The organism is Gemmatimonas aurantiaca T-27 (assembly GCF_000010305.1).
Taxonomy (GTDB): domain Bacteria; phylum Gemmatimonadota; class Gemmatimonadetes; order Gemmatimonadales; family Gemmatimonadaceae; genus Gemmatimonas; species Gemmatimonas aurantiaca.
On the sequence record NC_012489.1, the window covers coordinates 4,091,602 to 4,206,944 of the forward strand.

Here is a 115,343-nt window from a genome sequence, read left to right on the forward strand (position 1 = left end):
ACGCTCCTCGCAATGACGATGGCGATCGCAGACCTCTCGGCGCAGCAGGGACCAACAACGGGATACGCACCAGTCAACGGACTGCGGATGTACCACGAAGTCCATGGACAGGGAGACCCCGTGGTGTTGCTGCACGGGGCATTCATGTCCATCACCAGCAACTGGACCGGGTGGATCGACGAGCTCTCCAAGACTCGGAAGGTCATTGCGGTCGAAATGCAGGGTCACGGGAGAACGGCGGGTATCCCGCGGGCATTCAGCAGCGCGAACCACGCCGATGATGTTGCGGCGCTGCTCGAGCATCTCGGGATCGCTCGCGCAGATATCATCGGCTACAGCATGGGTGGCGGCGTCGCCATGCAGATGGCGGTCCGACACCCCGATCACGTACGAAAGGTGGTGGTCATTTCATCCACCTTCCGGCGTGATGGCGTGATTCAGGAAGGACAGGACGCGCTGCAGGAGCTCACCGCGGAGGTCTTCAAAGGCTCTCCGATTGAGACGGAGTACAAGCGTCTGAGCCCGACACCAGATCAGTTTTCGCAGTTCATCACGCGCATGGTCGCTGCCAATGCCAAAGACAGTGACTTACGTGCCGAACAGTTGAAGGCGACCACCGCGCCCATGTTCTTTGTTCATGGCGATGCGGATGGCATTCGGCTTCAGCACGTCGCTGAGATGTTTCGGTTGAAAGGGGGCGAGACCCATGGTGACCTCGGCCCGCGTTCCGCATCGCGCTTGGCCATTGTACCCAATGCCACCCATGTGACCCTGATGGAGCGCATGGCCGTCATCGTGCCGATGGTCAACGACTTTCTCGACGCCAAGCCGTAGCCTCTAGCGCGCACGCCGGTAGTGCATGGCCACGGCGCCGTTGCGGAGCGGCGTCGACGAGATCAGCTCGAGCCGTCGTGTGCTGGGGAGCCCGCTCTGGTACAGAGTCGGGCCGTGACCGGCGATCCTGGGGTGAACGAGAAACTGGTACTCGTCGATCAGATCCAGTCGATCCAATGCGGTCGCCAGTTGACCGCTGCCGAGAAGCACGCCGGCAGGAGTCGCATCCTTGAGTTGCTGCACGCTCGAGCGTAAGTCGCCAGTGAGGTGATGGCTGTTGGTCCACCGGAAATCCGTGCGCGTAGACGACACCACGTACTTGGGCTTGACCTCCAGCTTGACCGCCCACTCGCGTATCGCGGGCGGCGCGGCCATCTCACCGCGAGCGACCATCGGCCAGTAGTCCTCCATCATTTCGTACGTGACGCGGCCCCACAGCATCGCTCCGCCCTCGTCCAGGAGGCGGGTGAAGAACGCGTGTGTTTCGTCGTCGGCGATGCCTTCCTGGTGATCGACACAGCCATCCAGGGTGACGTTGAGGCTGAAGGTCAGAAGGCCCATGCGAGTTTGCTCCGAGGGGTAACCATGCCGCGACATCAGGGACGCCGAAAAACAAGAATTCAACACGGAATTGTTGATCTCGCCAACGCGGTGCCCGCCATCCTTTCCGCGCCTATCGCCGTTGTCGAATGTGCGTCGTTGCGAGCCGCCGGGCAACATCGAGTGCCTCGGCCTGCGGAGCGAGCACGTTGGGCTGCACACCAACGCCTTCCCAATCGGTACCGGAAATCGGACTCGTGATGCGTGCGCCAGGCGTGTTCACATAAAAGTGGTCCGTCACGCGCCGTGGCCACGTAGGGTGAGCGCCACCGGCGGTGGGATCGCCAACCACCGTCACACGCTTCAATTGCTGGAGTTCATAGGCGAATGCCTCTCCTGCCGAGAAAGTCCGTGTCGATGTGAGTACATACACGGGCTTCGACTCGGCGAAGCGCGGGCCCGCGACATGGGTTGTCCACGCGGAATCCGTCTGCTCGGATGCGCGCGTCCATGTCGTCGCCAGCAGTGTGCGCGGGGCAACGAAGTACGAGGCAAAATAGGTGACCAGGTCCGCGTCTCCCCCGTTGTTGTCGCGCAGGTCGACGATGAGTGCGTCTGTTCCCTTCACAAAAGCCATCGCCGCATCGACCGTCGGCTTGCAGTACTCCGGTGAGCCGAAGCCATTCAGTTTCAGATATCCGATGTTGTCGGCGAGACGCTCGGCACGGAGAAATGCACAATTGTTGCGGTCCCAGAGTGCTTGTTGTGACTCGCGATCAGCGACCGTGCGCGAAAGAGAGAAATCGGCGGGCAACACGGGGACGCTGAACTCCACGCGGAAATGACGATCCCCAGACAGCGCACGAAGCTCGCTCGTGAGCATGTCCGCGAGATAGCGACTCGCCGTGATTCCGTCATATGCGCCACGACGGAGTCGATCCTCGATGCTGTCGCCGAGCCACTGGCCGGTTTCGCGGACCACATAGTATTGCCGCAGGTTTTTGGCCGTACCAGCAATGACGCGCGCCCGCTCAGTCTCCGTTACGAGGAGATCCGAGATTTCCGCGGTCGGCGGAAGCGCCACCAGATTGAAATAGCTGATGCGCGTACTGTCATCTGTCGCGACAGCCAGGACCCCGAAGCGCCGCACGGCCGAACCTCGATCGCGCACGACAAATTCCACGTGCCGAGTGCCAGCTCGCACAACTTGGGTCAGCGTCAGGCCACCGGTCGTTGATCGAAGCACACGACCATCAGGTAGCGCCGTGCCACTCGCCGCGAGCTGCAAAGCACCGAGTCGCACGCTGTCGCCATCGTTGACAGCAGACACCCAGGTCGTCAGCAGGCGTCCTGCAGGTGTCTGCGGCGCCGGAGCCGTCGCACCGCTTGTGGCGGCGGCTTGCCCCGCGAGTTGCACCGGGGTGGTGGAGAGGCACCAGCCAACAACACCAAGACGAACCACGAGTGCAACGTCGCGTTGTCTCATACGATCCTCTCGAACCCGTGATGTGGGGAGGGCGCAGGCGTCTCGGCACGAGTGCCGTATATCGGCTTGCCCTCAACTACTATGCCGATAGTAGTTACCTCCATTCAACCTGTCAACAACGCGTGCCGCCCGAAGATCGGCACGCGTGACACTCAAACCGGGGTGCCTCCGTAGGGGCTTGTCCACGCCTCCCCGGCGCTGCCTGAGCCCCCTCCAGCCTCCTATAGGCGTCTCTCCGCATGCCGCTCTTTGAAGCCGTCCTCTTGGCATTGGGACAGATCCGCGTGCAGAAGCTGAAGAGCTTCTTCACCCTCCTCGGCGTTACCATCGGTGTGATGTTCCTGGTCGCGGTCGTTTCGATCGTCGAGGGGATGTCGAAGTACGTCGAAGAAGATTTCATTGGCCGTTTCATCGGTGTGAACACGTTCACCCTCCGTCGATGGCCCGACTTCTCCGGTCCGGAGACCGAAGAGGAATGGCGCGACATGCAGCGGTGGCCGCTGATGTACAAGCACGACGCACGCCATGTCGTGGGCACGTTGCCCAAGGACGTGAAATGGGCGATTGAGACCGACGCGAGCGCCACCGCCTCGAGCGCCTACGCGCCACGTCCGCGACAGGCGACGATCTACGCTGTGGAAGGCGACTACTTCCAGATCAAGAACTACGACGTCGTCGCCGGACGCGCGATCGCGCAACAGGAGTACCGTATCGGCGCGAACGTGGTAGTGATCGGCGACGAGGTGGCCACCTTCTTCTTTCCCGAGATCGACCCTATCGGCCGCGAACTGCATATACGCGGTATCCCCTACACCGTGGTCGGCCGCATCGAGAAACAAGGGTCGCTGTTCGGGATGTCGATGGATCGACTCATCATCGGCCCTCTCGAATCAGGACTCGGTCGCATCACCAATCCGCGCGGCGATATCGATGGCATGATGCTCAAGGCCGCGAGCACGAACGCGATGTTCGATGGCATGGAGCTGGTCCGGGAATCGATGCGTGCACGCCGCCACCTGCGTCCTTCGCAGCGCGACAACTTCTCCATCGAAACATCGGAGTCCGCGCTGGAGGACTTCAATCAGGTGAAGACCATCATGACCATCGCGGGCACGGCACTGCCGATGATCGGACTTGTCGTCGGTGGCATGGTGATCATGAACATCATGCTGGTCGCCGTTGCCGAACGCACACGAGAGATCGGCATCCGGAAATCGCTGGGGGCGCGGCGGAAGGACATCCTGCGGCAATTCCTGGTGGAAGCCGCGACGCTCAGTACACTCGGCGCGTTGGTCGGCATTGGTCTGGGCCTCGCGGCCGCGTGGCTGATCGAAGCAAACACCCCGCTTCCGGCAGCCGTTGCCCCGTGGTCGCTGGTCGTCGCGACCCTGCTCGGGCTCGGGGTTGGCATCATCTCGGGCGTGTATCCCGCGCGGCGCGCCTCGCGTCTCGACCCCATCGAAGCACTACGCCAGGAGTAACCCGTGCGCATCGGAACCAGACTCCTGACCGTCATGGAAGGCGTGAGAATCGCACTCGACGCACTGCGTGCCAACAGAGTGCGAGCCGGTCTCACCATCATGGGCGTCGCTGTCGGGGTATTCGTGGTAGTTGCCCTGTCATCGGTGGTGCAGGGCGTCAATGAAAGCTTCGCGCGCGACGTCGAGGCGGCCGGTCCGACATCCTTCTTCGTGTATCGGCGGCCGATCGGTGGTTTTCGGATTTGCGACGGCACCGACGAGACCTGCCCCGACCGTCGCAACCCGATGATCACGATGGAAGAAGTGCGGATGCTCGAGCGCCTGCCGAGGATCCGGTCGGTCACGGCACATGTGGCTTCGGGTAGCAACTTCCGATACCGGGACCGGCAGGTGAGCGCGGGGATCGACGCCTACACGCCGAATTGGACGGAGGTCGACGCAGGAGACATCAATCCGGGACGAAGCTTCACGAGCGCCGAGTACGAGGCCGGTTCGCGGGTGGTCATCCTGAACACGAAGCTGGCGCAGCGTCTCTTCTACGAATCCGATCCGCTCGACAAGCCGGTTTTCATCGACGGTGTCGTGTTCACCGTCATCGGCATCTACGATTACACCGCGAGTCCCATGGGCACACCGAGTTCGTCCACCGATGGCAACGATCCCAAGGCCATCATCCCGTGGACGACCGGCAAGAGTGCGCTGAACATGTGGGTGCTGGGCAACAACCTGATCGTGAAGCCGCGCGCCGGTGTGACTGCCGAAGAAGCCGTGGACGACGTGACGGCCGCGCTGCGCGGCACGCGCGGCCTGCGTCCCAGTCAGCCAAACAACTTCGAGATCGTCACGCAGGACCGGTTGATGGAGATCTACAACGACCTGTTCGGCACGTTCTTCGTCGTCGGGCTGGCGCTGTCGTCGGTGGGGCTGCTGGTCGGTGGTGTCGGGGTCATTGCCATCATGATGATCTCGGTCACCGAGCGCACGCGCGAGATCGGTGTGCGGAAGGCGCTTGGCGCCACGCGCGGAACGATCCTCTGGCAGTTTCTCGTCGAAGCGGTCACACTGACGAGCATCGGCGCGTCGGTGGGGCTCATCCTCGGGATCCTGACAGCGATCGGCATCCGTACTGCGTGGCCGGAGATCCCGGCGGCCACGCCGTTGTCGTCCATTGTCGCGGCACTGATGGCCAGCGCCGTGACGGGCGTGATCTTTGGCATGCTGCCGGCGATGCGGGCCGCAAAGCTCGACCCGGTGGCAGCGCTGCGCCACGAGTAATCGACTCCGTCGAGCGTATCAGATGACGACCGGGTGCTGCCACGTGAACTCGAGTTCCAGAAGATCATCGCCTTGCATCACTTCGGGCGGTGGCAGGGTCGGCTTGTTGTTGATCCAGCACTGAAATCCTGCGGAGATCTCTACGCTGGCCCCTTCACTGCCCCCCGTCCATTCGCCCCGCAGCAACGTGCCGATCAGGAACCACGATCCCGCGAGGAATCCGCCGTCGGGGGCGCCCCACACCTCGTGCACCTTGTATGGATCCGCACCCGCGCGCTGCAGGAGCATGATCACGGGCTCCGGGATGAGGTGGCGATCCAGCGCGCGAACAAAAGCCGCACAGGTTTCGCAATGCGCCGGGTCAATGGCGTCGATGCGCCCGTACGCGTATTTCGTGCGCGTCGCATCGATCGCCAGTGTCCACTCAAAAAACTCGAGTCGATCAATCACCGAGGCGATCAGTCCGGAGCGTTGTAGTGCACCTTGCACGTGTTGTTCTGCTTCGGATCATCGACGAACGCCCGTATCTTCACATCCACCCACGCCGCGCTCGCCTTGTGCCATAGGAGCACGGTGGTGTCGGGCTGCCAGGCTTCGACGAGATAGCGCGCCGCTTTGATCAGGTGATCCATCGTGGGCTGATAGTGCCCACTGTTTGCCGACAGCGCCTTGAGCTTGCCCTTCTCGATGATCCATTCGCCCGCACAAATGACATCCTTGCCACTGGCGATGGAACTGTGGTGCACCTGGTCAATGCGACACACGTCGCTGAAGAACTCGACGAGGCGCGCCTTCTTGGGATCAGGCTGCGGAAGGCAGACCCAGATCGCAGACTTTTCCGCCCACCGACCGACCTCGGCGCGTTGTGCATCGTTGTAGTCCTGTGGTTCGCCCGGAAACATCGCCGCCGCGCCAGCGGGGTCGCCGCGCTTCACAACCTCCGCCTTCATGGAGGCCGTATCCATGGTCATGCCGCCCACGCCAGATCGTTTCAGTGTCGCGCCGATCTCCACGCGCAGCGCTTCGAGAACGTCCTTGGCCGGCATACGCACACCCACGTCCAGGTCGTGCTGACGTGATTCGGGATGCATTTCCTTCAGAGGCTCTGGCGCCACTCCCGCAGGATAAAGCGCGGCACCCACGACGAATTTCCCCACCGCCGCGGGAGACGGCGGCGCGGCCGCAGATGGCGCTGCGGCGACATAGGGCGGCGCGGCGGCAACAGGTGGCGCGGCCGCAGGTTGGCGCAGGAGTGGCGGTTTAGCGGGATCGTCGTGCGTGTGTCGCAGCAGGGGAGGCTGCGCCGGATCGACAGGTCGCGCCATTGCCCGCACGGCCGTGGGAATATCAATCAACTGGGCGAGCACCTGTACTGCGGCATCGTCGGCAGAATTGAGATCGTACCGCGGCTTCGCGGCAGCCGCGGGGTCCTTGGCGTGCTGGACGTAGACATCATACGGAGGGCGCGGTGCAGTCATTGCAGACTCCAATCAGGGATGGAAGCGGCCAACAGACCGCCGGAAAAGATGCCTCCAACAGATGACTTCGGCGAGGAGGTCGTTGTTTCCGTCTGTCACGTCCCGGTCAACGAACAGCGTCCATATCATAGCGCGCGCAGCCTGTTCGCTCTTCGCCGCTCTCGCACCGCTGACGATCGAGGCGCAGGCACCAGTCATTCCGGATTCGCCGATTGGCGCGGTGCTTCGCGCCTGGTTCGATGCCCACGCGAGTGGAGATCCCGGCCGCATCACGGATTTCTATCGACGCTACCAGCCGGACCGTATTGGACAGGCCGCAGGCGGTGGCCGGATTGGTGGAGCCGGCTTTGAGCTCGTCTCGATCGAGAAGAGCGAACCGCGTCACATCGAGTTCATTGCGCGGGAGAACAGGACGCGCGGTCTGGCGTATGGCACGTTCGAGCTCGCCCCAGGCGATCCCGTTCGCATTGCCAGCTCCACGATGACGCCGATTCCGCCGAACGCGACCGCGGCCGATCTGAGTATCGATGCCGCCGGCCGTCTGAGCGTCATTGCGGCGGCCAGTGCGCAACTCGATTCCGTGTACGTCTTTCCCGAGGTAGCGAAGCACATCGCGGATTCCCTGCAGGCAAGAAGCCAACGCGGCACCTATGACGCCTACACGAAAAAGATGACGTTTGCCGCCAAGCTGCATGACGAGGTCCGGGCACTGAGCCGCGACAAACATATGGAGTTTCGCTACAGCCCGCGGCTTCCGATGCCGCCGCGACCGGCGAACGGGCCACCTCCCGGCCCTCCTCCCGGCCCTCCTCCCGGCCCTCCTGGTCCTGGCACCATCGGTCGCGGCAAAGCGGACCTGGCAGACTGCGGCTTCACCAAAGTTGAACAACTGGACGGCAACATCGGCTACATCAAGCTCGATGGGTTCTTCGAGCTCGATGGGTGTGATGAAGCCGTTGCGACCGCCATGACGTCCGTGGCGGGGACGCGCGCGCTGATCGTGGACCTGCGCGAGAATGACGGTGGCTCACCGACGATGGTGAGTTATGTCTCCTCGTACCTGTTTTCGCGGCCCACACATCTCAATGACATGTGGAATCGACGGACCGGGCGGACCGAGGAGTTCTGGACCCGCGACAGCGTGCCGGGCCGCCGCTTCGGCGAAACCAAGCCGGTCTTCGTGCTCACATCGACGAACACCTTCTCGGGCGGGGAGGAGTTTGCGTACAACCTGAAGGCGCTCAAGCGGGCCACGATCGTCGGCGAGGTCACCAAAGGCGGGGCACATCCTGTGGGACCGCGCCGAGTCGCCACCGAATACGTCATCGCCGTGCCGCACTCTCGCCCGATCAATCCGATCACGCGCACGAACTGGGAAGGCGTTGGCGTGGAACCGGACATCAAAGTGTCAGCGCAGGACGCGCTCGCTGCGGCGATCAAACGGCTTACTGACAATCAACGGCGCTAGGCTAGAGCGGCATCTTCGTTGTGGCGCGGCTGGCGGTTCAGGAGCTGATCGATCCGTCTCTTGTTCTCTTGCTGCAGAAGGGAGGGATAGGCATTGAGAATCACATTCGGGATGATCATGCCGAGACCAAAGACGAAACTGACATTGAAGCTCTGATACCATGCGGCGGCAGCCACAAAGAGAAACCCGATCAAGTGGTTGATCTCGGCAAGAGTCATTTGATGGCGGACCGACGCCAAATCGGTGCGTTTGCCTTCCACCCTGATACTCTGATTCAGGAACCTGAAGAAGCTGTTCTTGACCACCCACTTGAACTGCTCGATTCCGAGGGCTCTGTTCACGGCCTTGCTCGGGATGAGATTCAGGTGAGACAGTTTCTCGAAGTAGCTAGTTTTTTGCAGCAGGGCGCCGCCCAGAATTCCGACCATCCACGAGATGATGCAGAGGGAGAGCCCAAAAGTGATGCCGGTCAGGAGGTGATTGGCCATCATCGATCAGACACTGACCGTAACCGGAACTCCCGGCCCAGCGCACGACTGACCCCGGCCTCCAGTACCTCGTCTCGTCCGGCCCGAATCCCCGCCACCGTGGGATGCACCACCAGATCGGGCACAATGCCAATACGCTGGGTGGGCTGCCCGCCGGGATAGAACACACCGATGCCGCTGATCATGCCTTCCGCGCCTCCCGGCAACGGAATACGTGACACATTGCCATCGGCTCCAGCGGTCGTACTGCCCACCACGATGGCTCCCGGTGCGACGCGGAACGCCATGGCGGTGTATTCCGCCTGGCTCTGCGAGACTTCATCCACCAGAATGACCACGGAGCCGGTGTACCGCGGTGTCCGTGGCGTGTGCGACACCGTGGCCGTCCAGCCAAATGCGCCCGGATTGCTCGCATCGCCAACCGTGAAACGGGCGAAGGGTGTCGCGCCGCCAACCAGGTATCCGCCGAGGGCGAACACCATGAACTCGTTCGGATAGTTGCGAATGTCGATGACCAGAACGGACGCCCGCCGGGCCTGCTCGATATAGCTGGCGGCATTGGCCGCCACGACGGACGAAAGCTTCAGGTACGCGACACTGTCCGAGAGCATCTGGAACGTCTGACCCGGCAGGTCATGCACCACGCCGCGAGACCTGTTGAGTGACGCAATAGCCACCCGGTTCACGGACTTGGTGAAGGCGCCGGCCGCACCGACACCCGCGAGCACGACCGGTCCGGACCCTCGGGTCAACGCGCGCGATATCGCGAAGCCGTGTTGGCTCATTGGACGCCGGGAAGTACGGCCGCAGGGAGTCCACCAGGGTTGCGATCGAGAACTCGTCGATACGCTGAATCTCGTCGCCAATCCCGATCCCGGTGGCCGGCCCGAGTGTCGCATGGGAGTAGTCGGTGACGACCAGTTTGTTTTCGACGAAGCGCAGCGTGAGCGGTGCCTCGGAGGTTCCCAGTGGCGGTTGCACCCGGAGATCGCTCCAGAGGTTGGCATGCGTATCGTGGACCCGGCCAATGAGCCGGATCAAGGCGAGCCGGTAATGATCCCCGGTCAGTGGACGCATCATCACCGGGATGAACTCCGCGAGCACACCATCCCAGTCCTCGTTCATCACATCGCGGTACGGGAACCAGTATTTGATGATGTTCCAGAAGCGAAAGAGGGCGAGCAGGCGATATCCCGCGTCCGGCGAAGACAGGTTCGCATAGCGCTGTTCCGCCGAGAAGTCGGGATTCTCCACGCCCGGCACGAACGCGACATAACGTTGCGTTGGCGCGGGCAATCGATTGCGATAGATGCTCCTGAGCCGGTCACTCAGAGTAGGTCCGAGATTTGCGGCGTCCTCGATCCACGCGTTGTCCGCCGGCAACTGCACGCCACTCGGCATCGTCGCACACACGTTGCAGGCAGGCACGCTGCCAAGTGCATCGAGCCAGGTGACGATCGCCGCACTGGCTCGTTCACGATCCGGCGCGGCCAGCATCGACGGGAGCGCGCGGAACAGCGCATAGTCCCAATTGACCGTGCCATTGACGACCGCAGGATGGTGGTACTTGGCAAAGCCCCACACCTTGGCCAGCAGGGCAACATTGGCCACCTGTGCCGACGAAAGCTCCCGATCCTCGAGGCGCGAACCGAGGTCGAACTCGCGGTCGACCGTGCTGGGCCCTGGCGCATCGCTCTCGAGCGTGTTGTTGCACCCCGCGGCAATGCAGACCAGCGCGACACACGTCGTCGCCAGCCGTCGCAGAAACATTCGCTTTGGCATATGCGCTCCTGTCCAGTGATCAATGGCGATGCGTCCAAGACTTCCCGCAACACAGTGCCAGCCCGAATAAACCGCGCCGCTCACCGCCCAGCAATGACGGTCTGATAGCGGTGCACCACCTCGCCGGCCTGCCTCCTCGCATCCGTCGCAACCGGGACGCGGAGCGTCTCCGCTATGCGCTGAGTACTCATTGTGGCGCTCGACGTGCGCACCGCGGTCTTCAGCACTGTTGCGAACTCGATCGATGGGGGATCGGAGGCGATGTAGCGCACGTTTTGCACGCGTCTCCCCCTGGTCGTCGACAACGGGAAATAGCCGTCGCCAATCAACACACCATCGTCGGAGAAGATCACGTCCACGCCACCAGCAGGGATTGCCTTTGGCGGTCGGTAGAAGTTGACCGCAATGCTCCCGGCTGAAATACGTTGCTCCTCGTCGCAGAAGCGCGTGAATTCCTCGACCGGCACCGTCCAGCGGGCAATGGCACTCCGTCCGCTGCGCATGTCGCGAAACACGCGGACTTTGCGCAGGTAGTGGACGAAGACGATCGGACACAGCAGCGCCGGAAACAGCCCCAGCATCAGCAGCGGCGACCCCGACCGACCGGTTTCGCCCGTATCCATCGCACCCAGTACGATGAGTGCAATGCCTGCCATGCTGATGAGCGCAAACAGCACGGCGTTTCTCACTGGGTTGCGCACGCCACCACTTCTCGATCGCGCTCTGCTCATTGGCTCGGCTCGTTCACAACCCTGCCATCGAAGAGGTTCACGGTGCGGCCGGCATGTTCGGCATAGCGATGATCATGCGTGACCATGCAGATCGTCGCGCCGTTGCGATTGAGCTCACGCAGCAGTTCCATGACCGCCTCCCCGTTCGCTGCGTCGAGGTTACCCGTGGGCTCGTCGGCGAGCAAGGTCACCGGATCGCCCGCCGATTCAGCGCCCCTGTGTGGAGTCCGTCCCGGCTGGCGGGAGAGGACGAGCGTCGAGCCGCTGCCAACTCCGTTCTCGGCGCGACACACTGGCCGAGGGCAGCGATCCATCGGGCAGGATCCGCAGCACGTTGTCGGTAGGTATCACTTCCGTCCGCCAATCGGCCGTGCGAAAGAAGATGAAATAACGACTCGTCGCCCCGACCATGACCAGCGGACGACGCGGGGTGCCGCCATCGAGCGTCCCGTTTGTCAGTTCGACGACGACGTTGTGCCCCTCACCACGCATCGCCTGCACGGCGAGGATGCGTTGGTAACCATCCGCGCTCACGTAGACCCACAGCATCCCCATGGCGACCGCTAGGAACGGCGTGAACGGCTTCATTCGCGCGAGCGTGGCGTCGCTGCTCTCCCACCACGCAACCGCCTTCCCTTCTGCGCGGCGCCGATCCCGTGCGCGCGTCGAATACCGATCGACTGTGCGCAGATACGCCCACGCGAGGCCGGCGGGGAGCACGGTCACGACCATCACCATGGGATCCCGAAACGGCGCGAGCAGAAAGTCGCTGGCTTCGGCGTAGTCGAGAATGTTGATCCCGAAGTGGCGATAGCCGAGGACACTGTGGAACATGCCGATCGCCACCAGGGCGAGGTAGCTCAAGGTCAGCCCTGTACCGAGGTGCTCGACGAGCAGATGGTACCGTGGCGACTTCTCGGGTTCACTCATGGGCGCGCGGGGCGGGATGGTGGACTGCACCGACTCTCATCGTTGTTGTACGCCAGGCATCCGTGACCACGCGGTGTCCCCGAACATGGTGTGTGTGCATTCATCGACGCGAACAGAATACGTCGCCGGACGACCGACCAGTGATTTCCCTTCACGCCTTCCAATCAATGTACTCTTGATATTACATAATGTATGGTACACATTACATAATGTAACTATAACATTACCCGTAGACCCATGATAGGCATTCTCTCCGTTCTTTCGTGCTGTCTGGCCCTCGGGGCATTGCTGGCGACATGGGGTGATCGTCTGCCGATCCGTCCGGGCCTGGTGTCAGCCGCGCTGTTGATCGGTGGTGCGCTGTGGATTCGCCGTCATTGGGCGCGACGCAAGCAGGTAGCGGGCGATGACCCGTCGAGTGCCGAGCGCAACCTGTGGCTCTACCTCGTTGGTACGGCGCTGATTGTTGGCTATGTCCTGCTTGTGCTGATGACACCCGGTTCGGAAGTGCATCGGCAAACCGGCGACACCGGAGGTTTTGACTCCTGGTTGATGCTGGGCGGCATGGGTGTCGCGTGGTACCTGCTGCATCAACGCGGTGTACCGCGCGACGAGCGCGATCGCGATATCGCGGCGCTGGGTGATCGTGTCGGCTATTGGACACTGTGTTCGCTGTTGATCGTGTTCCTGCTGGCGCTGGGTTTCGCGCCACCGGATCGCATGCAGCGCTTTACGCACTGGCTCATCGCCAACACACTGCTCTCTCTCGTGATGCTGGCGCACCTCATGCAGTATGTCGTCCAACTCGGGCGCTATGCGCGTGAGCGAGGCCAATCACAAGGCGGCGACGCATGACCCCCGATCCCGCGCGCGGCGTGCCGGGGAAAATCGGCAATCACATTCGCCAACTGCGCTTTGCGCATGGTCAGATGACCCAGGAGGCATTGGCGCAAGCAGTAGGCATCACGCGCCAAACGGTCATCGCGCTGGAAGCGGAGCGGTACGCTCCATCGCTCGACCTCGCGCTGAGACTCGCGGCCGAGTTTGGGATCGGCGTAGACCGCGTGTTCTTCCGCCGCGACGCCGATGGCATGCCGCCCGCACCACTCCCCACTGAACCAACAACATGAAGCTTCTGAAATGGACAGCCATCACCCTCGCGGTGCTGGTCATGATACTGGTCGGGTCAACCGCCTTTGCCATCCACCGCGTCGACCCACTCGTCTTTCCTCCCAACCACGGGAAGGTGGAAGCGACATTCTTTGCCGGTCCCGAATCGTCACACCCCAAGCCGCTCGTTGTGGCGTTCGGTGGTGCGGAGGGTCGTAACGCCTGGGCCAGCAACCACTGGGCAGCGGAGCGGCAGAAGTTCCTCGACGAGGACTACGCCTTTCTCGCCATCGGATACTTCGGATCGCCGGGTACACCGGAGCATCTGGATCGCATTGCCTTGGAAGGCATCTACGCCGCTATTGCCGATGTGGCGCGACGGCCCGATGTAGACGGACGCTGCATCGCGTTGGTCGGCGCGTCGAAGGGTAGTGAACTCGCACTGCTGCTGGCGAGCCGGTACCCGGACATCGACGCGGTGGCCGCGATTGCGGCGGGCTATGCGGTGTTCCCGGCGCACACCACCACGATGACCACGTCTTCGTTCAGCCACCACGGCCAGTCGCTGCCCTTCGTACCGCTACCCTGGAGCGCCACCGTGCCGCTCATCACAGGCAATCTGCGCAAGGTGTTCGATATCATGTCGGCCGATACGACTGCCGTGGCGCGCGCGCTCATCCCGGTGGAGAAGATCCATGGTCCCGTGTTCTTGCTTTCCGCCACGCAGGACGAGTACTGGGATTCGCAGGGTATGTCGGACGCCATGATGAAGCGACTGAAGGCGAACAACTTCCCGCATGTGTCCGCACATGTGGCCATCTCCGGTACTCACGCGGCGCCAACGGAGCATCTCGACGAGGTGCGCAAGTTCCTCGCAGCGAATTTCAAAGCGCGCGCTGCCACCGGATGTGAAGCGACCCACGGCGGAGCTGTTTCGGCGGATTCGTCATTGCACCAACGTGCCATCCCGTAGCGACCTCGGAGGGCACGACATCGGTCGGCTGATCGTCCGCGACGGAGAAGGCGTGTCCCGCATGCGTGGACGGTCGCTCGAGTGCTTGTCGGCTCTAGCCCGTGGCGGCGCTCAAGCTCCATCCACGCAACAGCGGAATGCTGGCGGCTGCAGGTCCTCCATCCTTCGCGGTCCCCGCTATCGCTGCGTGGAGCGTCACGGCCTCTCCAGATGCTGCCGCGAGCAACTGTGGTATGGGCATCGGTGTGAGCGGCACCTTGGCCCGTCGGTTCCATGGCGACGCGAGATCTCCAGCGCGCGTGCCGGAGGCCACGTACAGAAACCGTCCACTGGCCGGCCCCTGGATCGCCGCCCCACGCAATCGTGCGACGCCGGTCGCGGTCTCGACCAGTTCAACGGGCACGTCGAAGACGATGCGGTCTTTCGTGACCCGCGTCGGCGGCAACAGCTCGTCGCGTCCGAGTTGCACGGCGAAGGGGACACCAGCGGGCGGATCGCAGAGCGTCAAGCGCAGCACGAGGGGCCGTGCAGCAGTCGTGGACATGAGGTACGCGGATGTTGTAGGTATCTTGCAAACACGTGCATTCCGCTGCAACGCGCTGATCTATCCCGACGATCTCCTGAATACTGCTCGTCAGCTCGCAGATGGTCGAGCTGGCGTTGACGAATCCGGAACCAATGTGACGGCACTAATCCTGCCGGAATAATCGTCCGGCAAATCATCTATCGTGCGGAAGTCTGTGGGAAGTATCGCAATCAGCGCAGCAATGCGGTCGCCGCGCTTCTGCAAATGCCGCAAATCGACACTGGCCTGACGCGCCTTTTGATGCTCAGACAAAGACCAGCAGAATCCTTCAAAGAGAACTTCCAACTCCCACAGCGCCGCATGGCACTTGGCCACACGCCGCATTTCCATCTGCGTCAGGAGTTCGACGGATGTTTCACGAAGCTTGGCGATATCACCGAGATCGTTCCTGGTGTAGCGCGGAGCGCTTTCGCCGGGCGAGCCAAGCGTCAAGTCTCCCAATACTCTTGCCAGCCATTTCCCATTGTCCCGCATCTCAGCGAACCGAAGTTGGAAGCAGATATGGAGATAGTTGCGTAGACGATTTCGTCGAATGACAAGGCTCGCGGTCTTTGTGAGTGCCCACCCGATGAAGGCACCGATTCCCGCGCTGATAATTTCGGCAGTCATGTATTCCTCAGTGCAGAGTTTGTGCGCTGCCCAACGCCATATTCTGCTGCGAGCGGTCACATCATCGCGAGCGCCAAGAGCTTCCGCAAGCCGCTCGTCAGCAGCAAGCACCGTATGACAGCGGCACGATCTGCATTGGAATGCGCTTGGAATGCGCTTGGAATGGGTCTGGAATTGGCACTGCCCGCAGCACTATTCGAGGTCCGCTTCCCGCCTTACTGCCTGGCGAATTCGCGGAACTCCGGCCCGGTCAGACGCAGATTTTCGCGCAGGTACGCACGTAAGCGCTGACCCGGCGCTTCCGGCTTTGCGCCGCCGAGGTGGGCCTGCAGCAGGGCTTCCATGCCGAACAGGTAGGCCTCGCGCGGCACCGGATCCGACGGCGAATGCCCGCCGCCCGGTTCGACCAGCAGGCTCAGCGGACGACCGGCCGCTTTCACGGTGGCGGCGTAGTTCAGCACTTCGCGGATCGCCACCGTGCGGTCGGCGCCACCGGCCATGATCAGTATGGGCCTGTGCATCTTCGCGGCGTTCACCAGCGGCGACTGTGCGTGCAGGCGTGCAAAGGTCGCGGCATCGGTCCCATCCAGCGACAGCGCCGCCAGCGTGTGTTTGAGCGAACGATCCGGCAGATCACCCTGGTCGCCCGCTTCGAGCAGCCAACGCATCGCCCATCCCAGGTCCGCTGGCGGCGAACCGGCCACGCCCACCTTGAACAGCTCCGACTGGAAGGTCAGCCCCAGCAGCGTGGAATAGCCGCCGAAAGAATGGCCAACGATGCCGACCCAGTCCTTGTCGCCGATGCCCTGCGCCAGCAGCCAGCGCACGCCCTCCACGATATCCTGCTGCACTCGGCCGTTCCCATAGTCGCCGTTGGGCGCAAACGTGTAACCGAGTCCATGTCCGGTGGAACCGCGGAAGTTCGACTGGAACACCACGTAGCCGCGGTTGGCGAGGAACTGGGCGGTGCCATCGTAGCCGGCGCGGAAGTGGTTGGCCGGCCCACCGTGCACATGCGCGATGAGCGGCGCGCGCGCGGCGTCCACGCCCGGCGGCAGCAGCACGAAGCCGTGCACACGCGTGCCGTCGGATGTTGTGTAGGCGATGGCGAGCTTGCGCGCGAGCGCAGTTTCCGGCGGCGAACCGGCAGTGATACCGGAGTCGTCCAGGATGCGCCGAAGATTCCCGGTGCGCGGGTCGTACAGGTACCAGCGCGCATCACGCAGCGTCGCCGCGCGTTCGCTCACCAGCCAATGCGCGGACGGGCCGTTGCCCGCTTGCAGGGCGATGTCGCGGCCCGGGAATTTCTTCGTGATGGCGGAGACGGTGGCCTGCGCGTCGCCAATGCCGTACGTCGCGGCAATGGTGCTGCGGTAGCTCGCCGCCAGCGGCTCCTGGGTGCGCGGATCAACCACCACCTCATCGAGGTCGGCCTCACCGCGCGGATCCTGGTGCAGCGTCTGCAGCGTGTTGTTCGTGTCCAACCGCAGCACGCCGCGGAATTTCCCATCGATTCCGCCGCCGGCATTGCCTGTCATCAGCAGGCTGCCGTCGGCGCGCACCGCCAGCAGGTTCAATCGCTGCATCGGTTGCAGGCGCAGCGCCTCACGTATGCTGCCGTCCCCGCGAACACGATACAGTGCATCGAATGCACCTTCGAAGCGCGTCAGCGCGACGACGCGGCCCTGTGCATCAAACGCGACGTCGTGAATCCAGTGCGCGTCCTCGCGCAGCACGGTACGCTTGCCGTGTGCGTCCATGCGCACCACACGCCAACGTTCCCCTTTGCCGGCAGCGACGCGTTCGCCCAACAACACCGCGGCCGGCTGCGAGGGATCGAGCTTGATCACCCGTCGTCGCTCGTTGCCGCCCAACGGCACGCGCACTCCCGTGCCACCATCGATACCAACTATGGTGAGCACACGCGGCGCACGCACGAACAGCCAGCGTCCGTCGCGTGACCACATGATCTGTTCAGCCTGCGTGCTGCCCACCAGCATGCGCGCCTCGCCGCCACCGGCCGGCAGCAGCCACAGCGCACGCGAATCCTTCTGCTCACGCAGGTACGCCACCGCATCACCCGCCGGCGACAACTCGGCGGCCACCAGCGTGCGATTCTCGAGGAAGGCCGTGCGCGGCAGACGCGGCGCACGCGGCAATTCACGCTCTGCGATAGCCGCCGTGCGCAGACTTTGTGCGGCCTGCGCAGATATGGCGCGAGGTGCAAGCAGCAGCGCGCACAGCACCTGCGTGCCACACAGGATTCGGAACATCGTCATTCAGGCGGCCACCGGCAGGGTTTCGCGCCGTGGATACATGAGCCATAGACTGGCCAACGCCGGCAGGCCGATCACACCACACAACAACACCCAGCCCCAGCGGCCGCGCGTCGAGTGCATCTGCTTGCCGGTCAGCCACACCGCGCCCAGCAACGACAGCAGGCAGCACACCGCGGCAAGCCACAACACCGGCATGGGTATCGATTGTGGCTTCGCACGCAGCGAATCTTTCTTCGCGAACAGATCCTGCGCCCCCAGACTGAGTGCGCGCAGCACCGGCGACAGCCAGGTGTTGCGGTTGATGTAGACCGACGGCAGGTCGATCGACAGCGCGCGGCGCGCGACTTCACGCGCATGTCCCTGGCCATCCACACGCAGCACCTGCTGGAACGGATGCTGCAATTCGCCGCTCCCCACACCCCAGATGTACGTGTAAGACACCAGGTAACCGTCGAGCAGCTCGATCACGTCCATGCGGCCGAGATGGCCGACGGGGCCCGGCATCGCCACGCGCATCAGCGGTTGCAGCAGATCGAGTCCGTTCATCGCCTCGCGGCCGGGATAGAAATACGCGGCACGATCGCTGAGCATCACGATGTTGTCGCCGGCCGGCTCGGGCGGACTGGCCATCACTTCGCCCGCCGGCAAACGAAAGCGTTCGAACATGCGCTGCTGCTTGCTGTCGTACTGGTAGGCGGCGTGCGCGTTGTACAGGTAGGTCGCACCATAGGGCATGGTCGGCGCCGGGAACGCGGCCTGTTCTTCACCCACGCCCAGCTCACCGATCCGGCGCTGGTCGCGCAGACCGCGGGTGACAAAACGCGCGCGATCGTGGCTGTACATCATCCACACATTGTTCTCGGCGTCGCCCAGTTCCAACGGCGAGAGGTTGGTCATGCTGCCCTGCACCGGCAGGTTGCGCAGCGGATGTGTCGTGTACACCTCGGACAACGCGATCTGCTCACGCCACAGCGCCGCTTCCGGTTCGCGACTGCGCTCGATGCCGAGCAGCAGCATGGTCTTGCCGTCGGCGCGTTCCGCTTCGGTGTAACCGCCCTTTGGTGGCGTCGGCATGTTGAGCGGATGTGTGCCGGTGACGGTCCACGCCACTTCCACGCCATACCCCAGCATCCAGACCAGGAAATACGCGCCGAGTTGCACTGGCAGCGCGATTGCCAGCACCGCCGCAGGATTGCGAGGCGGCGCGGACGTATCCGGCTTGAACGCCACCGCCAGCATCGCCGCGAGGAAGGCGATCAGCGCAAACTGCACGCCCAACATCGCCACGCCCGAGGCCTGCGCATACACCAGCAGGCCTGGCAGCAGGAAAGCGGCGAACGAATACCGACGGTTGCTCACCATCGCATACGCACCGGCAACGTAGCTGGACACCGCGATCAGCCATGCCGCCAATGGCAGCAGCCAGTGACGCAGGTCGACCACACGCGCGGTCATCGTCTCCTGGTACAGCGCGACCAGCGCGATCGGCAGCGCCGTTGCCAGCAGCAGCAGTGTGGCGCTGGCGCCGCTCAACGCACCGGCAATCTGCCATCGGTGCAGCGGGCGATGCAGCAGGTTGAGCCACTGGTTCGGCTTGCGGTAGGTGCCCATCTGGTACATGCCCAGCAGGGCGCCGACCACACCATACACGGCACCGAACACCTGGTAGACGAGGAGCGGCTGTTGCGCCATGTCGACCATGCTGCTGAGGAAGCCCAGCACGACGACATTGAGGATTGCGGCGACAGCGGTCCACAGGCGGAAGCGTAACAGCTCGCCCTTGAAGAGATCATTCATGTTGTTGATGTCGCGGGTGTTGCGGAATGTTTCTGATGGACTTGGTTCGTCGCGCGATCAGGCGGCTGGCTCAGGCCGCTGTTGGCGCGGCGTGGTTCTTGGCCAGGAAGGCATTGACCGCGCGATCCAGACTCACGGGCATCGACTGCACATTGCGCGCGCCGGCCTCGCGCAGGAAACGTTCGAAGCCTTCGTCCTGGTCCAGCACCAGGTAGTGTTGCAGTCCGTCCAGTTGCTGCATTTCCAATAGGCCTGGCACGGTGTGCAATGCCGGCCCCTTGAACGGCACATCGGCAATCCAGTGGCTCACGCGCGCGGTGAAATCTTCCGGCGCCGACATGTGCCTGAGCTGCCCGCGCTCGAGGATGATGAGGTTGTCGGCGACACGCTCGATCTCCTCCATCTGGTGCGAGCAATAGATCACGGTGCAATCATCGGTGGCGTTGCTGTACATCAGCGATTCGAGAAACGCGCGCTTGGCCACCACGTCGAGACCCAGCGTGGGTTCGTCCAGCACCAGCAACTCCGGCCCCTGCGCCAACGCCAGCGCGAGGTTGAAGCCGGCGCGTTCGCCGCGCGAAAGCTGACCGACCTTCTGTTCCGGCAGCACATGGTAGTGACCGATCACATTGTCGTAGGCGTGCTGGTTCCAGCGCGGGTACTGGTGCTGCTGCATCGCCGCGACCTGCGACACCCGCATCCAGCTCGCGAGTGTGTGTTCCTCATTGACGAAGCCAATGCGACTGCGATCGTGCGGGGTCAGCGACTGGCTGTCCTTGCCGAGTATGCGTGCCTCGCCCGCGCTCGGCGGCAGGAAGCCCATCAGGATGCGGAACAGCGTGGACTTGCCGGCACCGTTGGCGCCGACGATGGCGTGGATGCGTCCACGCGGAATGCGCAGGTCGAGATTGTCCAACGCCAGCTTGCGCCCGTAGCGCTTGCTCAGCGCGCGGGTCTCGATCACGTAGTCGTTGGCGTAGTCGGTAGCATCGCCCATGGCGGTCGTCTCGGCAGGAAGGATGTCCGTCGGCGGGTTCAGGCGCGCTTGCGGGGAGCGAGTTGCTGCAACCCGTGGGCGACCCGCGCCTGCACTTCGGCCGGCGAGAAACCCAGTGGCACCACGTCGTGGATGAAGTGGTCGATGGCCATGTCCAGCCGGCGGTCACGCTCGGCATCGGACAGGCGCTGACGTGGCGCGGCCACGTACAGGCCCATGCTCTGACGCGACTCCAGCCAGCCCTCGGTGGTCAGTTCGGCATAGGCCTTGGCCACCGTATTCGGATTGATGGTCAGTTGCTGGGCCAGGCCGCGCACGGTGGGCAACTGGTCGCCGGGTTCCAGTTCGCCGGTGGCGATCTTCACCCGTACCGCGTCGGTGATCTGCTTGATGATGGGTCGCGGATCGCCGGTGGCGATCTGCAACATCAGGGGGCGTGTTTTCGCCATGGGTCTCGTATTATTTGTACTATTAATAGTAGTACAGTTAATACGAGCTAGTCAAGGCTTATGAAGCGCCAGAGCGGTCAGTCAGGGGGCATGTGTGTTGGCCCGGTAGCGCTAAGCTCTGTCGGCTACAACGATCGTTGACCTCACGCGCCGAGTTGCCGACGAGCAGCATCGCACCACAGCAGGTCGAGGAGCGGCCCTCGGCGCATGAAACGTTGGAGGCGCCAGCTCACCGAGTCGTCAGCCGGGAATGGTCCCACATCGGTGCCGTAGTCTGGCTGCAGATCGAGCGAGATCCGAAGACTGTCGGTCGTAAGCCAAACAGTGCGCCGTGGGCTGCACCGAAACCCGTCTCCATACTGCTTGCGCAGAGCGGTTTCTAAAGCCGCGAAGCGAGCGTTGCGGGTTTGGCCCGGCACTCGCCACTCTGTCACGACCTGAATGACAATCGTGTCGGCGTCGAGTTCGGTGACTTGGTGGCCGGAATCGACGAGAATTGAAGCGCACCGGCGATATGGCGCGCGCCAGAATGGCGCTGCGTACTGTGTGGCGAGGGAATCACAACCGGCGAGAGAAGCTGGCGGATGAGCAACGAACGTCGCCAGCGGTCCGCGGAGCGTGAGGGAATCCTGCCGGGTCGCGTCTGATCCCACGCATGCAGCTGCGAAGACGGCGAACGCGAGAACCAGGGCGCGATACGAATGGTGATACAAGATCGAAGCCTGAGTGAGGTCCAATGCGCGTTCTGCTGCAGCGCCCTTCAACAAGATGCGGCCAGCGAGCGCAGCGAGTAAAGCCGCTACTCTGGAGGCCCCGTCAGCAGCAACGCAAGATTAAACATCACGGGAAGACCGCGCGTTCGATCGAGAAGCGCACGGGTCGCTCCGAGCCCAGCGCACACTATTCGCGCTTGGGATGTCGAGACATTGCCACCAATCGCACCAACTCGAGCGTGGGCCGTACATCTCTGTCACCATCTTGCTGTTCACCAAAGGGGCAATGACACTGCTTGTCGAGTGCCAACCCAATCCTACACGGCTCGTCGAACGACTCAAACATAAGCACACGCTCAGGAGTCTTCGCATCATGATCACTTCCAATTGAGAGCCGCTGAAGATAGGTGCGCACCTCTCGATCACTCAGAACAAGAGGCTTCGTGCTGATGCGAGCGCAGTCGCTCGTGCACACGTCGCGCAGCTCGCTTGAAAGTGATTCAAGAATGGGTTGGACGACTACTCTTCGGATCTCCGCAGGATACTCCCGCTCGGCGACTGACTCCCATACGCGTTCCAGCAAGTCTGACACAACGCTCTCTCCGCATCTGTAGGTCGCGACGAGAAGTAAATAGGAGAGCGCTCGAACGAGAGGGTCGGCGCGGACGCCGGCCTCGTGTGCGCGGAATAGCAGGTACAGGAAGTTGATGAGGCCATCGCCAAGCGCGTCAAGTACGATATCTTCGTCAACAAAGACTGCCCATGATCTCTCTTCCACGCTCCCGTTTGCGATCTCGGAGGCAGCAAGCGCTACGAGGCCTCGCGAATCAATCTCCAAACTTGAGCGATCGGCCCAGAGGGCAGCCAGAGTTGGGACATCTGTAAAGGCTGCGTAGTCCCAGAGCTTCTTTGCAGCAACTTCCAGCTTGCCTTGGCTGCTGAGTGCCTTCGTGAAGAGCCGCACCACAGCGATCGGATTCTTCGAGCAGTGGCTTTCGAGCTCTGTTCTCTCCCACAGCTTCACGCGGGGTCGCGGGTTGTTCGACTGCCACTCACGGACCCAATCTCTGGTCGGGTTGGAGAATAGGGAGTTGGTAGCGACGACGAGTACATCAATGTCGTGCCGCGACGCAACGTTTACGACGGCGTGCTTCACGTCAGCCGGCTCAACAGTCCCTGCGCGCCCCTTCGCCTCGACCCACCATCTCTGACGCACTAGATCGCCATCGGGTGAGGAAACATAGAAACTCATCTCAAGGTCGCGGCCAGCGTCCGCCGCGCCTGACCCAGCTCCACCGATTCGCCACTCGAGATCCTTCGCGCCCATCGAGTCGAATAGCCAGTACAGAAGCTCTTCGAGATCTCTGCCTTTAAGTTCGGCCCAAGGGAGCTCAGTCGGCAGGAAGAGGTCTTTCGGCATGGAGATGATAGTGATGCCTAACGCCAAGTTCTGCTGCAGAGGTTGCAATAAATCAGCTGTGAACGAAGCGAGGCGCAAGCCTCGCGTAGTTACACAGCGCACCTCAACACCTTTGTCTGCAGCACCGCTCGTTAGCCTGCGCCGATGCCGCTACGCGCTATGCGATGCGCCGAATGGTTGGTACGTGAGCAGTGACAACGTCAATCGTGTGGTCCGCGCAGAAGAAACCGAAGTGCGTGAGCGGATCGTCGAACCCACCCGTACTGAGGCGCACGAAGTCGAGGAACTTCGATCGCGTGTAGACCACGGCTATTCTGCCCTGGAACACCTCGGTGTCATCGGTGAACGAGAAGCACTCGTTCCGTACGGTGTACGCGACATACCACTCGAACAGGATCTCGAACGTTGCCGTCGGAGCTGGCGCGGGCGGTTGCCGATCGAGAATGCCCGGGCGATGCGGTCCACCATCCCAAGGCAAGGGCGCACCTATCTCAAGTCGCAACGAGTTCGCTTGTGGCTCGCCGATGTGCACCAACCAAATCTCGGGAAATTCTTCGAGGTCTGGGAATGGATTCATGATATGAGAAGATGCGGGTGCAGGCTAACGCCCCAGCGTTCTGCTGCAGCGCATCCAATAAAATGCGGCTGGACGGGCGACGTGCGCCAGCGCGGCGCCCGCCTGCCGCCCACCGAATTGCGCTGTCGGCAGCAACGCCCCGTTAGGCTTCGCGAACGGCCGGGCTCATGTGCATCTCAACCCCCAGCGCGCGAAGCAACTTTAGCACGGTGTCGTAGCGTGGTTTCGCGCCAGGGGCCAACGCCTTGTACAAACTTTCTCGACCGAGCCCGGTGTCCTTGGCCAACTGCGCCATGCCGCGCGCCTTCGCCACGTCGGCGATCGCCTGCAGAAACAGGTCCGGATGCTCGCTCGCCAGCGCGACGTTGAGATACTCCGCGATGACTTCCTCGCTGTCGAGATAGTCCGCTGCATCGAATACGACTGTCTTCTTCATGGATCGTTCTCCACTCGGGTACGCAAGGCCTTGGCCCGTAGGATATCCCGGCGCTGTGTCGACTTGTCACCGCCACACAGCAGCCAGTAGGTGACGGCACCGTGGCGCCAGTAGTACACCCGATAACCTGGCCCGACGTGAACGCGAAGCTCAAAGACGCCGTCGCCCACTGACGCACAGTCGCCGAAGTGGCCGAGCTCCGCAGCGCGAAGCCGAGCAAGAATGCGCGCCTTGCCGATCGGGTCGCGGAGCGCCTTGAGCCACTCGTCGAATTCCGCAGTGCGAAGAAAGACGCTTATGTGGAAGTGTATCCTTTCGGATACATCCTGTCAAGCGCGGAATCACCCTGCGCAAGCCTAACGAGGCTGTAGGAAAAGCCCCCCGCCAGCGATGTGGAAACGAAACCGGCTGGCCGGCGCAGCGTTGGCCTCGAAGAGAATCTGCCGCGCCCTCCGTCCCTCGTCGAGGCGTCCGCCATGGCCCGCTACAAGCCGATCGACACGCAGCCGAAGTTCCTTCCGATCAACCTCGCCGCCCAGCTCCTCCCGGGCACCTTCGAGCATGCGGTCCACCACCAGCGATGCTGCTGCGGGTGGTGCTGTTCGCGTACGCCCGCGGCATCGTGAGCAGTCGGGCGATTGCCCGCGCCTGCGAGGACCACGTCACCTTCATCGCCCTGAGCGGCGACACCCGCCCGCACTTCACCACCATCGCCCAGTTCGTGTCCTCGCTGGGCGACCAGATCGCCCCGATCTTCGCCGCCGTGCTGGCGGTGTGCGACCGGCAGGGGCTCATCGGGCGCGAGATGTTCGCCATCGACGGCGTGAAGCTGCCGAGCAATGCGTCCAAGCACCGGAGCGGCACGCGCGCCGACGCTGGCCGCGAAGGACACGGCGCGACGGGAGCGGCTCCTGCGCGACGCGGCGGAGTTGCGGACCTGGCTCACGCAGCATCCGAAGGACCGGCGCGGTCCGACCGGTGCGATCCGCAAGAGCAATCGCACGGACAATGAGAGCGCCAAGATGGCCACCAGCAAGGGCGTCATCCGGGGGTACACCGGCGTCGCCACCGTGGATGCGGCGCACCAGATCATTGTCGACGCGCAGGCGCACGGCGTGGGCGCGGAGCAGGAGCTGCTGCTGCCCGCGGTCGACGCGACGCGCGCGCTGCGCCAGCCCGAGACGATGATCACGGCGGACGCCGGGTATCACAGCGAGGCGAATCTCCGCGCGCTGGCTGACGCGGAGATCTCCGCGCTGATCGCCGACAAGGATATGCGCCGTCGCGATGCGCGCTTCGCGTCGCAGGATCGCTACACCGCGCTGCCGCACGCGCTGCTCGACCAGTCGAAGCCCGCCCGGAAGCCACTCGCCGTGTTCGGGCCCGACGACTTTCAGTACGATCCCGTGGCGCGCCCCTGCATGTGTCCCGCCGGGAAGTCACTCTATCGCCGTGGCGCGGCACGCGTCACCCACGATCATGTCGGCGCGCACTTCCGCGGCGCCAAGCGCGACTGCGGGCCGTGTGCGCGAAGCGCGCAGTACGCGCAACGCTTCGCGGTCGTGGAGCCGGTCTTTGCGAACCGGCGCGCGAACAAGCGGCTCGATCGCTTCACGTGGCGCGGTCGCGGGAAGGTCGACACGCAATGGAAGTTGTACTGCCTGGTGTACAACATCGAGAAACTGGCCCACGCAGGCTACGCCGCGTAGGCGCGGCACGGGCGCCGCAGGGCGGTCGGAGCGCCTTTCGACAACACCATTCGTGCGATCTGCATGCCGCGACCGTCAAGATCAGGTTCGCGCCGCGTTGAAGCGCGCACTGGCGCTCCCGAATGGACTTATCCTGCAGCTTCAACGCAGCGCTCTGCCGCGAGGCCTGATGACGATGTGAAAGGCAAACGTAGTGAGCCGGTCGCGTTCTCTGGTCAGCTCCGTCGGCAGCAGCGACCCGTGAGACCTAGGGCAGAGTGAGATCTGGGCGGCGGTGCGTTCGATGGCGGCGAATGCGCCCAGTCCGAGTTCGAGCAGCAGTTCGGGGGCGGTGAGGGCGCTGGCTGGTGAGGTGGCGCTAGGTGTAGCCGGTGCGCGGCACTCAGCACGCCAGCCGGTCAGGGTGGGGCACGATGGAATAGGTCCGGTTCAATTTTTCCCGCGTAGCGATGTAACGCCGGGGCGTCATCCCGGATAGTCGCCGGAATTCTCGGATGGCATGGGAGTGATCGGCGTACTCCGTGACATGAGCGCTCCATGGTGTCGAGACGCCGTGCTGATGCAGCGCCCGCATCAATCGTCCGAAGCGGGCAATCTGCCGATAGGTGGACGGACTGTGTCCGGTGTACGCCACACATAGCTGATGCACACGCCGCGGGGAGAGCGCCACATCGCCAGCGATGGTCGCGATCGATGCACTTCCCGTGATGGCATCGATCAGTCGGGCGGTTCGGACAGGCCAGCGTGCCGTCGCGGCGATGTGGGCGAGGGTGGTGGCCACCACCTGAATCCGGTGCTGCCCATCCGGCTGGCGCGGCAGCTGGTCGCCCATCGTGCGCCAGGGCGCCGACACGGCGGCCAGATCGATGATGCGATTCGCGATGGCTGCCCCGTTCAGTCCGGCGTAGATGGGGAACGCCCAGGGCGCCACGACCACACTCACATAGCCGATCGCGCCGGCGGCGGGGTCGCGTCCCTCCGAGGACAGGGAGGCGATGCCGCGCGCCGCGATGCGCGGGAACGGCCTCCACTGCCTCTCGTCGGGCAAGCGATACTGTCCCACGACGCCAACGTTGATCGTGCACACGATGTCAGCCAGCGGAAGCCGAAGAAAGTCTCCGTCGGGTACGGGGGCTTCGTGCCATTCGATGTGCCGGACCCCCGGAAGCCGCGCATCGCTTCCGATCCGTTCTATCCGTCGGCCATTGCCCTCCGGTATCGTTTCGACATGCATCGCACTCTTCTCCCGCTTGTCGTTCAGATGGTGCTCCCGCTTGCGCGTCCGTGGCACGCGTCGTGGATCATCGTGCCACTGCTCGCCGCGCTGAGCGTACGAGGCGCCACGGCCTGGGCGCAACCGCGCGATCCCGTGCCGTTGCTCCCCCTCGAGCAGCTCATGGCGCGTCCGCGCGTCACGACGGTTCAGATCAATCCCACCGGACAGACACTCGCGGTGCTCGAAAAGGTTGGATCGCATCCGGCCGTTGTGCTTTATGCGGTGGGACAGGGTGCCACCAATACTTGGGCCCCGACGCGACTCGGAGTGGCGTTTCAGGACACCGTCCGCTCGGTCAGCAATGTGAGATGGTCCGGGGACGGTCGGTGGCTGCTCATTCTGCACGACCGCGGCGGTGACGAGGGGTACCACCTGCTGCGCGTCGATCCGCGGGCGGTGACCGGTGAACGCCAGAGCGGCGCCACGGCGACCGATCTGACCCCCTTTCCGGGAGCGGAAGTCGAGCTGCTGGCCACGCCGGCGGGAGGTGGCGCCATCATCGCCTCGAATCATCGCGACCCGCGGGTGAGCGACGTGTACGTACTCGACCTCGACCGCGGCGCGCTGCGACGGCTCGCCACGAACCCGGGCGATGTGACGGTGTGGGCGATCACGCCCGAGGGGTCGGTGGCAGGGGCCAGTGCGGTACGCCCCGATGGCATGCTGGAGGTCCGCACGCCGGGCCCGGCGCCCGATGCCCCCTGGCAAACGGTGTATCGCGCGCCACCGTCTGAGAGATTCACGCTGCTCGGCGCCGAGCGCGGTGGTCGCGTGCTGGTGGCGCGCAGTAATGTCGGCCGTGCCACCGAGGCATTCGCGTTTATGGATGCGTCGAGCGGACGCGTGCGGCGATGGCGCGTCTCGTCCTGTCGCGGCTTCGATGCCGGCACGCTGGTCACGACGGCAGCGGGGGAGGTGCTCGGTGAATCCTGTGCGACGTCGCACCGCACGTTCGTGCCGGCAACCGCGCGCGGCCAGAAGCAGTTGCAGGCCGCGCTGCGCCGACTCGAGGGAACCGGCACGGGTGCTGACGTCCTGCGTGCGCTCGAGCTCGAAAGCATGACAGCCAACGGTGAGCGCCTCGTCTTCTACTCCCACGCGGCTACCGACCCCGGCCGGTTCCTGTTGTACGATACGCAGCGCGGCGTCGCCGATACGGCCTTTGCGATGCGGCCCGACATCGACCGCGCGCAGCTCGCACCCACCACGTTCCATTGGTTTCGCGCGCGGGACGGACTCCGTCTCTCCTTGCTGTTGACGCGATCGCGGGTGCGCGTTCCGGGCTCCGCGAACGCACGTCAGCCGGCCGTCGTGGCGGTCCACGGTGGACCGTGGAGTCGCGATGAGGTGGGATATGCCGGCGAAACGCAGTTGCTGGCGAATCGCGGCTACACCGTGATTCAGGTGAACTTCCGTGGTTCCACCGGACTGGGGCGGGCGACCGTGGACGGCGCGGTGGGCGAATTCGGCCAACGCATGTCCGACGATTTGCTCGACGCGATCGCGTGGAGCGTGCGAAACGCGAACGTCGATCCCGCACGCGTGTGCATTCTGGGGGGCTCCTACGGCGGATTTGCTGCACTGGTGGGGATGACACGCGATGCCGCACACTATCGCTGCGGCATCGACTACGCCGGCCCATTCGACCTGGAGACGCTCATCCGTGCGTTTCCGCCGTCGTGGCAACCGTTCCTGCCGCGCTCGTGGTATCGCTTCGTGGGCAATCCAGACCAGCCCGCGGCCCTCGAGCGGATGCGCCGCGTCTCACCGCTCGCGCAGCTCGAGAAGGCGCGCGGACCGCTGCTCGTGGTGCACGGGGACAACGATCCGCGGGTGCGCACGGACCAGGCGCTGCGAGTGGTCCGTTCCTGGCGCGCCCGTTCATTGCCGGTGTCGCTGCTGCTGGCCGGCAACGAAGGGCACAGCTTCAACGAGGAGTCGACGTCGCTGGCGGTGAACCGGGCGGTGGAACGCTTCCTCGGCGACTGGCTGGGAGGACGCGTGCAGTCCACGGTGGCACCGGACATCACGCGGACGCTCGAGGCGCTTCGGGCCGCGGGCGAACGCGCTGCAGCGCCGGCACCACCCGGAGCGCGCTAGCCCGAATAGGTCTCGCGCAGTGCGGCGATCAGCGCGTCGAGGTGCGTACTGCAGCCGGCCAGAACGCGCTGCGACTCGACCGGCAGCCGCGAGATCGCCGCTGAGAGCCAGTCGAGGCGCCGCCTTTGGGAGCGCAGCATGAGGTCGCGACCGCCCTTGCTGGCGCTCACGATGGTGCGCCGCGCATCCACCGGGTCCGGGGTGCGCTCCACCCATCCATCAGTCTCCAGCTCGCGCACCAGCAGCGACATCGATGGGGCGCTCACGCCTTCGATTCGCGCGAGCTCGGCTTGGGACATCGGTCCGACGAAGACTAGCACCGAGAGCACCGATAGACGCGAGGGACTGACGCCCGACTCGCGGTCCACGTCGCGTAAGAGCCGCAGCACGTTGACCAGTGTCCGGTGCAGCTCGCCGACGTCGACGAGCGGGCCCGAGCTGGTCGGGGCATCCCAATGGGGATCGCGAGGAGAGCGGGGAGCAGCCATGGGGGAAAGATAGTGCAGGCTTGCCGTTAGTGAGTCTAATAATTAGACTACCTAAACATTCAATGGAGATCACCGATGACGACACCGGAAACCACGCCCCTGCTACGGGCGCTGTACGAAGGGCGCCCGGATGTGGCGCATCGCTTGGCGGCGGCGGGGCCGCTCGCACTCCCCGAGGCTGCAGCACTTGGGGCCGTCGACGCCGGACAAGCACTGCTCGAAGCTGCCGGGGACGTCGAGGAGACCTCTCCCGACGGATGGCCGTCACTTCATTTGGCCGCGTTCTTCGGCCACGCGGCGATGGTGGAGCTGCTGCTGAAGTGGGGGAGCGACGTCAATCGCATGGCCACCTCCTCGCAAGGCAATTCCGCGCTGCATGCGGCACTTGCGGGACAGGGGAACGACGCGATCGTTGCCGCGCTTCTGGCCGCCGGCGCCGATGCGAACCGGCCCGATGTGCATGCGGTGCGACCTGTGCATCTTGCCGCCGCGCGTGGCAACATTCGTGCGCTCGAGCAACTGGCGGACGCCGGAGCCCAGCTGGATTCGCCTCTGCCGGACGGCACGAACCCGGCCACGCTGGCGCGACAGCGCGGCCACGAGGGCGCGGCGACGTGGCTCGACCAACGCGCCCCCGCGCGTGAGCCCGATGTAACACGGCGCTCGGCCGTCCTTGCTGGCGCGCTGCTCCTGAACGACGCACGGCGGTGGCCGCGTATGGCGGCGGCGCAACAGACGCCACCGCTGCCTGCAGAGGTCGTGCGCGACTTTGTGCGCGCGGCGCATAGCGATCTCGCCGCTGTGCGGTCGCTCATCGATGCGCGACCGACGCTCGTCAATGCCTGCCAGGATTGGGGGGCGGGTGACTTCGAAACGGCGATCGGCGCGGCCAGTCACATGGGTCGCCGCGACATCGCCGAGGTGCTGCTCGCAGCCGGGGCCCGTCCAGATCTCTTTACACATATCGTGCTCGGAGATTTCGAACTCCTTCGTGCGCAGCTCCATCGCCATCCGTCGCTGGTGCGCACGAAGGGTCCGCACGGATTGACCTTCGAGGCCCACGCGAAGGTCACCGGCCACTCGGACGTCATTCGGCAGGTCGCCGACATCGTCGCCGAAGCGCGTGCGGCGCTCGAGACGCCGCGCTGAGCATGAGACGCAAGGGCCGCTGGCCGGGTGCCTCGCACGGCGCACGTCGATGGGCGGCCCTGCTGCTTCTGTCGGTGGGTGCGCGCGCGGGCGCCGCGCAGGGTGCAACAGCGACGTGTCGGCCGGACGGCGTGACGACCCACCGGTCGCCGCGCGGCATCGCGTACGAGGTCATCGGATGCGGACCTGCGGTACTCATTCTCCACGGATTCTCGGTGGATCGTCGCATGTGGCGCGACCTCACGCCGACGTGGCGGACGCACGCGCAGCTTGTCCTCGTCGATCTCCCCTCACATGGTGCGTCGGCTACCGCAGTGGCGGGCACCGATCCCGTCGATGACCTGCTGAGCATCCTCCGGGACGAGCAGCTCGAACGCGTCGCGATCATCGGGCACTCCGCCGGTGCGGCACTCGCCGTGGATCTGGCCGCCCGCGCGTCGGGGCGTGTGTCCGCGCTGATCCTGCTGTCTCCCAGCATCACCGGGTTCGCTTCGCGCACGCCCGTGGATCTCTCAGCGGTCGCGCAGCGCGTCCGTGCCGGGGATCCAACCGGTGCCGCCGAGGCGTGGCTAGCGACGTCGGTGATGCGCACCAACCTTGCCCCGGCGCGCTCGTCCTGGTTCAAGGACCTCGTTCGGGACAATACGCGGGTCTGGCAGCTCGACGGCGGACGCGCACCACGACCGCGCGCCTCCGTCGACGAGCGCCTCGCGTCGCTCCGCATGCCGGTGTTCGTTGGCGACGGGGCGCTCGACAGCGCCGGGACCCACGAAGTGTCGCACGCCATCGCATCTGCACAGCCCCGCGCCCGACATGAACGCTTCGGCGATGCCGGGCACTGGTTTCCCGTCGAGCGTCCCGAGGTCATCAGTGCACTCGTGCTCGACTTCCTGCTCGGCACATGGTGCCGTCCTCGACGCGCGTCGCCGGTGACATCCTGCCCGTCCGGTCCCTCCGCCGGCGAAAGTGGTCGGCTCGCCGAATCCTCCCCTCATCGCTGAGCCGCGTCCCGGTCAGCCTGATCACCTTGCTGCCGGTTTCCCTCACCCTCTTCGCGATCAGATCTATGCCCTTCAATCGCACCACCTTGCTGGCCGGCGCCTTCGCCGGAATCGGAACGGCACTCTGGACGCTGTTCGAGTTCACGATGGGCTGGCACACAACCCACATCGAGGTCGGAGCGAAGACCGGCTTCGTCGGTGTGTTTTTTCCGTTGCTGGCCATTCTGTGGGCGCTTCGTGCCACCAAGGCCCGAACCAATGGGCAGCTGACACTCAAGCAGGCCCTGCTGGTCGGATTGTCGGTGGCACTCGTGCTCGCGGGGATCGGCGTGGTGTTCTATCAGATCTACTACAGCGTCATCAATCCCGACTTCCTTACCCGCTTGCGCGCTGCCGGTACACCGACCGACACAGAATCACAGCTCATCACGGTTGTGGTCGGGTCCATCGGATTCTCGCTGTTGGTGGCGCTGCTGGGTGGGCTGGCCATGCGCTCAGGCGTGGACGCACCGCAGCGGTAATCACATTGGCTGACCCGACAGCGCCGCACAAATTGAGACTATGACGGACCGCGTCAGTTCATTCCCTCGCCCCCCGCTGCGTTTTGTCGCCGTGGTCGCCGCGATGCTGTGTACGGCGTACATCTCGGTGTTTCTCGCCGGCGGCCAACCGATGTCGCTATACGTCGGGGTCGATGCGCTGGCGAACACCGTAGCGCTGGTGCTTATGGCGATGGCAGTCCGATGGTTCACCGATCGTGTGCCCTGGTCCCGGGCCGGGCGGTGGTGGTTCCTTCCGGCACACACACTGGCGGCGATTGCCGCGGCACACCTCTCTCTGCTGGTCACGGCCGTGGCGCTGGGCATCGCGGCAATTACGCGGACCGGTCGACTGGTACCGACGTGGCTGGTCGGGCCCGCGCAACAGTGGCAGCTGTTCACTCAGGTCTTTGCCTACACGGCGGTAGCGGGCAGCTGCTATGCCTTGCAGGTGATGGCCGACGCGCGCGACGCTCAGGTGTTGCGTCAGGAAGCCGAACTGGCCCGCCTACGCGAGCGACTCGATCCGCACGTCCTGCTCAATACGCTGCATTCGTTGCTGGAGCTGGTGCGCAGTCAGGATCCCGGCGCCGAGGAGGCCATCGATCGGTTCGGGCGCGTCGTCCGCTATGTCACCACGCCGCGGGAGGCGACGTCAGATCTGGTATCGCTGCGTGAGGAGTGGGCACACCTCGAGGACTACCTGGCGTTGGAGCAGCTCCGCCTCGGCGCGCGGCTACGGGTGGTCCTGCGCCTCGAGGACGCTGCGGTCGCTTCCCGGCTGCCGGCCTTGTCGCTGCAACCGCTGGTGGAGAATGCGATCGTGCACGGTATCGCGCCGCGCCCGGGACCGGGCACCGTGCACGTGTGTGCCACTCATGACGCTGGCGAGGTGCAGATCACGGTCACCGATGACGGCGTGGGAACGATGCTGCCGTCCACGCCAGGTACAGGAAGCGCGCTTCGACTCGTGCAGGCACGCTTGCGCGTGCACTTCGGGGCGGCAGCCGAGATGGAGTGGGGAGCGGGCCTCGGTGGCTACGGCTGGCGCGTGACCATGCGCGTGCCGGCATGAGCCGACCGACGGAGCTGCTCCGTGTGGCGATCGCCGAGGACGAGCCGCTCGCACGGCGCGCGCTGCGACGCATGCTCCAGGAGGATCCGGCGGTGCTGCTCGTGGCCGAAGTAGAAGATGTGGCGGCGCTGACGGCGCTCCTCCGGCACCCGACTCCCGTCGATGTCCTGTTTCTCGATGTCCGCATGCCCGGCGGGTCTGTATTCGAGTGCCTGCCGTTGGTTCGACCGGAGACGCTGGTGGTCTTCACGACGGCACATGCCGAGCATGCCGCGGCGGCGTTCGACCTCGATGCCGTGGACTATCTACGCAAACCGTTCGGCGCGCGCCGGGTCCACGAGGCGCTCGAGCGGGTGCGCCGACGCCGTCGGATCACGCCCACGCGGACCGACGCCGACGGACACCTGCTGGTACGCGTCGGCGTGCGCGACGTGCCGGTGCGCCTGGCGAGCGTGTGGCGCTTTGAAGGGGCAGACGACTGCGTGCGCGTGGTGACGGCCGATCGCAAACTCCTCCACGCGGTCACGCTACAGTCGCTGGAGGAAGCGCTCGCGGCGCAGGGGTTTCTGCGCATCCATCGGCGGCACCTTGTCAACAGCGGCGCGATTCGGGCACTCGTACCCCATGATGCGCATCGACTGGCCGTTGAATTGCCCAACGGCGACCGACTGGTGGCCAGTCGCCGAGGTACCTCAGTACTGCGTGCCTGGTCGCAGCGCGCGGCCGGCGCCGCGGCGGCCGATCACTCTGCCGGGGGCACCCGCAGTTGAACACCTTGCTTCACGCGGTCACGAATGTCCAGTAGGCATTCGCGCCGGTTGAGCGGATTGCACCCCAAGGTCAGAAAGCTGGCCTCGTAGCCCGCGCGCAGGATACCGATCCGACGACCTGGGAAGATGGCCTGAGGCGTCGTCACGCTGCGCAGCCGAATGAGACTGGAAGCGTCGCCCCCGAGTACATCCACCAGCGCCGTTGCATCGCGCACGATGATCTCGGCATCGGAGTAGGTGTCCGACCCCGTGAGCAGTCGCGCTCCATATCGCTGCAGCAGCCTGATGTTCTCATCGAACACCGTGCGTACACGGCGCTGTGCTGCACTGTCACGCGCCGACCCACGGGCTAGACCGATAGTGGGCACGACAGGGATGCCGGAGGCCCCGATCCGACGGGCGAGCGGCTCAGTCAAGCGATAGCGATCGAGTGTGCTGTCGGCGGCGTCCGCCACCCCGTACCCCGGAACGTGGGCAAGTCCGTCGATGCCGCCATCCATGGCAAGCTGCACATCATAGGCGGTTTCGACGTGTGCCCAGGCCTTCCGCCCCATCGCGTGCGCGGAGTCGATGAGCGGTCGGACCACGTCGGCGCTCAGCCCGTAGCTGCCGGCGCGAGTCGAGTCGACGAGAATGGTACGGCGATGCTCGGTGTCCAGTAGCATCACCTTGAGAACGGGTACGGTATCGCGGCGGAGTCGCCGAACAACCGCTGGCAGTTGGGGCAGGCTGTCGAGCGTGAGGTAGACATCTCCTTCGCGGGCCCGACTGCGGGCAGCAGCCAAGCGCTGCGTGGGATCGCTCGGGAACGGCACGCGATTGAGGCCGAGTGACTCGTACAACAGCTCCGGATGGCCACCATAGGCGGTTACCGGGGTGTTGGCGTACGCGGCATCGATGCTCGCGGGCGTATTGATCTGGCCGGCTAACTCTCGACGTCCGGCACGACTGTTTCCAAGCACCTGCACGTAGAAGACACCCGCCCGCAGGTAGAGATCTCGAATAGCGTCGAAGTTGAAGCCGCCGTCGGGGCTATGGGTGTGCGCATCACCATACGGCGGGACCACGTACTGGCCGCGCATGGGTACGATACTGTCGGCGCCACGGGTGGGCGGTGCCACAAAGCGACCGTTGCGAACGAAGCGCGATCCGCGTTCAAAGCGCGCCCCCGCAAACCAGTGCGCATCGCGATACTCCACGACGCGTGTGGTATCGAGCGCCGGCTGGGCGTTTGCGATGCCGGTGGTGCTGCCGCTCAGTAGGAGCGCGATCAGCGTGCCGCGGCCGGTGTGGATGAGGAAAGTCATACCGCAGACTGTGCACCCCTCGCAATTCGCGGCAGCGCCGACGAGCCAGGTGCCGGTGAACCGGCCAGAGCCCCCGGTCAGCGCATCAGCGCATCAGCGCATCAGCGCTACCGCCGTGGCCGGAGCTGCCGCGCCCTTCGAGTCGACTGCGCCACCCGTGGTCGAGGATCGGGTCATCGTTGAACATGACACCGTCGATGTAGGCCATCTGGTCGGCGCGCGCGGGGCGCGTGATGGCTACCGTGGACTTACAAGACTTTCGTGGAGCGGCGGGTGACAAAGTTGCGACGCTTCACGACCTCGCCTCTGCTCGTGGAGCGCCTCGAATTCCTTGGGGTCGGTACCCAGGACCGCGGCCGCCGTCGAGTGACGTGTAGTAACGCCGCTCTCCAGAGCATCTTGGAGATGGCATGCCACATCGTGAGCCGCGCGTTCCTCACCATGGTTCACGAGTTCCGGATCGCTCCAGATTCGCTTTCGCTCAGACTCCACGATGTTTGCGTAGTGAAGCCTCACAAGATGAATGTGCTGACGAAGCATCATCATCTCGTACGGGAACTCACCAAATCGAATGTCTATCTTCGTATCTTCCTTTGAAGAGGCGTGCTTTCGCCACATAACGTGTGCTCTTGCTGCAAGCGCTCCCCCAACCGCTACCGCCCCTCGCTCGTCGACAGCAATCGTCGAGATGGCGCGGCGCGCGAAGTCCCTGATTCTGCGAGACACTTGATGGCCGCAGCCGCGACGACGACGAACTCGTCGGACGCCTCGGGCAATGCGGTCGCCAGTGAACGCGGCCGGTACATCGTCCCATTGGCGCATGTATCGCGTGAGCGTCAGGACATCCCAGACGCGCATCGGCGACGCGGCAGTCTCAATTGTGTGCTGCGAGAACGGCATCGATCGTGAGGTGGCAGGGGGCGAGTCGATTTTCCACAAGGCCATGCTCTACGGCGGGTCTTTGGAACAAGGCGGCAGGCGAGCGGAGTGAGCCAGCCGCCTTCCTTAGCGCCCCGTCGGCAGCAGCGACCCGTTAGGCGTGATGTATTGCGAGGGGCAATGCATCAAGCGCTTCATGTCGCGCAGCAGTACGGACGCACTCCTGAACGGTGAAGCACGAGACCCTCAGGGGGCCGCGATCTCTTGCCGTCGTTTGCGACCTCCTCCCTTTCTTCGACGGCGTGGCGTCAATCGCACAAATGGTGGACCCGGATCACGAGGTGCTGGCGGCGGGGCATTCGCCTCCCATACACGGCGAGCAACCCTCGGTGGACACCCAAATCCGGCCACCAGTCGACACCTGAAAACCGGCCACCACAGGCGAGCTGAGGCGTAGCCCGGTGGGGCGTTCCGAGAGGGACGTTTCCCGCCATGAGCAACGTCTTGGACGAGACCAAACAGCAGCAGGTGATTGCGTTGGGGCGACTGGGGTGGTCGCTCCGGCGCATCGAGGCGGCGACCGGCGTCCGCCGCGAGACGATCAGTGGGTATTTGAAGGCGACCGGCGTCGCAGTCCGCCGGCGCGGCGGCCGGCCGACGCAGTGGCCACCACCAAATCCGGCCACCACGGGCGAGGTGTCCACCGACCCGGTGTCCATCGGGACCGTGGTGGCCACGGTCGCGCGGCCGGGCCGGGCGCCGACGGCGAGCGCCTGCGAGCCGTACCGCGAGCAGATTGTGGAGGCCGTCCGCCGCGGCCGGAACGCGATGGCGATCTGGCAGGACCTCGTCGACCAGCACGGCTTCGACGGCCGCTATGCGAGTGTGCGGCGCTTCGTCGGTCGCCGGCGCGTGACGTCGCCCGAGCCGGCGGGGATCATCGAGACCGCCCCCGGCGAAGAAGCCCAAGTCGATTACGGCGAAGGGCCGATGGTGCGCGATCCCGTGAGCGGCAAATACAAACGCACGCGGCTCTTCGTGCTGACGCTCGGCTACTCGCGCAAATCCGTGCGACTGCTCACCTGGCGCTCCAGTAGTCAGCGGTGGGCGGCGCTGCATGAAGAGGCGTTTCGTCGGCTCGGCGGCACGCCCCGCGTGATTGTCCTCGACAATCTCCGTGAGGGCGTGCTCACGCCCGATGTGTACGACGCCCAGCTCAATCCGCTCTATCGCGATGTGCTCGCGCACTACGGCGTGGTCGCGCTCCCGGGTCGCGTCCGCGATCCAGATCGGAAGGGGAAAGTGGAGTCGGGGATCGGCCACACGCAGCGCACGCCGCTCAAGGGGCTGCGTTTCGAGACCCTCGACGCCGCGCAAGCGTACCTCGATCAGTGGGAGCTCCGCTGGGCGGACACGCGCATCCATGGCACCACGAAACGCCAGGTCAGCGTGATGTTTTCGGAGGAGCGCCCGCAGCTGCAGTCGCTGCCCCTGGAACTCTTTCGCTACTACCGGCACGGCACGCGCGTGGTGCATCTCGACGGCTGTGTGGAAGTCGAGGCCGCGTACTACAGCGTGCCGCCGGGCTGGATCGGGCAGCAAGTCGTCGTGCAGTGGGATGACCTCCACGTGCGGGTGCTCGATCCCAAGACGAGCGGGCTGCTGCGCGAACATCTGCGCACACGCCGTGGGCATCATCGCGTGGCCGATGCCGACCGTCCGACTCGCACACCGGCGAAGACGCTCGCCCTCCTCGATGTCGCGCGCAAAGCCGGGCCATCGATCAGCGCCGTGTGTGAGCACATCCACCGTACCGAGGGCGTCCTCGCGCCGCGTCGCATCCTCGGCGTGCTCGCGCTCGCGCGCAAACACGGGCCGGCCCTCACGGAGGACGCGGCCCATTTCGCGCTCGAAGCCGGCGCGCCGTCCTATCGCTTCCTCCGGCGCTATCTCGAACGCGTGAAGCTGCCAGCCACGGCACTGAAGCAGATCGACCCGCTCATCCGCCATCTCACCGACTACCGCGCCCTCATCGAACAGCGAGCTGCCGCCTCATGAACGTCACCGAACTGGATCGCGCCCTCCGCAAGCTCCGCCTCTCCGGCATGGCGGACGTACTCGAAACGCGCCTGCGCCATGCGCAGGCCGAGCGGCTGCCGCCGCTCGATCTCGTCGCGATGCTCGTCAATGACGAACTGCAACGGCGCCAGGATCGCCTGCTCGAACGGCGGCGTGTACAGGCCCGCTTCCGCGATCCGAACCGCTCGCTCGACTCGTTTGATTTTGCGTTTAACAAGAAGATGAATCGCGCGCTGATTTTTGAGCTCGCGACCGGCCGCTTCATCACGCAGCGCGAAGATCTGCTGCTCGTCGGTTCACCCGGTACGGGAAAGAGTCACGTGGCGCAGGCGCTCGGCCACGCGGCGATTCAGCAAGGCCATCGCGTGCTCTATCGCGAAGCGCATCTGCTCCTCGAAGAGCTCACCGACGCCACGCTCGACGGGACCCGGAAGGAGGTCTTCACGGAACTCAGCACCGTCCCACTCCTGATCATCGATGATCTCGGCATGCGAAAGCTGCCGCCCACCGCCGCCGAAGATCTGCTCGAGCTGATCATGCGCCGCTATGAACGCGCCTCGACGATCCTCACCGCGAATCGCCCCGTCGATGACTGGGGCAAGCTGCTCGGCGACACCGCCGCCGTCACGGCGCTGCTCGACCGGCTCCTCCATCACGCCCACGTGATCACTTGCGGCCCCCGGAGCTGGCGGACCAAACTCCATGGGGCGACCGACACCACCGTCACGCCGACCCGATAACCAGCCTCAGCCTGTCGTCGTGGTGGCCGGTTTTGAAGTGTCGATCAGTGGCCGGATTTGAGGTGTCCACCGAGGCAACAACCACGATTGCCGCTAGCGCAATGGCGGCGAAACTCTGTAGCCAGAGTGACCAACCGCTGGCGAGGATTGCGCCGAGCAGAACGACGATGACCGTGCCGAGCACATAGCGAACCCCGCCGCCGATCAGCGCTTCGGCCTGCTCAAACTCGGCCTCCGATAGCTCGGACATCGCCACGACATTTCGTCCGAGGCGGCGCGCTGCGGCGCGGCGAATGTCATCGGCATCCGGTTGGTGCGACGTGATTAAAGAGGAGAATAGTGCCGACGAACGCCGCGTTCTGCTGCAAAGGCTCAAATAAAATTAGCTGTGAACGAAGCAGCGCGGAGCGCTGCGTAGTTACACAGCGTACCTCAATGCCTTTGACTGCAGCAACGCTCGTTAGACAACACGTTCGAAGACGCTCCGGCCACGCGCGAAACTCAACGCGTCGTCTGGGGCAACGATGAGGGCGGTACCATTCCAAGGATTCGCATGTACGTGGCGATCTGTGCATAGTGCTCGGCCAAATCCGTCACAAACAGAATGAGGAAGCGCGCGCGGGGCGCCGTAGTCTGCTGCGGCGTTCCCTCGCCCACCGCAAACGGATCGGCGAGACTCGCATCCGAAAGCTTGGCGATTGCTTCATTGCAGAACACAAAGGATTGGCGCAATCGAGTCAATAATGTGTCTTTGGGCCATCGCGCCTTGAGCGTGTCCGCCAAGGAATCCTTCGCCGTCATCTTGCGGGTTCGATCGCCGAAACGCGAACACAATTGATAGTTGGCGTCTTCGAGATGTTGCGCGATGTATCCAATCGATTGCTGGATAGGCGTAGGCTTAAATGCGTACTGGTTCGCTGGAATGGAATCGAAGGCGGCGAGGAGCCATGTGCCATAGGGTCGTCCGAACCCTCGAAACGTCTGCGCGACCGTATTGGAGGAGGGGGCGGCCGACGTTTGCGCAGCAAGCAGCGTCGGCGTCAGCACTGCGGCGAATAGGATCCAAAGACGTCGCATCAATCACATGGGAGAGGTGGGCAACCGCGTTGTGATGCGCATTACACATCCGGTTGTCGACAGTTCCACCGAGCTTAGACGCCACTCGGAATCAAGTGTTGTCTAACGCCCAAGTTCACTTGCGAGCGAGTCCAACAAGAGCGCGCGAAGCGAGCATTCCCTGGATCGCTCGTCAAGTGCAACGCTCGTTAGATAGCTGGGCGGGTCGAACTGTCGTATTCGGTCTATCGTTCCGCTCGGACCGGGCCGCCACACTTTGGGCATCGGACGGGAACAGGTCGAACCTTCTTGTATTCGGCCTCGCCGGGCTCTAGCACCTCGATAACAAACGACTCTTGGCATCGGTCACAGATGAATCGCGCCTGTTTCATGATTGCCTACTGAAGTCGTGAGATGAACGATGACCAGAGATACTCCGCCGCGCCGTGGGGCGTCATCAGCGACTCTCCGGTCGGACGGGCGAAGCCTAAGCCGCTGGCTTTGAGTCCGAGCTGAAATCCATCATCGTCGATGCGGAGGCCGTCGTTGATGCTATTGGTTGCAATCGAGTCGTTGGCGGAGTAGGCGATATCCATTCCGAACGACATACCCTCGGCTAACCAAACATGGCAACTCGTCATCTTTGAACCGCCTTGGTAGACGGCTGCTGTGAATCCGGCCGCCGACAACCTTTTGAAGCGAAACTCAATACCTGGGTTGCGATCTCTGAGCTCACCGAGAGAATTCTCAAAGAACTTGTCAATGTACGAGAAGGCCTCATCTCGGAAGCCATCTCGATCACGATCGGTAAAAGTCTTCTTCAGCCGCAAGTTGCTGGATCGTACTCCGGCATCCGGATTCACAGCTCCCGCGACCGTCTTTGGTGTCGCCACCTCGGCCTTATTCAATGACACAGCCGCTGCACGGATGTCACGAGCTACTTCTAGGAAGGCATCATTGACGTTTGGGAACTTTGCGATCGGCTTACCGTCACTGGGGGTCGCCCGCAACTTTCGAAATGGTGACTCCAGCCAGTCGCACGGCTGGAGAATGACTGGAATTACGACGGCAGTGCGTTCGTCGTGCCGTTGCAGCGCTCGCTGAGCCTCCGTCTCGTAGCAATAGTCCGACGCCAGAAAGTGGGGACTCAACAGCAAGAGGATAACATCGGCACGTTCTAGGTGCTCGCTGATTTCGCGGTCGAGGTCACTGCCCGCGGTAATGCGTCTATCATGCCACGCACGAACGAGCCCGTTGCGCTTCAGCATGGAGAGATGGACCTCCAGCTCGTTGCGCATGGCTTCATCGTGATGAGAGTACGAAAAGAAGAGGTCGATCATGTGGCGTGGTGAGGCTCGCGTCGGAGTCTAGATCGAAAGCTAAATGCGAAGGTCAAGACAGAAATCGGCTGCTATCTAACGTTTGCTTCTGCTGCGAGCGCTCCCATAAAATGCGGTTGTGGGGCCGCTGCATTCCTTCCATAAAGTGGAGCAGCGGCCCCACAACCGCTACCAACCCCGCGCTTGTCGGCAGCAAGCGTCGTTATGCGGCGCCATTGCTGAGCGCGCGGCGTGAGCGCCCTTGACTCTATACCGTGGTATAGGGTTTATCCTACATCGTATGAAAGTCCCTTTGCGCATCGGGGCCGTCGCTGAGGCGGCGGGCGTGGGCGTGCAGACGCTCCGGTACTACGAGCGGCGCGGCCTGTTGAGCGCTCGCCACCGCACGGCAGGCGGCTACCGTGAATACGCTCCGGACACGGTCCGTCGCGTCGTGTTCATTCGCCGCGCGCAGGCGATGGGATTCACGCTCGATGAGATTCGCGCGCTCCTCGCGCTTCGTGTGCGGGAGCCGCGACGTTGCGAGCCGGTGAAGGAGTCCGCCGAGATCGCGCGCGCGCGCGTCCGCGAGCAGCTCGTCGCGCTGCGACGGATGGACAAGGTGCTCGCACGGCTCATTCGTGCGTGCGACGCGCGAGCGGTCACGGAGGAGTGCCCCATCCTGGCGGCGCTCGAACCTGAGGAGAGGAGTTAGCGATGCAGATCGATTTGGTGTACTTCGAGGGATGCCCGCACGTTGTATCGGCGCGTCAACGCATTGCGGACGCGCTGGGGAGTCTCGGATTGTCTGCTGAATGGAGCGAGTGGGACACAGGCGAGGCCGCGACGCCGACGAATCTACGCGGCTATTCGTCGCCGACCGTACTCGTGAATGGGGTCGATGTCGAGCACAAGGCGGCGACGAGCGGCGCGGGCTGCGCGGTAGGTGGAGGGCCCAGTCTCGAGGTGCTGCGTGCGGCCCTGACTGCGGCGAGCCGATGAAGCCGGGGACACGTGATGGGGCGGGAGTCCTCGGTGCGATCCTCGCGGCGCTGTGCTGCGCGGGAACGCCGTTCATTGTGGGTGGACTGGCCGCACTCGGCCTTGGATTCCTGCGCAAGGACGGCATTCTGTGGCCCGCGATGCTCCTCGCCCTGGCGGTCGCCGTTACAGGCTTCTGGAAGGGCGCGCGGACGCACGGGCGCTGGGGCCCGTTCGTTGTCGGTGGGCTAGGCGCGGTGTCGCTCGCAGCCGGCGTGATTCTCGTGCACGGATTTCCGGCGATGCAGATGATCTACGGGGGTTCCGCTGCGCTCGTCATCGGGGCGGGATGGAACAGTTACGCGCGAAGAAACTGTGCAACCGTGAGCACGCGCGCGTCCGCATAACGTCGGGTTGTGCCGTGGGCACTCCATCAAATGCGGCGGCGCAGCCGCCGCTTCCCAACCGTGCCCATCGGCCACCAACCATCGTTATGCGGCGGGCACGCCGAGACGCGCGATCGGACCGCTGGACGCTTGGCTGGCCCGGATCGCTGAGGGAGGGAGTCAGCTCTGGTGCGTCGGATTGGTCGAATTCATCATCGTCAGTTTTCACATGATCGGCATCGTCCAGTTGCTTGCGGTTCCGGGAGCTGCCTTCATTGCCGACACCCGCGGCAGGGTGAGCGGCATCTTCAGTGGGCTCGCGATGATCACGTACATTCTGCACTCGCACTCGAACGTGCGCCGGATGATGGGTACCCGGGAGGAATAGCTCGCGCGAGGGGGCGATTCGCGTCGCGACTATTCCAAGTGACTGCGCAGCATCCAGGCGTTCTTCTCATGCACCTCCACTCGCCTGGTCGCGAGATCGGCACTCGCCTGGTCCCTCGCGGCTTCGGCCGCTTCGATCAACCGACGCGCAGCCTCCGCCACCAGTTCCTGATCGGCGACCAACATCCGAATCATCTCCGTGGCCTCGGGACGACCAGTCTCTTCGCTGACGGTCGTGAGCTTTGAGAACTCCGTGTAGCTCGCCGGGGCGAACGCCCCCAGCGCGCGCATGCGCTCGGCTACCGCATCCACGGCGAGCGCCAGCTCGGTGTACTGCACTTCGAACATCGCGTGCAATGAGTTGAACATCGGCCCCGTGACGTTCCAATGGAAGTTGTGCGTCTTGAGATAGAGCGTGTAGCTGCTGGCCAAGAGCGTGGACAGCGCCTTGACCGTCGGTTCGTTGGACTTCTTCGTCATGGTCGTGGTTCCGCGTAGGAGGGAGAGGAACGATCAGTTGGTGTGCACCGCACCCGAGTGCGGTGCGCGAAGCACCGCGAACCCGAGCACGACCATCGCGCCGACCATCGACACGCCGCCGACGAGGACCAGGAGCGGCGGCACGCCGAACAGGACTTCAGTGAGGATCCCGATTGGCATGAGCATGCCGGCCAGCGCGAGCCAGGAGACGATCCGGGCCGATCGCTCCTGCAAGGGGAGTGCGACCAACAGGTAGCCGATGACGACGTTCAGGAACGCGAACAGGTTTCCATGCACGTGCGCCAGTCGGGACTCGAAGTGCTTGCCCGTCAGGCTCCCGGCGATCCACTCCTCTTTCCCGGGGGCGAAGTCCCGGAGATAGATGAGCACGAATCCGTAGACCATGAATCCCGCGAGAAAGAAGAGGCCAGCGGCGATGTTGCGGCGTCCGGACGTCATTGTGATCCTCCGTGCGAGTGAACCGGCGAGTGCGCGACGCTCGTGCATCGCGTGAGAACGATCGCGAGCAGATGCCCGGCGGTGATCCCGTGCGGCTCGCCGGCTTCCAGCACCACACGTCTGCCGACGACGAGCGGGATCCCCTCTCCCCGGGTGAAAAGCGTTCCGATACCGGCCACACACTCGATGATGACCGGATCCGGTGATGCGTGCTCGGCGAGCGCGGTCCCGTGCCGCAACGTCAGTAGCGTGAGTTTGCGTCCGGGGCCGTCGAACAACAGTTTCGTCTCCTTGTCCTCGCCACCCTCGGGCGCCTGCACCACGTCGATCACCTTCATGCGGATTCTCCTGTGAGAGGTCGTGTGAGCCGCGCTCCGACGAGCAGCGCCAGCCACACTGCGCACCGAAACGTCATCGCACGGAGGCTGTCGCCGGCGACGCCACCGCCCGACGCATACAGCACGCCGATCAGGCCGAACGCGGCGAGGTTGAGCGCGAGGATCATCCCGGCCGCGCGTGCGCTCCAGGGCAGGTCGCGCCAGAGCGCCACGCCGGCGGCGACGTACGCGATGCCCATCGCCGTGTTGAACATCAGCAGCGGCCGGAACACGACGTAGCCGGGATCGACGCCGCCGAAGAGCACGCGCCCGCCGGCGAGGATCGTGACCAGGCCGAAAGCGATCGCGATCACCGCCATGAAGCGGCGCAGCGGGACACGATATCGTTCGAGGATCATCTTGGTTCCTCCTTCGGGGTGGGTTCATCGTCGCGCGGGGTCGCCGTGGTCCCGCCGACCGCCTGGTGGAGCGCCACGGCATCGAGCAGCTGCTTCGCCCGCGCGGAGACCAGCGCCACGCGTACCTGCTGAGCTTGTTGACCGGCGGCGAGTACCTCGCGGTAGCCGACGGAGCCGAGCGCGTATTGACGCTGCACCGACGTGAGCGCGGCGCGTGCGGCCTCGTCCGCGCTCGTCAGCTCCTCCAGCACCCGCGCGTCGTGGTCGAGGGCCACGAGCAGGTCCGCGGTGTTGCGCAACGACTCCAGCACCACGCCCTGATAGTGCGACGCCGCGGCGTCGAACGCCGCCAACGAGGCGCGCTTCTCGGCGCGGAGGCCCGGGTTGAACAACGGCTGGGTCAGCTGCGCCAGCAGGGTCCACACGGCCGACCCGCTGCCGAAGAGCACGCCGGAGGTGAGCGCCTGTGTCCCGAGGGACGCGCTCAGGTCGAGCTGCGGGTAGAGGCGCGCGACGGCCACGCCATGCTCCGCGTCGGCGGCGCGCATGAGCGCCTCCGCCGCCAGGATGTCGGGCCGCCCCCGCAGGACCTCGGACGGCACCACCGCGGGCAGGTCCGCCGGCAGTTTCAGGTCGGAGAGCGTGAACCGCGGCGGCAGGGTGGCCCCCGGCTCCCGGCCCGCGAGCACGGCGAGCAGATGCGCGTTCTGCTGCCCGAGCGACTGCTGGGCGAGCAGGTCGGCGCGCGTCTGCGCGACGCGCGACCGGTGCGTGAGCACCTCGTCCGGCGAGGCCGCACCCAGGCGCACGCGCTCGCCGCTGATCGTGAGATCCTCCTCCTGTTGCCGGAGGATCTCCTGCGTCGCGTCCAGCTGCGCCGACAGCTGCGCCTGCTGCACCGCCGCCGTCGCGATCATCGCCGACAGCGTGAGACGCGCGCCCGCCAGCTGGAATCGCTGGTGATCGGAGCGCGCGGCGAGCGCCTCGAGCGCACGACGGTTCCCCCCGGTCAGGTCGAGCCGGTAGCGCACGCTCACCGTGGCACTCTGCAGTCCGAACTCCCTCGGCGTCCCGGGCTGACCGAACATCGCCGGATTGACCCGTTGCTGCTGGGCGCCGAGGATCGCGTCGGCCTGTGGGTACCGGTTCATCCCCGCGCGCGCCGCGACCAGCTCCTCCGATTGCCGGAGCGTCGCTTCCGCGGCGGCCACGCTCGGGCTGGCCCGCAGCGCCTCCGCGATGAGCGTGTCGAGTGCCGGCGAACCGAATGCCTGCCACCATGGATCGGAGGAGCCCGCGTCGCGCACCAGGGAATCCGGTGCGATCGACGTCGCGACACCGCCCCGCGGAGCCGACGCACATCCCGCCAGCGACGCGGCGAGCAGCACCGCCACGACGGACCGACCATGCGCGAAGTGCTCAGGCACGGAGTACCTCCGCGAAATCCACTCCCTGACCGACCTCTTCATGTGTCCTTCCGTCCCGGATGTGATAGATGCGCTTAAAAGTCGGGATGATCTTCTCGTCGTGCGTGACTACGATGATCGCCGTCTCGTACCGGTGGGCCATCTCGTGCAGGATCCGGATGACGGCGAGCGCCCGTTCGCTGTCGAGTGGCGCGGTCGGTTCGTCGGCCAGGATCACCGGAGGCCGATTGACCAGCGCCCGCGCGATCGAGACGCGCTGCTGCTCGCCGCCCGAGAGTTGCGACGGCATCCCCCGAGCACGATGCGCCACGTCCAGCGCGCCGAGCAGTTCCATCGCGCGCTTGCGCGCGTCGCCGTTCGGCACGCCCGCGAGCATGGGGAGGAGCGCGACGTTGTCGGTCACGTCGAGGAACGGGATCAGGTACGGCGCCTGGAAGACGAACCCGATCCGGTCGCGTCGCAGCGCGCGCAGGTCATCGATCCTCCATCCGTCGTCGTAGATCACCTCGTCGCCGAGGGTCATCCGCCCTGACGTCGGCTCGATCACCGCACCGAGGCTCTTGAGGAGCGTCGACTTGCCGGAGCCCGAGGGACCGATCAGGCCGACCACCTCGCCCGGGGCGACGTACATGTCCACGCCCTTCAGCGCGTCGACGGCCGTGTCGCCGACCCCATAACGCTTCGTGAGCCTCTCGATCCGGATGCCGGTGCCGGTCATCTCAGCCTCCGATCGCTTCGGCCGGATCGACCCGCAGCGCCGCGCGGATGGCGATCAGGCTCGCGAGCACGCAGATCAGGACCACGGCGCCGAATCCCACGAGCGAGTCGCCGGGGAGCAGCAGCACATACTTGGGGAATCCCGGAGCCCAGAACGTCGCCGCGACCTTCCCCACCACGAATCCGATCAGGCCGAGCCCCACCGCCTGCTGCATGATCATGAAGGCGATCGTGCGGTTCCTCGTGCCGATCAACTTGAGCACCGCGATCTCGCGGATCTTGCCGAGCGTCATCGTATAGATGATGAACGCGACGATCGCCGCGCTCACGATCGACAGGATGACGAGGAACATCCCGATCTGGCGCGCGGCGGTCGCGATCAGCTTGCCGACCAGGATGCCCTCCATCTCGGGCCGCGTGTAGACGGTCAGGTGCTGCCACCGCTCGATCGACCCGGCGACGTCCCCCGGCGCGAACCCCGGCGCGAGCTTCACCAGCACGGCGTTGACGTACGGATTCCGGCTCTGCGACGTGATCACGGCATCGAGCAGTCCGGGGACCCCCGCACGATTGAACGCCGGATTCTCGCTCGTGCGGCGGCGCCCCTGCAACACCGCCTCGTTGTCCTTGAGGAACTGGGCTTCCTGCGCATCCTTGAGCGGGATGAAGACCATCGGATCGCCGCCCGACGACACCATGCGCCGGGTGAGGCCCACCACGGTGTACTCGTGGCGGCGGATCCCGACGCGGTCGCCGATCGCGAAGCCGGTGGCGATGTCGGCCACCGCCTCGTAGTGACTGCGCGTGATCTGGCGTCCGGCCACGAGGTGCGGTGGCCAGCCCGGGGTGCCCGGCTGGCCCGACGCGATGCCGACCACCATCGCCCGCACTTCCCGCGTCGCGCTGCGCACCTGCATCGTGAGGTAGGTGACGTTGGCCGCCTGATCGACGCCCGGTACGGCGAGCACACCGCGATAGATGTCGTCGTACAGGCTCGACGGTTCGGCATACGGACCGAGGGTCTCCTTCTGGACGACCCAGAGTTCCGCACCGCTGTTGTCGAGCAGCACCATCCCGTCATCCACCATGCCGCGATACACCCCGGCCATGGTCAGCGTCACGCCGATCAGCAGTCCAAGACCGATCCCGGTGAGGAGGAACTTCCCCCAGTCGTGCAGGATGTCCCGGCCGGCCAGGCTGATCATGGGGAGACCCCGGGGATCCGCTCGACGATGTCGAGCCGACTTCCCGAGCGCAGCGACTTCGCGCTGTAGACCACGATCCGGTCGCCGACGTCGAGGCCGGAGAGCACCTGCACCTGCCCGTCGAGGTCCGCGACACCGAGCCGCACCGGGGTGAACACGAGCTCCCCGTCCACGAGTCGCCAGACACCCGTCTCGCCATCCACGCGCTGCACCGCCGCGTTGGGCACGACCGGCACCGACGGAAGCGCCGCCAGGCTCACCGTCACCTCGGCCAGCTCACCGATCGACGGCAATGGGTCGGGGCGGGCGGCGAACACCACCTTGGCCAGCATCTCCTCGGTGACCGCGTCCGCCTGCAGTTCCACGCGCAGCACGCTCCCGGCGAGCGTCTGCCGCGACCGCGAGCGCAGCACCACCTGCGCCGGGAGTCCGGCGCGAAGTCCTTCGGTCGCCCCCTGATCGAAGCGCACGTGGACCCACAGGCTCGCCGGATCCACGACCTCGACCACCGTCTGGCCGGACACGACCGTCGTGCCCGGATCGACTTCCCGCGCGGTCACGACACCGTCCACGGGCGACACGAGACGCAGGTTGTTCCGTTGCGCTCGCAACATGTCGCGATCGGCGGCGGCTCGGGCGACGTCCTCGCGGACGACGCTCAAGGCGGCGGTGGCGACCTCCAGGGACTGCATCCGCTGTGCGAGATTCTCCGCGCTCGTCGAGCGCGCGGCCAGCAACTCCTCATAGCGGCTCGCCTCGGCCTGCGCGAACGCGTGCCGCACCTCCGCCTCGCGCTGGAGCGCGACACTCCGATTGACTGCGGCCTCCTGCGCGCGTACGCGGTCGTCGAGATCGACCGGATCCATCTCACCCATCACTTGTCCGGCGGTGACGCGGTCGCCGACATCGACGAGTAGTTGCCTGACGCGACCCGCGACGGTCGGGCCGACCTTGTGCGTGTATCGCGATTCCACTGTCCCGACGCCGAAGAGCTCGGGGGTCAGCGCTCGGGCTGCGACCGTCGTGGTCGTCACGGCGATCGGGGCGAGGGGGCCGGATCTCACCGCGACATAAACGAAGAGCAGCAGGAGCGGGAGGAGGACCACCGCGATCGTCAGCGTGCGACCCTTGAGCGCAAGCGGCTTCATCTCGCACGCTCGATGCCGCGACGGTAGATGGCGAACACGCGAGGCGCGTCCGTCCGGATCCGGGTGAGATCTCCGCTCAGCATCGACTGCATGACGAGCCCCTGCACCGTGCCGATGAAGAGAACGGCCGCGGCTTTGGTGTCGGTCGCGGGATCCAGCTCACCCCGCGCCTTCGCCTCGGCAAGGATTCCCCCAACGCGTTCTCCGTAGGCCCGAAGCAACGTCTGCACCATCCGACCCGCCGCCGACCGCCTGGTCCGCTGGAGCTCACCGAAAACGAGGCGCGGCACACCCGGGTGCATTTCGACGAAGTCGACGTGGGCCAGAAAGAGCGCCTCGAGCACGAGCAGGGGCGTTTCCGCCGACCGCACCGCCGTGTCGACGCGGGCCATCAGGTTCGCGGCGACCCACTTCATGACGGCGAGCAGGATTGCGTCCTTGCTCGCGAAGTGCTTGAAGAGTGCACCTTGGCTCAGTCCCATCTGTGTCGCAATCGCCGCGGTGGTGATCTCGCTGGGATTGGTCGTCGCGGCGAGCGCGACGACCGAATCGACGGTCGCCGCCTGACGGTCTGCGCTACGGAGATAGCTCGGGTAGGATCGCATACGAGTCCTGTAAAGTAAGTAATCGATTACTAACCTAATGCGACTGGCGCGCTGCGCAAGGGGCACCTGCGACCGCGACGCTCCCTCGGCGACCAGCGCGCTCGCCGCCAAGCAAAGTGGGAGCGACCGCTGAGTGAGAGCGCAGAAGATCCTCTCAGGTCCAGACCGGTGGAATCAGGTAATCAACGCAACACCTGCTGAATCATCTCGGCGGGCGTCCGCCAGTCGAGGGTCTCGCGGGGCCGGCCGTTCAGGCGGTCGGCGACGGCGTCCAACTGCCGCTGCGTGAAGGTGGAGAGATCCACGCCCTTCGGGAAGTACTGCCGCAGCAGGCCGTTCGTGTTCTCGTTCGACCCCCGCTGCCAGGGGCTCTGCGGGTCGCAGAAGTAGACCTGCACCCCGGTCGCCACGGAGAAGACCCGGTGGTGCGCGAGCTCGGTGCCGCGGTCCCAGGTCAGCGAGCGCGTCAGGTGCGCCGGCAGCCGCCTGATCTGCCGGATCAGCGCCGGGATCACGGTCGTCGTCTCCTTGCTGGGGACGCGCACGAGAATGACGAAGCGAGTGGTGCGCTCGACCAGCGTGGCGATGTAGCTGTTGTCCCGCCCGGCGATCAGATCGCCCTCCCAGTGGCCCGGCACGGCGCGATCGGCGACCTCGGGCGGCCGCTGGCTGATCGGGATCGCGTCCACGATCTGGCCGCGCCCTTGGCGCTTCCGGGTCGCCGTCCGCGCGACGCGGACGACGCGCCGGCGCCGCAGCTCCTGCGTGAGCTCCTTCCGCAGGACATTGCGCGACTGAATGTAGAGCGACTGATAGATCGTCTCGTGCGACACATGCAGCTCCGGGGTCTGCGGCGCCGTGCGACGGAGCCACCGACTAATCTGGCGCGGGGACCACTGCAGGCGCAGCTTGGCCGTGACGAGCCGCCGGAGCGGCCGATGGGTCGCCAGGCGGCAGGGCTTCGGCCGCCGCGCGTCGACCCACGCGGCGATGTCGGCCCGCACCGCAGAGTAGACGTCGCGACCGCCGTGGCGCTCGACTTCGCGCGAGATGGTCGACGGCGCGCGCCCGAGCCATCGCGCGATCAGCCGGAAGCTCGCGCCCCGCGCCAGCGCCCGCTCGATCGCCTCTCGATCTGCGAGGGAGAGCTGGTGCGGCGACCGGACGCGCGGGCGCGGGGCGATGCCGCCCGCCTCCCGAATGATGAAGTGGACGGAGCCCGGCAGCTTGCCGAGCCGTTCCGCGATCCCGCGCCGCGAGACGCCCTCGCGATGCCACATCCATAGAAGGCCGCGCTGCTCCGAGGTGAAGCCACGCGGACTGATGCTCCTGGGTTCCATGCACACCTCCATGCGGTGAAAGATGGATGGTGTTGCACTGACCCCCTGACTCCAGGCCGCATAACGCTGGCTTCTGCAGCGGGCGCTCAAATGAAATGCGCGCGCTGCGCGCTTCCGAAAAAGCGTCCGTCTGCAGCAAGCATCGTTATCCGACCGCCCGCGGCAGAAGGAGCAACACGATCAAACCGAATCCACCGACCAGCGACGCCACCCCGACCAGCGCCACGTGTTGCATAGCCTGCGGCACCGCCCACGCGGCAAAGCGTTGGTGGTAGCGCCAAGGGATGAGCGCCAAGAGGATCGACGTGCCAACGAGGACCCATCCGAAGACTGCGATGGATCGCGCCCAGGTCATCTGCGGCGCGGAGAGAACGAACGCCGCTCCCGCCACGACTCGGAGGCCGAGTTCTGTGAAATGCAGACGCTGCGTCGTCGCGAGGCGACCGAGAAAACGCTTGGCCGTCTCCGGGCGCACCAGCGCACCGCCTCCCAGCAAGAGCAAGTAGAGCGCCACCAGAAAGACCACCCCCGGCGCAACTACCGAGATCAGACTATCCATTCAGCTTCTCGTCCCCTCATGTGTTCGGATAACGCCAAGCTCTGCCGCGGGACCACATAACAATGCGACAGGCGAACGCAGTGAGCCAGTCGCACTCCTTCATGAGGCCCGTCGGCAGCAGCGACCCGTTAGGCGTCCGGTGCGTTGCCTCACGGTTCGCGTGATGATTCATCGAGCGGCGGTTGCTCCGCTCTCGCAGCAGCGAATGCATTGTACCAACGCCAAGCCTTGTCGCCTTCACCCAGAGCCGAGTCGACTAGCATCTGAATCATCAGAAATGAGCCGGGGGTGATCTCATCATCCTCGAACTCGCGCCCAGCAAGAGCATCGTTGAACTCCATCTCGAAGTTGCGGAACCACCAAACTTCGATTTTCCGAAATAGCTTGTGAAGCTCTTGAAATCGCGGGCCAACCTCATTTATCGCCGCGCTACCAAGCAGGTTGGACAGTTCGTGCACAACGCGATTGCGGCATGACCGTATGCGGGCAAAGGTCTTGAGGTCATCGTCGTCAATCGCGTTGTAGGAATGGAACCACAACAGCGACGCTTGCAACGTGTTCTTGTGACGCGAGGTGACGTCTCGCTCGTAGGCCGCTTTGTCGACCACCCATCCGTTGGGCCCGAACTCGTTAGAGTGCAAGAATCTCGGGTGGTCGACAACTCGATCGCGGAACATCTCGAAGATCATCACGAACAGCGAGACACTGAGGAGTACGGATCGGAGCTCCTCAGGATGAAGCATTTGTTCGAAATCTGGACCCGTTTCTGAGTGAGTCACTCAATCTGTCTCCGCCTAACGCCGCGTTCTGCTGCAAAGGCTCCAATAAACTAGCTGTGAACGGAGGAGCGCGGAGCGCTCCGCAGTTACACAGCGCAGCTCCTGCCTTTGACTGCAGCAACGCTCGTTAGGCGGCGTCGGGACCAGCGGGGTTGTCCCACGCGTCGAAAAGTGCCAGTGACTTGGGACCCAAGTATGAGCGAATCTGTGCCGAAATCGGCTCGTTTGTCAGGTTTTCGATGAAGCACGTGTACACGGCGTTGCTGAGCTCTGTATCTGAGCGCTGACGATGCGCGGCGCACTCTTCAGCGAACTGAAACAGCTGAACTCTCGTTGCCTCGTCTAGCAACTCAAATTCTTCCCGCACGTAGTGGCTGAATTCTACGAACATTCCGTGGAACGTGAACGAACCGTCGTCGGCGCGGAACAAATTCTCGGGATCATTCCAGTACTCACCGAAGCCGGGCGCGATCGATTGAAGCTTGCTCATTACTTCAGCGGTTGTGAGCACGAAACTATGGCTTGATGAGAAGTGTTTCTTTGAATCGTGACGAGCGAGCCGCCTAACGCCCAGCGCTCTGCCGCGGGGCAACTACAACAAGTTGCGGTGAGCACGCGCAGCGTGCACGCCGCCATCCGAAATACCCCGACGGCAGCAGCGGTAGGTTAGCGAGCACGCCCTGCTATTTGCGATAGCTCCATTCCTCGTTTGCAGCAGGCCTGAAAGCTCTTTCCGCTTTCACACGGGCAGGGATCTGATTTTCGCCAGGTTCGCAGAGCAATGTCGCGAAAGCTGTTTTGCTTTCCCCTTTCAAGCCGCTGCAGCGCGATGGCGTCCTCCCCGTACACTGCTATGTTTCCAGACGTAGGTGGATGCTTCATTTTGATTGCTGAAATCTTCTCTTCAATCGAAATGAACGTTGCAACATCTTGATGGTTTGAAGAGGGAATGCGCTTGCCTGGCATCCTGGCGAGTGGATCAGTGTGATCATATGTGATCCTCGCGTCCTCTAGGAAAAGCACTTGCGTTGCCCCATGCCTGTCCGGCGTAATGCAGCGCAGCCCGAAGGACTCAGAGCGAATCAAGGCGTGGCCTAAGAACTCAACGAGCACGCCGGGCCAATGATTCACTTTCCAGCCCATTACCACCTCGCCCCCATGCGATTCCACCCAAGCTTGAGCGTTTACAATACACTTGTTGGGGAGGGCACCTGCGGTCGGCGCAATAGACACGAACACTGGCAACGAAACTAGACCAAGCTGTCCGCATGCGCGAACAACTTCGGGAGTGACAGACTCGGGCACTGTAGTGAAGACCATGGACCGTATTTTCGATTTGTCTCGCTAACGCCAAGCTCTGCGGCGGGGCACTTCAACAATACGGCAGGCGAGCAGAGCGAGCCAGCCGCTTTCCATAGTTCGGCCCCGCCCGCAGCAGCGATCGTTATGTGGCGGGATACTCGTCGTCGTCCGTCCCAGGTTCCTCGATCTGCTCAGCAGAAGCGCTCTCGGAGAACGACGACCATGCCTCGAGCATCCAAGGTGGAAGCTGGTCATGGCGCTTGACCGCGACACGCGAGTTCGCGTACGGCATGTGAGGAAGGAGAACAGTGCGAACAAGAAGATTGCTCGGGCTCACCTGAACTGGAGCGATGAGATCGGGCGCTCTAGTAATGTTCTCCCGGCTCTGTAGGTAGAGCGGAACCATGTAGTTCATCTTCCCGAAGTACCAGTGAGCCAACTGAAGCCCACGATTGAGCGACCATTGAATTGCGCCAGAGACAGCGCATATCTGCGCTACTGGTGGAGTCTGCCTTAAGAAGCTGACACGCTCGCCATTCTCATCAAGAATGTGATCGTGACTCATGACGATCTCAACGCCAGCTTGTATGGACGGAGGCGTTGGAATATCGGGCGATTCTGGCAGCTCCGGTGCTGATATCTGTGAACCCGCGGCGATGACTCGCCAAGGGGACTTGGAACCCGTTAGTGCTGGAGCGAAAACCAGATAGAGGGGCGTCCCGTAGCGAGTCTGAAGGTGGCCAGCGGTGACATAGAACTGCTCTCCTCGCTGCGTGAAGCGACCCTGCTCAATGCTCCAAGGTACGTTCACCGCGAGATACTTGGTTAACGCATAGTGGTCCTTGCCCCAGTGCTCAGATAGTGCGTCCTTCGCCAGCTGGTCAAGCACCTTAGGTGAGATGAACGCAAATCGATGAAAGCGCTCAACGACCTTGTTGGTATACGAGCTTCCTAGTTCCGCGAGCAGTTGGTCTTTTTCGATCATGGCAGAATGGGGTTGGCCACATAACGCGTAGCTCTGCTGCGGCGCCTCAAATGGAGCGCGCAGCGCGCCACCGAAATTACCGCGCCGGCTGCAGCAGCGTCGGGTTATGCCGCGATGGTCGGGTGGCCTCTATGCGACTTCGCGGTTGCGCCACGACCAGAAGTTCCACCAAGCCTGTCTTCCCGCTCTGAACGGCGACCACCCGGATGCTGGTGGGCCATCCCGAGGGACTGCGCACGGACGTGCCTGGGCCAGGCTCCTGCATTTACGGTCCGTTCAAGACGCCGCGAACTTGCCACCGCGCCCTACCCCATTCAAGAAAGACCCTCGCGACATAACGCGTATTAGGCTGCAGGGGATCACTGCAAGCCAGACTTTATATTCGCGCTTTCCGCAGCCTAACGAGTTCGACGAACAGGCCCGCGCAACTTCGCAAACCATTGAGCAGGAATGCCTTGCCGCGGAATGCGGCCTACGTGCCGAGATCTGTTAGGCTGCAGATAATGCAGTCTAAGGTTCGTCCGCATAGAGAGAACCGCAACCCGCAGCACCCCTACGGCGCGTCCAGCGGGCTCCGCACACCGCGGCCACCCCGATTGAGCACGTGGGTGTAGATCATCGTCGTGGACACGTCTCGATGCCCCAACAGCTCCTGCACGGTACGGATGTCGTAGCCGTCCTCCAGCAGGTGCGTCGCAAACGAATGCCGGAAGGTGTGACATCCTACTCGCTGGCCGATACCGGCGCGGCGGGCGGCTTCCGCCACGGCGCGCTGCAGCACCGTGTGGTGCAGGTGATGTGTACGCCGCTCTCCCGTGGACGCGTCACGATATTCGCGCGCGGCGGGAAACACCCAGCACCAACCCCATTGCCGGCTGGCGCCCGCTGCCTTGCGGTCCATCGCCCCAGGCAGCGCGACGTAGCCACCTCCAGCGGAGGCGCGGCGCGCCATCAGCACTTTCGCGGCACGCAGGTGCTCACGTAGCGGTGCAATCAATGACTCCGGAACCATTGTCACCCGATCCCGCCCGCCCTTGCCCGCGCGCACGCGCAATTCCTTGCGATCGAGGTCCAGGTCCTTCACTCGTAGCTGACAGCACTCGTTGAGTCGCAGGCCGGTGCCATATAGGAGCGAAGCCATCAGGTGCGGCGTGCCTCGCATGTGCACAAGCACCCGCCGCACGGCAGCTCGCGACAGCACATTGGGCAGCCGATGCGGAACCTTGGCTACCAGAAATCCCTGCACCGCGCCAAGCGGTTGTCCCAGTACTTCGGCGTACAGGAACGCCAATGCCGCCAAGGCCTGATTCTGCGTGGACGCCGCGACCTTTCGTTCGCTCGCCAGATACGTCAGAAATGCCGAGACAGCACTATCGCCCAGCGCCGACGGATGCTGCATCCCATGGAATCGCACGAACCGGACAATCCAGCGCACATACACCTCCACCGTGCGTGGACTGTACCGACGCACGGCCGCGCGCTCGCGCACCCGTGTGATGAGGCGGGCTCCGGTCATGCCCCACCATACGCCACCACCACACCTGCTCCCGCATCGATTGCACGCGCGCGCTCCCGTTTCTACGCGAGACCACCCGACACCCTCCGCCGTCGGGCCACGGCGGCCGGCCCCAGCGGCACCGCCCGACCCCGGCACATCCCCGCCCACCCAGAGTAAAATCAGGGTTCAGCCCGCTCCCACTACATTTCAACAATGCCTCTCTCCTCGCGCATCCTCGTGGTGGCCGCCACGGCCCGCGAACTCGCGCCCCCCGATGACTGGCGGTCCCTCCAGTGCGGCGTGGGGCCGGTCGAGGCCGCGATCGCGACCACCCTGGCCATCGCCCACGAACGGCCGGGGGCCATCCTGCACGTGGGCATCGCTGGCGCCCGACGCGCAGCGGGTATCGCCCCGGGCGCCCTCGTCATCGGCAGCGAGTCCCGCTATGTGGACCTCGGCGTGCCCGCCGAATGGGCGCCCAACACCATCCCGGCCTCGGTCCGCCTCCTCGCCGGTGTGCATCGCCTCTTCCCCCACGCCCGCGTCACGGCCATCGGCACCAGTGGCCGGGTGGGCGGGACGCAGGGCGCCGTCGCCGGCGAGCCCTGCGACGTGGAAGCCATGGAAGGCTTCGGTGTGGCCCGCGCGGCCCAGCAGGCGGGCGTACCCATCATCGAGGTGCGCGCGGTGTGCAACGAGATCGAGGAACAGGACCGCGCCCGCTGGCACTTCGACCTGGCCTTTCAAACCATCACCGACGCCACGCCGCTGCTCGTCGCGGCCGTCCGTGATGCCCTGAGACAACCGCTCGTCGGCTGCTGATCACGCACCCGTCGCTCCCGATCATCCGGCCGACTTCCGTCACCCCATTCTTCGCATGAGTCATCACCACACCCGCGTCGTCATCACCGGCATGGGCCTCGTCTCGCCGCTCGGCGCTTCCGTCAACGCGGCCTGGACCAACCTGCTCGCGGCCCGCTCCGGCATTCGCGCGCTCGATGCCGACATGATCGGCGAGGTCACCAGCCGTATCGCGGGTGTCGTGCCCTCGGCGTCCGAACCCGATGGCTTCGATGAATCGCGCGTGATCACCAGCAAGGACGCGAAGAAGGTCGATCGCTTCATCACGCTGGCCCTCGCGGCCGCGGCCGAAGCGGTCGAGCAGGCGCAGTGGAAACCGGAGACCGAAGAACAGCGCGCCCGCACGGCCACGGTCATCGCGTCGAGCATGGGTGGCTTTCTCAACATCTCCGACGCCGTGCGCACCACGTACGACGCGGGCCCGCGGCGCCTGTCGCCGTTCACGGTCCCGTCGTTCCTGCCCAACATGGCGGCAGGCTGGGTGTCCATCCGTCACGGCTTCAAGGGGCCACTCGGCGCACCCGGCACGGCCTGCGCGGCCAGCTTGCAGGCCATCGGCGACGCGGCTCGCATCATCCGCGCGGGTGAAGCCGATGTGGCGGTGTGTGGTGGTACCGAGGCGGCGCTCAACCTCGTGGGCATCGGCGCGTTTGCCGCAGCGCGTGCACTCTCCACGGCATTCAATGACCGCCCCACTGAGGCATCACGTCCGTTCGATACCGAACGCGATGGCTTCGTGATCGCCGAGGGCGCGGGGGTGTTGGTGATCGAATCGCTGGGGCACGCCATCGCACGTGGTGCCACGCCCATCGCCGAAATCGTGGGCTATGGCACGGCCGCCGATGCCTATCACATCACGGCCGGTCCGGAAACCGGCGACGGGGCGGCCCGTTCCATGCGTGCAGCGCTGCTGCAAGCGCAGCTCGCGCCGGAACGCATCGGGCATGTGAATGCCCACGCCACGTCCACGCCCGTTGGGGACAAGGCCGAACTGGCGGCCATGCGCGCGGTGTTTGGCACCAATCCGCACACCGCCATCAGCGCCACCAAGTCGGCCACCGGCCACACGCTGGGCGCAGCCGGTGGTGTGGAAGCCATCTTCACGGCACTCGCCCTGCGCGATCAGATGCTGCCGCCCACACTCAATCTCACCAACCCCGATGCGGCCACCGAAGGCCTCAACGTGGTGGGGCCTGCGGCGCGCCCGTGGGAGTTCGACTACGCCCTGTCGAACGGGTTTGGGTTTGGTGGTGTGAACGCGAGCATCGTGCTGCGCCGGTGGACTGGCGTGTGAGCACGAAGCCCGAGCTCACGTTCGGCTATTCGCCCTGCCCCAATGATACGTTTGCGTTTCATGCGCTGACGCATGGACTGATCGACGCGCCGTTCACCATCAAGCCGGTGCTGCTCGATATCGAGGAGCTCAATCGGCGGGCACACGATGGCGCGTTCGATCTCACCAAGCTGAGTGTGGGCGCGTTTGCCGCCGTCGGCGAACGGTATCGCCTGTTGCGTAGCGGCGCGGCGTTGGGCAAAGGAGTGGGGCCGTTGGTCGTGGCCCGTGCGCCCATGTCGTTCGAAGAGGCCATTGCCGGTGGCCCCATGGCCATTCCGGGACGCGAGACCACCGCGTATCGCCTGCTGCGTCTCGCGGCGCCGTCGCTCACCAACACCATCGAGCTGCGCTACGACCAGGTGCTGCGCGCGGTGGCCAACGCTGAAGTACATGCTGGGCTCATCATTCATGAAAGCCGCTTCACCTATGCCGATCATGGGCTGCACAAGGTGATCGACCTGGGCGACTGGTGGGAGCACGAGACACAGTTACCGGTGCCACTGGCCGGCATCTGTGCGCGGTCAGATATGGATCCGACCCTGGCCAACGCTGCCGAACAGGCCATCCGCGCCTCGGTGCAGTACGCGTTCGACCATCCCGAGACGAGCCGCGACTACGTGCGTGCGCATGCGCAGGAGATGTCGGCCGAAGTGTGTGCGCAGCACATCGCCCTGTACGTGAACGAACATTCGCTGGATATTGGCGCCGAAGGATTGGCAGCCATCGATCGTCTGGTGGCCGTGGACCGACCTGCCTCCGTCGCATAACACCGCCTCCCACGCGAACGATCATGGCCACCCAGGACGATGTGCGTCGCATTGCCCTGTCGTTGCCGGGCGCCGAGGAGGCGGACGATCGTTTCGCGTTTCAGGTGCTGGTGAAGGACAAGCCCAAGGGGTTCACCTGGGTGTGGCTGGAACGGATCGACCCGAAAAAGGCGCGCATTCCCAATCCGCGATTTCTGGGTGTACGCACCAGCAGTGTGGCCGAGCGGGATCTGATGATTGCCGCCGAGCCGCGGATTTTCTTCACAGAGCCACACTACAACGGATATCCCGCGGTGCTGGTACGTCTTGAAGAGATTCCGATGGCGCAGCTCGAGGTGATCCTGGTGGAAGGGTGGCGCCATGTTGCGCCGCGGGAGCTGAGCGCGCTGGTGGAGTAGCCCGCCATTCGTCGGTAGCGAACACGCCGGACAGGAGACGCACCCCTATGATCATGCGCCGTTCACTCAAGCGCCGCGCCGCATTGGTATCGGTCCTGCTGGCCCTGGTGGCCGCACCCATCGCCTGGTCGCAGCGCGGGCGCATGTTCATCGAGCCCAACGTGCCCTACGACGGCCGCTTCACCTTCGTGCGCCTGCGCTACACGCAGGGCTATCGCATGGCCTGGAGCGCGGACTACCCGGCCATGGAACGCAACTTCATGGCCATCCTGGGTGACTTGTCGACCCTGAAGCTGCACCGCAAGGGCAGCAATGTGCACACACTCGACGACCCCGAACTGGCGCGCTACCCGGTCGCCTACCTCACCGAGCCGGGCTACTGGTATCCCACCGACGAAGAAGCGGCCGCACTACGCCAGTGGATTCTCAAGGGCGGATTCCTGATCGTGGATGATTTTTACTTTGACCGGCAGTGGGAGGTCTTTGAGGCAGGCATGAAGAAAGTGCTGCCTGAAGGGCGCATCGAGCAGCTCGATGTTTCCCATCCGGTGTTCAATTCGTTCTTTCAGATCAAGACGCTCGATGGCATGACCCATCCGGCCACACGGTCGGCCAAGGCCGTGTACCTGGGCATCCACGAAAACAACGATCCTCGGCAACGGCTGCAGGTGGTCATCAACTTCAACAACGACATCGGCGACTACATGGAGTGGTCCGGCGAGGGATGGTATCCCGTCAATCTCTCCAACGATGCCTACAAGTTCGCGACCAACTACGTGGTGTACGGATTGACCCATTGATCCGGAATGTCCTCCTCACTTCCCTCCCAGTTCAAGAGACGCTCGAGTGCCGATTATCACTTATGACGCTTGGATGAAGGATACGGCCCGAATCGGCCGCTCCCGCAGTGCAGAAATCAAGGCGATTGACGCCGCCTTCCTGGAACTCGAGAAGCTCGGCACGGAACCGTCTCGGCAGAAGCTGATCAAGGCCTTTGAAGCCTGGAAGAAGAAGGAAGGCCCCGGGGATGCATGGAAGCGCAGTGGACGCAATCATCTGCGCGCCGTGGACAAGCTGGCCGCCATGCTCGATGGCAAGGGTGACGACGACGACGCGTTCAGCTCCGGTCGTGTCCCCGACTTCATGCACGAAGAACTGATCAACGCGCGTCTTGGCGTGTTGTATCTGTTCAGCCGCGTGAGTGTGGCGCCGGGCATGTTCAAGATGGTGCTGGAAGGCGGATTCGATATTGCCGGTCAGTCCATGGACATCGGCGGTTCCAGCGATTCCGACAAGAACATCGTGGGCAAGGTCGGCAAGGGCATGGGGCCCGTGGGTTGGGTCGGCAACAAGATCGAAGGCAAGCTGATTCCACAGAACGTGCCCAAGAACGTCTACCTGCCCCAGGGCGCCAAGCCGAGCATCGAGGCGGGCCTCACGGCCACGAACGTCACGTCGGAGCAGATCCTGCGTGACGCCGAGCGCGCCGAGGCCTTGTCCAAGCGGTCCAACCTGCAGGTGGTGAAGGACAAGCTGCAGCAGTGGTTCGACATGCTGGTGGAGAAAGTGAAGGAGATCGTGCGCCAGAAGTTCGGCACGGTGGAAGGCATCACCGGCATGATCAAGACACTGGTCAAGGGCATCGTGTCGGTGGTGGCGTCCAAGGCCGCCCCGTTTGTGGGCGCCGGCATGGACATCGCGCGCGGCGTGGGCAAGACCATCGATGCCGCTATCACGCGCTTCAAGGCGTGGAAGGATGGACGTGATGTGGAAGTGGGCCAGGGACATCCGGCCACCATCGTGCAGTCCATCACCCGCGCGATGACGCTCAGCCTGTTCGAAGGGCTGTATCAGACGATGAAGGGCGCCGGCGCGCTGGCCATGGATGTCGTGGGCTTCGGTGCCGGTGCCATCGTGAACCTGTGCGTTTCGGCCACCGAACTCGTTGTGAAGTTCATCTGGCGTCTGGTGGAAACGGTGCGCATCAACGCGTTCTGCGCGCAGGCACGTGGACATTGGGAAAACAGCCAGTCGCTCGACGCCATTCACCGTCGCCCGTTTGCGTTCAGCGAATGGTATCGGGACTATGCGCTCAACATCCCGCTGATCTCGGTGCTCACGCTCAACACCGGCATCTGCGGCGACAAGATGCGCTACCTGAGCATGTTCAAGTCGGGTGGGCAGATCAGCAGCAATGATTTCCAGAACGGCGTGCGTTTCCTCGACAACCTCAAGCCGTGGGGCGCCGACTACATCAAGTCGGCCGGTTATTCCCTGCGCTCGGGTGGTGACGTGCTGGTGGATCGCCTGATCAACAAGCTGGCCACGTCACACGAGAAGGAGAAGCAGGCCTACGACTACGTGCTCGACGCACTCAAGTCGTAGGCCTCACCGCCGCGCACTCACATCGGGAAGAAAAACACCCGATTGAGTTGCGCCGGATTCACCGCCACCACACGTCCCGGCTCGGTGTGATCCACATAGCGGATGGTGCCGTTACGGTTCTGGGCATTGAACACGTGTCCCCGCACGTCGGTCATGCCCGGCACCGTCCCAGGTCGGTATTCCACGAACACCAGCCCCTGGGATCCGATTCCCTCGCGCTCGAGCAATCGGTTGATGTCATTCATCGATCCCATCTGCACGGGCTGTCCACGCCAGATCTCATCGAGTTGTTCGGGCGTGTAGCTCCCCGTGCGGCGCGGGGCAAACCCGTTGCCGCGCGGCTCGAGCCGGGCAAAGATCTGCTCGGGGGTGTGCGCCATATCGTCGCCAAATCCGCCGGGTCGTGTGTCGGGATACACACCGCGCACACCACCGGGCATGTCATCGGCCACACCACCGGCGGCCTTGAACAGATCGGCTTCGGCCATCGCGCCCGGGAAACAGGCATTGGTGGCAAAACACGGCTGCGGCGGCGTGCCGCTGCCATAGCTCCGATTCTGCCGCAACGTGCGCTCGATGGAGCCCTTCACCTGACGGCGCGCGGTGGCCACACGACGCACACGTTCTGCCGCTTTCTCCACCGCATTGATCTGCCGCAGCGCACCGGCGCGATTGAGACCACCGGCGGGCAGCACATTGGGCAGGTTCTTGCCGATGAACCGTGACGGATTGGCCTTGAACTCCTTGAGCGCCTGCTCGGCCGCCGCGCGCAACTGCCGATGATTGTCGGTGTTGTCGTTGGTGAGATAGTCGGCCAGTGACTGTGCCATCTGCTGCAGTGGCACGCCGGGGCGCTGCGACAGAAACTGCAGTGTCTCTCCGGCCCAGTCGGCGAGACCTCCCACAAACTCCGCGCCCGGATTGCCGGCTGTGGTGGTGTGGAGTTCATCGGCGATGACATTCATCTCGGCGCCCAGCTTGAACACCCGCGCACTTTCATCGGTGGCCAGAATGGGTGGTTCGGTTTCGGCCGGTGGCGTGGGCGTGCCGCGATCCGTTTCTGCTGGAGGACGCGATACGGGGCGCGATGTGCACGCCCCACGAACGATATCGATGTTGGCCTTGGTGTGACGCGCCATCTCGTCACTGCGCGCATCGTGGACGGGCTGGATGGCCGTTTCCCGCTTGTCCATCGCCGCCCGTCGGCAGGACTGTGCCTGCGATGACGATGGTCGCCCCACCGAGCAGGCGCGGTGGTCCTTGTTGTACTGATTGTTCACATCCACGACACGCTTGTTGATTGCCGCGAGGTTGTCAGCGTGTTGTGTGCGTTCGGCGCGGCGGGCTTCATCGCAGGCGCGCGCATCAGTCTGCGCCACCACTGGGCGAGCCATCAGCAGAAACAGCAGGGCGCGTGCGTAGGGTGCACCGCGCAGGACCGCGAGCATCGAAATCTCCGGAAGGCGTCACTCGAAGTTGCCGCTTCCGGGCCGATGCACAAGTGCGCGCTGCGCCAACCAGGGTCTGAATGCCAACGTGGCCCCCACCGGTATTCGGCAGGGGCCACGCATTCTCACCGTCTCTGCACTAGCGACCGAGCCAGTAGCTGGCCTTGATCAGGAAGACGTTATCGGGGCGGCGCGCGAAGATGTTGCCGTACGCATCCGTCACGCCGCGGCGATCGAGATTGGTATCGCTGGCATCGCGTCCCTGCGTCCACACGAAGAACAGCACCGAACCCGGGCGATACTCCCAGCGCACGACATTATTGGTGCGCATCTGGCCCACCCGGAAGCCGGCCGGCGCGCCGCGCGTGGTGTACGGGCGAAAGCGTTCATCACGTTCCGACGAGCGACCGTTGGCCAGTGCACGCCAGTCGGTGTATTCGCCATTGCTGACGAACGGCTGCAGATAGCTCTCGAAGCTCAGCGTGGGCGTGATGGTGTAGTTCATGCGCATCGTCACCGAACTGGTGGACTGATACAGGCGCGCAAACGTGAACGACGTGACCCCACCATCCACGTAATTGCCGTTCCACTGCTGGTCGTCGATGTTGCGCGTGTAATTCAGGTTGATGCTGCCGTTGAACTGCGAACCCACGCGCACATTCGCCCCACCGTGCACGTTCCAGTTGCTGCCGAGCCCGTCGAGCCGTCGACCCACATTGCCACCGATGTTGGGGGCAAAGTTCCGACGGCTGTCGCCGTTGATGTTGAACCAGCTATTCAGCGTCTTCGGCTTGAACAACGCCGGGCCACCACGCGCGTCCCGATCGGAGTACGCGGTGATGAGGTTGTTGAACCCGATGCCGCCGTTGGCGCTCCAGAAGTTCTTGAACTCACCCCAGCCGTTCACATTGCCGCCGTTGCCCAGCATCATGCCGTCGGTGTTGCTGAAGCCCCAGGCATTGAAGTTGAGGTTCGCGCGACGGAACATGCCCACCGGGGTCACGGGGCGCAGCCCCATCCACATGGACGCGCCGGCTTCATCACTGCGGGTACGGAAGCCCACATCGTTGATCTCGAAGCCCGGGGCCATGTACCACGCGGACGTGCTCAGGCGGGTGATGCCACCTCCCTGCTTCTCGAGGGAGCCCTGCATCATCCATCCCGTGAGACTGGTGCGCGTGCTGTCGAAATCGATGTGCTCCGCATCGGGACGCTGATACAGATGACCATTGGAACGCTGCGTGAGCGCGATGGCCTGCGCCGTACCGGCCACATGCGAACCCGCCAACTGACTGCTCACCTGCCAACGATCGCCGGCAAACCGATGCCGTGCATCGAGGCCGCCGGTCCAAGCATTGCCACGCAGGAAATTGCGCGTCCACTGGTCGGTCTGGCGCGCCGTATTGGTCACCATGAGACCGATACCGCTGTTTCCTCCGCGCAGATCCTGCTGCAGACGCAGCACGCCATAGTTGGTGCGCGGTTCGATGGTGCGCTGCTGGGTGCCCATCTCTTCCTGCGTCACGGCATCGATCAGACCAATGGAGAGGCCGTTGCCCAATCGGCCGGTGACCTTGGCCGCGCCCAGAATACGCGACTGCAGGGGAGATGCGGCGTCACCATAGGTGCTGCGCATCTGCGGCGAGCGACCGATGCGACGCGAGTAAAACAGGCCGGTACACTGCCCGTCGTTGCAATCGATGTCGTAGCGGAAGATGCCACTGCCTTCGAGAAAGAACGGACGACGCTCGGCGAAGAACTGTTCGAATGCGCTGAGGTTGAGCACACCCGGATCGGCTTCCACCTGACCGAAGTCGGGGTTCACCGCCGCATCGAGCGTGATGTTGGACGTGAGACCGAGCTTGACGTCGGCCCCGATCTGTGAGGCGGCCGCGTTGCGCGGCGTACCATCACCACGCGGGCTCGCACCATAGCGCCCCACCGTGTAAGGCTGCAGTTCCATACGACGTGGCGCCGACAACTCCGCGAAGCCCGCCATCGGCTGCCACTGACTCACCATGCCGGTGCGTGAACGACGAAACAGCGGCCACGATATGCGTTCACCGCGGCGCGCGATGCGACGCATCAGCAGCAGACCAAAGGTGTTGTCACCACTGGGCACATACCGCAACTGACTCAGCGGAATGCGATACTCGGCCGTCCAGCCCAGCGAATCGATCTGCGCTGCGCCCTCCCACACCGCGTTCCATCCCCAGTCTTCATTGCCATCGTTGAAGACGTAACCATCGGACATGGTGCCGGCCGGCGTGAGGCGGAACATGTAGCCGGTGCGCTTGTCGTTGTACGAATCCACGCCGAGGATGATGTCGTCGGAGAGCGCCATGCCGTCGCGGCGCTGCAGCACCGACAAGATGCTGTCGGGATGCGGATCGTAGTTGCGCACGAGCACATACAGGTTGCGTGAGTCGTAGGCGACCCGCGCTTCGGTGCGGAACGACGGATCGCCGTCCTCCGTGGGTTCGAACTGGCGGAATTCCGTGATGGCACGGGCAGTCTTCCAGATATCGTCGTCGGCACTGCCGTCGATACGGGGGGCACGAACGGCACGCTCGGGGCTTGCCAGGGGTGCGGGATCTCCGGCGCGCGGGGCGCTGGCACGGAGAACCGTCGTCGACGCGACCTGTGCGCTGGCCGGTGACTGGGCCAGGACGGACGTGGACGCGACGAACGGCAGAAGGAATGCGACAAGCCGCATGGAGGGCTGCAGACGGAGGCGAAGGGCGGGATGGTGAGTGCTGGTTGGACGGCATCAACCACAAAAGGGTTGGAAGCACGCCCGATCATGAACTCACGCACGAAGCTCGCGGTCACTGCGATGCACACATCATACGCGAGGTGTGCCTCAGCGACCCAGTGCCCCAACGGGCCCCCGATCAGCAGGGTTTCATGTCTACGTGTTCCGGACGTCTTGTGCATGCCGCGCGTTGCGGCTCGCGCGCAGCAATGCCAGACCCAGTGTCCATTGCCCTTCACCGGTGTGCAGGTGCACGGTGCCCGCGCGCATCTGCGCATATACCTGCTCGAGCAACAACGCGTCGTCTTCACGACTGGTGGTGTCACCGCGATGGCCACGATGATGCGCCATTTGCAGAAACAACGTGCCGGACAGTGCTGCGGCGATGCGCTGTGACCACACAAAACGCGGTGGCAACATGGCGATCGTCGAGCGATCGACGGATTCGATGTCTTGCCTATCAGTCGCCTGATCGTACGCCCACAGCAGTGCGGCACTGGCGTCCGCATCCATGCGCAGAAAGACGGCCGCCGTGGCGAGATCGTAGTACGGATCATTGATCGCCGCACTCTGCCAATCGAGCAGCACCAGGCGATCGCCCGCGCAGGCGATGTTGGTGGGATTGACGTCGTTGTGACTCAACACCGGCGCCCGATCGGTGAGCGGTGGCGCCTCTTCGAGCAGTGCGTGCACGTGCGCATGCACCCACGCAGGCAGCGCACCGATGTCGTGAGCGGCGTGATGCACCGTCCTCAGTACGGCCTGTGGATCGGCCCGTGGCATGGCATGCAACGGCCCTTCGAGTGGCAGGTCGTGCACCCGCCGAATCGTGCCCGCGAACTGCGCGAGTGCCGCAGCGCGCGTGGCCGGGTTTCCGTAGCGAGCGGCAAACGGAATGTCGCCGGCGATCAGCTCGCTGAGCACCGCCCGTCGTTCGGCGTCGTGATGCACAACCTGCGGCGCGGCCCCCACCTCGGCCGCCGCGCGCTGCACGGCGACGGCCAATGTCCATGTGGCCAATGGCTCCTGCACGGAGGTGCGCTTGAGGACAAACGCGCCGTGACGGGTGGTCACCCGGTGTACGGAGGCACCCGATTGGCCGACCGCGATCGGCGCGAAATCCACGACATCCGCGTCGTCCGATTCGGCGGCGCTGGTCCATTCGGGAGGCAGGCAGGCCTTGAGCTCAGAATTCATGGGTATATTATTACCCGGATAAAACGCGGTGTCCACCCGCCCTTCAACTGCAAACCGTGTCCCTACCACAAACCTCTGCACCCCCCGCGCCGCGGCCATCGCTGACGCTGTTCGAAGGTTACCAGGTGCTGGCGCGTGGCTCGCACGTGGTGGTGGCACAGGCACTGGCGGCCGCGATTCGCGAGCGTCGAAACGGGCCTGTGCTGGCCTTCGACGACCACACCGGCCAAGTGGTGGATCTCGACTGGCGCGGCAGCGACGGGGAGATTGCGGTGCGTTATGCGGCACCCGAGGCGCCGGCGACATCGACCGAGGAGGCGTCGAGCACGAAGGCACGCGGTCCCGGTCGGCCTCGACTGGGCGTGACGGCCCGCGAGGTCACCCTGCTGCCATCACACTGGGAATGGTTGGCCACGCAGCGTGGCGGTGCGTCGGTGACGCTGCGCCGCTTGGTCGACGACGCGCGCCGCGCCAGTGCGACGGCGGACCGTGCACGGGCGGCGCGTGACGCGACGTACCGATTTCTGCATGCCATCGGCGGAGACCTGCCCGGATTTGAAGAGGTGTCCCGGGCCCTCTTCGCCGATGATCAGCTACGGATGGAGGCGCTCATGGTGAATTGGCCAGCGGACGTGCGTGGATATGCGCAACGCCTGCTGTCCACTTGATGCACTTTCATCGGTACACCATGGGATCACCATCGAATTATCACGAAATAATTTCTGCGGCCGGATAGTCGGTGTAACCTTCCGCAAAACCACTCGCCCCCGGCGCAAAGAAGGTGGCCGGATTTCCCTGAGACAACGGCAAGCCCTGTCGCAGGCGATCGACGAGGTCGGGGTTCGAGATGAATGGCGCCCCTACAGCGACAAGATCCGCGGTGCCGCTGGCCAGCAGATCCTGCATCGTGTAGAGGGTGCGGATGCCGCCATTGAGAATGATGGTGCCGCGGAAGTGCTCACGAACCGCCGCGCGCGTGGCCACGCCATGGGCACCGTAGCCGGCCGGATCGATCAGGTGCAGGTACGCGATACCCAGCGCCTGTAGCTCCCGGGCGAGCAAGACATATGTGGCATCGATCTCGTCGTAGTCCGGCTGGTCGTTGTACTGATTCCACGGCGACAGACGAATGGCCGTGCGATCGGCGCCGATGACCCGTGCGACCGCCCGTGCTGTCTCCAGAACAAACCGGGCACGCCCTTCCACCGAACCACCGTAGGCGTCGGTGCGCTGGTTCGAGTGGGGATTGAGGAACTGCTGCAGCAGATAGCCATTCGCGGCATGGAGTTCGATGCCATCGAAGCCGGCGTCGATGGCAAGCTTCGCACTGTCCACGAATGCCTGCTGCACCCGCGCGAGCCCGTCGGCATCGAGCGCCTCGGGAGTGTCATGCGGCTGCAGTTGCTGCTGATCGGTCCAGATATCACCTGCTGCCGCAATGGCGGACGGTGCCACACCCGCGATGCCACCGGGCGTGTTGAGCGTGTTGAAGATTCGACCGGTGTGCATGATCTGCAGGAAGATCCGCCCGCCTTCCGCGTGCACGGCATCGGTCACCTGCTTCCAGCCATCGCGCTGTTCGCTGGTGTGCAGCCCCGGGATGCGGGCGTAGCCCGTGCCATCGGCGGACGGCGCCGTGCCTTCAGTGATGATCAACCCGGCGCTCGCACGCTGGCGGTAGTACTCCACCATCATCGCATTGGGCACGTTGCCGATCGCGCGGTTCCTGGTCATGGGCGCCATCACGATGCGGTTCTGCAACGCGGTGGCTCCCACCGTGATGGGCGTGAGTGCGAGCGGTGTGGTAGTGACTGACGTGGTCATGGTGGTGTGTCCGGTGCGGTGTGTGGGCGCTTGGTGGTGGTAGTTATTCTGGACATTTCAGTCCAAAACTGAGCACAAAAATTCGCCGAAATGGCGTGTATCACGACCTCAGCGTCGCGTGAGTTGTTCGAGTGTGAAGTCGATGGTTTGCTGCAACTGCGCCGCCGGTTGGCCCGTCTTGGCGCCGAGTACGAGTCCCATGCGTGTACAGAGGACCATGCGGGCAGCCTGTTCGACGTCCAGCGTATCCGGCAGCGAGCCGTCGGTCTTGGCGTCGGCGAGTCGTCGAATCACAGCGTCCTGCAGAATGGCGGCGTCGGCCTGGAGAATCGCGCCGACCTCTTCATCCGTCGCGCCAAACTCCACGGCGGCATTCATCGCCAGGCAACCGGCGCCCTTTCGTTCGGGCGTGCAGGTGATGGCCGACTGCAGCAGCAGACGCAGTGCCGCCAATGGCGGCGAGGTGCGACACAGCAGTGCCACCTGCTCACCGATTTCATGTCGGCTATACGCGCGCAGCGCGTCGAGAAAACACTGCCGCTTGTCGCCGAAGGTGTCGTAGAAGCTCTGGCGACCGATACCCATCGCACGCGTGAGGTCCTCCGTGGTGGTCGGGGCAAACCCCTTCCGCCAGAAAACCTCCACCCCCGCCCGCAGGGCATCGTCGCGCTCGAACTCCTTGGGCCGTGCCATATCCTGCAATCTGGCTGTTTTGGACAGACGTGTCAATAACACTGGTCCGCAACAGCGCACAGCGGGGGGAACACAGAGGACACAAAAACAAAAAACTACCGCCACAGATGCAAAGACATGTCAATCAAACACTTAGCTGATTGAATGATTTTTTGGTGGTATCTGTGCCTTCCGCTCGGTTTCTGTGCAATCTGTGTTCCCCCCGCTGTACCCAACCCAACTATCGAAGCAGGATCGTCGCCTGCGGCCCCCACCGCGATGCGGCAGAGACATGGTCCCATCGGTACTCACGCACCGTCAGCCGCTGACGAGCGGCATCGAGGGTGACGACCAGAAACGAAAGCTTGGTGTCGTCGGTGGCCGAGTCGCGGCCTTTGAGCGGAGAGTCCACACGGAAGGCAGGAAGCAATGCAGTGCCGTCGGCCTCACGCAGCGCGTGGAACTCGGTCCAGTTCTGATGTCCGTGGAAATAAGCCCGCACATTGCGATGACGGCGCACCAGCTCACGAAAGCCTTCCAATGTGGGCGATCCTTCGAAACGGGCTCCTGGCAACGGCGCGCCCTGCCACTGCTCGGTGAGCAACGCCTGGAAGCCTCCAGTACCCGGCGGTCCACCACCCGGTGCGGTGAAATGACTGATATCCACCATCGGCGGATCGTGTGCGAACAACAGCACCGGCACCGAATCGGGGATGCTCGACAGCTCCTGCTCCATCCACGCTCGCTCGGCGGAGTCGGGCCAGATGTGCAGCACCATCAGCGCCACCCCATCGAGGCGGCGCACATAGTGGATGCGGTCGCGTGTGTAGTCGAATGGTGGTCGCTGCGCATACTGCACGGGATCGATCAACCGCAGCAGACCCGCCATCGCCGCCGTGTCGGTGCGCGGCGTGAGCGCGGGCACATAGCCGATCGCATTCGAGGCATCGTGATTGCCGGTCGCCACGATCATGGGCAATGGCGCCGCACGTCCGGCATTCAGCGGCGCGACAAATGTATCGAGGAACTCCTGCCATGATGCGGCCGCCGATTGCACACCGGGTTCGGCGCGGTTGGCGATATCCCCTGTGACAGCCACAAATCCGAGTTCGCCGATGGGTTGTCCCGCATGCACACCCGTGTCATCGGGCAGGCGGGTACCCGGCAGGGCCCGCACGGCCGCCGCCAGCGCGGCATTCACCTTGGCTGCGGAGACAGCGGAGTCACCCCGAAAGCGCGCACGCGCCAAGCCGTAGTGTAGATCGGACACCAACACGAAGTGGATCGCCGCCGCAGACTCGCTGCGCTGCGCGGTCGCGGTCTGCCAAGGCACCCCCATGATCACGACGAGGCTCAGCACAGCGGCGCGCAGTATCCACACGCAGACGGCGTCCGGGGAAATCCCCGGACGCCGCTGGACAGCACGCACACACGTTCTCACCAAGTCCTTACATGCCATGACGGACGCCGAAGTTGAGCTGGCGGCCGTAGTACGTGGTGGACACCGGATGGCTGCGGTCACCCACATACTCCACCGTGGGTGTGTTGGTCACGTTTCGCACGTTCAGGAAGATCGAACCGAGCCGCTGTGTGCCGTAGCTGAACGTCAGATCCACCAGCTTATCGGGCGCGAAGTAGCGATCCTGCGCGAGCGCCGCACCGACGGCGGACAGACGCGCGGAACGCTGCACGTACGACGCCCGCAGCTCAAAGCCACGAAGGTTGTAGAACCCGATGAGGTTGAGCACATCACGGGCCGGGCCGGTCAGCGGCAACGATTCCGTGCGGCCCGGATAGCGAGCGTCGCTGCTGATGAAGCTGTAGTTGCTCTCGATGCCCAGTCCACTGAGCAATCCCGGCAACATGTTGAAGCGCTGTACCCACGACAGCTCCACGCCCTGCGAGCTGCCCCCTTCCGAGTTCACACGACGCTGTTCGTCGTATCCGGCAAAGTCGCCCGTGGTGAGACGCGTGCGCTGGCTGAAGACGAACGACTCGATGTCCTTGCGGAACACCGACACCGAGAATGCTCCGAGCTCACCCAGCGCGTACTCGGCGCTGGCATCCCAGTTGCGCGCCGTGGCCGGCTTGAGGTCAGGATTGCCCACAACGATAGTGGGTGGGTTGAGCTGGGCATTCACCTGCGCGCTCGGAATAAGGTCGCCAGGCGCAGGACGTGACATGCCCGTGGTGAATGAGGCGCGCATCACGAGCGGCACCACCGGCTGATATCGCACATGCAGGCTGGGCAGCACGTTGCTGTACGACGCGCTCGACTTCTGCTCCACGATGCCCGTCACGCTGGTCACACCGTTGACCGTGGTGGTACGAACCAGATTGGCACGACCGCTGTTGTTGGTGTGTTCGAAGCGCGCACCACCGATCAGGCGTACGTTGCCGATATCGAGCGTACCCATGGCAAAGGCGGCCGTGATCGATTCATCGATACCGAAGTCGCTGTTCGCGCGGCCCTGTGTGGAAAACGGCTCGTTCACCAGGAAAGTGCCGGCACCGTTCTGCACCGACTGCAACCAGCGGTCGTAGTCTGGGAAGTACGGCAGCAGGCGCGAGCGTCCATTCGACGCCGGCATGAAGTCCGGTGTGGCCACGTCGCGAATCAGCGTCGGCGTGATGCTGGCCGAATTGGCGGCATTCAGCGTGTAACGCGCATAGATCGGCTGCGACTGGGCCGACTGCTTGGTCGAGTTGCGGGCACCGAACTTGAGCGAGAACGGCAATCCATCGAGGGAGAACGTGCGGCGGGTGCTCAGGTCGATGGTCGTTTCGTTTTCATCACGTGGTGCCTGCGTCTGGTCCACATTCACCAGCCGCTGCAGCGTCTTGTTGCCGAGGTCCACGCCGTTCGTGACCGTGAAGCGCGGAAAGCGCGGCTCGGCCATGTCGGGGGTCATCGCCACATTGGCGATGCGCGTGGTGATCTGCATGGTGGCCGGATAGGTCTTGTCGGCGCGGGAGTGCGAAGCGCGCAGGTCGGTGTTCCAGGCCCCCCACTGCGTGGTGCCACCGGCGATGTACATCTGGAAGACGTTGTGCGGCTCACGATAGAACGTGATGTTGTCGACCTGCGAAGTGGTGGGACGCCATGTCGTGCCCTTCTGGTCGAGCCAACGATAGTCGTCGCTCCAGACGGCCTTGGCATACAGCGTGGTACTGGTGTTCGGTCGATAGCCGACATTGAAGCCCAGGCCGATACGGCGCTTCTCTTCGCCACGATCGTACACATTGTTGCTGGCCAGCACGAACGGATTGGTTCCCACGGTGCTGTAGGCGTTGTCCGAACCATCATAGCCACGGTAGTCGTGAAAGTACGAACCCGTGAACAGGTAGCCGAAGTTCTTTTTTGCGCCGAGCCGGTCGCCAATCACCAGCTCGAGCTGCTGATTGATCGTGTTGCCACGCTGGTTGTTGGTGCCACCGAGATTGAACGCGAACGTGCGGTCGGGTGAATCAAATGCCGTGCGGGTCACGAGATTGAGCGAACCGCCGATGCCATCACCCGGCAAGTCTGGCGTGAGCGCCTTCGTGACTTCCACGCGCGAGAGCGTGGCGTAGGGGAACTGATCGAGTGCCACATCGCGGTTGCCATCGACGTTCGTGATGGGCAGTCCGTCCACCGTCACCGAGTTGTACTGGGGTGCGAGACCACGAATGGTGGCGGTACGATTCACGCCGGCGCGTGTCTCCACGATGATGCCGGGCAGACGCAGCAGCGCGTCGCCGATATTGCCTTCCTGCACGAGACCGAGGGCTTCGCGCGACACCACCGTTTTGAGGTTGTCGGCGGAGCGCTGAATGTTGATGGCGGTCGCCTGCCCGGCCACCTGACCAATGGTGGTGACGGTTTCGAGATTGGGCGTGAGCGCAATTTCCACGTCGGCCCGCGCACCGGCGGCCACCGTCACGGGCGTACGCGATGCGCCGTAGCCGATGTAACGCACCACCAGGGTGTGCGTACCAACCGGAACGCCACGAAAGACAAACTGCCCTTCGCGTCCCGTGGCGGCTTCGAGTGACGTGCCTTCGACACGCACGATCGCGCCTTCGAGGTAGGCACCGGTCTGGCTGCGGACCCGCCCACCCACTTCACCAGTGGAGGACTGCGCGGGGAGCATAGCTGGTGCGAGCGCCAGCAACAGAATGCGAAGCGCCCCCGCGAGGCGGGAGCGCAAGCGAACAGACAAAGACATGAGATGAGGCCGGTTGAAGGTGTGTAGCCGGCATCACAATCCCCAATCTTCGTCACGGCGCCGTGACCTGCACGTCACGACTCAAGCCAATGGGCATACCTGAATTCGGAACTGCGTACAGCGGGGGGAACACAGAGCACACAGAAACAAACCGCCACGACCACAGACACAACGAGCAACTTCGTGCTCCATCACTTGAAAAATGATTGAACGATTCTCTTTGTGATGGTGGTATCTGTGCCTTCTGCTCCGTTTCTGTGCGATCTGTGTTCCCCCCGCTGTACCCCTACGCCGTCGCTTCGAGCGCGCGCCGCACCTTGCCCACGAGCTCGTGGATCTGTTCTTCGTTGATGATCAGCGGCGGCGAGAGCGCAATGATGTCGCCCGTGACACGAATGAGCGCATCCTGCTCATGGAACGCATTGGTGAACACATCGAAGCCACGCGCGCCAGCCACCCCATCGCGGGGACTGAGCTCGATGCCACCCACCAGACCAATGTTGCGCACGTCGATCACATGCGGCGCATCACGCAGGCCGTGCAGTGCCGCCTCCCACACCGGGCCCATGGTGGCCGCACGGGTGAGCAGCCCCTCGCTCTGATACACCTGCAACGTGGCCAATGCCGCGGCGGCCGACAGGGGATGTCCGCTGTAGGTATAGCCGTGGAACAGCTCGATGCCACGCGGCGTGGACTGCACCACCTCGTCGTAGATCTTCGTGTGCACGCAGGTGGCCCCCATCGGGACCGCCGCGTTGGTGAGTCCCTTGGCCACCGTGAGGATATCGGGCGTGACACCAAACGCCTGCGCCGCAAACGGCGCGCCCACACGACCAAAGCCGGTGATGACTTCGTCGAAGATGAGCAAAATGCCGTGTTTCGTGCAAAGCTCACGCAGCCGCTGCAGATACCCCACAGGCGGAATGAGCACACCCGTCGAACCGGCCAGCGGCTCGACGATCACCGCCGCGATGCGCTCCGCGCCATGTTTGGCCACCATCTCCTCGAGCGCATCGGCCAGATGCCCACCCCATTCCGGCTGCCCCTTCGAGAAGGCCTGCCTGGAAAGGTCGTGCGTGTGCGGCAGATGATCGATGTGGGGCAACAACTGCTTCGCGAACGTCTTGCGGTTGGTTTCGATACCGCCCACGGAAATACCGCCAAAACCCACGCCATGATAGCCGCGCTGCCGCCCCACGAAGAGGCAGCGATCGGGCTCCCCACGCGCCTGGTGATACGCCAGCGCGATCTTGAGTGCGCTGTCCACCGACTCACTGCCTGAGCCGGAGAAGAACACACGGTCCATGCCTTCCGGCAACACCTCGGCCAGACGTTCGGCCAATGCGAACATGAGCGGATGGCCCATCTGGAACGCCGGCGCATAATCGAGCGTGCTGGCGGCCTGCATCATCGCATCGATGATGGGTTGCCGGCAGTGTCCGGCATTCACACACCACAACCCCGCCGTGCCGTCGAGAATCTCGCGCCCGTCGTCGGAGCGGTAGTGCATATCCTTGGCGCTCACCAGCAACCGGGGGCGCGCCTTGTACGCCTTGTTGGCCGTGAAAGGCATCCAGAGTGCATCGAGCGAGGGCGTGGCAGCGGTGCGTGAGGCTGCGGTCATCGGAATGTCCTGAGAAATGACGACGCGGATGGACGCACCAAGTCGTCCATCCGCGCCACGGGTGATGAGTTCGGTGACTTACCGGCCTGCAGCCTTGCGCTTCACGCAGGCGCTCGGATACGTCTCGCAGTATCCGAGGCGGCTATTGCCCACCTGCTTCGAATCGAGCACGGCATGCACGACGGCCCGTCCGAGCACATCGGCGGCCGCATTGAAGATAGCCTGCAGATCGGCGTTGCCGAGTTGCGTGGTGAACGGCGTGGTGGCAATGCCGAACACCGTATCACCGTCACCGATGTTGTGGATCGGGCGAATGGAACGGGCGAGGCCGGCGTTGGCGATCTGCGCCATGCGCTCGGCTTCCAGATCGATCAACGGCGCGTCGGTGGCCACCAGGGCGATGGTGGTGTTGCGCGGCGCCCCATCCGAGCCATCGTTCGGGCCACCACGACCGGCCTGCGCCGTCTGGCACTCCTCGGCCTTGGGCTGCACGATGTTGAATTCGTCGGCCAGTTCGAGGAAGTACCCGTACGGCAGACATGTGCGCGGATCGACCGGCGAACCGGCCGGGTTGAGACCCACGATGGCCGCCACCGTGTAGCCGTTGGACAGCTTCACGCTGGCCGTGCCCATGCCCCAGCCGGCACCCATACCCATACCAGTCCGGCCGCTCTTCACCGGCTGCGTGCTGGCCGCTTCGGTGGCCTTGTAGCCGAACATGGCGTTGGGGCGCTTCTTGAAGTCACCACCACGACCCAGGTCCATGAGAATGGCCGCCGGCACGATGGGCACCACACCGCCGCCCACCGGCACGCCGAACTTGTGCTCTTCCATCCACTGCATCACGCCCGTGGCTGCGTCGAGTCCGTAGGCACTGCCACCGCTCAGCACGATGGCCTGCACTCCACGTACCTGACCGCCCGGCTTGAGCAGGTCGGTTTCTTTGGTGCCCGGCGCGCCACCCATCTGCGAGTAGCCGGCAGTGGCACCTGTTTCCGTACGAATCACCGTGGTGCCCGAGCGATAGCCGCTGTCGCTGCGGGTGTAGTTGCCCACCTTCACGCCCGGCACGTCGGTGATGGAATTGTTCGGGCCGGGCCCGATCACCGTGACACGGGCCATCGGTGGACGCGCCGGCTGCCCACCGGGTGCTGCAGGCGGCTGCTGGGCCGCGAGCATGGCCGGGACGAGGGCGGCCATGGAAGCCGCGATGCCCATGCTGACGCGCCATCCGGCGCGCCAGCTCACAACCTGATACGACTGGTCCATCGTGTGGCTCCGATCAGTGGAAGGGAAGCACGTCGGTCGACGCCTTGTTCTGCACGAGCACGCGGTTCATGTCGGCCTTGATCACCACCGTCTTCGCCGCCTGATCGTACGTGAAACCATCCATACCGAGTGACGGCGGGATGAACGACGGGATGATGGCCTTCGTGTAGGGCTCGCCATCCTTGGTCTTCGAGTTCGCGATGATTTCCGTGCGGGCGACCGGCATGCGGATGCCAAGGTCGGCCATGCGACGGCCTTCTGCGATGAAAATCTCCTGACGCATCAAATACACGACGTACAACCCGTCATCAACCGTTGTGATCGCGTCGATACGCGCCGTGGTCACCGAGGTGCCGGAGACCGTGAACGCCTTCACCGTGGGCAGCGAACGCGTGAGCACGAGACCGTCGACAAACGGCTCACCCGGCGCGAACGCCACGCGCGTGTCGGCGGTGTTGGGGTAGATGATCTTGCCACCCGCCCGACCACGCTGCTGGATGCGGCTGTCGATCTGCTCCGTGGGACGCGCGTTCACCAGCGTCAGCAACAGCTTGAGCCGGTCCTTGGCCCCCGTGATGTTGTTCTCCGCCAGCAACGCTTCGGCCAGAATGAGATGCGCTTCCTCGGCCTTGGCAAACGCGATCGGGCTCTGCGTGGTGGCACTGCGATTCGGGTACTTCGGATCGAGGAAGTCGAGACGCGGCAACGGCTGGAAGTTGTTGACGGAGCTCGTCAGCACACCCTGCATGGCGTTGTTCGGACCGTTGACCGGATCGAAGGTGGCGTTGCGCAGGAACTGCGGGCTGGCCGTGAGCAGTGCCGTGGCTTCTTCGACTGCCTTGGCCCGGTTCCCCAACCGGTAGTACGCACGAGCCAGCTCCAGCGTGTAGCTGTTGCGCGCCGCGGCATCGGTGCTGAGGGTGCGGGCCTGCGTGAAGTCGGCGATGGCGTTGTTCAGGTGTGCCTGCCAGGTGATGACTTCACCGTTGGCCACACCGGGCAGGCCGACATAGGCCTCACCGGCGAACAGATTGGCCATACCGCGGTTGAAATACAGATCGGCCTTGTCGTTGGCCGTCACCTGCGGATCGCGCGGGAATACGCTGTCCAGTCCGAAGGTGGCCATGTAGCGCAGGCGCGCGATGGCATTCTGAATGGACGTGACCTCGGGATCGAGATACGTGATGACCGGCTGATCAAACTGCTGGTTGTTCGTCGTGTAGTTGTTGAAATAGTTGTCGGAGATGATTTCGCCGTTCTGCACCACGGTGTTGAGCGTGAGCAGGAACTGGCGCTGCGTACCACGCAGCCACGACGCACCGGCAGCCGGTGTGGCGAGGAACTGTTCGTCCGTCAGGTTGGGATTGCGCACTTCGGTGGGCGAGAACGCATTGCAGGCACCTGCAGCGATCACGGCCAGCGTCGGCGCGAGCAGGCGCGTGGCCCGCATCAGAGTCGGTCGGCGCATCGTCAGAACCCGAAGCGAAGGGTGAGGAGGAAGCTGCGCGGGTTGCCGTCAGTGGCGTAGTTGAATCCGCCCACTGCGGCCGCACCCTGCGACGTGGCCGACGACAGGTCGGTTTCCGGATCGAACGAAGACGACGCCCAGCGCCACGGATTCACGATGGAGAACGAGGCGCGCGCGTCCTTCGTGCCACGCGGCAGCAGATTCGCAGGCAGGCGGTAGTCCACCGACAGGGTGCGAATGGCCACGTAGTCGGTGTTCTCCACCCACAGGTTCATCGTGCGCTGCCAGATGGAGGCACGATTGCCGTTGTATGGCGCCTGCGCCAGCGCGGCGGCGGGCACATAGGTCTCTGTGCCGTTCACGCCGTACAGGTAACGGAACGCCTTGTCGAACGACTGCGCCTGGGCACCGAACTGGTAGTCGGCACTCGCGCTGATGTTGAGGCGCGAACCGATGCCGAGCTGCGCACCGAAGCTGCCAAACGCATCCGGCGTGGGCTTGCCAAGGAACGCCAATTCCTGGATTTCCTTGATGGTGCCATCGGCATTGAAGATGGCCTTGGCACCCTGCAGGAAGCCCACGGGATAGCCTTCCTGCACCATACCCTGCACCGTGCTGGCTCCGTAGCCGCTGATGGGGAATGGCGGTGTGCCACCCAGCTTCTCGACCTTGTTGTTGAGCGTGTTGTATGCGCCATTCAGCGTGAGGCGCCACATGGCGTTGCTCACCGGCGTGACCGTCGCACGCAGTTCCATGCCACGATTGGAGATCTCACCGACATTGGCGATCTGGCTCACTTCACCCGTCGATGGCGCGGGCGGCGCCGTGATGAGGGCGTCCACCGTGCGGGCGGTGTAGTAGCCAAGACCCAGCGTGGCGCGGCTCTGGAAGAACGCCAGGTCGGCGCCCATTTCGAGCGTGCCGGTGCGCTCCGGCTTGAGGAAGCGATTGCCCGGCTGACCGAACGTGGCGGCCTGCTGCCCGTTGAACGAGTTGATCGTGACGGTGCGGTCGTTGGCAAACGGACGCGGGAACTGGCCCGCCACACCGTACGCCGCGCGCAAACGGAAGTCGGAGAGCACGTCCTCGGAGATGAGGCTGCGCATCCACTCTTCGGCGCCGATGGCGTACACCAGGCCGACCTTGGGATAGACCTGTGCACCGGTGTTGGCACCGAACGCCGTGTTCTTGTCGGCGCGCAGACCCAGCTCCATGGTGTAGCGCTCTTTGTAGCTGATGTTGCTCTGTCCGAAGAGGCCGTAGTTGGCCACCCGGAAGGCCACGTCCTGCGACTGCGTCACGCCGGCACCGGTCACCGTCTGTGCACCATCGCGCACGTTGGTGGCGGTGTAGGCCACCTGCACATCGTCGTTGCGGAAGAGCTGCGCACCGACCGAGGTGATCACCGACAGGTCACTGCCGATCGCCGCGCTGTGCTGGCCACCCACATCGAACGTGAAGCCCGTGTAGTTGCGCTCGAAGTTGGAGATCGTGCCGCGGTCCACCGTACCGACCGGGAACGCGCGGGTCGCGATCTGGAACTCGTTGGTGACGATCGCCCGCTCTCTGCTGAAGCGGTTGTTGAGACCAAACGTCGCGTGGGTCTTCACCGACTTGAACGGATCGAAGTCGATGCGGTGCGAGGTCTGGAACGCGCGCGTGAATACGCGGTTGTCCTGCAGGCGTTCGCCGTTGTTCACGAACGTCTTGAGGCTGTCCGCGCCGGCGGGCGTGAGGTTGTCGATGTTGTTGTTGAAACCAAAGGCCGACGAGCGGCCGGCTTCGAGCACCCACAGCGACGTGTAGCCACCGGCATTGCCGTTACGGAAGCGCGGCGAGTCGGTCTCGTTGTACGAGAGCGAGCCCTGGTACTTGCCCTTGGTGCCGATGTTGGCGCCCACCGCATTGCGGAAACCGAAGGCGCTGTTGTCGCCGTACACGCGGTGACTCTGGCTGGCGCGCAGGTTGCCCGAGAGGCTGTACGTGATGGCGTTGTTGCCGCCTTCGATGCCGGCCGAGTACTGCTGCGAGAAGCCGTTGCGATACAACAGGTCCCGCGTGGCCTTGAAGAAGTGGAACTGGGTCTGCGGGGTGTCGTATCCCGAGCGCACTTCGAAGAAGCCCTTCGTACCGCCCTGGCTGCCACGCTTGGTGAAGATCTGAATGACGCCGTTGGCGGCGTCCGATCCGTACAACGTGGTGGCCGCACCGCCGGGGATGAACTCGATGCGCTCGATGTTGTCCATCGGCAGGTCGGCGATGGCGCTGGTGGCGGCACCCTGTGCCCGATTGCCGGACGTGTTCATGCCCAGCGCGGCCTGCGTGTTCAGGTTGTCCATGCGCACACCATCTACATAGATGACGGGCGTGGAGTTGTTGCTCACCGACGTCACGCCACGCGTGCGCATGATGGACGTCGTGCCGGGCTGGCCCGACGTGAGGCGGATCTGCGCGCTGGGCAGATTGGTCTGCAGCAGTTCGTCGAGGCGCTTGGCCGGTGAGGCCTCGATCTTTTCGGCGCTGACGACGTCCACCGTGGTGGCGATGCGTCGCTTGGAGATTTCACCGCCCTGACCCGTCACGACGACCGCGTCGAGATCGAGCGGCTGCACATCGAGCGCGACATTCACCGTGGCCGTCTGTCCGGCCGTGATGGTGATGGGTGCACCCTTGTTGGCGTACCCGATCATGCGCACGCTGATCATGCGCTGGCCGGGCTGCACTTCGGTCAAACGATAGCGACCATCATTGTCGGTGCGCACGACGCGGTCACGATTGTTGTCGGCAAACACTTGCGCGCCGGGCAGTGGCACGCCGGATCGCCCATCCGTTACCCGTCCCGTGACTATGCCATTGGCGCTGGAGGGGGCACTACCTGGAGCCTGGGCTCGAAGCGGAGAGGTCCCCAGCACGCACAACAGCGTGCCAAGGAGAACGCCGGACCATCGAGAACGTCGCGTCATCGAATGTTCCTCGGTGGAAACTGCGTACCACGTGGCACACGCAGATGGCGTGGGTCGGTGGCGGTGGGCTGAACGCGCTGGAGGGGAGCACTGCGGTGACGGCGTTCACGTCACGGGTACGACGACAACAGGCGCGCACGCGGGTAGCGGGATCGACAAACCACCCGCGACACGCGCGGGTTCGTTCCGACACCTACGTCAAACGGCGGTGGTACCAGTCAGCTCGAGCAGGGACAGGGCGAGCACCTTCGTGGAGTGCATCAGGTCGGCGATATCGCAGTACTCGTCCGGCTGGTGCGCCAGGTCGAGGATGCCTGGCCCATAGGCCACACAATTGGGGACACCCGCGATGCGATCGACGTGCTTGTGGTCGTACGTGCCCGGGCTTGCCGCGAGCAACACAGGACGTCCAAGCACCTGTTGCACTGAACGTTCGAGCGACGCCACCACCGATGCGCCGTCCGGGGTCTTCACCGGATGCACGATCATGAGGTCACGCAACTCGAAGAGCAGCTCGGGGGTTTCCCGAGCCGCCGTTTCCAGCAGATCCACGATCTCGGCGCGTGTGGCGTCGAAGCCTTCTTCCGCGAGGAAGCGGCGATCGAAAATGGCGCGGCAGATATCCGCCACACACGGCGTCTGTATACCATCGACCGGCTGGCCGCCGGCTATACCATTGATATTGAGCGTGGCGTGCCGAGCCCCATCGGGCTTCACCGGCACCGCCGTTGTGCGAGACTGCAGCACCGGCATGAGCACGCGCCGGATGCGATCGAGAATTACGCCCATATGCTCGATCGCGTTGGCGCCCAGAAACGGCATGGAACCGTGTGCGATGCGGCCGCGCGTGATCACCTCGAACCAATACACACCACGGTGACCGATGTAGATGCGGTCGGTGTTGGTCGGCTCCGTGATGATGACCGCATCGGTACGATCGGCACTGACACGCCCCTGCTGCGCGAGGTACGCCATACCGGCGAACCCCCCGCTCTCTTCATCCACCGTGCCGCTGATTTCCACCGATCCATGAAGTGGAACTCCTGCACGGCGAATGGCTTCCGCCGCATAGATGGCCGCCGTGATGCCGGCTTTCATATCGCAGGTGCCACGTCCATAGATGCGGCCGTTCTTTACTTCGCCACCGAACGGATCGACTGTCCATCCGTTGCCGGCAGGTACGACATCGAAGTGCCCGTTGAGATGCACCAGCGGCCTGTCGGAACGACCACGCCGCAGACCCACGACATTCATGCGCGGATGCTGCGGCGTGTGTTCCGGCCGTCCTTCGGCCACCGGATAGTCGACGGCGAAGTCGCATTCGACCAGCCGCCGTCCGATGAACTCCGCACACTCTACATATGCGTCGCCAGGGGGATTCACCGTCGGGATGCGAATCATCTCCGACGTGAATGACACCATCTCGTCCTCAGCCGCATCAATGGCGGCGAACACTCGATCGATCGCATGCGGGTTCGACATGGGCGCGAACGTCGCGCGGAATATTTCACTTGTCAAGCATCTGTTTTCGCCGTATGTCTCCTGCCGCTCCCCCCTTCGTTTCTGGTGCCGCAGCGAAACGCCGGCGCCACCGCCCCACGCGCTCAGAGGCCATGCATACACACCTCATCTGGCTGATCGGATATTCCATTGCGCAGCTCGCGCTGGGTGCGTGGATTTCCCGCCGCGTGAAGACATCCAGTGATTTTTTCGTGGCAGGCCGTGCGCTGGGACCTGGATTGCTGTTCAGCACCATGCTCGCCGCCAACATCGGCGCCGGGTCCACCGTAGGAGCGACAGGCCTCGGATACCGGGACGGTTTTTCCGCCATCTGGTGGGTGCTGTCGGCCGGCATCGGGTCCTTGCTGCTGGCATTCTGGATCGGTCCGGCCATTCGGCGTGTTGCGGCCGAACACGATCTGCGCACGGTGGGCGACTACCTCGAACTCCGGTACGGCGTCACGGTGCGCACGCTGATCTCCGGACTGCTGTGGGTGGGATCGGTCTTCATTCTGGCCGGACAGCTCATCGCCGTATCGTGGATCCTCAACGTGATCGCCGGCGTGCCCAAGACGCTGGGCTGCATCCTCGCGGGTGTGCTCATCACGGTGTACTTCGCATCGGGCGGGTTGCTCACGTCGGCGTACGTGAACGTGGTACAACTGATCGTGAAGCTGGTGGGGTTTGCGATTGCCATTCCGTTCGCGCTCAGCGCGTCCGGCGGATGGGATGCGTTGCGTGCGTTCACCCCCACGGAGACGTACTGGAATCCATGGCAGGGCGGTGAATCGGGACTGGTGTACCTCGCCATGCTTGGCCCCGCGTTTGTCGTTTCGCCTGGTCTGTTGCAGAAGGTGTACGGGGCCCGCGACGATCGCACGGTACGCATCGGCGTCGGCTTCAATGCACTCGCGCTGATCCTGTATGCGGCAGTGCCGGTGTTGCTGGGCATGATGGCGCGTGTGCAGTTCCCCGATCTGCCACAGTCCGAACTCGCCCTGCCCACGCTGCTGGTGCAAGGCGTGCCGGCCGCGGTGGGGGCACTGGGTCTGGCGGCTGTGTTTTCCGCGGAGCTCAGCGCGGCCGACGCCGTGTTGTTCATTCTCACGACATCGTTGTCGCAGGATTTTTACAAGCGCTTCCGCAATCCCGGCGCCAGTGATGCGCAGTTGTTGCGCGTGACGCGTTTCACGGCGGTGATTGCTGGTGCGGCGGGTGTGGGCATCGCCCTGGTGGCCGCGGGTGTGGTGAGCGCGCTGAGTATCTTCTATACCATCATGGGTGTGAGCCTGTTCGTACCCATCCTCGCAGGGTTGTACAGCACACGTACCAGATCGGCCGACGCCCTCGCGGCCATCATTGCCGGTATCGCGGTGGTGGGCGGATGGCGCCTGCTGCTGGATGGCAAGCCGATCAACGGCATCACGGCGCCGATGGGTGGGCTGATTGCCGCCATCGTCGCCTTCCTTGTGGTCCACCTCGTCGGCCGCGCGCGCGGCGGCGACATCAATAGTGGTGGACGTCCTCCTCACACCGAACGGAACTAGTCGTCCCATGTCCAAGTCCCACATGTTCGACCTCACCGGCAAAGTCGCCGCTGTCATCGGCGGTGCGTCCGGCATCGGCGAAGCCGTCACGCTCGGTGCCGTAAGCATGGGCGCCACCACGGTCTGCCTCGATGTGAAGGCGGAGGCGGCCGCCGCCACCGCCGCCAAGGCGGGCGGCAGCACGGAATCGGGTGCCATCGATATCACGGACGCGGCGTCCGTGAACAGCGCGCTCGACGCCATCGTCGCCAGACATGGTCAGCTCGATATCCTCATCTGCACGCCCAGCATCAACGTGCGCAAGAAGATTCTCGACTACCAGGACGAAGAGCTGCAGCGCGTGCTGAAGGTGAACATCACCGGCAACTTCAACGTGCTGCAGGCCGCTGGCCGCATCATGGTGCCGCAGAAGCGAGGCAGCATCGTGCTCTTCTCGTCCATCCGTTCGCTGGTGGTGGAACCGGGTCAGGCGCTGTATTCGGCCACCAAGGCCGGCATTCTGCAGCTCGCGCGTGGCGCGGCCTGTGAGTTCGGTCCGTCCGGCGTGCGTGTGAACTGCGTGGGCCCCGGTGTGGTGGAGACGCCGCTCACGGCTCCCATCAAGGCCAACCCCGACTGGTACAACGCCTACGCATCCAAGAATGCGTTCAATCGCTGGGCACAGCCGGAAGAGATGGTCGGCCCCACGCTGTTCCTCGCCTCCGATGCCGCCAGCTATGTGAACGGCACCATCATCTATGCCGACGGCGGTTGGCTGGCCCAGGATGGCCGCTTCACGCCGCCGGGCATGTGAGCACACAGCCAACGTGACCGCTTCTCTTCCGCGCACGGCGCGCATTGCCGTCATCGCCGGCGACGGCATCGGCACCGAGGTCATTCCGGCCGGCATCGATGTCATGCATCGTGCCGCGGGAATGGATGGCTGCACGCTGGAGTTCACGGAGTTTCCGTGGGGATGTGAGTACTACCAGCGCACCGGCACCATGATGAGTGCCGACGCGCTGGACATTCTCTCCGACTTCGACGCGATCTATCTGGGCGCGGTCGGCGCGCCCGGTGTACCCGACCACGTGTCGGTGTGGGAGCTCATTCTCCCCATCCGCCAGCGTTTCGATCAGTACGTGAACCTGCGCCCCATGCGCCTGTTGCAGGGCGTGCCGGGACCGCTGGCTGGTCGCTCGCCAGCGGATATCGACATGGTGTGCATCCGCGAAAACTCCGAAGGGGAATACTCGGGGCTCGGTGGGCGCATGCACCGCGGCACAAAACACGAGGTGGCAGAACAGACGGGATTGTTCACCTGGCGCGGCATCGATCGTATTGCGCGGTACGCGTTCGAGCTCGCACAGCGCCGTCCGCGCAAGCTGCTGGCCAGTGCCACCAAGTCGAACGCGCTGCAACACTCCATGGTGCTGTGGGATGAGGTGGTGGAGTCGGTGGCCGCCGATTATACCGATGTCACCTGCCGCAAATATCATGTGGATGCGTTGGCCGCCCGTATGGTCACGCACCCGCAGACGATCGACGTGATCGTGTCGTCGAATCTGTTTGGCGACATTCTTACCGATCTCGGTGCCGCCATTTCGGGCAGCCTTGGGGTAGCTCCTGGTGCGAACATCAATCCGGAGCGTACGCACCCATCGATGTTCGAGCCCATTCATGGCTCGGCGCCGGACATTGCCGGCAAGGGGATCGCCAATCCCATCGCGTCCATCTGGGCGGGAGCCCTGCTGCTCGATCATCTTGGTATGACGGCGGCACACGATCGTATGGTGCGCGCCATCGAGCGGGTGGTGGGCGAAGGTGGACCACGCACTCCCGATCTTGGCGGTACGGCCAACACCCGCGACGTGGCAGCGGCTGTCACCGACGCGTTGTCCTGAGCCTTTGCAGTCTCCGAGTATCCGGCGCGGGATCTGCCCGCGTATCTCCCTTTTGCTTTTGCGGTCGAGCCAGTCATGAGCCAGCCACGCATTCCCCTGTTCTTCGCGGGTGCTCGCCAGGATGCGCACAGCACACGTACGTCCCCTGTCTACCATCCGGCCAGCGGCACGGTAGCGGCGCAGGTGCCGCTGGGTGATGCCACCGATATTGAAGCGGTCATCGCCGATGCAGCCGCCGCCGCGACGGCATGGGGCGAACGGTCTCCGCTCGATCGCGCCCGCATCATGTTCAAGTGGCGGGAGTTGTGCCTGCTGCACGCCGACGAACTCGCCCGCCTGATCAGCAGTGAACACGGCAAGGTGACGTCCGATGCACGCGGCGAATTGCAGCGCGGCCTCGAGGTGGTGGAGTTTGCGGTGGGCATTCCGCATCTCATGAAGGGCGAGTTCAGCGATCAGGTCTCGCGTGGCATCGATATGCATTCGCTGCGCCAGCCATTGGGCGTGGTGGCTGCCATCACGCCATTCAATTTCCCGGCCATGGTGCCACTGTGGATGCTTGGTCCGGCACTGGCCTGCGGCAACGCGGTGATCCTCAAGCCCTCAGAGCGTGACCCGTCCACCGGCGTGCGTCTGGCCGAACTGTTCGTGGAAGCCGGTGCACCGCCGGGTGTGCTCAATGTGTTGCACGGCGATGCGGAAGCGGTGAACGCCCTGTGCACCGATCCGCGCATTCAGGCGGTGAGCTTCGTGGGTTCCACACCCATCGCACAGCATGTGTACGAAACCTCGGCCAAACACGGCAAGCGCGTACAGGCCATGGGCGGCGCCAAGAATCATCTGGTGGTGTTGCCCGACGCCGATCTCGACATGACCGTGGAAGGCCTCATGGGTTCAGCCTACGGCAGTGCCGGCGAGCGCTGCATGGCCATCTCGGTGGCCGTGGTGGTGGGTGATGCCACCGCCGATGCGCTGGTGGCGCGCCTCGCCGACCGCGTGAAAGCCCTCAGGGTCGGTGACTCGGCCGCCGAGGGCATGGACATGGGCCCGTTGGTCACCGGCGTGCATCGCGACAAGATCAAGGGGTACATCGACCTCGGCGTGCAGGAAGGCGCTACGTTGGTGGTGGATGGCCGCATGCATCCCGCACAGGCGTCGGGTGGGTTCTTCCTGGGTGGTTCGCTGTTCGATCATGTCACCAAGGACATGACGATCTATCGCGAAGAGATCTTTGGCCCGGTGTTGTGTGTGGTGCGCGTAGAGTCGGCTGCTGAGGCGATCGACCTGTGCAACAAACACCAGTACGGCAATGGTGTGGCGATCTTCACGCGCAGTGGCAGCGCAGCGCGCGAGTTTGCCCATCAGGTGCAGTGTGGTATGGTCGGCATCAATGTGCCCATCCCCGTACCGCTCGCGATGTATTCGTTCGGCGGCTGGAAGGCGTCGGCATTCGGCGACCACAACCAGCACGGCATGGACGGCGTGCGATTCTACACCAAGCTCAAGACCGTGACCACGCGGTGGCCGCAGAGTGTGGACGCCGCTTCGTTCAGCATGCCGGTATTGCGTTAGTTGTTACGCTAGCCGGATGGACGGGCAGACTGAATGATAGAGGGGCGTGCCAATGGCGCGCCCCTTTTTCATGACCACCAGGATCCTCCGGGAGACGTGCGGATGTTGCGTCGTATTGTCCTCTTGCTCGCAGGCGCGCTCGCTGTTTCGGGTCGTGTGAGTGCCCAGCCCGTCACCGCCGCCGACTACGCGCGGGCCCGCAGCCTCGCCGACACCTACGCCAATGCGGCCACCGGAGCTGCGGAATCATTTCGGTGGAGCACCGCGTCTCAACTCATCTATCGTAAATCGGTACCTGGTGGACATCAGTTTGTATTGGTCGATGCCAGCACACCAGCAGCACCGGTCAAACGGTCTGCCTTCGATCAGCAGCGACTGGCAGCGGCGCTGAATGCGGCCGACAGCACCGGTGAACCACGCGCGAGCGCACTCGCGTTACCGTTCACCAGTGCAGCGCTGGCCGACGGTGGTGTCCGTGTGGTGTTCAATGCCTGGGGGAGCGATTGGAGCTGCACGCTGAGCGACTATCGCTGTGCAAAGGCGGCGGTGCCATCGGCCGCCCGTGGTGGTGGTGGGTTTGGTGCCGGTGCGCAACCCGTATCGCGTGAAGTGCGCAGCCCGGACGGCAAGCGCATTGCGTACATCGCCAACTACAACGTGTATGTGCGGCCGGTTGGTGGAGCCACCAGTGCGGGCGTGGCGCTGAGTATCGATGGATCGGAAGGCAATCCGTTCACCGGACAGTCCCTCGCCTGGTCACCCAACTCGCGGCATCTCGCCGCCTACCGCGTGAAGCCCGGATATCGGCGTGTGGTGCGATACATCGAATCGTCACCGGCCGATCAGGTACAACCCAAGTACATGGAGCGTGTGTACACCAAGCCGGGCGACCTGCTCGACCTGCAACAACCCGCGTTGTTCGACGCAGACGCACGTACGCAGGTGAACGTGAACCCGTTGCTGTTTCCCGATCCATACAGCCTCTCGCAACCGCAGTGGCGACGTGACGGGCGTGGGTACACGTTCGAATACAACGAGCGCGGACATCAGCGCTATCGTGTGATCGAAGTGAATGCCGAGAACGGCACGCCGCGGGTGCTGATCGATGAACAGTCGAAGACCTTCATCGACTACCGTCGCGCCGCCGGCACGCTGGCAGATGGCGGCCGAGTCTTTCGTGCGGATGTGAACGACGGCAACGAAATCGTGTGGCTCTCGGAACGCGATGGCTGGGCCCATCTGTACCTGTACGATGGTCGCAGTGGCGCAGTGAAGAATCAGATCACCAAGGGTGAGTTTGTGGTGCGTGCCGTGCAACGTGTCGATTCCGTGGCCCGCACCATCACATTCAGCGCCGGCGGTATGGACAAGGCGCAGGACCCGTATTTCGCGCATTACTATCGCGTCAACTTCGACGGCACCGGACTCACACCACTCACCGATGCACCGGCCGACCATGCCGTGACGTTCTCACCCGATGGCGCACTGTATGTGGACTCATGGTCACGGGTGGACATGGCACCCGTTGCGCAGCTCCGCCGCTCCAGTGATGGCCACGTGCTGCTGGATCTCGAGCGTGGCGACCTGGCGGCCCTGCGCGCCACCGGATGGCGCGCGCCCGAGCCGTTCGTGTCCAAGGGACGCGATGGCACCACCGACATCTACGGCGTCGTCGTACGCCCGGTGCGGTTCGATACCCGTCGCAAGTATCCGGTCATCGAATACATCTACGCCGGTCCGCACGGGTCTTTTGTGCCCAAGAACTTCGCCCCGCACTACAACATGCAGTCCATCGCCGACCTGGGATTCATTGTCGTGCAGATCGACGGTATGGGCACCGCCAACCGGAGTCGCGCCTTTCACGACATCGCGTGGAAGAACCTCGGCGATGCCGGTTTCCCGGATCGTATTCGCTGGCACAAGGCCTTTGCCGCGAAGAACCCGTGGTACGACATCTCGCGGGTAGGCATCTTCGGCGGTTCTGCCGGCGGACAGAACGCGATGGGCGCGCTGCTCTTTCACCCGGAGTTCTACAAGGTGGCCGTGTCATTTGCTGGCTGCCACGACAACCGCATGGACAAGATCTGGTGGAACGAACAGTGGATGGGTTATCCCATCGGACCTGAATACGCCGCCAGCTCGAACGTGGTGAACGCGCACAAGCTGCAGGGTGAACTGCTGCTCGTCGTGCCGGAGCTCGATACCAACGTGGATCCGGCATCCACCATGCAAGTCGTGAACGCCCTCATCAAAGCCGACAAGAGTTTCGACATGCTGGTGATGCCCGGCGAGGACCACGGCGGTGGTCGTCGCGGTCCCAGCGCGGCCTACGGCGATCGCAAGATGTGGGACTTCTTCGTGCGGCATCTGTTGGACCAGAAGCCCCCCACCTGGAACGCGCTGGCCGATGCACCGGGCGCGACTCCCAAGACAGCGGCGCCAGGCGATGCAGCGTTTGGTCCGAGTTGGGATGCGCTGGAGGCAAGCTGGTTCAGACCACAGGGCACGCCGTGATACCTGCGGCGTGTTATCTGGTGAGCAGCGCAGCCACGATCATCGCGCACAGCACCACCGCGTTCGCCTTGGGTTGCCAGTACTCCATGAACCCCATGGCAATCGCCAACCACCCCAGTGCCACGACACCACTCATGAGCAAGAGGCGACGTTCATCCATGACGGGTGTAGCGCGCGTCACGAGGTAGAGGCCCAAGGCTCCGAACGCGATGTGTCCCCATGCATAGGCCGTGTGAAGGCCATAGTACAGCGTGGTTTCGGGACCAGGCACACGGATGCGCCGGATGTACTGCGATGCGACATCCGCGAGGAAATGCAACGCGCCGCTGAGTGCCATCCAGCCGAACACCGCGCGCACCAGAAAGACATGCAAGCGATCCATGGGTCTCCTAGTCGAGTGTGATGTTGGTCAGCCGCTCCGACGCCTGCCACAATCGTGTTGCCGCGCTGGCATCGAGCGCCTGCGCTGGCACACGCGCCGGTGCCGGAGATCCGCGCATCTCACTCAGCCGGTTGGGACCGTAGTATTGCCCGCCCTTGGCAGCCGGATCGGTGGCCGCAAAGAGAGTGGGCCATGCCCCCTGCGCCGCGGGCTGAAACAGAAACCACAGGTACTTCCGCGCACGACCTGCGGCGCTCGCAGTACCCGAACCGTTCAAAATCAAATCCGTGCGTGAGATGCCGGGGTGCGCACCGATGCTGGCGATGTTCCACCCCCGCGCTTCGCTGTGGCGCTGCAATTCCAGCGCGAACATCAGACAGGCCAGCTTCGATTGGCCATACGCCACCATCGGCCGATACGCACGTTCGGATTGCAGGTCGTCGAACGCGATGCGCCCATCCCGCGCCGCGACACTCGACAACGTCACCACGCGTGACCCGGGCACCAGCCGAAGCAGCGGCAACAACGGCAGTGTCAGGGCAAAATGGCCCAGATAGTTGGTGCCGAACTGGATCTCGTACCCATCCACCGTGGTACGCCGGTCGGGCGGCGCCATCACTGCCGCGTTGTTCACCAGGATGTCGAGACGGGACAACTGCGTGAGCATGCGATCGGTGAACCGCGCGACCGACTGCAGGCTGGCCAGGTCGACCACTTCGAAGCGCACCGAGGCCTGTGGTACCACCCGCCGCACATGGGCCACTGCGTCCGCGCCCTTCTGCGGAGATCGCCCGGCGATGATCACCTGCGCGTCGGCGCGGGCCAACGCGATCGCCGTTTCGAGCCCCAGCCCGCCCGTGCCCGTCACGATTGCCGTGCGTCCGCGCTGCGAGGATATGTTGGAAGCAGTCCAGCCAGCCATCGTTTACCTCATGAAGTTCATGATTTTTGCACTCAGTGCAGATAATATTGCACTCAGTGCAACTTCACAAGGACCCCAGTGACTGATCGTGCCCGAGGCACCCCCCCGGAAACCGAAGGGCTTCGCGAACGCAAACAGCGCGAAACCCGGGCTCGGATTGCGGCCAAGGGCTTCGCGCTGTTTCTCGAGCGTGGCTACGACCAGACCACGCTGGACGACATCGCCGATGCGGCGGGCATTTCCCGACGGACGTTCTTTTCGTACTACAAGTCGAAAGACGACATCATCATTGCCTGGCAGCTCGATGGCTGGCAGGCGATGCTCGCGCAATTGCGCACGGTCTCGCCGGACCTGACGCCACTCGACGCGGTGCGCGACATGCTGGTGCAGAACACGGCCGGCTTCGAGTCTGAGCAGATGAAGACCATCGACGCGATGATGCGGTCCAGTGACACACTCATGGCCCGCAAACCGGCCGTGTATTTGCTCCAGGAAGCGTCGCTGTATGAGGCATTGTGCGATGTCTGGCGACAGCCTGAGCGCCGCACGGCGTTGCGCATGGTGGCCATGGTCGCCATCGGCACCATGCGCATTGCCATCGAGACCTGGCGCGCCGAGCAGAACACACGCTCGGCGGCTGACGTACTGCAGGACGCGTTCAGCAACCTGCGTACGGAACTGCGGGCCGAATCGGTCTAGCCCACCGGTTGAGTTGTCGCGCGTCGCCTGAAGTCGGGCAGCATGTCTCCCAGTGAACTGCCCGCCGACGCCACCACGATGCACAGCACGGCGAGCCACTGCATCTGCGTGAGGCGTTCGCCGAGCACCAGAAGGCCCGCGAGCACCGCCACGGCCGGCGCGGCACTGAGCAGCAGACTGAATACCGCCACCGGCAAACGTCGCATGGCTTCCATCTCCAGCGTGTACGGCAAGGCACTGGAGAGAATGGCCACGCCGACACCAATCAGCAGCACGTGCGGTGTGAACAGCTCAGAGCCCGACGCGCCAATACCCAGCGGCAGCGCGACTACAGCCGCCGCGGTCATGCCCCAGGCCACCGCATCACCACCCAATGCGTGCGACACCCGCTTGCCGGTGATGATGTACAGCGCCCAACACACGGCCGCCCCGCAGGCAAACGCCACACCGATCGGATCGAGAGCACTGTCGGTACGCCATGGCAACAACAGCAGCAGTCCGCCGGCGGCCAGTGAGAGCCATACAAAATCTCGCGGACGTCGCGACCCACTCAGGGCGACCACCAGTGGCCCGGTCACCTCGATGCTGGTGGCAATGCCGATGGGGATGCGAGCGAATGCCTGGTAGATGAGCAGGTTCATCGTGCCAAGCATCAGCCCGTAGATCACGACCGGACCTCGCAGATCGGCTGGCAGACCACGGCGCCACGGCCGGCGGAGCATCATGAGGAGCGCGGCGGCCAGCGAGATCCGCAACGCGGTCACGCCCAGCGCCCCGACCAGCGGAAACAACTGCTTGCCGAAGGCGGCGCCCAGGTTCATCGCAACCAGCGATCCCAGCACAGCGGCGGTGCCGGTCAGATCGGTCTGACGGGGCGATGAATGAGTCAAAGTCTCCATGGCGCGCACATTCGCACACTTTGTATGAGTTTTCAGCGACATTTTTCGGCATTTCGTGCAATGTTCACGCATGAAATATCCGAGAAATGCAGCTTCCACTCGTGGCGCGCGCCATCTCGACAATTTTGACCGCGCCATCCTCCGCATCCTGCAGGAGAACAATCAGACGCCGCAGCGACAGATCGCCGAACGGGTGCATCTATCGGCGGCGGCCGTGCAGCGACGCATCGCGGCCATGGAAGACAGCGGCGTGATCGCCGCCAATGTGGCCATCGTGTCGCCCGATGTTTTTCATCCGGCCATCACGATCGTGGTGGAGGTGCACCTCACCAGTGACCGGTCCACGGTGGTTGAACCGGCGAAGGCGCTCTTTCGCGGCACGAAGGAGATCCAGCAGTGTTATTTCGTGACCGGCGCCGGCGGGTTCATCATGGTCATCGTGGTGCCGAGCATGACACACTATGAAGCGTTGGCCCGGCGGCTGTTTGCCGACAATGAATCGGTGACCACGTATCGCAGCCTCGTGGTGCTGGATCGCGTGAAGTCCGGCACGGCCATCGAGATTCCGATGGATGAATAGCTGAGCAAGAACCGGCGCTCGTCCCGGAAATCTGATCGCGTGATCTTGCCGCTTTATGGTGTTTCCGCGATCTGTTATGGCATCACCTATTCGGAGGTCCCGCCATGCGATTGCAGTCAATTCCAGTGCTGGCGCTGCTGGCCGGTGCGGTCACCATGACCACGCGTTCTCTCAGCGCACAGACCTGCTTCGGCGGGCTGTCCAGTGTGCGCACCATGCATGCCGTTGGAGCCACGGCCGCCGGCACCGGTGACCGACGTATCATGGCGGGCAGCTATGACCTGCTCACCGATCACCTCATGCTCGGCGCCAAGGTCGGCTACTCGGGCAATTCGTTTGGACAAAGCCGGTCTGGTGTCTTCGACGGTACGATCGCGGTGTCGCCATCGGGATCGCGAGCGCGACAGATGCAGTGGTGCCCCTATGCGCAGGTGAGCCAGCAAAGCCTGATGTATGGCAACCGCACGCTCAGGACGTCGGCGGGGCTCGCGATCGGACGGGACTTTCCGGTGAGCCGCAATCTCACGCTGGTGCCTTTTGCGCAATCGGCGCTGCTGCACATGAACGCCAACACCACGCTGGATGGCCCCTACAGCCGCATGTTGGGCGAGTTTGGTGCCGGGGTGGGTATCCGTGTGGGTGATCGTCTGGCCATCACACCATCCATGCGGGCGCCGCTGGGCAAGACCGTGACGCCGCTTGGAGAACCGGTCTACTCGCTCGGCTTCCGGTTCGGCGTTCCGCGCTGAGCGCGGCCTGCGGCACCGCGCTCCGCGGAGCAATTCAGAGACCACCTGCCCAGCCGTTTTGGACTCACGACGCGCACGTTCTTTTGCCGCCTCGAGTACATCCTCGTCGATATCCAGCGTGGTGCGCATCAGATGCACTGATTCCAGCCGCCCGTCGTCACAGGGCGATGGACTGCAGGCGCACTTCGAGACGTACTGACTCGGGGCCACAATCCCCTCGGCGTACGCGCACGCCGCTTCGCTCCCAACGCCGGTAGCCGCCAAGATGATCCACGGTTACTGCGTAGGTGCCCGCGCGACCCAGCGCGGCACCATAGATCGTCGAATCGCCAGAATACACGCCAGCGGTGTCGACATAGGCGCCATCCCGCACGATCGCGAGGGGCGACTTCAGCGCGGCGCCAGACGCCGAGTCGGACACCACGAGCGTCACGGCCGGATAGAGCTCGTCAAGGCATATGGGAGATTCGGGCAATAATCCGCACCCGCCCACCAGCGGCAGGGTGGAGGCCAGCACCAACAACGCACGACGTTCAACGCCAATCATCACAGACGTCCATTTCTTGAGAGGACCATCAGGACGAAGCCGCACCCCCCGGTGCTGCCGACTTCCGGGGATGCGCCACCGAATGGAGGTACAATGACTCGACCTTATCGCGTGCCCAAGGGGTTTTGCGCAGGAACTTGAGCGAGGATGTCACACTGGGATCGTGCGTGAAACACCGAATGGTGATCCGCTCCCCCAGGCCGTCCCATCCATACCGTTCCACGAGATGTTCGACCATGGCCTTGAGGGTGACGCCATGCAGGGGGTCGGGCTTGCGGGCAGGCTCGTGCATTTGTCGAACGGTCTGAGGGGATCGGGAGTTCTATACAGTAGTCGGTTCGACGCCGGCCGGACCTCGGGCCACCCGGTTCCGGGGCGTCTGGTTTCCCCGACCCCGCTGCAGTATCGTCCTAGGGTTATCCCCTCTAAGGCCCCAGTACGCCGGCGCTCCCTCCTGGCCGGCATCCTTCCGGAGTACCCCGTCATGATGGCCAGACGTTCGATCCTCGCCCTCGCGGTCCTTTCCCTGCTGGCCGGCGCCTCGTCGCAGGCGGCGGCGCAAGGCAGCATGGGCGGCATGGATCACAGCATGCACAAGATGGGCCCCGAGATCGTGATCCCGAAGGGCGCGATCTACACCAAGGCCGATGTGGAATTCATGCAGGGCATGATCGCTCATCACGCGCAGGCCATCGTGATGGCGAAGCTCGCCGAGACCAACAGCACGAACGCCCAACTGCTCAAGCTCTCGCGCAAGATCGACCAGTCGCAGATCCCGGAAATCGAGATCATGCAGGACTGGCTCCGCCGCCACAATCAGTTCGCGCCCGACACGGCTTCGTGGCACGGCATGCAGATGGATGGCATGCTCACCGAAGCCGAAATCAAGGCGCTCGGTGCGGCCAAGGGTACCGAGTTTGACCGGCTCTTCCTCGATGGCATGATCAAGCACCATGCCGGGGCCATCAAGATGGTCGACGATCTGTTCAAGTCGCCCGGCGCTGGTCAGGAAGTCGACGCCAACGTCTTCGCCAACGATGTCGTTACTGCCCAGACATCCGAAATCGGCATCATGCGGCGTCTGTTGACCCAGCTCCCCTCGAAGTGACCCTGCAGCACCGGTTTTGTACGTCCCCCCCTTCCCACCACTGGAGTATCACCTGATGCGCGTCATGCGTGGCGTGGCCCTTCTTCTGGCGACGTGCGTCGTTCCGACGGTTTTGTCGGCACAGACGTACCCGTCCGGCAAGGACCCCCGTAGCACCCTCAAGCCCGGCCGCTATGATGCCGGCATTTCGACGAGCAACATGAAGCTCGTCTCCACCACGCCGAAGGCGGCCCAGTTCGATACGGTGCGCGGCCTCACGTTCGTGAACTCGGACATGGCGTTCGGTGGCAAGTACGTGTACCAGGCGAACTTCGCCGGCTTCACCATCCTCGACATCAGCAACCCGGCCAAGCCGGAAGTCGTGTCGGTGACGCGCTGCATCACGTCGCAGGGTGACCCGTCGATCTACGGCAACCTGCTGTTCATCTCGGCGGAAGGCGCGGGCAACCGCAACGATTGCGGCGACGGTGGTGTGCAGGACCCGAAGGATCACATGGCCGGCGTGCGCATCTTCGACGTGTCCAACCCGAAGGCGCCGAAGCTCGTGAAGAACGTGCAGACCTGCAAGGGCTCGCACACGCACACGATCGTGCCGCACCCGACGGACAAGAAGACCATCTACATCTACGTGTCTGGCCAGCAAGCGGCGCGTCCGGAAACCGAATTGGCCGGCTGCAAGAACGGCAATGATCCGGCCGATGCGAGCAACTCGCTGTACCAGCTCGACATCATCAAGGTACCGCTCAATGCTCCCGAGCAGGCCAAGGTGATCCCGGGCGCGCGCATCTTCACCGGCCTCGATGGCGGCGGTGAGTGCAAGATCTACTGCGCGCCGAGCTCGGGCCGGCCGGCCGGTCCCGGCCGCCCGCAGCCTGCCGCGAACATGCCCGACGGTCCGCGCAACTGCCACGACGTGACGTCGTACCCGGCCATGAACCTGCTGCTGGCCTCGTGCACGACGCACTCGATCCTGGTCGACATCAAGAACCCGGAGAAGCCGTTCCGGATCGATGCGATCATGGACACGAACAACTTCCAGGGTCGCCACACCGCCGCGTTCAGCAACGACGGCAAGAAGCTGATCCAGACGGACGAATGGGGCGGCGGCACGGGCCCGATGTGTCAGGCTTCGAGCATGATCGAACTCGGTGGCAACACCATCCTCACGCTCGACGCGAAGAACAAGCAGACGCAGCGCGCCTACTTCAAGCTGCCGGCTGCACAGTCGGCCGAAGAGAACTGCGTCGCGCACAACGGTGGCATCATCCCGGTGCCGGGTCGTGACCTGTACGTGCAGGGCTGGTACCAGGGCGGCGTGAACATCATGGACTTCACGGATGCCGACAAGGCGTTCGAGATCGGCCACTTCGATCGCGGTGCGATCAACCCGCCGCGTCCGGTGGACGTGCCGTCGGCGGCGGCTCCGGCTGGCCCGCCGGTGCGTGGCAACGGCAACACGATCGGTGGATCGTGGGGTGCGTACTACTGGAACGGCCACGTCTACTCGTCCGAAATGGACCGTGGCCTGGATATCCTCGAGCTGACGCCGAGCGATCTGCTGTCGGCCAACGAAATCGCCGCCGCGAAGCTGGTCGTCTACAGCGAGTTCAATCCGCAGAGCCAGCCGAAGTACTCGTGGCCGGCGGCGTTCGTGGTGGTGCGTTCGTACCTCGACCAGTTGGTGCGTGGCAACGGTCTCGACGCGGCCCGCACGACGGCGATCTCCAGCGCGCTCACCGACGCCGAAGCCAAGACCGGCGCGGCGCGTGCGACGGCGCTGCGCACCCTGGCCACGCAGGTGGACAAGGATGCGGTGGGTGCGAAGGACAGCGCCCGCGTGAAGACGATGGCGTCTGAAATCCGTCGCCTGGCGGCCGCGAAGTAAGCGACTGCTGCACGGTACTCCGATGTGAAACAAAGGGCGTCCCGATGCGGGGCGCCCTTTGTTGTTGTATGTGGTTTTTCCCCCACTCCCCACCGACATGCGATTTCTATTCGCCTCCCTCGCCGCGGCATCACTCGTCGCGCAGACCAGCGGTGCTCAGCCGGCGTCGATCGTCTACCGCCTTGGCAAAGACACCAGCGCCGTGGAGCAGTACACGCGCACGGCCACGTCCATCACGGGCGACATGGTGCAGCGCAACGGTCCCGCCATTGCGCGTTATCACTACGCCATCACGCTCGGCAAGGATGGCCGGCCCACTGCGGCCACGCTCACGCGCCACAATCAGGATGGCAGCGCCGCCCCCGCGCCGAACACGTGGCGCTACACGGTGACCACCGACTCCATCGTGCGCGAAACGGTGTTTGCCGACAGCACCGCGCGGCGCGTCTTTGCGGCCAAGGGTGGTTTCGTGAACTGGCCCACGTTCATCTATGGCCCCACGGAACTGCTCGCGGCCGCACGCGCGAAGAAGCAGCCAGTGGACTCACTGCCCGCCGTGGGCAACGCCGGCAATCTGGGCTTCACCGGGTTGATCGCCCTCTCGGGTGATTCCACGCGCCTGCGTGGTGGTGCCTACGCCATGGTCCTGCGGCACGATGCGCAGCAGCGTCTGATCTCGGTAGACGGCAGTGGCACCACCAACAAGATCACCGCCACACGCGGCGGCGCGGTCAACTTCGATGCGGTCGCCAAGGCGATGAAGCCCACGGGTGTGTTGAGTCTTCGTGAAGACGCCCGCGGTGCCTTTGGTCAGGGCGGCATGGTGATCGTGGACTACGGACGCCCGCAGGTACGCGATCGCAGCGTGTGGGGCGGCGTGCTCGTGCCCTTCGACAGTGTGTGGCGCATGGGCGCCAACGATGCCACACATCTGTTCACCACGCGTCCGCTGGTGATGGGTAGCCTCGCCATCGCACCGGGCATGTATACGCTGTGGGTGCAGCATACACGCAGTGGCACCTATCTGATCGTGAACAAGCAGACCGGCCAGTGGGGCACGGTGTACTCCGCCGCTCAGGATCTGGGCCGGGTGGCCATGACGCTGAGCGATGCGCCGGGCTTCACGGAGACGATGACGATTGTCGTCAAGTCGGCGAATGCCACGAGCGGTGCGCTGGAACTCGCATGGGGCGACAAGGTGGCGAGTGTGCCCTTCACGATCGGGGCGCGATAGCGCGTGCGGCGTGATGTGACACGACGTGCGAAACAACAAAGGGCGCCCCGGATAGGGACGCCCTTTGTTGTTTTCACCGTGTACGCGACGCCTTGCAGACTACTTCTGGAACCAGATGTAGAGGGCGCCGCAGGTGCCCGCGTCCTTGAGATCAGCCGGCGTGGTGGGGTAGAACTCGACGCCCGCCAGGTAGTCGGTGAAGATCTTGTCGAGATCGGGCGGCAGCGCGCTTTCGTAGGGGTACACGCGCAGGCCATCGCGCACGACGGCTGCATGACAGCTCGGCTTGCCCGTGGCCGCAAGGAAGGACTCCGCGTTCGGGCCGGCGACGATGTTCGCCTTGCCTTCCACCTTGAGCAGGTTGGAGAGCGGACGACCATCCGCGGCCTTGAGCTGCGCCGCCGTGAAGAACTTGCCCTGCGCCTTGGCGCGGCGGGCATCGAACCCAGCCTGCGTGAGCTCGGTGGCCACACCCTTCGGCTTGGGAGCCTCGACAAAGGCCAGAATCTCGAACTCGAGCGGCATCGGCGTGTTCGGGGTGACCGTGAAGTTGTCGAAGAAGGCTTGATAGCCCTTGGCGACCGCTTCGACGATGTGCCCACCGTCTTCGAGATACGGGATGGTCACCATGCCCAGCGAATCGGTGGTGCCGGCTTCGATGGTGTGGTCGATGCTGATGACCGCGCCCTTGATGACCGTCGTGTCACCGGCCTTGCGGAAGCGGAGCTTGACCGGGCGGGGAGCGGCATCCTGGGCCTGCACTTCATGCGCCGGCGTCGCCAGGACCATGCCGGCGGCGACCAGTGCGAGGGAGAGAGCGTTTCGGAGTTTCATGGGGGAACGATAGCGTGAATGCGCGCGGCGCCGAAGGTGGGAGAGCGCCGGCGCGGGCCTCGTTCTGTTTACGTACGACGGGGGGAAATCATTCTTGGGGAATGCTCAAATGGGTGAATTTTTGAACATTTACATTTCGGTCATTTTTTTACCTTTGTGTACAACTGTCTACGAAGAGGGCGAGCTGAAGTCGACCGGCTTCGGGCGCATTGCTCGTTTTATAACAGTGTGTTATGTTTTGAGCTATTTCGCTCGCATATTCTATAACGTTCCGTTATATTTTAAGGAATGCCGACCGCCACGTACCGCGCGCTTTACGACATAGCAGAAGACCAAATGGGGTACGTGACGACGGGACAAGCAGGGACCGTCGGCGTGAGTGCCATGGCGCTCGTGATGATGACCCGGCGCGGCACGCTAGAGCGCGTGAGCCGCGGCGTCTACCGCCTAATCGACTTTCCTGTACAGCCGCTCGCGCAGTACATGCAGGCCACCCTCTGGCCACATGGGCGCCGGGGCGTGCTCTCGCACGAGACGGCGTTGTCGCTCCACGAGCTCTCGGGCGTGGACCCCGCCAAGGTACATATCACCGTGCCGGCGGACTTCCGCGTCCAGCGAGCGGTGCCAAGCTATCTCATCGTGCACCGAGGGGACCTGACATCAGAGGATGTGACGCGGATCGACGGAATGCCGATCACTACACCGGCCCGCACGATCCGCGACTGCATCCAGGTGCACCTAGGACCGGCACTCATCACCGAAGCAATCAAACAGGCCCGCACGAGCGGCCTCGTGAACGCCCCTACTGCGAGCGTGCTCGAGCGTGAACTCCGCATTGCTTCTGGCGCTCTCGGTGCGGGGGCGCGCCGGTGAGCGAGTCCTCGCGTGACGAGCAGGCGCGACCGACTCCGCCCTCCGTTGGGAAGCTCGAGAAGTACGTCCTCGCGCACGCGAACCGCGAGGGGCTCGCCGTTGGGCGCGTGCGGCACTGGATCTCATTTATGATGCTCAGCGGCGCCCTCGACCGCGCCGCCGGACGACCGGCAGGTCCCCGCTTCATCGTGAAAGGAGGCGTAGCGCTCGAACTCCGCCTCCCGACGCGCGCCCGCGCGACGGAGGACTTGGACATCGTGGCAGTGTGCGACAAGGACGACCTTATCGCCGCACTCGACGAGGCACTGCGCGAGCCGTATCACGACTGCACGTTCAGCCGCAGAGCCGAGACGCGCCCGCTCGGCGACCGAGCGCTCCGGGTGTGGGTGCAGATTGCCTATCGGTCCCAGCGGTGGGCGACTATCCAAGTCGATCTCGCACGACCGGACGGTGCCGACGCCGAGACAGAGCGGCTGCCTAGCATCCCGCTGAGCAGCTTCGGGCTGATCGGGCCGGCTGACGTCGCGTGTCTCTCGATGCGCTATCACGTCGCGCAGAAGTTCCACGGCATGACCAAGGTGCCGCGCCACGGCGGCGAGAACGATCGGTTTCGCGACGCCGTGGACCTGCTGCTGCTCCGCGAGCTCCTGCACGGCACCAGTCTCCAGGCAATCCGAGAGGCCTGCGAGGACACGTTCCGGATTCGAGCCGAGCACCCGTGGCCGCCGGCGATCGTCTTGCCGCCGAGTTGGCGAGAGCCCTACGCCGCGATGGCTCGGGCGCTCGGAATCCAGGAGACCAACCTAGACGCTGCCGAGCGCGCCCTTCGCGAGTTCCTCGCGGCGATCGAGGCAGCATGACACACCAGCGATCGACGAAGCGAGCGAGCTGTCCGAGCCGCCCGAAGGCCACGCCAGAGCGGTCGGCACTCCTTGGCCGTGTCAGGCAGAGAGGGACGGCTCCCGAGATGGTCGTGCAGGAGATGTTGAGGCGTTTGAGCCACGCTCACTCGACCAACGTGCGAGGTATTCCGGGTTCGCCGGACATCGTCGCAGCTGATCACTCGCGGGCCGTCTTCGTCCACGGCTGCTACTGGCACCGCCATCCCGGATGCCCAGCGAGCAGCACACCGAGGAACAACGCGCAGTTCTGGAAGGAGAAGTTCGAGGCGAACGTGCGACGCGACCAGCGGAAAGCGAGGGAGCTCCGAAAGCTCGGATATCGGGTGATGACCGTGTGGGAGTGTCAGACCAAGTCGCGGGAGAAGCGCGCACGACTCGAGCGTCGTCTCGACCGATTCTTCCGAGAGGAGAAGTAGTGTCACGCACAATCGCAAAACGGTTATCTGAGTCGCCAGACGGTGGACGGAAGCTGTCGGCCGGTCGCGATACACTGATTACAGCGCGTACACTGGAGTCGTACAGGGTGTCATCGGACGGCCGTGCGATCGAGCGCGTCATCGCGCTGCGAGCCGGCGGCACGGCCTGCACACGAATCGCCATAAATCCCGACGAATCGCTCGAAGGATCCCAGGACGCGCTCGCCGATCGCTTCGATCGAGCATTCCTTTGCACGACATCACGCCCACGAATCGGGGCGCGCCAGCGAGAGGTTCGAGTCGTCGACCTGTTCTCGGGATGTGGTGCGATGTCCCTGGGTATTTGGGAGGCGAGTCGGGCCATTGGCGCGCGCATGGTGCCGGTTATGGCTCTCGACTTCAACGACAAGGCCCTGCGCGTCTACGAAGACAATTTCCCGAATGTCTGGGCCATTTCGAAGCCGGTCGAGTCGATCCTCGACGGCGCGCTTGGAGCCCCTGCGTCGCCGGCAGAACGTGACCTGGTCGCTCGATTGGGACATGTGGATGTGCTGATAGGCGGCCCCCCCTGCCAAGGGCACAGCAATCTCAATAACCACACGCGGCGAGAGGATCCGAAGAACAAGCTCTACGACCGGATGGCGCGGTTCGCGGAACTTGTCGAGCCGACGCACGTCATAATCGAGAACGTGTCAGCGGTATTGCACGACAAGGGTAGGGTCGTTGATCGCACTATCGCACATCTCAAAAAGTTGAAGTACTCGATCGACAGCAAGGTGGTGGAGGCGGTCGCGATCGGAGTTCCACAGCGTCGGCGGCGCCACTTCGTCGTGGCGTCGCGGGAGATCCAACCCGATATCGACGCGACGATCGATGCGTTCACCCGAGGCGAGCGGAGCGTCTTCTGGGCGATCGGCGACCTCGCATGCGTGTCCCGAGACGACCTTTTCGATCAGACGGGCACACCTTCGTCAGTCAACCGAGGGCGAATCAAGTACCTCTTCGACAACAAGCTGTACGAGTTGCCCGACGAGGAGCGGCCGGACTGCCACCGACTCGAAGAACACAGCTACAAGTCGGTGTACGGCCGGCTCCGCCCGAATAAGCCCGCACAGACCATCACGAGCGGATTCCTCAGCATGGGGCAGGGGCGGTACGTGCACCCCACGAAGCGGCGGACCATCACCCCCCACGAAGCTGCCCGTCTGCAGTTCATCCCCGATTTCTTCGATTTCGGTAGCGTCTCGAAGCGAACGGCGCTCGCGGAGATGATCGGGAACGCAGTGCCCTCCAAACTGGCGTACGTCCTCGGAGTAGAGCTACTCCGGTGATGCTAGACGACCTCGGGCCAGACTGCCCTCCAGATGGAACGGCGCCAATCTGGGCTCGGTGTGTCTGGGCCACGGCAGTCAGACCCCCGTCGTACCTTATTCGGTAGCAACGCTCGCCGACTATCTCCACCGGAACCCTCCACTCACGACTGACTGCCCGCGCCTCCTCGGCGCGTGCCAATGAGGAGCCCCACCTTGGCGATTCCTACAATGCAACCCGGCGTTTGGAAGGATTGGGATGCGGCCGCGTGGGGACAGGCGCTGCTCCGCCATTACTTTGTGGGTCACGATGCAAGACCGGTCTCTCGACTCTCGATCAGCCCGGAGGAACTCGCGAAGGCGGCAGGCGCCTCTGATGGTGAGGCCGCCCCGGCGCGAGACGCCTTTCTGACGGCAGTCCGGTGCTCGGCAGCGGCCTTCCGCCGCCACCTCTCCATCGCCAGTCTCGAGCGCCACGCGTGGAATCGGCACGGGCCGCCTCCGTTCCTCGCCTACCTCTTCTTCACATGCTTCGCGGCGGCGTCCCTCGATGCCGATACGGCTGATGAGGGGGTGTTTCGCGAGCGGTTGCGTCAGTTGCTCGGCCACCACGAGGGGACGAGCTATGCGCTGGGCGATCTCTCTCGGCTCTGGGAGGCCTTCGCGGCGTGGCTGGAGGGTCGCCACGATGCCGGGGAACCATACCGAACGCTGAGCCTCCCAGATCGCGGCCGGGCGACTCTGATTGGGTATTCCGTTCGGCTCGCATTTCCTCGGCGCGAGGATCGCCTGAAGCTCAGAGCCCTCTTGGCCGCCTCGAGCGCGGGACCAGCGCCGACCGTACCGGAGGCCTTCCAAGCAATCGCGCGCGCGAGAGATCGCTTCTCGACCGACTTCCGCCACGTGTTCGACCGTGCGCGCGCCGCGCTGGCGAGTGGGCGTGATGTGCCGGAGCTGCAGGCGCTATGGTCCGCGATCCTCGAAGCGGCTGCGCTCGCCGATCGGCGGGACAGCGGAGACGTGCGAATCCGCTACCGGCTCCTTGCCCAAGAGGACGAATTGGGGCGCCTCGAGCCGTTCGTCGTCACGGCGGGTGTCCCATCGGGCACTCGCCACAGTGCGCAATTCTCGCCGCTCGACGAACCGTTCGACCAATTCGACCACCTCGTCTGCGCCACGGACGGAAGCACGGGCTTGATTGCGAATCTCTTGCTGATGGACGCGCTGGCGGACAAGGTCCCTGGTCTCGGCGCGTCTCCTATCTCGCGCGCGGTACGAGATGGCGTGCTTCTCTTCCGGCAGGTGGACAGCGCTACCTGGGAACTAGCAGTGACGCGACCGACCGAGGGCAAGGTGCGTGCGCTGGTACAAAGCCGCCTGTCTGATGCCTTCATGCGCTTGGTAAGCGGCCCGCAGCGTCACCCGCGCGAAGCTCGATTCGAAAGTTGGTGCGAGGTCGCTGCCTTTGACGTCACGGAACTGGCGGAAGCGCGTGAAAGCACCGCCCCCGAGCTGGCTTCCGTGCGCTGTCTACAGCGAATCGAGATCGGCCCTCAACTGCAGCTTGTCGGCGGCGTTCGCGTAGACGGCGGCTACCTCGGTCTGAGCGGGCTACTGCCCGAAGTGTATTGTGCCGAAGCAGAACACGCCTCGATGTTCCGTCTCTCGGAGGAATCGGGGAAGCGGCGCTCGACTCACATCGCGACACTAGAACCCGTAGGCGAGCGTCCCGGAGTCTTCGGGTGGTCTCCGGGTCACGGCGATCTGGAAGGTCCTTACGTCTTCGCAGGGACCCGGGACGGCCGTGTCGTTGCACCGCGCGAGGTCCTCTTCCACTCCCGCGGGCTGAGTCATGATTACGAGTATCCCACCGATCCCGCGCGCTGGCTCGTCGAAGACTGCAGCACTGACGTCGCGCCGGCTGGTCTGGCGTCGGAGATCTTCCTCGCTACCGGAATCGGCAGCCCCACACGGTTGCCGGCGGTCGATGCACTTGCGTTGGAGAGTGTCCATGTACTGAGGAACCGCTCGGTTGACGACAATAACGAGCACGATCGACTAGTCGAGGCATTGGCGGCGATCTTGATGGCTAGAAAGGGAATCGCCGAATCCGAGCTGATCGAAATTCTCGGAAAGATCGTCCGGCAGGCTACTGGTTTCGCCGTGTGGGGGATCATCCGTGGGTGGGTAGAGGCCGGGTACCTCGACTGCCTCACGAGGCGGCAGTGGCGCGGCCGTGTCTACTTCGCGCGCCGCCCGCAGCTAGTACTGATTCCCGACGCCGACCTTGGGTCGATCCGCGTCGTGCTGCACGGACTAGCGCCCTACCGTCTGCGTTCTGCGGCGCGGGAGGCGTTCTCGCGCGCGGGGGCGACGCCATTGTCCGCCTCGAGCCTGTCGCCGTACGTACCGGCTCCGCAGGCGTGGCGGTTCACGTCGGTCGAACATGTCAACGCGTCGATCGCGGAGTATCGCGAGCTAGGCACGGTGGGGATGCGCGAGCCCGAGGAGCTCGTCGGAGACTTCGACTCCGCGGTTTCTGACGAGGCGCCGCTGCCGCCTGGCTACGAGTGCCAGCGCGTCTGGGATTGGGCAGCGGGCGGATTCCGCCGCGCGCATGGGAGTGCCGCTCCGGACGAGGTGCGCATCGAGTGCCATACGCGCAGCAACGGGCCGGATCGATACACCATTGTGGCGGGCTGTCGACGGCGTACAACACTCTCGCGCTCCTGGGCGCTGTTGGATGGCTTCCGGCTCGCGGGACGGCGTGCCTTCACCCCCGTCGGCTCCGTCGCGATTGTGCGTTCGGGAGACGATGGTCCTCAAGTGCCCCTTCCCATCGCGCGAGTCATCGGCCTCCGCGCGGGCATCGTCGGCGGCCCGGCGGAGACTGCGACGCTCGGCCAGCACTACGCGAACGCCACGGACGGCCCGAGCGCGCGACGCTGGCTTCTCGCATGGCTGAGCGGCTCGAGGGCAGACGAGCAAGTGGCGCGGCGCTTCGCGTGGCTACGTGCTGCTACCGACGCGCGCGGCCTGGACACCGTTCCCATTCCAGCCGACCTTCGGCGGCGTCTGCGCGGACTCCACGCCCTCCCGGACGCGCTTTCCATCGCGGAGCGACGTATTCCCCGACACCTGCTCGCTCACGTGCGACGCGCCGTCGCGCTGACGGAGTCCTGACGCATGCCGACGACGAATCGTTCGTACTACATCGGACGTGTGAAGCGCGCGCCGCACCGCGGTGACGCGTACCTCTATGCGAGCATTGAGCCGCTCGTCGAATCCGATCCGACCGGCAGCCAGTGGCTTGGCCCTCTTCGCAATTCGGTGTCCAGCTTCCCCAAGCGCGGTCTCGTGCACTGGAACAAGGCGCCCTTCCAACTTCAGTTAGGGAGCCTGTGGCAGTTCACCATCGACGAGCACCCATCGGCCGTACGCAGTGATCAGTTGGAGCATTTCCAGCTGGAAGATCCGCAGGAGCCGATCGAGGTGTTGGACCTCCGCGGATGGAGCGACGAGGAGAGGCTGCGGAGCGCCATTACCAGCGACGGAATTCCTCTCTCACCGCCGCCACTCGCACGGCGCGTGCTCCTCTGGCTCGCGAGCGACGTCTACGTCGGACCCCTGCTGCTCAAGCCCGCGACGGCTCCAGGCTTCTGGGTACTCGACAGGCCCGACGCGCATATCGACGCCGCCCGCATGCCTGTCTGCCGTCTCTCGGCGTCCGACATCAATCGCGTCCCGCTCGAGGGCGAGCGCTGGTTCGTCTCGCCCCGCCTGGAACTCGGCCGGAGCGCGGGCATCCAGAATTGGACGTCGGACGCGCAGGTCACACGAAGCATTCTCACCAGGCTGCGCAAGATGGACCCCGACTTGGTCAGGGCGATCGGCGTGACGGAGAGTGTGTTCCGCGAATATCTCGACCACGTCGAGGGTGGTCGGATGGGTAGCGCCGACCCGGCAGTTGAGCGAGCGCGGGCCGACCGCCTTCGCGGCGTGCGTGACGCGATCCAACGCGATGAGGTGTTGCTGACGGAGGCGGTGGAGGCTCTACTCGGGACCGAGGCGGTACGGACAGAGGTCCAGAGTCAGGCGCATGCCAAGATCGATGGGGAGGTGCACTCGCGGAGGGCCGAGATCGACGCGGCACTCTCGGACTCGACAAAAGAGCTGGCGCGAGTACAGGACATTCTGAATGCGAAACGCACCGAAGTCGCTGCGTTGGATGCGGCGCTCCTCGAGAAGCGCGGAGAGCTCGAAGCGAAGGTCGCCTCTTTCGATCAGGAGGTCTCGGCTAGGCTGGAGGAGATTGCCCGCCGGCCCGAGGCCATCTTCGCGGAGACAGCGGTTATGAGGGCCGTGCTAACGCCTGGTTTTGCGAGGCCAGTCGGTGGCGGGAACGGTGGGGTGCCCGCGTATCCACCCGCGCGTGCGGTCTCCAGACAGGTGCGGGATTTCGGAGAGTCGACGCTAGAGTTGGGTGATGAGACTGACGTCAGGCGGGCCCTCGCGGTACACGCCGGCGCCAGCGCGCTGAGCCTGCAGGCGATGTTGAGCCTGCACGCGATGTTCGTCTCGGGTGCGGCTCCAGTAGTGGTGGGGTCGTACGCATACGATCTCCTGCGCGCCTACGCGTCCGCCGTGGCGGGCGGGCGACTTCACTGGATCCCCATCGGAAGCTCCACGATGGAGCCGTACGACCTGCTGGGCCGTTTCGACGGGGCGTCCGGCCGAATTATTCCGAGCCCGTCCGGTCTTCTCGATGTCGCGCGCGACGCGACGCAGTCGGGTCGCCTTCATGTCGTGGTGCTCGAAGGGTTCAACAGGGCACCCTGTGAGGCGTATCTGTCGCCGATCCTGGAGGCTGCGCAAGCAGGCCGACTGGGTGACGCGTTGCGCGTGATCCCTCTGGCGAATCCTGAGCTGATCTCGGGCGACGACCCCTATCGCGAAGTGGCCCGTCTGGTATGGCCTTCTAACGTGCTGATCGCGTGCCTCCCGAGCGACGGCAGCGTGACGTTGCCGGTGCCACCGTCTGTCTGGCGTTTCGTTGCGCTGGTCGATGCCGACGACCGCGATCGCACGCAGCTTCCATCTGTGCCGGCAGAAAACGGCGTCGCGCCGCGCACAGAGATCCCGCCGACGCTCTGGAAGGAGAGCGTGGCCACCGCCCAAGCCCACGCTGCCCATGACCGGGACGAGGTGACAACGGTCGCCCGTGCTCTGTCGCTCTCCGCTCGTGACGCAAGAGACGCGGTCCGTGTGCGGGAGGTGTTGTGCGCCAATGGGCTGCCTCACGGAGACGCAACCAGCGTCGCTCTCGTCGCCACGTTGATCGCGCGGTCTGGGTCAGATGCGAAGGCGATCGACGAGGGCCTACGCACGGCCGGCGTCGCGGTGCCCAGCTGGCAAACCATTCGTGCCGAGGCGCAACGCCTCCGCAGCTAACGGCGCGGTACACATCACATTCCGGGAGGGCACCCTTGCAGGACCCCATCGGCGGTTTCCAGCGCATCCGCGATCTTTACATCACATACCTCGAGACGGCATTCCGCATCCGCGACCCCGGCGTGTCGCGGGAACGGCGCGCGCTCCTGGAGCGGCCGAATACGTTCTGTACCGAGCCACTGATCGAGCCGTTGCCGCGCTACAGGAGCGTCGACTGGCTGCTCCACGAGCTGGCTAAGGCCGATCCCAAGGATTCACGGCTGCCTGGCTTCGACGTGCGTGAGCGTGCCGCATTCGCCGACCTGGCACTCGCGGGCCTCCTTGACTCGAAGCCCGCCAGGGAAGACAACGAATCCCGACTCGCTGAGTACGAGCTATACGAGCACCAGGCGCAGATGCTCTGGCGCGGAGTGCAACCCGGGCACCCCGGCATCGTCACATCGGGGACGGGCTCGGGAAAGACAGAATCATTCCTTTTGCCTGTGCTCGCCATGCTGGCGAAGGAGGCGGTGCGGTGGCCGGCACCGAGCGCGGACTACCTCAAGCGGCGCTGGTGGCAAACGGCGTCTGGCGAGCCCTATCCTAAGTACGACGGTGATGACGGCGTGCCGGATCGACCGACGGCCCGTTCGAAGAGCGCATCTCCCTTCAAACTGCAGCGCGTGGGTGAGGCCGCCGGGCGCCCGGCCGCGGTGCGCGCGTTGATCCTCTACCCGATGAACGCGCTCGTCGAGGACCAGCTCGCGCGGATCCGTCGTGCGCTCGATTCCGATCTCGCGCGGCGGGTCATGGACCGCCACTTCGCCGGCAATCGCATCTTCTTCGGCCGCTACACCAGCGACACCCCCGTCACGGGCTACCATAAGCACCCACGCGCGGGCACCAAGGAGCACGAACGTCGTAACCGAAAGCTCGCCGAGCTGTTCCGCGCGTCAACCGCAATTCAGCACGCGCAGGAGCGCGCGCGGATGATGGATAGAGAGCGAGGCGCCTCATCAGAGGACGTGCGCTTTCTCTTTCCGACTGTCGATGGCGGGGAGCTGACGTCGCGGTGGGACATGCAGGAGACGCCGCCCGATCTGCTGATCACAAACGTGAGCATGCTGAACGCCATTCTCGCGCGCGAGGTGGACTCTCCAATCCTCGACCGCACGCGAGATTGGCTGACGAGCGACGACGACGCTTACTTTTTCCTGGTTCTCGACGAGCTCCACCTGCAGCGCGGCTCGGCCGGCACCGAGACGTCGTACCTGCTGCGCCTGCTTTTCGAGCGCCTAGGACTGACCGACCCGGCGCATCGTCATAAGCTGCGCATCCTCGCCTCCAGCGCCTCGCTGCCGACGGAGGGTGAGGCCGGGCAGAGCAGTCTCGCGTATCTCTGGGACATGTTCGGCCGCCATGGCCTTCAGGCTGGGCCGCGTCGTGAGGTCGAGAATCCCCGAGAACGCTGGCACCACGCCGTCGTGCCTGGTGTGACGGTGGACGTTGAGCCATCGTCGCTCCAGCCGCTGGACCCGGCGCCCTTTTTCGCCCTGCTCGAGGCAGCGGGCGGCGACCTCCAGGACGAAGCCACGGCGCCCGCACCAGCCGAGGCCGAGGTCGAATGGCGAGGGGTTGCACGGGCACTCGGCGGTGAGAGGATGGAAGCAGGCGATCTGGACGGAGTCGTGGCCGCCTGCGTACGTGAGGCCGGCGCACGCATCGCACACGCCTGTTGGAGCGAGGAGGAGAGGCGCGCTCGCGCGATGCCGCTGTCGAACATCGCGCGGCGCGTGTTCGGGCGTTCGGATGCTGATACGCTCTGCGCCGCGCGCGCGCTTCTGCTGGTCCGGGGCGCTGGAGATGCGTGGGGCCGTTGGTGGGCCACCGAGCCCCCGACGGCGCCTTCGTTTCGCATCCACACCTTCTTCCGAAGCATCGAAGGTCTCTTCGCACCGGTCGGCGACCTCAGCGGTGTGCCTCCCCAGTGGCGATCGGCGAGCCGCCTTGTCGGGGAGCTCTCCGTCGAGCGTGGACAACGCTTTGCTCGCGTCGGGAGCGGGGATCCTGGGAGCCGCCTTGTCGAGCTGGTCTACTGCGAGTCGTGTGGCGAGCTGTTTCTCGGCGGCCGACGGGGAGGGCGCGAGACCGCAATCGAGCTCCTGCCGGCGGAACCCAACGTCGACAACCTCCCCGAGTCGGCCGGGCAGGATTTCTTCGAGACACTCTCCGCAGATGAATACGCGGTCTTCTGGCCTGTCGAGTCTTGGCCGGGCGTTCTGCCGAGCCCGAGGGATGACGTCCACGTTGGGGAGTGGAAGCGCGCCTACCTCGACCCCATCTCGGCCACGATCCAGTTTCCGCGAATCGGTAACGGAGTGCCCGAGGGACGCATCACCGGCTATGTCTGGGAGCGTGGCGATAGCCAGGATCGCCACAAGCGCCGAAAGGAATCGCCGGGGACAGCGGTGCCTTACGAGTGTCCCGCCTGCGGCTCCGACTATTACTGGCGAAACGCGCCGCTGCGCCTCTCACCAATCCGGAACTTCCGAGCGGGTTTTGCTAAGACGACGCAGCTGCTCGCGACCGAGCTGTTCGATCTGCTAAGACTGCGCCAGCGTGAGCCGAAGCTGGTGGCCTTCTCGGACAGTCGTCAGGACGCCGCGAAGGCGGCACTCGATATCGAGCGCCGACATCATGAGGACCTCCGTCGCGAAGTGGTCGTGGAGAGCTTGCGCGCCGTTGCGGGAGCGCGCCCGGACGGGACGGCTCTGCAAGCGGAAAAGGAACGCCTGACGAAGGAGGCGCAGGCCCACGCCGTCGCGGGCAATCTTGCCGCGGCCTTCGCACTTAAGCCGCGGCTCGACGAACTCGAGACCGCCCTGGCCAACGGTGCGGATGGAGCCGATCTGCCGGTGGCGGTGGTCCTCGAGAGCACGCGAGAGAACCCGCGCTTCTTCGGCTCGCGCGCGACGCGCGAGCCACTGCGGCCACTTCTCGCGGAGTTCGTCAAGCTCGGTATTCACCCAACGGACCCGACGGGTACGAGGCGAATCAAGCTGCCCACCGGCGAGAGCGTTACGTGGGACTCGTTGTTCGTGATCGGCGAGGACGGCACGCCGGACTGGAAGGATGACGCCGTCGAGCAGGACAAGCTCAATGCCGCGCGCCAAGCGCTCGTTGGGGAAATGCAGCGGCTCGTGACCGGCGTGATCTTCAGCAAAACGTACTTCGCGCTAGAGGAGACGGGCGTTGCGTATCCTTCCGTCGGTCCGAGCGTCGCGAGCGAAGACCGAGAGTTGGCGGACGCCTTCCTGAGGGTATTCGCCGATTCCTATCGGCTCGTCGACAGTCAATACGAGGACGCAGGGCAGAAAGACCCTTGGCGCAGTGCATTGGACATCCGCACCAATCAGCGGGCGCGTCGCTTGGCGTCGAACATCTGGGCACCCGACCAGGTGAACGCGGGGCTCGAACGGGTGCTGAAGCTCCTCGCAAAGGCGGGACACCCGGAGGGCCTCGTCCTGACCTCCTCGCTCAGAATTCGCCTCGTGGAGGAGTCGGACCCCTACTGGCGGTGCGGGCGGTGCTCGCGCGTGCACCTTCACCGTGGAGTAAAGGTGTGCACGCGATGCTTCCAGCCGTTGCCGGAGGAGCAGAGCGGTGTGAGCGGCGACCTGCACGGTGAGAGCTACTTGGCAAAGCGTATCGAGCGCGACAACGCGACGTTCCGACTCCGCTGCGAGGAGCTCACCGGACAGACGGAGGACCCGGCGGACCGGCAGCGTCGCTTCAAGAACATCGTGCTCGACAGCGACGGACGTGTGGACCGGCGGCTGCGCGAGGCAGCACGCGTGATCGACATGCTCGCCGTGACCACGACGATGGAGGTTGGCATCGACATCGGGCCCTTGCAGGCCGTCTTCCAGGCGAACATGCCACCCCAGCGGTTCAACTACCAACAGCGCGTTGGCCGGGCTGGCCGCCGCCGTCAGGCGTTCTCCATGGCGCTGACCGTATGCCGATCCAAGAGCCACGATCTGCATTACTTCTGGCACCCTGAGGCCATCACGGGCGACCCGCCGCCGCCGCCATTTCTCACGAAGCGGCAGCCGACGGCGGCGAAGCGATTTCTGCGCAAAGCGTGGCTGTGGGCTGCGTTTCACAAGATCCGGTCAGACCAGGGCGTTGGGTACGCCGGCGACGATCTGTCGGACATCCACGGCGAGTACGTGCCCGCGGGCGACTACTTCGACGCAGCCAACGGCTGGAGAGCACGTTTGGCGGGAGCACTTGACGCGACGCGCGACTACCGCGCGCGCGCGCTGGCGGTGCTGGTTGAGGATTCGGACCTTGGCAGAAGCCCAGAGCTCGAAGGGCTCGAGAGCGATTGCCTACTCCTCGAGATCGACAAGGTGAGCTCAAGTGGTGTGAGACAGGAGGGCCTCGCACACACACTCGCCGAGGCGGGTCTACTCCCGATGTATGGAATGCCGACGCGTGTGAGGAATCTCTACTTGGGGGACACGACGCGACCTGACGACCAGTTCTGGCGGACGTGGCGGAAGGTGGATCGCGATCTCGACCTGGCAGTGTTCGAGTTCGCCCCCGGCTCGGTGTTGACCAAGGACAAGCAGGAACACCTGTGCGTGGGCTTCACCGGCGCGCTTCCCGACTACATCTCGCGGAGCGGCCCGGTGCCGGAGATCAAACCCAGAGAGGATGCTTTCGCCGATCCCTTCTGGATGGTGCAGTGCGGGTACTGCGGCGCGTGGCATCGGTTCGATGAGGATCCAAGCGCCACGGGGGCGGAATGCGGCTCGTGCGAACGAGTTCTCGACGTGACGACTGCCGGCGAGTGTCGCACACCCAACGGGTTCCGGACGGACTTCTGGCCACGCGAGGTCGAGGAGCAGCTCCTCACAGCGGGGCGACACCGCCTGAACACCGCGGAGGGCAAGGCAGTGCGGCTTGAGGCCGAGAAGAAGTCGAACCTGAGCTATGCCTATCAGTCGCAGTCGAGGCTTTACCGTCTGAATCGCGGACGTCTGGACGCGGCGGGCGGAGGTCGATGGCTCGGCTTCGACGTCACCGCAGGGGCACAGCGCTATGGGCGTGGCGGACGTGCGCGGCTCCTCGACCAGTGGATCGCCACCAACGACAAGCTCCCTGTACCAGTGGGCTTCGACCCAAACCCGGGTGTGGCGCCGCTGCAGAGTATCTGGCTGGCCGCTCCGAAAACGACGGACGCACTCTTCGTCGCACCGAGTTCGGTGGCGCGAGGCCTCCGTTCGCACATGGTAGGCGCCGGTCAACAGCGCATCACGTCAGTGCGTGCCGCCGCGATCTCGGCCGCCTACATGCTGGCCAATCGTGCGGCGCTGGAGCTCGACATCGATCCCGAGGAGTTCGACGTCCTCGAGCCTCGTATATACCGGGCCTGGAACGGTCAGGCGGTACCG

105 protein-coding genes and 2 pseudogenes (2 of these 107 only partly in view) are annotated in these 115,343 nt (G+C 64.3%); 46 read left to right on the plus strand and 61 right to left on the minus strand.

Annotated elements, in window-relative coordinates; genetic code table 11:
* A protein-coding gene (locus tag GAU_RS17710) for an alpha/beta fold hydrolase (protein ID WP_015895280.1) crosses the window boundary here: on the plus strand, positions 1–834 show its 3' portion. Its footprint begins 30 nt before the window's first position; 834 of the gene's 864 nt are visible here — the last part of the coding sequence; its start codon lies off the left edge, out of view; its stop codon occupies positions 832–834.
* A gap of 3 nt (positions 835–837) precedes the next feature.
* On the opposite strand, the gene GAU_RS17715 is transcribed toward GAU_RS17710, so the two are convergent.
* Together GAU_RS17715 and GAU_RS21385 are read right to left on the minus strand one after the other, a co-directional pair.
* Positions 838–1,395, minus strand: a complete 558-nt coding sequence (locus tag GAU_RS17715) for a dihydrofolate reductase family protein (RefSeq protein ID WP_015895281.1) — start codon at positions 1,393–1,395, stop codon at positions 838–840.
* 112 nt (positions 1,396–1,507) lie between these two features.
* The gene (locus GAU_RS21385) at positions 1,508–2,860 is read right to left on the minus strand and encodes a S41 family peptidase (RefSeq protein WP_052574526.1); all 1,353 of its coding nucleotides are present in this window, start codon (positions 2,858–2,860) and stop codon (positions 1,508–1,510) included.
* Positions 2,861–3,099: 239 nt separating this feature from the next.
* Here GAU_RS21385 and GAU_RS17725 point away from each other — a divergent pair, with 239 nt between their 5' ends.
* Both GAU_RS17725 and GAU_RS17730 read left to right on the plus strand, forming a co-directional pair.
* On the plus strand, positions 3,100–4,341 hold the full coding sequence (locus GAU_RS17725; protein ID WP_015895283.1) for an ABC transporter permease: 1,242 nt from the start codon (positions 3,100–3,102) through the stop codon (positions 4,339–4,341).
* A gap of 3 nt (positions 4,342–4,344) precedes the next feature.
* Positions 4,345–5,616, plus strand: a complete 1,272-nt coding sequence (locus GAU_RS17730) for an ABC transporter permease (protein WP_015895284.1) — start codon at positions 4,345–4,347, stop codon at positions 5,614–5,616.
* Positions 5,617–5,634: 18 nt separating this feature from the next.
* Here GAU_RS17730 and GAU_RS17735 read toward each other — a convergent pair whose 3' ends face one another.
* Positions 5,635–6,066: a hypothetical protein gene (locus GAU_RS17735; RefSeq protein WP_015895285.1), complete on the minus strand. Its 432-nt coding sequence runs from the start codon at positions 6,064–6,066 to the stop codon at positions 5,635–5,637.
* Positions 6,067–6,074: 8 nt separating this feature from the next.
* A complete protein-coding gene (locus GAU_RS17740; protein ID WP_015895286.1) occupies positions 6,075–7,094 on the minus strand; it encodes a hypothetical protein in 1,020 nt (339 codons plus the stop codon).
* A gap of 220 nt (positions 7,095–7,314) precedes the next feature.
* Between GAU_RS17740 and GAU_RS17750 the strand changes: the two genes are divergently transcribed.
* A complete protein-coding gene (locus GAU_RS17750) occupies positions 7,315–8,562 on the plus strand; it encodes a S41 family peptidase (RefSeq protein WP_052574527.1) in 1,248 nt (415 codons plus the stop codon).
* Here GAU_RS17750 and GAU_RS17755 read toward each other — a convergent pair.
* From GAU_RS17755 to GAU_RS17775, 6 genes and pseudogenes are all read right to left on the minus strand, one after another.
* Complete coding sequence (locus GAU_RS17755) at positions 8,559–9,053, minus strand: hypothetical protein (RefSeq protein ID WP_015895288.1); 495 nt, start codon at positions 9,051–9,053, stop codon at positions 8,559–8,561. The genes GAU_RS17750 and GAU_RS17755 overlap by 4 nt on opposite strands.
* Positions 9,050–9,694 (minus strand): S41 family peptidase, encoded by a 645-nt coding sequence (locus GAU_RS22510; protein ID WP_052574528.1) that lies wholly within the window; start codon positions 9,692–9,694, stop codon positions 9,050–9,052. Before GAU_RS22510 ends, GAU_RS17755 begins: the two co-directional genes overlap by 4 nt.
* Positions 9,684–10,832 carry a hypothetical protein gene (locus GAU_RS22515; RefSeq protein WP_169307726.1) on the minus strand — a complete coding sequence of 383 codons (1,149 nt, stop codon included), beginning with the start codon at positions 10,830–10,832 and terminating at the stop codon, positions 9,684–9,686. The genes GAU_RS22510 and GAU_RS22515 overlap by 11 nt, the downstream gene beginning before the upstream one ends.
* An 80-nt stretch (positions 10,833–10,912) precedes the next feature.
* A complete protein-coding gene (locus tag GAU_RS17765; protein ID WP_041265669.1) occupies positions 10,913–11,509 on the minus strand; it encodes a hypothetical protein in 597 nt (198 codons plus the stop codon).
* Between the two features lie 50 nt (positions 11,510–11,559).
* A pseudogene (locus tag GAU_RS17770) lies at positions 11,560–11,766 on the minus strand (ABC transporter ATP-binding protein); the annotation flags it as partial.
* 4 nt (positions 11,767–11,770) lie between these two features.
* On the minus strand, positions 11,771–12,493 hold the full coding sequence (locus GAU_RS17775; protein WP_015895293.1) for a hypothetical protein: 723 nt from the start codon (positions 12,491–12,493) through the stop codon (positions 11,771–11,773).
* Positions 12,494–12,730: 237 nt separating this feature from the next.
* Here GAU_RS17775 and GAU_RS17780 point away from each other — a divergent pair, with 237 nt between their 5' ends.
* The 3 genes from GAU_RS17780 to GAU_RS17790 are packed head-to-tail and all read left to right on the plus strand — an operon-like array spanning position 12,731 to position 14,576.
* Positions 12,731–13,348, plus strand: a complete 618-nt coding sequence (locus GAU_RS17780) for a hypothetical protein (RefSeq protein WP_015895294.1) — start codon at positions 12,731–12,733, stop codon at positions 13,346–13,348.
* Positions 13,345–13,623, plus strand: coding sequence for a helix-turn-helix transcriptional regulator (locus tag GAU_RS17785; protein WP_041265671.1), 279 nt, complete (start codon positions 13,345–13,347; stop codon positions 13,621–13,623). Before GAU_RS17780 ends, GAU_RS17785 begins: the two co-directional genes overlap by 4 nt.
* Positions 13,620–14,576 (plus strand): acyl-CoA thioester hydrolase/BAAT C-terminal domain-containing protein, encoded by a 957-nt coding sequence (locus tag GAU_RS17790; protein ID WP_015895296.1) that lies wholly within the window; start codon positions 13,620–13,622, stop codon positions 14,574–14,576. Before GAU_RS17785 ends, GAU_RS17790 begins: the two co-directional genes overlap by 4 nt.
* A 94-nt stretch (positions 14,577–14,670) precedes the next feature.
* Here the strand turns inward: GAU_RS17790 and GAU_RS17795 are convergent, their stop codons facing one another.
* The 10 genes from GAU_RS17795 to GAU_RS22935 all read right to left on the minus strand — a co-directional run bounded on the left by GAU_RS17795 (position 14,671) and on the right by GAU_RS22935 (position 24,738).
* The gene (locus tag GAU_RS17795) at positions 14,671–15,120 is read right to left on the minus strand and encodes a DUF5990 family protein (RefSeq protein ID WP_015895297.1); all 450 of its coding nucleotides are present in this window, start codon (positions 15,118–15,120) and stop codon (positions 14,671–14,673) included.
* Positions 15,121–15,210: 90 nt separating this feature from the next.
* Positions 15,211–15,771, minus strand: coding sequence for a hypothetical protein (locus tag GAU_RS17800; protein WP_156799119.1), 561 nt, complete (start codon positions 15,769–15,771; stop codon positions 15,211–15,213).
* Positions 15,772–15,986: 215 nt separating this feature from the next.
* Positions 15,987–18,050, minus strand: coding sequence for a S9 family peptidase (locus GAU_RS17805; protein WP_015895298.1), 2,064 nt, complete (start codon positions 18,048–18,050; stop codon positions 15,987–15,989).
* Complete coding sequence (locus tag GAU_RS17810; RefSeq protein ID WP_015895299.1) at positions 18,051–19,847, minus strand: hypothetical protein; 1,797 nt, start codon at positions 19,845–19,847, stop codon at positions 18,051–18,053.
* Positions 19,848–19,917: 70 nt separating this feature from the next.
* Positions 19,918–20,844, minus strand: coding sequence for an ABC transporter ATP-binding protein (locus GAU_RS17815; protein WP_015895300.1), 927 nt, complete (start codon positions 20,842–20,844; stop codon positions 19,918–19,920).
* 38 nt (positions 20,845–20,882) lie between these two features.
* Positions 20,883–21,293, minus strand: a complete 411-nt coding sequence (locus tag GAU_RS17820; RefSeq protein WP_156799120.1) for a GntR family transcriptional regulator — start codon at positions 21,291–21,293, stop codon at positions 20,883–20,885.
* A gap of 900 nt (positions 21,294–22,193) precedes the next feature.
* Positions 22,194–23,426 carry a restriction endonuclease gene (locus tag GAU_RS17830; protein WP_156799121.1) on the minus strand — a complete coding sequence of 411 codons (1,233 nt, stop codon included), beginning with the start codon at positions 23,424–23,426 and terminating at the stop codon, positions 22,194–22,196.
* A gap of 157 nt (positions 23,427–23,583) precedes the next feature.
* Positions 23,584–24,003 carry a hypothetical protein gene (locus GAU_RS17835; protein ID WP_015895304.1) on the minus strand — a complete coding sequence of 140 codons (420 nt, stop codon included), beginning with the start codon at positions 24,001–24,003 and terminating at the stop codon, positions 23,584–23,586.
* Between the two features lie 142 nt (positions 24,004–24,145).
* Positions 24,146–24,439, minus strand: a complete 294-nt coding sequence (locus GAU_RS17840; RefSeq protein WP_015895305.1) for an addiction module antidote protein — start codon at positions 24,437–24,439, stop codon at positions 24,146–24,148.
* Positions 24,436–24,738, minus strand: coding sequence for a type II toxin-antitoxin system RelE/ParE family toxin (locus GAU_RS22935; protein WP_083765752.1), 303 nt, complete (start codon positions 24,736–24,738; stop codon positions 24,436–24,438). The genes GAU_RS17840 and GAU_RS22935 overlap by 4 nt, the downstream gene beginning before the upstream one ends.
* A gap of 177 nt (positions 24,739–24,915) precedes the next feature.
* Here GAU_RS22935 and GAU_RS23015 point away from each other — a divergent pair.
* Positions 24,916–26,148 (plus strand): annotated as a pseudogene (locus tag GAU_RS23015) (transposase).
* A 382-nt stretch (positions 26,149–26,530) separates the two neighbouring features.
* Here GAU_RS23015 and GAU_RS22520 read toward each other — a convergent pair.
* Complete coding sequence (locus GAU_RS22520; RefSeq protein WP_015895309.1) at positions 26,531–27,235, minus strand: helix-turn-helix domain-containing protein; 705 nt, start codon at positions 27,233–27,235, stop codon at positions 26,531–26,533.
* A 141-nt stretch (positions 27,236–27,376) separates the two neighbouring features.
* Between GAU_RS22520 and GAU_RS17855 the strand changes: the two genes are divergently transcribed.
* Positions 27,377–29,524 (plus strand): S9 family peptidase, encoded by a 2,148-nt coding sequence (locus GAU_RS17855; protein ID WP_231847936.1) that lies wholly within the window; start codon positions 27,377–27,379, stop codon positions 29,522–29,524.
* On the opposite strand, the gene GAU_RS21400 is transcribed toward GAU_RS17855, so the two are convergent.
* The gene (locus GAU_RS21400; RefSeq protein WP_015895311.1) at positions 29,521–30,012 is read right to left on the minus strand and encodes a MarR family winged helix-turn-helix transcriptional regulator; all 492 of its coding nucleotides are present in this window, start codon (positions 30,010–30,012) and stop codon (positions 29,521–29,523) included. The two genes, GAU_RS17855 and GAU_RS21400, sit on opposite strands and share 4 nt — an antisense overlap.
* A 75-nt stretch (positions 30,013–30,087) precedes the next feature.
* Here GAU_RS21400 and GAU_RS22010 point away from each other — a divergent pair, with 75 nt between their 5' ends.
* The 5 genes from GAU_RS22010 to GAU_RS17890 all read left to right on the plus strand — a co-directional run bounded on the left by GAU_RS22010 (position 30,088) and on the right by GAU_RS17890 (position 34,546).
* Entirely contained in the window at positions 30,088–31,161 is a 1,074-nt protein-coding gene (locus GAU_RS22010) for an ankyrin repeat domain-containing protein (RefSeq protein WP_015895312.1), read from the plus strand.
* A 2-nt stretch (positions 31,162–31,163) separates the two neighbouring features.
* Positions 31,164–32,162, plus strand: coding sequence for an alpha/beta fold hydrolase (locus GAU_RS17875; protein WP_015895313.1), 999 nt, complete (start codon positions 31,164–31,166; stop codon positions 32,160–32,162).
* Positions 32,163–32,227: 65 nt separating this feature from the next.
* Positions 32,228–32,683 (plus strand): DUF4199 domain-containing protein, encoded by a 456-nt coding sequence (locus tag GAU_RS17880; RefSeq protein ID WP_015895314.1) that lies wholly within the window; start codon positions 32,228–32,230, stop codon positions 32,681–32,683.
* 40 nt (positions 32,684–32,723) lie between these two features.
* On the plus strand, positions 32,724–33,776 hold the full coding sequence (locus GAU_RS21410; protein ID WP_015895315.1) for a sensor histidine kinase: 1,053 nt from the start codon (positions 32,724–32,726) through the stop codon (positions 33,774–33,776).
* Positions 33,773–34,546 carry a LytR/AlgR family response regulator transcription factor gene (locus GAU_RS17890; protein ID WP_015895316.1) on the plus strand — a complete coding sequence of 258 codons (774 nt, stop codon included), beginning with the start codon at positions 33,773–33,775 and terminating at the stop codon, positions 34,544–34,546. Before GAU_RS21410 ends, GAU_RS17890 begins: the two co-directional genes overlap by 4 nt.
* On the opposite strand, the gene GAU_RS17895 is transcribed toward GAU_RS17890, so the two are convergent.
* A complete protein-coding gene (locus tag GAU_RS17895) occupies positions 34,519–35,853 on the minus strand; it encodes a hypothetical protein (protein ID WP_015895317.1) in 1,335 nt (444 codons plus the stop codon). The two genes, GAU_RS17890 and GAU_RS17895, sit on opposite strands and share 28 nt — an antisense overlap.
* Before the next feature lie 85 nt (positions 35,854–35,938).
* Positions 35,939–36,061, minus strand: coding sequence for a hypothetical protein (locus tag GAU_RS22860; RefSeq protein ID WP_269446063.1), 123 nt, complete (start codon positions 36,059–36,061; stop codon positions 35,939–35,941).
* Positions 36,062–36,582: 521 nt separating this feature from the next.
* On the opposite strand from GAU_RS22860, the gene GAU_RS22340 reads away from it, so the two are divergent.
* The 3 genes from GAU_RS22340 to istB all read left to right on the plus strand — a co-directional run bounded on the left by GAU_RS22340 (position 36,583) and on the right by istB (position 39,551).
* Complete coding sequence (locus GAU_RS22340; protein ID WP_015895318.1) at positions 36,583–36,762, plus strand: hypothetical protein; 180 nt, start codon at positions 36,583–36,585, stop codon at positions 36,760–36,762.
* A 462-nt stretch (positions 36,763–37,224) separates the two neighbouring features.
* Positions 37,225–38,790: an IS21-like element ISGau7 family transposase gene (gene istA, locus GAU_RS17910; protein ID WP_015895319.1), complete on the plus strand. Its 1,566-nt coding sequence runs from the start codon at positions 37,225–37,227 to the stop codon at positions 38,788–38,790.
* Positions 38,787–39,551, plus strand: a complete 765-nt coding sequence (gene istB, locus GAU_RS17915) for an IS21-like element ISGau7 family helper ATPase IstB (protein WP_015895320.1) — start codon at positions 38,787–38,789, stop codon at positions 39,549–39,551. The genes istA and istB overlap by 4 nt, the downstream gene beginning before the upstream one ends.
* Here the strand turns inward: istB and GAU_RS17920 are convergent.
* The 3 genes from GAU_RS17920 to GAU_RS17930 form a co-directional block, all read right to left on the minus strand.
* The gene (locus GAU_RS17920) at positions 39,535–39,807 is read right to left on the minus strand and encodes a hypothetical protein (protein ID WP_041265678.1); all 273 of its coding nucleotides are present in this window, start codon (positions 39,805–39,807) and stop codon (positions 39,535–39,537) included. The genes istB and GAU_RS17920 overlap by 17 nt on opposite strands.
* Positions 39,808–40,052: 245 nt before the next feature.
* A complete protein-coding gene (locus GAU_RS17925; protein ID WP_015895322.1) occupies positions 40,053–40,628 on the minus strand; it encodes a DinB family protein in 576 nt (191 codons plus the stop codon).
* A 377-nt stretch (positions 40,629–41,005) separates the two neighbouring features.
* Positions 41,006–41,947, minus strand: coding sequence for a toll/interleukin-1 receptor domain-containing protein (locus tag GAU_RS17930; protein ID WP_015895323.1), 942 nt, complete (start codon positions 41,945–41,947; stop codon positions 41,006–41,008).
* Positions 41,948–42,227: 280 nt separating this feature from the next.
* Between GAU_RS17930 and GAU_RS17935 the strand changes: the two genes are divergently transcribed.
* The 4 genes from GAU_RS17935 (at position 42,228) to GAU_RS17950 (ending at position 43,681) form a co-directional block, all read left to right on the plus strand.
* Positions 42,228–42,641 carry a MerR family transcriptional regulator gene (locus GAU_RS17935; RefSeq protein ID WP_015895324.1) on the plus strand — a complete coding sequence of 138 codons (414 nt, stop codon included), beginning with the start codon at positions 42,228–42,230 and terminating at the stop codon, positions 42,639–42,641.
* Positions 42,642–42,643: 2 nt separating this feature from the next.
* Entirely contained in the window at positions 42,644–42,928 is a 285-nt protein-coding gene (locus tag GAU_RS22525) for a hypothetical protein (RefSeq protein ID WP_015895325.1), read from the plus strand.
* Positions 42,925–43,314: a MerC domain-containing protein gene (locus GAU_RS17945; RefSeq protein ID WP_015895326.1), complete on the plus strand. Its 390-nt coding sequence runs from the start codon at positions 42,925–42,927 to the stop codon at positions 43,312–43,314. The genes GAU_RS22525 and GAU_RS17945 overlap by 4 nt, the downstream gene beginning before the upstream one ends.
* Positions 43,315–43,522: 208 nt before the next feature.
* Positions 43,523–43,681, plus strand: coding sequence for a hypothetical protein (locus tag GAU_RS17950; protein ID WP_169307727.1), 159 nt, complete (start codon positions 43,523–43,525; stop codon positions 43,679–43,681).
* Between the two features lie 29 nt (positions 43,682–43,710).
* On the opposite strand, the gene GAU_RS17955 is transcribed toward GAU_RS17950, so the two are convergent.
* The 16 genes from GAU_RS17955 to GAU_RS18025 form a co-directional block, all read right to left on the minus strand.
* A complete protein-coding gene (locus GAU_RS17955) occupies positions 43,711–44,160 on the minus strand; it encodes a Dps family protein (protein WP_015895328.1) in 450 nt (149 codons plus the stop codon).
* A 33-nt stretch (positions 44,161–44,193) separates the two neighbouring features.
* Positions 44,194–44,619, minus strand: coding sequence for a hypothetical protein (locus GAU_RS17960; protein ID WP_015895329.1), 426 nt, complete (start codon positions 44,617–44,619; stop codon positions 44,194–44,196).
* The gene (locus GAU_RS17965; RefSeq protein WP_015895330.1) at positions 44,616–44,957 is read right to left on the minus strand and encodes a hypothetical protein; all 342 of its coding nucleotides are present in this window, start codon (positions 44,955–44,957) and stop codon (positions 44,616–44,618) included. Before GAU_RS17965 ends, GAU_RS17960 begins: the two co-directional genes overlap by 4 nt.
* Positions 44,954–45,355: a hypothetical protein gene (locus GAU_RS17970; RefSeq protein ID WP_015895331.1), complete on the minus strand. Its 402-nt coding sequence runs from the start codon at positions 45,353–45,355 to the stop codon at positions 44,954–44,956. The genes GAU_RS17965 and GAU_RS17970 overlap by 4 nt, the downstream gene beginning before the upstream one ends.
* A complete protein-coding gene (locus tag GAU_RS17975) occupies positions 45,352–46,782 on the minus strand; it encodes an efflux transporter outer membrane subunit (protein ID WP_197526012.1) in 1,431 nt (476 codons plus the stop codon). The genes GAU_RS17970 and GAU_RS17975 overlap by 4 nt, the downstream gene beginning before the upstream one ends.
* The gene (locus tag GAU_RS17980) at positions 46,775–47,500 is read right to left on the minus strand and encodes an ABC transporter ATP-binding protein (protein WP_015895333.1); all 726 of its coding nucleotides are present in this window, start codon (positions 47,498–47,500) and stop codon (positions 46,775–46,777) included. The genes GAU_RS17975 and GAU_RS17980 overlap by 8 nt, the downstream gene beginning before the upstream one ends.
* Position 47,501: 1 nt before the next feature.
* On the minus strand, positions 47,502–48,704 hold the full coding sequence (locus GAU_RS17985; RefSeq protein ID WP_015895334.1) for an ABC transporter permease: 1,203 nt from the start codon (positions 48,702–48,704) through the stop codon (positions 47,502–47,504).
* Positions 48,701–49,852: an efflux RND transporter periplasmic adaptor subunit gene (locus tag GAU_RS17990; protein WP_015895335.1), complete on the minus strand. Its 1,152-nt coding sequence runs from the start codon at positions 49,850–49,852 to the stop codon at positions 48,701–48,703. The genes GAU_RS17985 and GAU_RS17990 overlap by 4 nt, the downstream gene beginning before the upstream one ends.
* Entirely contained in the window at positions 49,849–50,457 is a 609-nt protein-coding gene (locus GAU_RS17995; protein ID WP_015895336.1) for a TetR/AcrR family transcriptional regulator, read from the minus strand. The genes GAU_RS17990 and GAU_RS17995 overlap by 4 nt, the downstream gene beginning before the upstream one ends.
* 182 nt (positions 50,458–50,639) lie before the next feature.
* On the minus strand, positions 50,640–51,809 hold the full coding sequence (locus GAU_RS18000) for an IS30-like element ISGau8 family transposase (RefSeq protein WP_015895337.1): 1,170 nt from the start codon (positions 51,807–51,809) through the stop codon (positions 50,640–50,642).
* Between the two features lie 133 nt (positions 51,810–51,942).
* Positions 51,943–52,356, minus strand: coding sequence for a hypothetical protein (locus GAU_RS18005; protein WP_015895338.1), 414 nt, complete (start codon positions 52,354–52,356; stop codon positions 51,943–51,945).
* 149 nt (positions 52,357–52,505) lie between these two features.
* Positions 52,506–53,135 carry a hypothetical protein gene (locus GAU_RS18010; RefSeq protein WP_169307728.1) on the minus strand — a complete coding sequence of 210 codons (630 nt, stop codon included), beginning with the start codon at positions 53,133–53,135 and terminating at the stop codon, positions 52,506–52,508.
* 127 nt (positions 53,136–53,262) lie between these two features.
* Positions 53,263–53,625 (minus strand): DUF7674 family protein, encoded by a 363-nt coding sequence (locus GAU_RS18015; RefSeq protein ID WP_041265682.1) that lies wholly within the window; start codon positions 53,623–53,625, stop codon positions 53,263–53,265.
* Between the two features lie 176 nt (positions 53,626–53,801).
* A complete protein-coding gene (locus tag GAU_RS23020) occupies positions 53,802–54,455 on the minus strand; it encodes an SEC-C metal-binding domain-containing protein (protein WP_156799124.1) in 654 nt (217 codons plus the stop codon).
* A 124-nt stretch (positions 54,456–54,579) separates the two neighbouring features.
* Complete coding sequence (locus tag GAU_RS18020) at positions 54,580–55,422, minus strand: DUF3825 domain-containing protein (protein WP_041265683.1); 843 nt, start codon at positions 55,420–55,422, stop codon at positions 54,580–54,582.
* Between the two features lie 553 nt (positions 55,423–55,975).
* A complete protein-coding gene (locus GAU_RS18025; protein WP_015895341.1) occupies positions 55,976–56,938 on the minus strand; it encodes an integron integrase in 963 nt (320 codons plus the stop codon).
* A gap of 195 nt (positions 56,939–57,133) precedes the next feature.
* Here GAU_RS18025 and GAU_RS18030 point away from each other — a divergent pair, with 195 nt between their 5' ends.
* The 6 genes from GAU_RS18030 to GAU_RS18055 all read left to right on the plus strand — a co-directional run bounded on the left by GAU_RS18030 (position 57,134) and on the right by GAU_RS18055 (position 62,667).
* Positions 57,134–57,742, plus strand: a complete 609-nt coding sequence (locus GAU_RS18030) for a hypothetical protein (RefSeq protein ID WP_015895342.1) — start codon at positions 57,134–57,136, stop codon at positions 57,740–57,742.
* Between the two features lie 55 nt (positions 57,743–57,797).
* Positions 57,798–59,075: a beta-ketoacyl-ACP synthase II gene (fabF, locus tag GAU_RS18035; protein WP_015895343.1), complete on the plus strand. Its 1,278-nt coding sequence runs from the start codon at positions 57,798–57,800 to the stop codon at positions 59,073–59,075.
* A complete protein-coding gene (locus tag GAU_RS18040; RefSeq protein WP_015895344.1) occupies positions 59,072–59,884 on the plus strand; it encodes a 1,4-dihydroxy-6-naphthoate synthase in 813 nt (270 codons plus the stop codon). Before fabF ends, GAU_RS18040 begins: the two co-directional genes overlap by 4 nt.
* Before the next feature lie 23 nt (positions 59,885–59,907).
* The gene (locus GAU_RS18045) at positions 59,908–60,282 is read left to right on the plus strand and encodes an MmcQ/YjbR family DNA-binding protein (RefSeq protein WP_015895345.1); all 375 of its coding nucleotides are present in this window, start codon (positions 59,908–59,910) and stop codon (positions 60,280–60,282) included.
* A 47-nt stretch (positions 60,283–60,329) separates the two neighbouring features.
* Entirely contained in the window at positions 60,330–61,082 is a 753-nt protein-coding gene (locus tag GAU_RS18050; RefSeq protein WP_015895346.1) for a DUF4159 domain-containing protein, read from the plus strand.
* A 73-nt stretch (positions 61,083–61,155) separates the two neighbouring features.
* Positions 61,156–62,667: a hypothetical protein gene (locus GAU_RS18055; RefSeq protein WP_015895347.1), complete on the plus strand. Its 1,512-nt coding sequence runs from the start codon at positions 61,156–61,158 to the stop codon at positions 62,665–62,667.
* Positions 62,668–62,684: 17 nt separating this feature from the next.
* Here the strand turns inward: GAU_RS18055 and GAU_RS18060 are convergent, their stop codons facing one another.
* The 3 genes from GAU_RS18060 to GAU_RS18070 all read right to left on the minus strand — a co-directional run bounded on the left by GAU_RS18060 (position 62,685) and on the right by GAU_RS18070 (position 68,067).
* Entirely contained in the window at positions 62,685–64,115 is a 1,431-nt protein-coding gene (locus GAU_RS18060; protein ID WP_015895348.1) for a toxin glutamine deamidase domain-containing protein, read from the minus strand.
* A 139-nt stretch (positions 64,116–64,254) separates the two neighbouring features.
* Positions 64,255–66,831, minus strand: coding sequence for a DUF5916 domain-containing protein (locus GAU_RS18065; protein ID WP_015895349.1), 2,577 nt, complete (start codon positions 66,829–66,831; stop codon positions 64,255–64,257).
* A 195-nt stretch (positions 66,832–67,026) separates the two neighbouring features.
* Positions 67,027–68,067 carry a phosphotransferase gene (locus GAU_RS18070; protein WP_015895350.1) on the minus strand — a complete coding sequence of 347 codons (1,041 nt, stop codon included), beginning with the start codon at positions 68,065–68,067 and terminating at the stop codon, positions 67,027–67,029.
* Between the two features lie 56 nt (positions 68,068–68,123).
* On the opposite strand from GAU_RS18070, the gene GAU_RS18075 reads away from it, so the two are divergent.
* The gene (locus tag GAU_RS18075; protein ID WP_015895351.1) at positions 68,124–68,735 is read left to right on the plus strand and encodes a DUF2239 family protein; all 612 of its coding nucleotides are present in this window, start codon (positions 68,124–68,126) and stop codon (positions 68,733–68,735) included.
* Positions 68,736–68,775: 40 nt separating this feature from the next.
* Here GAU_RS18075 and GAU_RS18080 read toward each other — a convergent pair whose 3' ends face one another.
* The 9 genes from GAU_RS18080 to GAU_RS18120 all read right to left on the minus strand — a co-directional run bounded on the left by GAU_RS18080 (position 68,776) and on the right by GAU_RS18120 (position 83,577).
* Positions 68,776–69,891 carry an alkene reductase gene (locus GAU_RS18080; RefSeq protein WP_015895352.1) on the minus strand — a complete coding sequence of 372 codons (1,116 nt, stop codon included), beginning with the start codon at positions 69,889–69,891 and terminating at the stop codon, positions 68,776–68,778.
* 108 nt (positions 69,892–69,999) lie between these two features.
* Positions 70,000–70,584 carry a TetR/AcrR family transcriptional regulator gene (locus GAU_RS18085; RefSeq protein WP_015895353.1) on the minus strand — a complete coding sequence of 195 codons (585 nt, stop codon included), beginning with the start codon at positions 70,582–70,584 and terminating at the stop codon, positions 70,000–70,002.
* A gap of 220 nt (positions 70,585–70,804) precedes the next feature.
* The gene (locus GAU_RS18090) at positions 70,805–71,944 is read right to left on the minus strand and encodes a metallophosphoesterase family protein (RefSeq protein WP_041265684.1); all 1,140 of its coding nucleotides are present in this window, start codon (positions 71,942–71,944) and stop codon (positions 70,805–70,807) included.
* A 67-nt stretch (positions 71,945–72,011) separates the two neighbouring features.
* Complete coding sequence (locus GAU_RS18095) at positions 72,012–74,771, minus strand: TonB-dependent receptor (protein WP_083765757.1); 2,760 nt, start codon at positions 74,769–74,771, stop codon at positions 72,012–72,014.
* Between the two features lie 286 nt (positions 74,772–75,057).
* Complete coding sequence (locus tag GAU_RS18100) at positions 75,058–76,395, minus strand: aspartate aminotransferase family protein (RefSeq protein WP_015895356.1); 1,338 nt, start codon at positions 76,393–76,395, stop codon at positions 75,058–75,060.
* Between the two features lie 78 nt (positions 76,396–76,473).
* Complete coding sequence (locus GAU_RS18105) at positions 76,474–77,664, minus strand: P1 family peptidase (protein ID WP_052574531.1); 1,191 nt, start codon at positions 77,662–77,664, stop codon at positions 76,474–76,476.
* 13 nt (positions 77,665–77,677) lie between these two features.
* Positions 77,678–79,132, minus strand: coding sequence for a hypothetical protein (locus GAU_RS18110; protein ID WP_156799125.1), 1,455 nt, complete (start codon positions 79,130–79,132; stop codon positions 77,678–77,680).
* A 2-nt stretch (positions 79,133–79,134) separates the two neighbouring features.
* Positions 79,135–82,095: a TonB-dependent receptor domain-containing protein gene (locus GAU_RS18115; protein WP_015895359.1), complete on the minus strand. Its 2,961-nt coding sequence runs from the start codon at positions 82,093–82,095 to the stop codon at positions 79,135–79,137.
* A gap of 198 nt (positions 82,096–82,293) precedes the next feature.
* The gene (locus GAU_RS18120) at positions 82,294–83,577 is read right to left on the minus strand and encodes an acetylornithine deacetylase/succinyl-diaminopimelate desuccinylase family protein (protein WP_015895360.1); all 1,284 of its coding nucleotides are present in this window, start codon (positions 83,575–83,577) and stop codon (positions 82,294–82,296) included.
* 131 nt (positions 83,578–83,708) lie between these two features.
* Between GAU_RS18120 and GAU_RS18125 the strand changes: the two genes are divergently transcribed.
* From GAU_RS18125 to GAU_RS18145, 5 genes are all read left to right on the plus strand, one after another.
* Positions 83,709–85,142 carry a sodium:solute symporter family protein gene (locus GAU_RS18125; RefSeq protein ID WP_015895361.1) on the plus strand — a complete coding sequence of 478 codons (1,434 nt, stop codon included), beginning with the start codon at positions 83,709–83,711 and terminating at the stop codon, positions 85,140–85,142.
* A gap of 7 nt (positions 85,143–85,149) precedes the next feature.
* Positions 85,150–85,935 (plus strand): SDR family NAD(P)-dependent oxidoreductase, encoded by a 786-nt coding sequence (locus GAU_RS18130; protein ID WP_015895362.1) that lies wholly within the window; start codon positions 85,150–85,152, stop codon positions 85,933–85,935.
* Positions 85,936–85,948: 13 nt separating this feature from the next.
* Positions 85,949–87,025 (plus strand): tartrate dehydrogenase, encoded by a 1,077-nt coding sequence (locus GAU_RS18135; RefSeq protein WP_015895363.1) that lies wholly within the window; start codon positions 85,949–85,951, stop codon positions 87,023–87,025.
* Positions 87,026–87,100: 75 nt separating this feature from the next.
* Entirely contained in the window at positions 87,101–88,597 is a 1,497-nt protein-coding gene (locus tag GAU_RS18140; RefSeq protein WP_015895364.1) for a CoA-acylating methylmalonate-semialdehyde dehydrogenase, read from the plus strand.
* 102 nt (positions 88,598–88,699) lie between these two features.
* On the plus strand, positions 88,700–91,111 hold the full coding sequence (locus GAU_RS18145; protein WP_015895365.1) for a S9 family peptidase: 2,412 nt from the start codon (positions 88,700–88,702) through the stop codon (positions 91,109–91,111).
* 13 nt (positions 91,112–91,124) lie between these two features.
* On the opposite strand, the gene GAU_RS18150 is transcribed toward GAU_RS18145, so the two are convergent.
* Positions 91,125–91,493, minus strand: coding sequence for a hypothetical protein (locus tag GAU_RS18150; protein ID WP_015895366.1), 369 nt, complete (start codon positions 91,491–91,493; stop codon positions 91,125–91,127).
* Positions 91,494–91,500: 7 nt separating this feature from the next.
* Positions 91,501–92,415, minus strand: a complete 915-nt coding sequence (locus GAU_RS18155; RefSeq protein WP_015895367.1) for an oxidoreductase — start codon at positions 92,413–92,415, stop codon at positions 91,501–91,503.
* A 78-nt stretch (positions 92,416–92,493) separates the two neighbouring features.
* Between GAU_RS18155 and GAU_RS18160 the strand changes: the two genes are divergently transcribed.
* Positions 92,494–93,114 (plus strand): TetR/AcrR family transcriptional regulator, encoded by a 621-nt coding sequence (locus tag GAU_RS18160; RefSeq protein ID WP_015895368.1) that lies wholly within the window; start codon positions 92,494–92,496, stop codon positions 93,112–93,114.
* On the opposite strand, the gene GAU_RS18165 is transcribed toward GAU_RS18160, so the two are convergent.
* Positions 93,111–94,013 (minus strand): EamA family transporter, encoded by a 903-nt coding sequence (locus GAU_RS18165; RefSeq protein ID WP_052574622.1) that lies wholly within the window; start codon positions 94,011–94,013, stop codon positions 93,111–93,113. The two genes, GAU_RS18160 and GAU_RS18165, sit on opposite strands and share 4 nt — an antisense overlap.
* A gap of 70 nt (positions 94,014–94,083) precedes the next feature.
* On the opposite strand from GAU_RS18165, the gene GAU_RS18170 reads away from it, so the two are divergent.
* Complete coding sequence (locus tag GAU_RS18170) at positions 94,084–94,593, plus strand: Lrp/AsnC family transcriptional regulator (RefSeq protein WP_015895370.1); 510 nt, start codon at positions 94,084–94,086, stop codon at positions 94,591–94,593.
* A gap of 104 nt (positions 94,594–94,697) precedes the next feature.
* Positions 94,698–95,342: a hypothetical protein gene (locus GAU_RS18175; protein ID WP_015895371.1), complete on the plus strand. Its 645-nt coding sequence runs from the start codon at positions 94,698–94,700 to the stop codon at positions 95,340–95,342.
* A gap of 157 nt (positions 95,343–95,499) precedes the next feature.
* Here GAU_RS18175 and GAU_RS18180 read toward each other — a convergent pair whose 3' ends face one another.
* Together GAU_RS18180 and GAU_RS18185 are read right to left on the minus strand one after the other, a co-directional pair.
* The gene (locus GAU_RS18180) at positions 95,500–95,889 is read right to left on the minus strand and encodes a hypothetical protein (protein ID WP_015895372.1); all 390 of its coding nucleotides are present in this window, start codon (positions 95,887–95,889) and stop codon (positions 95,500–95,502) included.
* Between the two features lie 28 nt (positions 95,890–95,917).
* Positions 95,918–96,181, minus strand: coding sequence for a VF530 family DNA-binding protein (locus tag GAU_RS18185; protein ID WP_015895373.1), 264 nt, complete (start codon positions 96,179–96,181; stop codon positions 95,918–95,920).
* Between the two features lie 192 nt (positions 96,182–96,373).
* Here GAU_RS18185 and GAU_RS18190 point away from each other — a divergent pair, with 192 nt between their 5' ends.
* From GAU_RS18190 to GAU_RS21415, 3 genes are all read left to right on the plus strand, one after another.
* Complete coding sequence (locus tag GAU_RS18190; protein ID WP_052574534.1) at positions 96,374–96,997, plus strand: DUF305 domain-containing protein; 624 nt, start codon at positions 96,374–96,376, stop codon at positions 96,995–96,997.
* A 55-nt stretch (positions 96,998–97,052) separates the two neighbouring features.
* Positions 97,053–98,882 (plus strand): LVIVD repeat-containing protein, encoded by a 1,830-nt coding sequence (locus GAU_RS18195; protein ID WP_052574535.1) that lies wholly within the window; start codon positions 97,053–97,055, stop codon positions 98,880–98,882.
* A 97-nt stretch (positions 98,883–98,979) separates the two neighbouring features.
* Positions 98,980–100,116 carry a DUF2911 domain-containing protein gene (locus GAU_RS21415; RefSeq protein WP_015895376.1) on the plus strand — a complete coding sequence of 379 codons (1,137 nt, stop codon included), beginning with the start codon at positions 98,980–98,982 and terminating at the stop codon, positions 100,114–100,116.
* Positions 100,117–100,215: 99 nt separating this feature from the next.
* Here the strand turns inward: GAU_RS21415 and GAU_RS18205 are convergent, their stop codons facing one another.
* On the minus strand, positions 100,216–100,950 hold the full coding sequence (locus GAU_RS18205) for a hypothetical protein (RefSeq protein ID WP_015895377.1): 735 nt from the start codon (positions 100,948–100,950) through the stop codon (positions 100,216–100,218).
* 288 nt (positions 100,951–101,238) lie between these two features.
* On the opposite strand from GAU_RS18205, the gene GAU_RS18210 reads away from it, so the two are divergent.
* The 7 genes from GAU_RS18210 to GAU_RS18245 form a co-directional block, all read left to right on the plus strand.
* Positions 101,239–101,823: a type IV toxin-antitoxin system AbiEi family antitoxin domain-containing protein gene (locus tag GAU_RS18210; protein ID WP_015895378.1), complete on the plus strand. Its 585-nt coding sequence runs from the start codon at positions 101,239–101,241 to the stop codon at positions 101,821–101,823.
* Positions 101,820–102,683, plus strand: coding sequence for a nucleotidyl transferase AbiEii/AbiGii toxin family protein (locus GAU_RS18215; RefSeq protein ID WP_015895379.1), 864 nt, complete (start codon positions 101,820–101,822; stop codon positions 102,681–102,683). The genes GAU_RS18210 and GAU_RS18215 overlap by 4 nt, the downstream gene beginning before the upstream one ends.
* Positions 102,680–103,141, plus strand: coding sequence for a DNA mismatch endonuclease Vsr (locus GAU_RS22945; protein ID WP_052574536.1), 462 nt, complete (start codon positions 102,680–102,682; stop codon positions 103,139–103,141). The genes GAU_RS18215 and GAU_RS22945 overlap by 4 nt, the downstream gene beginning before the upstream one ends.
* A 107-nt stretch (positions 103,142–103,248) precedes the next feature.
* The gene (locus GAU_RS18225; protein WP_015895380.1) at positions 103,249–104,472 is read left to right on the plus strand and encodes a DNA cytosine methyltransferase; all 1,224 of its coding nucleotides are present in this window, start codon (positions 103,249–103,251) and stop codon (positions 104,470–104,472) included.
* Between the two features lie 195 nt (positions 104,473–104,667).
* The gene (locus GAU_RS21420; protein WP_169307730.1) at positions 104,668–107,634 is read left to right on the plus strand and encodes a hypothetical protein; all 2,967 of its coding nucleotides are present in this window, start codon (positions 104,668–104,670) and stop codon (positions 107,632–107,634) included.
* A gap of 3 nt (positions 107,635–107,637) precedes the next feature.
* Positions 107,638–109,902 carry a coiled-coil domain-containing protein gene (locus GAU_RS18240; protein ID WP_015895382.1) on the plus strand — a complete coding sequence of 755 codons (2,265 nt, stop codon included), beginning with the start codon at positions 107,638–107,640 and terminating at the stop codon, positions 109,900–109,902.
* Between the two features lie 35 nt (positions 109,903–109,937).
* Positions 109,938–115,343, plus strand: partial view of a DEAD/DEAH box helicase gene (locus GAU_RS18245; RefSeq protein ID WP_015895383.1) — the 5' portion only. It continues 624 nt past the right edge of the window; the window shows 5,406 of its 6,030 coding nt (coding positions 1–5,406); it begins with the start codon at positions 109,938–109,940; the stop codon falls past the right edge of the window.

What these genes read in the sequence shown, in the direction of transcription:
- GAU_RS18060 (WP_015895348.1), bottom strand. Translation starts at nt 64,115, where the DNA reads ATGCTCGCGGTCCTGCGCGGTGCACCCTACGCACGCGCCCTGCTGTTT.
- GAU_RS18110 (WP_156799125.1), bottom strand. Translation starts at nt 79,132, where the DNA reads ATGCGCCGACCGACTCTGATGCGGGCCACGCGCCTGCTCGCGCCGACG.
- GAU_RS17815 (WP_015895300.1), bottom strand. Translation starts at nt 20,844, where the DNA reads ATGGGCGATGCTACCGACTACGCCAACGACTACGTGATCGAGACCCGC.
- GAU_RS18175 (WP_015895371.1), top strand. Translation starts at nt 94,698, where the DNA reads ATGCGATTGCAGTCAATTCCAGTGCTGGCGCTGCTGGCCGGTGCGGTC.
- GAU_RS22525 (WP_015895325.1), top strand. Translation starts at nt 42,644, where the DNA reads ATGCAGATCGATTTGGTGTACTTCGAGGGATGCCCGCACGTTGTATCG.
- GAU_RS17810 (WP_015895299.1), bottom strand. Translation starts at nt 19,847, where the DNA reads ATGAATGATCTCTTCAAGGGCGAGCTGTTACGCTTCCGCCTGTGGACC.
- GAU_RS22860 (WP_269446063.1), bottom strand. Translation starts at nt 36,061, where the DNA reads ATGGCCTACATCGACGGTGTCATGTTCAACGATGACCCGATCCTCGAC.
- GAU_RS18190 (WP_052574534.1), top strand. Translation starts at nt 96,374, where the DNA reads ATGATGGCCAGACGTTCGATCCTCGCCCTCGCGGTCCTTTCCCTGCTG.
- GAU_RS17890 (WP_015895316.1), top strand. Translation starts at nt 33,773, where the DNA reads ATGAGCCGACCGACGGAGCTGCTCCGTGTGGCGATCGCCGAGGACGAG.
- GAU_RS18205 (WP_015895377.1), bottom strand. Translation starts at nt 100,950, where the DNA reads ATGAAACTCCGAAACGCTCTCTCCCTCGCACTGGTCGCCGCCGGCATG.
- GAU_RS18100 (WP_015895356.1), bottom strand. Translation starts at nt 76,395, where the DNA reads ATGACCGCAGCCTCACGCACCGCTGCCACGCCCTCGCTCGATGCACTC.
- GAU_RS17955 (WP_015895328.1), bottom strand. Translation starts at nt 44,160, where the DNA reads ATGACGAAGAAGTCCAACGAACCGACGGTCAAGGCGCTGTCCACGCTC.
- GAU_RS17725 (WP_015895283.1), top strand. Translation starts at nt 3,100, where the DNA reads ATGCCGCTCTTTGAAGCCGTCCTCTTGGCATTGGGACAGATCCGCGTG.
- GAU_RS18015 (WP_041265682.1), bottom strand. Translation starts at nt 53,625, where the DNA reads ATGAGCAAGCTTCAATCGATCGCGCCCGGCTTCGGTGAGTACTGGAAT.
- GAU_RS18240 (WP_015895382.1), top strand. Translation starts at nt 107,638, where the DNA reads ATGCCGACGACGAATCGTTCGTACTACATCGGACGTGTGAAGCGCGCG.
- GAU_RS18180 (WP_015895372.1), bottom strand. Translation starts at nt 95,889, where the DNA reads ATGATTGGCGTTGAACGTCGTGCGTTGTTGGTGCTGGCCTCCACCCTG.
- GAU_RS17805 (WP_015895298.1), bottom strand. Translation starts at nt 18,050, where the DNA reads ATGACGATGTTCCGAATCCTGTGTGGCACGCAGGTGCTGTGCGCGCTG.
- GAU_RS18210 (WP_015895378.1), top strand. Translation starts at nt 101,239, where the DNA reads ATGCCGACCGCCACGTACCGCGCGCTTTACGACATAGCAGAAGACCAA.
- GAU_RS18120 (WP_015895360.1), bottom strand. Translation starts at nt 83,577, where the DNA reads ATGTCGAACCCGCATGCGATCGATCGAGTGTTCGCCGCCATTGATGCG.
- GAU_RS17935 (WP_015895324.1), top strand. Translation starts at nt 42,228, where the DNA reads ATGAAAGTCCCTTTGCGCATCGGGGCCGTCGCTGAGGCGGCGGGCGTG.
- GAU_RS17985 (WP_015895334.1), bottom strand. Translation starts at nt 48,704, where the DNA reads ATGATCAGCCTGGCCGGCCGGGACATCCTGCACGACTGGGGGAAGTTC.
- GAU_RS17790 (WP_015895296.1), top strand. Translation starts at nt 13,620, where the DNA reads ATGAAGCTTCTGAAATGGACAGCCATCACCCTCGCGGTGCTGGTCATG.
- GAU_RS18125 (WP_015895361.1), top strand. Translation starts at nt 83,709, where the DNA reads ATGCATACACACCTCATCTGGCTGATCGGATATTCCATTGCGCAGCTC.
- GAU_RS18195 (WP_052574535.1), top strand. Translation starts at nt 97,053, where the DNA reads ATGCGCGTCATGCGTGGCGTGGCCCTTCTTCTGGCGACGTGCGTCGTT.
- GAU_RS17995 (WP_015895336.1), bottom strand. Translation starts at nt 50,457, where the DNA reads ATGCGATCCTACCCGAGCTATCTCCGTAGCGCAGACCGTCAGGCGGCG.
- GAU_RS18000 (WP_015895337.1), bottom strand. Translation starts at nt 51,809, where the DNA reads ATGGAGGTGTGCATGGAACCCAGGAGCATCAGTCCGCGTGGCTTCACC.
- GAU_RS18155 (WP_015895367.1), bottom strand. Translation starts at nt 92,415, where the DNA reads ATGGCTGGCTGGACTGCTTCCAACATATCCTCGCAGCGCGGACGCACG.
- GAU_RS17835 (WP_015895304.1), bottom strand. Translation starts at nt 24,003, where the DNA reads ATGAATCCATTCCCAGACCTCGAAGAATTTCCCGAGATTTGGTTGGTG.
- GAU_RS18140 (WP_015895364.1), top strand. Translation starts at nt 87,101, where the DNA reads ATGAGCCAGCCACGCATTCCCCTGTTCTTCGCGGGTGCTCGCCAGGAT.
- GAU_RS17740 (WP_015895286.1), bottom strand. Translation starts at nt 7,094, where the DNA reads ATGACTGCACCGCGCCCTCCGTATGATGTCTACGTCCAGCACGCCAAG.
- GAU_RS18020 (WP_041265683.1), bottom strand. Translation starts at nt 55,422, where the DNA reads ATGATCGAAAAAGACCAACTGCTCGCGGAACTAGGAAGCTCGTATACC.
- GAU_RS21410 (WP_015895315.1), top strand. Translation starts at nt 32,724, where the DNA reads ATGACGGACCGCGTCAGTTCATTCCCTCGCCCCCCGCTGCGTTTTGTC.
- istA (WP_015895319.1), top strand. Translation starts at nt 37,225, where the DNA reads ATGAGCAACGTCTTGGACGAGACCAAACAGCAGCAGGTGATTGCGTTG.
- GAU_RS21415 (WP_015895376.1), top strand. Translation starts at nt 98,980, where the DNA reads ATGCGATTTCTATTCGCCTCCCTCGCCGCGGCATCACTCGTCGCGCAG.
- GAU_RS18145 (WP_015895365.1), top strand. Translation starts at nt 88,700, where the DNA reads ATGTTGCGTCGTATTGTCCTCTTGCTCGCAGGCGCGCTCGCTGTTTCG.
- GAU_RS18150 (WP_015895366.1), bottom strand. Translation starts at nt 91,493, where the DNA reads ATGGATCGCTTGCATGTCTTTCTGGTGCGCGCGGTGTTCGGCTGGATG.
- GAU_RS17960 (WP_015895329.1), bottom strand. Translation starts at nt 44,619, where the DNA reads ATGACGTCCGGACGCCGCAACATCGCCGCTGGCCTCTTCTTTCTCGCG.
- GAU_RS17990 (WP_015895335.1), bottom strand. Translation starts at nt 49,852, where the DNA reads ATGAAGCCGCTTGCGCTCAAGGGTCGCACGCTGACGATCGCGGTGGTC.
- GAU_RS17925 (WP_015895322.1), bottom strand. Translation starts at nt 40,628, where the DNA reads ATGCGACGTCTTTGGATCCTATTCGCCGCAGTGCTGACGCCGACGCTG.
- GAU_RS18065 (WP_015895349.1), bottom strand. Translation starts at nt 66,831, where the DNA reads ATGCGGCTTGTCGCATTCCTTCTGCCGTTCGTCGCGTCCACGTCCGTC.
- GAU_RS21385 (WP_052574526.1), bottom strand. Translation starts at nt 2,860, where the DNA reads ATGAGACAACGCGACGTTGCACTCGTGGTTCGTCTTGGTGTTGTTGGC.
- GAU_RS17775 (WP_015895293.1), bottom strand. Translation starts at nt 12,493, where the DNA reads ATGAGTGAACCCGAGAAGTCGCCACGGTACCATCTGCTCGTCGAGCAC.
- GAU_RS17840 (WP_015895305.1), bottom strand. Translation starts at nt 24,439, where the DNA reads ATGAAGAAGACAGTCGTATTCGATGCAGCGGACTATCTCGACAGCGAG.
- GAU_RS18055 (WP_015895347.1), top strand. Translation starts at nt 61,156, where the DNA reads ATGAAGGATACGGCCCGAATCGGCCGCTCCCGCAGTGCAGAAATCAAG.
- GAU_RS18170 (WP_015895370.1), top strand. Translation starts at nt 94,084, where the DNA reads ATGAAATATCCGAGAAATGCAGCTTCCACTCGTGGCGCGCGCCATCTC.
- GAU_RS18130 (WP_015895362.1), top strand. Translation starts at nt 85,150, where the DNA reads ATGTCCAAGTCCCACATGTTCGACCTCACCGGCAAAGTCGCCGCTGTC.
- GAU_RS17800 (WP_156799119.1), bottom strand. Translation starts at nt 15,771, where the DNA reads ATGACTGCCGAAATTATCAGCGCGGGAATCGGTGCCTTCATCGGGTGG.
- GAU_RS17970 (WP_015895331.1), bottom strand. Translation starts at nt 45,355, where the DNA reads ATGATCCTCGAACGATATCGTGTCCCGCTGCGCCGCTTCATGGCGGTG.
- GAU_RS23020 (WP_156799124.1), bottom strand. Translation starts at nt 54,455, where the DNA reads ATGGTCTTCACTACAGTGCCCGAGTCTGTCACTCCCGAAGTTGTTCGC.
- GAU_RS18050 (WP_015895346.1), top strand. Translation starts at nt 60,330, where the DNA reads ATGATCATGCGCCGTTCACTCAAGCGCCGCGCCGCATTGGTATCGGTC.
- GAU_RS17980 (WP_015895333.1), bottom strand. Translation starts at nt 47,500, where the DNA reads ATGACCGGCACCGGCATCCGGATCGAGAGGCTCACGAAGCGTTATGGG.
- GAU_RS18105 (WP_052574531.1), bottom strand. Translation starts at nt 77,664, where the DNA reads ATGGACCAGTCGTATCAGGTTGTGAGCTGGCGCGCCGGATGGCGCGTC.
- GAU_RS17785 (WP_041265671.1), top strand. Translation starts at nt 13,345, where the DNA reads ATGACCCCCGATCCCGCGCGCGGCGTGCCGGGGAAAATCGGCAATCAC.
- GAU_RS22340 (WP_015895318.1), top strand. Translation starts at nt 36,583, where the DNA reads ATGGCCGCAGCCGCGACGACGACGAACTCGTCGGACGCCTCGGGCAAT.
- GAU_RS21400 (WP_015895311.1), bottom strand. Translation starts at nt 30,012, where the DNA reads ATGGCTGCTCCCCGCTCTCCTCGCGATCCCCATTGGGATGCCCCGACC.
- GAU_RS18080 (WP_015895352.1), bottom strand. Translation starts at nt 69,891, where the DNA reads ATGACCACGTCAGTCACTACCACACCGCTCGCACTCACGCCCATCACG.
- GAU_RS22945 (WP_052574536.1), top strand. Translation starts at nt 102,680, where the DNA reads ATGACACACCAGCGATCGACGAAGCGAGCGAGCTGTCCGAGCCGCCCG.
- GAU_RS17950 (WP_169307727.1), top strand. Translation starts at nt 43,523, where the DNA reads ATGATCGGCATCGTCCAGTTGCTTGCGGTTCCGGGAGCTGCCTTCATT.
- GAU_RS17930 (WP_015895323.1), bottom strand. Translation starts at nt 41,947, where the DNA reads ATGATCGACCTCTTCTTTTCGTACTCTCATCACGATGAAGCCATGCGC.
- GAU_RS18165 (WP_052574622.1), bottom strand. Translation starts at nt 94,013, where the DNA reads ATGGAGACTTTGACTCATTCATCGCCCCGTCAGACCGATCTGACCGGC.
- GAU_RS17880 (WP_015895314.1), top strand. Translation starts at nt 32,228, where the DNA reads ATGCCCTTCAATCGCACCACCTTGCTGGCCGGCGCCTTCGCCGGAATC.
- GAU_RS22010 (WP_015895312.1), top strand. Translation starts at nt 30,088, where the DNA reads ATGACGACACCGGAAACCACGCCCCTGCTACGGGCGCTGTACGAAGGG.
- GAU_RS18025 (WP_015895341.1), bottom strand. Translation starts at nt 56,938, where the DNA reads ATGACCGGAGCCCGCCTCATCACACGGGTGCGCGAGCGCGCGGCCGTG.
- GAU_RS18005 (WP_015895338.1), bottom strand. Translation starts at nt 52,356, where the DNA reads ATGGATAGTCTGATCTCGGTAGTTGCGCCGGGGGTGGTCTTTCTGGTG.
- GAU_RS18095 (WP_083765757.1), bottom strand. Translation starts at nt 74,771, where the DNA reads ATGTCTTTGTCTGTTCGCTTGCGCTCCCGCCTCGCGGGGGCGCTTCGC.
- GAU_RS17780 (WP_015895294.1), top strand. Translation starts at nt 12,731, where the DNA reads ATGATAGGCATTCTCTCCGTTCTTTCGTGCTGTCTGGCCCTCGGGGCA.
- GAU_RS17830 (WP_156799121.1), bottom strand. Translation starts at nt 23,426, where the DNA reads ATGCCGAAAGACCTCTTCCTGCCGACTGAGCTCCCTTGGGCCGAACTT.
- istB (WP_015895320.1), top strand. Translation starts at nt 38,787, where the DNA reads ATGAACGTCACCGAACTGGATCGCGCCCTCCGCAAGCTCCGCCTCTCC.
- GAU_RS17875 (WP_015895313.1), top strand. Translation starts at nt 31,164, where the DNA reads ATGAGACGCAAGGGCCGCTGGCCGGGTGCCTCGCACGGCGCACGTCGA.
- GAU_RS17795 (WP_015895297.1), bottom strand. Translation starts at nt 15,120, where the DNA reads ATGTCCACGACTGCTGCACGGCCCCTCGTGCTGCGCTTGACGCTCTGC.
- GAU_RS18115 (WP_015895359.1), bottom strand. Translation starts at nt 82,095, where the DNA reads ATGACGCGACGTTCTCGATGGTCCGGCGTTCTCCTTGGCACGCTGTTG.
- GAU_RS18085 (WP_015895353.1), bottom strand. Translation starts at nt 70,584, where the DNA reads ATGGCACGGCCCAAGGAGTTCGAGCGCGACGATGCCCTGCGGGCGGGG.
- GAU_RS18070 (WP_015895350.1), bottom strand. Translation starts at nt 68,067, where the DNA reads ATGAATTCTGAGCTCAAGGCCTGCCTGCCTCCCGAATGGACCAGCGCC.
- GAU_RS18045 (WP_015895345.1), top strand. Translation starts at nt 59,908, where the DNA reads ATGGCCACCCAGGACGATGTGCGTCGCATTGCCCTGTCGTTGCCGGGC.
- GAU_RS17755 (WP_015895288.1), bottom strand. Translation starts at nt 9,053, where the DNA reads ATGATGGCCAATCACCTCCTGACCGGCATCACTTTTGGGCTCTCCCTC.
- GAU_RS17820 (WP_156799120.1), bottom strand. Translation starts at nt 21,293, where the DNA reads ATGGCGAAAACACGCCCCCTGATGTTGCAGATCGCCACCGGCGATCCG.
- GAU_RS18185 (WP_015895373.1), bottom strand. Translation starts at nt 96,181, where the DNA reads ATGCACGAGCCTGCCCGCAAGCCCGACCCCCTGCATGGCGTCACCCTC.
- GAU_RS18030 (WP_015895342.1), top strand. Translation starts at nt 57,134, where the DNA reads ATGCCTCTCTCCTCGCGCATCCTCGTGGTGGCCGCCACGGCCCGCGAA.
- GAU_RS17965 (WP_015895330.1), bottom strand. Translation starts at nt 44,957, where the DNA reads ATGAAGGTGATCGACGTGGTGCAGGCGCCCGAGGGTGGCGAGGACAAG.
- GAU_RS17895 (WP_015895317.1), bottom strand. Translation starts at nt 35,853, where the DNA reads ATGACTTTCCTCATCCACACCGGCCGCGGCACGCTGATCGCGCTCCTA.
- fabF (WP_015895343.1), top strand. Translation starts at nt 57,798, where the DNA reads ATGAGTCATCACCACACCCGCGTCGTCATCACCGGCATGGGCCTCGTC.
- GAU_RS22515 (WP_169307726.1), bottom strand. Translation starts at nt 10,832, where the DNA reads ATGCCAAAGCGAATGTTTCTGCGACGGCTGGCGACGACGTGTGTCGCG.
- GAU_RS17715 (WP_015895281.1), bottom strand. Translation starts at nt 1,395, where the DNA reads ATGGGCCTTCTGACCTTCAGCCTCAACGTCACCCTGGATGGCTGTGTC.
- GAU_RS17855 (WP_231847936.1), top strand. Translation starts at nt 27,377, where the DNA reads ATGCATCGCACTCTTCTCCCGCTTGTCGTTCAGATGGTGCTCCCGCTT.
- GAU_RS17945 (WP_015895326.1), top strand. Translation starts at nt 42,925, where the DNA reads ATGAAGCCGGGGACACGTGATGGGGCGGGAGTCCTCGGTGCGATCCTC.